General features: G+C 62.6%; 97 protein-coding genes and 6 tRNA genes (1 of these 103 cut by a window edge). 34 read left to right on the forward strand and 69 right to left on the reverse strand.

Translation table 11 applies throughout. The features are described from left to right. Nucleotides 1-370 precede the first annotated feature (370 nt). The 6 genes from dapC to cls all read left to right on the forward strand — a co-directional run bounded on the left by dapC (nt 371) and on the right by cls (nt 6,672). Nucleotides 371-1,588, forward strand: a complete 1,218-nt coding sequence (dapC, locus tag P3T20_RS13920; RefSeq protein WP_074264269.1) for a succinyldiaminopimelate transaminase — start codon at nt 371-373, stop codon at nt 1,586-1,588. A 65-nt stretch (nt 1,589-1,653) separates the two neighbouring features. Next, nucleotides 1,654-2,481 (forward strand): 2,3,4,5-tetrahydropyridine-2,6-dicarboxylate N-succinyltransferase, encoded by an 828-nt coding sequence (gene dapD, locus P3T20_RS13925; RefSeq protein ID WP_074264268.1) that lies wholly within the window; start codon nt 1,654-1,656, stop codon nt 2,479-2,481. After that, complete coding sequence (locus tag P3T20_RS13930; protein ID WP_074264267.1) at nt 2,481-2,846, forward strand: ArsC family reductase; 366 nt, start codon at nt 2,481-2,483, stop codon at nt 2,844-2,846. The genes dapD and P3T20_RS13930 overlap by 1 nt, the downstream gene beginning before the upstream one ends. A 195-nt stretch (nt 2,847-3,041) precedes the next feature. Continuing rightward, complete coding sequence (gene dapE, locus P3T20_RS13935; RefSeq protein ID WP_074266027.1) at nt 3,042-4,181, forward strand: succinyl-diaminopimelate desuccinylase; 1,140 nt, start codon at nt 3,042-3,044, stop codon at nt 4,179-4,181. 36 nt (nt 4,182-4,217) lie between these two features. Next, nucleotides 4,218-5,102 carry a 50S ribosomal protein L3 N(5)-glutamine methyltransferase gene (gene prmB, locus P3T20_RS13940; RefSeq protein ID WP_074264266.1) on the forward strand — a complete coding sequence of 295 codons (885 nt, stop codon included), beginning with the start codon at nt 4,218-4,220 and terminating at the stop codon, nt 5,100-5,102. A 130-nt stretch (nt 5,103-5,232) separates the two neighbouring features. Continuing rightward, nucleotides 5,233-6,672 (forward strand): cardiolipin synthase, encoded by a 1,440-nt coding sequence (gene cls / locus P3T20_RS13945; RefSeq protein WP_074264265.1) that lies wholly within the window; start codon nt 5,233-5,235, stop codon nt 6,670-6,672. A gap of 42 nt (nt 6,673-6,714) precedes the next feature. Here the strand turns inward: cls and P3T20_RS13950 are convergent, their stop codons facing one another. Continuing rightward, entirely contained in the window at nt 6,715-7,194 is a 480-nt protein-coding gene (locus P3T20_RS13950; protein ID WP_074264264.1) for a glutathione peroxidase, read from the reverse strand. A gap of 229 nt (nt 7,195-7,423) precedes the next feature. Between P3T20_RS13950 and P3T20_RS13955 the strand changes: the two genes are divergently transcribed. Both P3T20_RS13955 and P3T20_RS13960 read left to right on the forward strand, forming a co-directional pair. Continuing rightward, a complete protein-coding gene (locus P3T20_RS13955; RefSeq protein WP_074264263.1) occupies nt 7,424-9,394 on the forward strand; it encodes an ATP-binding cassette domain-containing protein in 1,971 nt (656 codons plus the stop codon). Nucleotides 9,395-9,559: 165 nt separating this feature from the next. Beyond that, the gene (locus tag P3T20_RS13960) at nt 9,560-10,627 is read left to right on the forward strand and encodes a CaiB/BaiF CoA transferase family protein (RefSeq protein ID WP_074266026.1); all 1,068 of its coding nucleotides are present in this window, start codon (nt 9,560-9,562) and stop codon (nt 10,625-10,627) included. An 89-nt stretch (nt 10,628-10,716) separates the two neighbouring features. On the opposite strand, the gene P3T20_RS13965 is transcribed toward P3T20_RS13960, so the two are convergent. From P3T20_RS13965 to alr, 3 genes are all read right to left on the reverse strand, one after another. Further along, on the reverse strand, nt 10,717-10,980 hold the full coding sequence (locus tag P3T20_RS13965) for a DUF2866 domain-containing protein (protein ID WP_074264262.1): 264 nt from the start codon (nt 10,978-10,980) through the stop codon (nt 10,717-10,719). A gap of 141 nt (nt 10,981-11,121) precedes the next feature. Then, nucleotides 11,122-12,498: a DNA repair protein RadA gene (radA, locus tag P3T20_RS13970; protein WP_429287121.1), complete on the reverse strand. Its 1,377-nt coding sequence runs from the start codon at nt 12,496-12,498 to the stop codon at nt 11,122-11,124. Between the two features lie 8 nt (nt 12,499-12,506). After that, complete coding sequence (gene alr, locus P3T20_RS13975; RefSeq protein WP_074264261.1) at nt 12,507-13,577, reverse strand: alanine racemase; 1,071 nt, start codon at nt 13,575-13,577, stop codon at nt 12,507-12,509. A 218-nt stretch (nt 13,578-13,795) separates the two neighbouring features. Between alr and lplT (P3T20_RS13980) the strand changes: the two genes are divergently transcribed. Further along, entirely contained in the window at nt 13,796-15,103 is a 1,308-nt protein-coding gene (lplT, locus tag P3T20_RS13980; protein ID WP_074264260.1) for a lysophospholipid transporter LplT, read from the forward strand. Between the two features lie 15 nt (nt 15,104-15,118). Then, nucleotides 15,119-15,925: a bifunctional hydroxymethylpyrimidine kinase/phosphomethylpyrimidine kinase gene (gene thiD, locus P3T20_RS13985; protein ID WP_074264259.1), complete on the forward strand. Its 807-nt coding sequence runs from the start codon at nt 15,119-15,121 to the stop codon at nt 15,923-15,925. A gap of 42 nt (nt 15,926-15,967) precedes the next feature. Here thiD and P3T20_RS13990 read toward each other — a convergent pair whose 3' ends face one another. From P3T20_RS13990 to tsaB, 4 genes are read right to left on the reverse strand one after another with little or no spacing between them, the layout of a single operon-like run. Further along, nucleotides 15,968-16,972 carry a DUF1853 family protein gene (locus P3T20_RS13990; RefSeq protein WP_429287171.1) on the reverse strand — a complete coding sequence of 335 codons (1,005 nt, stop codon included), beginning with the start codon at nt 16,970-16,972 and terminating at the stop codon, nt 15,968-15,970. After that, nucleotides 16,969-18,003: a uracil-DNA glycosylase gene (locus tag P3T20_RS13995; protein ID WP_074264257.1), complete on the reverse strand. Its 1,035-nt coding sequence runs from the start codon at nt 18,001-18,003 to the stop codon at nt 16,969-16,971. The genes P3T20_RS13990 and P3T20_RS13995 overlap by 4 nt, the downstream gene beginning before the upstream one ends. After that, nucleotides 17,990-18,484, reverse strand: a complete 495-nt coding sequence (rimI, locus tag P3T20_RS14000) for a ribosomal protein S18-alanine N-acetyltransferase (protein WP_074264256.1) — start codon at nt 18,482-18,484, stop codon at nt 17,990-17,992. Before rimI ends, P3T20_RS13995 begins: the two co-directional genes overlap by 14 nt. Beyond that, nucleotides 18,481-19,344, reverse strand: coding sequence for a tRNA (adenosine(37)-N6)-threonylcarbamoyltransferase complex dimerization subunit type 1 TsaB (gene tsaB / locus P3T20_RS14005; RefSeq protein WP_429287122.1), 864 nt, complete (start codon nt 19,342-19,344; stop codon nt 18,481-18,483). The genes rimI and tsaB overlap by 4 nt, the downstream gene beginning before the upstream one ends. A 196-nt stretch (nt 19,345-19,540) precedes the next feature. On the opposite strand from tsaB, the gene P3T20_RS14010 reads away from it, so the two are divergent. Then, a complete protein-coding gene (locus tag P3T20_RS14010) occupies nt 19,541-19,810 on the forward strand; it encodes an acyl-CoA-binding protein (RefSeq protein WP_074264255.1) in 270 nt (89 codons plus the stop codon). A 50-nt stretch (nt 19,811-19,860) separates the two neighbouring features. Here the strand turns inward: P3T20_RS14010 and P3T20_RS14015 are convergent, their stop codons facing one another. Beyond that, nucleotides 19,861-20,229 carry a hypothetical protein gene (locus P3T20_RS14015; protein WP_143787492.1) on the reverse strand — a complete coding sequence of 123 codons (369 nt, stop codon included), beginning with the start codon at nt 20,227-20,229 and terminating at the stop codon, nt 19,861-19,863. Here P3T20_RS14015 and P3T20_RS14020 point away from each other — a divergent pair. After that, nucleotides 20,228-21,853, forward strand: a complete 1,626-nt coding sequence (locus tag P3T20_RS14020; RefSeq protein WP_429287123.1) for a DEAD/DEAH box helicase — start codon at nt 20,228-20,230, stop codon at nt 21,851-21,853. The genes P3T20_RS14015 and P3T20_RS14020 overlap by 2 nt on opposite strands. A gap of 396 nt (nt 21,854-22,249) precedes the next feature. Next, a complete protein-coding gene (gene aceA, locus P3T20_RS14025; RefSeq protein ID WP_074264253.1) occupies nt 22,250-23,557 on the forward strand; it encodes an isocitrate lyase in 1,308 nt (435 codons plus the stop codon). Between the two features lie 317 nt (nt 23,558-23,874). Here aceA and P3T20_RS14030 read toward each other — a convergent pair whose 3' ends face one another. Together P3T20_RS14030 and P3T20_RS14035 are read right to left on the reverse strand one after the other, a co-directional pair. After that, nucleotides 23,875-24,309, reverse strand: a complete 435-nt coding sequence (locus P3T20_RS14030) for a universal stress protein (RefSeq protein WP_074264252.1) — start codon at nt 24,307-24,309, stop codon at nt 23,875-23,877. A 245-nt stretch (nt 24,310-24,554) separates the two neighbouring features. Further along, on the reverse strand, nt 24,555-25,457 hold the full coding sequence (locus P3T20_RS14035) for a LysR family transcriptional regulator (RefSeq protein WP_074264251.1): 903 nt from the start codon (nt 25,455-25,457) through the stop codon (nt 24,555-24,557). A gap of 176 nt (nt 25,458-25,633) precedes the next feature. On the opposite strand from P3T20_RS14035, the gene P3T20_RS14040 reads away from it, so the two are divergent. Beyond that, nucleotides 25,634-26,464 (forward strand): (S)-2-haloacid dehalogenase, encoded by an 831-nt coding sequence (locus P3T20_RS14040; RefSeq protein WP_429287124.1) that lies wholly within the window; start codon nt 25,634-25,636, stop codon nt 26,462-26,464. Nucleotides 26,465-26,585: 121 nt separating this feature from the next. Then, complete coding sequence (gene aceB / locus P3T20_RS14045; protein ID WP_429287125.1) at nt 26,586-28,184, forward strand: malate synthase A; 1,599 nt, start codon at nt 26,586-26,588, stop codon at nt 28,182-28,184. 132 nt (nt 28,185-28,316) lie between these two features. Here the strand turns inward: aceB and P3T20_RS14050 are convergent, their stop codons facing one another. Continuing rightward, on the reverse strand, nt 28,317-28,718 hold the full coding sequence (locus tag P3T20_RS14050) for a gamma-glutamylcyclotransferase family protein (RefSeq protein ID WP_074264248.1): 402 nt from the start codon (nt 28,716-28,718) through the stop codon (nt 28,317-28,319). Between the two features lie 196 nt (nt 28,719-28,914). Here P3T20_RS14050 and P3T20_RS14055 point away from each other — a divergent pair, with 196 nt between their 5' ends. After that, on the forward strand, nt 28,915-29,811 hold the full coding sequence (locus P3T20_RS14055; RefSeq protein WP_429287126.1) for an AraC family transcriptional regulator: 897 nt from the start codon (nt 28,915-28,917) through the stop codon (nt 29,809-29,811). Nucleotides 29,812-29,904: 93 nt separating this feature from the next. On the opposite strand, the gene P3T20_RS14060 is transcribed toward P3T20_RS14055, so the two are convergent. The 6 genes from P3T20_RS14060 to xylA form a co-directional block, all read right to left on the reverse strand. Further along, nucleotides 29,905-30,369, reverse strand: coding sequence for a GNAT family N-acetyltransferase (locus P3T20_RS14060; protein ID WP_074264247.1), 465 nt, complete (start codon nt 30,367-30,369; stop codon nt 29,905-29,907). Between the two features lie 300 nt (nt 30,370-30,669). After that, complete coding sequence (locus tag P3T20_RS14065; protein WP_074264246.1) at nt 30,670-31,869, reverse strand: sugar ABC transporter permease; 1,200 nt, start codon at nt 31,867-31,869, stop codon at nt 30,670-30,672. Further along, complete coding sequence (gene xylG, locus P3T20_RS14070) at nt 31,866-33,425, reverse strand: D-xylose ABC transporter ATP-binding protein (RefSeq protein ID WP_429287127.1); 1,560 nt, start codon at nt 33,423-33,425, stop codon at nt 31,866-31,868. Before xylG ends, P3T20_RS14065 begins: the two co-directional genes overlap by 4 nt. Nucleotides 33,426-33,540: 115 nt before the next feature. Beyond that, nucleotides 33,541-34,569 carry a D-xylose ABC transporter substrate-binding protein gene (xylF, locus tag P3T20_RS14075; protein ID WP_122155180.1) on the reverse strand — a complete coding sequence of 343 codons (1,029 nt, stop codon included), beginning with the start codon at nt 34,567-34,569 and terminating at the stop codon, nt 33,541-33,543. 249 nt (nt 34,570-34,818) lie between these two features. After that, nucleotides 34,819-36,297 (reverse strand): xylulokinase, encoded by a 1,479-nt coding sequence (xylB, locus tag P3T20_RS14080; RefSeq protein WP_429287128.1) that lies wholly within the window; start codon nt 36,295-36,297, stop codon nt 34,819-34,821. A gap of 168 nt (nt 36,298-36,465) precedes the next feature. Beyond that, a complete protein-coding gene (gene xylA, locus P3T20_RS14085; RefSeq protein ID WP_429287129.1) occupies nt 36,466-37,788 on the reverse strand; it encodes a xylose isomerase in 1,323 nt (440 codons plus the stop codon). A gap of 274 nt (nt 37,789-38,062) precedes the next feature. On the opposite strand from xylA, the gene P3T20_RS14090 reads away from it, so the two are divergent. From P3T20_RS14090 to P3T20_RS14105, 4 genes are all read left to right on the forward strand, one after another. Then, on the forward strand, nt 38,063-39,280 hold the full coding sequence (locus P3T20_RS14090; RefSeq protein ID WP_074264241.1) for a XylR family transcriptional regulator: 1,218 nt from the start codon (nt 38,063-38,065) through the stop codon (nt 39,278-39,280). 74 nt (nt 39,281-39,354) lie between these two features. Then, nucleotides 39,355-40,425, forward strand: a complete 1,071-nt coding sequence (locus P3T20_RS14095) for an aldose epimerase family protein (RefSeq protein ID WP_429287130.1) — start codon at nt 39,355-39,357, stop codon at nt 40,423-40,425. Nucleotides 40,426-40,518: 93 nt separating this feature from the next. Beyond that, nucleotides 40,519-41,058 carry a hypothetical protein gene (locus P3T20_RS14100; protein WP_429287131.1) on the forward strand — a complete coding sequence of 180 codons (540 nt, stop codon included), beginning with the start codon at nt 40,519-40,521 and terminating at the stop codon, nt 41,056-41,058. 249 nt (nt 41,059-41,307) lie between these two features. After that, nucleotides 41,308-43,026, forward strand: coding sequence for a fibronectin type III domain-containing protein (locus P3T20_RS14105; RefSeq protein ID WP_429287132.1), 1,719 nt, complete (start codon nt 41,308-41,310; stop codon nt 43,024-43,026). A 46-nt stretch (nt 43,027-43,072) separates the two neighbouring features. On the opposite strand, the gene P3T20_RS14110 is transcribed toward P3T20_RS14105, so the two are convergent. The 8 genes from P3T20_RS14110 to P3T20_RS14145 form a co-directional block, all read right to left on the reverse strand. After that, nucleotides 43,073-44,017 carry an AEC family transporter gene (locus tag P3T20_RS14110; RefSeq protein WP_429287133.1) on the reverse strand — a complete coding sequence of 315 codons (945 nt, stop codon included), beginning with the start codon at nt 44,015-44,017 and terminating at the stop codon, nt 43,073-43,075. Nucleotides 44,018-44,255: 238 nt separating this feature from the next. Beyond that, nucleotides 44,256-45,974, reverse strand: coding sequence for an NAD-dependent malic enzyme (locus P3T20_RS14115; protein ID WP_429287134.1), 1,719 nt, complete (start codon nt 45,972-45,974; stop codon nt 44,256-44,258). A gap of 292 nt (nt 45,975-46,266) precedes the next feature. Then, nucleotides 46,267-47,442 carry a diguanylate cyclase domain-containing protein gene (locus P3T20_RS14120; protein WP_429287135.1) on the reverse strand — a complete coding sequence of 392 codons (1,176 nt, stop codon included), beginning with the start codon at nt 47,440-47,442 and terminating at the stop codon, nt 46,267-46,269. Continuing rightward, entirely contained in the window at nt 47,396-48,196 is an 801-nt protein-coding gene (locus P3T20_RS14125) for a hypothetical protein (protein ID WP_429287136.1), read from the reverse strand. The genes P3T20_RS14120 and P3T20_RS14125 overlap by 47 nt, the downstream gene beginning before the upstream one ends. Before the next feature lie 156 nt (nt 48,197-48,352). Then, on the reverse strand, nt 48,353-49,048 hold the full coding sequence (locus P3T20_RS14130; RefSeq protein ID WP_429287137.1) for a hypothetical protein: 696 nt from the start codon (nt 49,046-49,048) through the stop codon (nt 48,353-48,355). Between the two features lie 414 nt (nt 49,049-49,462). Further along, entirely contained in the window at nt 49,463-50,977 is a 1,515-nt protein-coding gene (locus tag P3T20_RS14135; RefSeq protein ID WP_429287138.1) for an aldehyde dehydrogenase, read from the reverse strand. A 16-nt stretch (nt 50,978-50,993) separates the two neighbouring features. Continuing rightward, nucleotides 50,994-52,385, reverse strand: a complete 1,392-nt coding sequence (locus tag P3T20_RS14140) for an MFS transporter (RefSeq protein WP_074264231.1) — start codon at nt 52,383-52,385, stop codon at nt 50,994-50,996. A gap of 51 nt (nt 52,386-52,436) precedes the next feature. Next, complete coding sequence (locus P3T20_RS14145) at nt 52,437-53,165, reverse strand: enoyl-CoA hydratase/isomerase family protein (RefSeq protein WP_074264230.1); 729 nt, start codon at nt 53,163-53,165, stop codon at nt 52,437-52,439. Nucleotides 53,166-53,234: 69 nt separating this feature from the next. Here P3T20_RS14145 and P3T20_RS14150 point away from each other — a divergent pair, with 69 nt between their 5' ends. Next, complete coding sequence (locus P3T20_RS14150; protein WP_083611391.1) at nt 53,235-53,993, forward strand: GntR family transcriptional regulator; 759 nt, start codon at nt 53,235-53,237, stop codon at nt 53,991-53,993. Nucleotides 53,994-54,193: 200 nt separating this feature from the next. Here P3T20_RS14150 and P3T20_RS14155 read toward each other — a convergent pair. The 6 genes from P3T20_RS14155 to gltX form a co-directional block, all read right to left on the reverse strand. Then, nucleotides 54,194-54,270 (reverse strand) — tRNA-Asp (locus P3T20_RS14155). 19 nt (nt 54,271-54,289) lie between these two features. Continuing rightward, nucleotides 54,290-54,365: transfer RNA gene (locus tag P3T20_RS14160), tRNA-Glu, on the reverse strand. A gap of 59 nt (nt 54,366-54,424) precedes the next feature. Next, nucleotides 54,425-54,501, reverse strand: a tRNA-Asp gene (locus P3T20_RS14165). A gap of 106 nt (nt 54,502-54,607) precedes the next feature. Next, nucleotides 54,608-54,683, reverse strand: a tRNA-Glu gene (locus P3T20_RS14170). Nucleotides 54,684-54,838: 155 nt separating this feature from the next. Further along, nucleotides 54,839-54,914, reverse strand: a tRNA-Ala gene (locus P3T20_RS14175). Nucleotides 54,915-55,025: 111 nt separating this feature from the next. After that, the gene (gene gltX, locus P3T20_RS14180; protein ID WP_074264229.1) at nt 55,026-56,435 is read right to left on the reverse strand and encodes a glutamate--tRNA ligase; all 1,410 of its coding nucleotides are present in this window, start codon (nt 56,433-56,435) and stop codon (nt 55,026-55,028) included. Between the two features lie 389 nt (nt 56,436-56,824). On the opposite strand from gltX, the gene P3T20_RS14185 reads away from it, so the two are divergent. After that, nucleotides 56,825-57,799 (forward strand): patatin-like phospholipase family protein, encoded by a 975-nt coding sequence (locus tag P3T20_RS14185; protein ID WP_429287139.1) that lies wholly within the window; start codon nt 56,825-56,827, stop codon nt 57,797-57,799. 140 nt (nt 57,800-57,939) lie between these two features. On the opposite strand, the gene P3T20_RS14190 is transcribed toward P3T20_RS14185, so the two are convergent. From P3T20_RS14190 to P3T20_RS14210, 5 genes are all read right to left on the reverse strand, one after another. Next, complete coding sequence (locus P3T20_RS14190; RefSeq protein WP_074264227.1) at nt 57,940-58,614, reverse strand: C40 family peptidase; 675 nt, start codon at nt 58,612-58,614, stop codon at nt 57,940-57,942. Nucleotides 58,615-58,753: 139 nt separating this feature from the next. Next, on the reverse strand, nt 58,754-60,361 hold the full coding sequence (locus P3T20_RS14195; protein ID WP_429287172.1) for an ABC transporter ATP-binding protein: 1,608 nt from the start codon (nt 60,359-60,361) through the stop codon (nt 58,754-58,756). An 11-nt stretch (nt 60,362-60,372) separates the two neighbouring features. Further along, a complete protein-coding gene (locus P3T20_RS14200) occupies nt 60,373-61,479 on the reverse strand; it encodes an ABC transporter permease (RefSeq protein WP_429287140.1) in 1,107 nt (368 codons plus the stop codon). Between the two features lies 1 nt (nt 61,480). Then, the gene (locus P3T20_RS14205; RefSeq protein WP_074264225.1) at nt 61,481-62,518 is read right to left on the reverse strand and encodes a microcin C ABC transporter permease YejB; all 1,038 of its coding nucleotides are present in this window, start codon (nt 62,516-62,518) and stop codon (nt 61,481-61,483) included. Between the two features lie 64 nt (nt 62,519-62,582). Then, the gene (locus P3T20_RS14210) at nt 62,583-64,511 is read right to left on the reverse strand and encodes an extracellular solute-binding protein (protein WP_074264224.1); all 1,929 of its coding nucleotides are present in this window, start codon (nt 64,509-64,511) and stop codon (nt 62,583-62,585) included. Nucleotides 64,512-64,622: 111 nt separating this feature from the next. On the opposite strand from P3T20_RS14210, the gene fabI reads away from it, so the two are divergent. Beyond that, nucleotides 64,623-65,414, forward strand: a complete 792-nt coding sequence (gene fabI, locus P3T20_RS14215; protein ID WP_074264223.1) for an enoyl-ACP reductase FabI — start codon at nt 64,623-64,625, stop codon at nt 65,412-65,414. An 82-nt stretch (nt 65,415-65,496) separates the two neighbouring features. Here fabI and P3T20_RS14220 read toward each other — a convergent pair whose 3' ends face one another. The 7 genes from P3T20_RS14220 to cysS form a co-directional block, all read right to left on the reverse strand. Further along, on the reverse strand, nt 65,497-65,829 hold the full coding sequence (locus tag P3T20_RS14220) for a hypothetical protein (protein WP_074264222.1): 333 nt from the start codon (nt 65,827-65,829) through the stop codon (nt 65,497-65,499). A gap of 465 nt (nt 65,830-66,294) precedes the next feature. Further along, nucleotides 66,295-66,388, reverse strand: a tRNA-Ser gene (locus tag P3T20_RS14225). A 192-nt stretch (nt 66,389-66,580) separates the two neighbouring features. After that, the gene (locus P3T20_RS14230) at nt 66,581-67,831 is read right to left on the reverse strand and encodes an aspartate kinase (RefSeq protein ID WP_074264221.1); all 1,251 of its coding nucleotides are present in this window, start codon (nt 67,829-67,831) and stop codon (nt 66,581-66,583) included. Nucleotides 67,832-68,263: 432 nt separating this feature from the next. Then, the gene (gene tilS, locus P3T20_RS14235; protein ID WP_429287141.1) at nt 68,264-69,742 is read right to left on the reverse strand and encodes a tRNA lysidine(34) synthetase TilS; all 1,479 of its coding nucleotides are present in this window, start codon (nt 69,740-69,742) and stop codon (nt 68,264-68,266) included. A 43-nt stretch (nt 69,743-69,785) separates the two neighbouring features. Further along, nucleotides 69,786-70,757: an acetyl-CoA carboxylase carboxyltransferase subunit alpha gene (locus P3T20_RS14240; RefSeq protein WP_074264219.1), complete on the reverse strand. Its 972-nt coding sequence runs from the start codon at nt 70,755-70,757 to the stop codon at nt 69,786-69,788. Nucleotides 70,758-70,900: 143 nt separating this feature from the next. Further along, nucleotides 70,901-71,926 (reverse strand): DNA-3-methyladenine glycosylase family protein, encoded by a 1,026-nt coding sequence (locus P3T20_RS14245; RefSeq protein ID WP_429287142.1) that lies wholly within the window; start codon nt 71,924-71,926, stop codon nt 70,901-70,903. Nucleotides 71,927-71,973: 47 nt separating this feature from the next. Continuing rightward, entirely contained in the window at nt 71,974-73,371 is a 1,398-nt protein-coding gene (gene cysS / locus P3T20_RS14250; protein WP_074264217.1) for a cysteine--tRNA ligase, read from the reverse strand. Between the two features lie 254 nt (nt 73,372-73,625). On the opposite strand from cysS, the gene P3T20_RS14255 reads away from it, so the two are divergent. From P3T20_RS14255 to P3T20_RS14270, 4 genes are all read left to right on the forward strand, one after another. Next, nucleotides 73,626-74,354, forward strand: a complete 729-nt coding sequence (locus P3T20_RS14255; RefSeq protein WP_074264216.1) for a tetratricopeptide repeat protein — start codon at nt 73,626-73,628, stop codon at nt 74,352-74,354. Between the two features lie 59 nt (nt 74,355-74,413). After that, entirely contained in the window at nt 74,414-74,995 is a 582-nt protein-coding gene (locus P3T20_RS14260; RefSeq protein WP_429287143.1) for a peptidylprolyl isomerase, read from the forward strand. A 166-nt stretch (nt 74,996-75,161) separates the two neighbouring features. Beyond that, the gene (locus P3T20_RS14265) at nt 75,162-75,656 is read left to right on the forward strand and encodes a peptidylprolyl isomerase (RefSeq protein WP_074264214.1); all 495 of its coding nucleotides are present in this window, start codon (nt 75,162-75,164) and stop codon (nt 75,654-75,656) included. 129 nt (nt 75,657-75,785) lie between these two features. Then, on the forward strand, nt 75,786-76,583 hold the full coding sequence (locus tag P3T20_RS14270) for a UDP-2,3-diacylglucosamine diphosphatase (protein WP_074264213.1): 798 nt from the start codon (nt 75,786-75,788) through the stop codon (nt 76,581-76,583). 32 nt (nt 76,584-76,615) lie between these two features. Here P3T20_RS14270 and cysE read toward each other — a convergent pair whose 3' ends face one another. Together cysE and P3T20_RS14280 are read right to left on the reverse strand one after the other, a co-directional pair. Next, nucleotides 76,616-77,431: a serine O-acetyltransferase gene (gene cysE / locus P3T20_RS14275; protein ID WP_429287144.1), complete on the reverse strand. Its 816-nt coding sequence runs from the start codon at nt 77,429-77,431 to the stop codon at nt 76,616-76,618. Between the two features lie 225 nt (nt 77,432-77,656). After that, a complete protein-coding gene (locus P3T20_RS14280) occupies nt 77,657-78,544 on the reverse strand; it encodes an RNA methyltransferase (RefSeq protein WP_429287173.1) in 888 nt (295 codons plus the stop codon). Between the two features lie 311 nt (nt 78,545-78,855). On the opposite strand from P3T20_RS14280, the gene P3T20_RS14285 reads away from it, so the two are divergent. Both P3T20_RS14285 and lplT (P3T20_RS14290) read left to right on the forward strand, forming a co-directional pair. Further along, nucleotides 78,856-79,659: an inositol monophosphatase family protein gene (locus P3T20_RS14285; protein ID WP_074264211.1), complete on the forward strand. Its 804-nt coding sequence runs from the start codon at nt 78,856-78,858 to the stop codon at nt 79,657-79,659. Between the two features lie 206 nt (nt 79,660-79,865). Beyond that, a complete protein-coding gene (gene lplT / locus P3T20_RS14290; RefSeq protein WP_074266019.1) occupies nt 79,866-81,164 on the forward strand; it encodes a lysophospholipid transporter LplT in 1,299 nt (432 codons plus the stop codon). A gap of 82 nt (nt 81,165-81,246) precedes the next feature. On the opposite strand, the gene P3T20_RS14295 is transcribed toward lplT (P3T20_RS14290), so the two are convergent. Together P3T20_RS14295 and P3T20_RS14300 are read right to left on the reverse strand one after the other, a co-directional pair. Beyond that, a complete protein-coding gene (locus P3T20_RS14295; protein ID WP_074264210.1) occupies nt 81,247-82,638 on the reverse strand; it encodes an FAD-binding oxidoreductase in 1,392 nt (463 codons plus the stop codon). Between the two features lie 251 nt (nt 82,639-82,889). Further along, nucleotides 82,890-83,102: a DUF1059 domain-containing protein gene (locus tag P3T20_RS14300; RefSeq protein WP_074264209.1), complete on the reverse strand. Its 213-nt coding sequence runs from the start codon at nt 83,100-83,102 to the stop codon at nt 82,890-82,892. A gap of 429 nt (nt 83,103-83,531) precedes the next feature. On the opposite strand from P3T20_RS14300, the gene mutS reads away from it, so the two are divergent. Both mutS and P3T20_RS14310 read left to right on the forward strand, forming a co-directional pair. Continuing rightward, complete coding sequence (gene mutS, locus P3T20_RS14305; RefSeq protein WP_074264207.1) at nt 83,532-86,216, forward strand: DNA mismatch repair protein MutS; 2,685 nt, start codon at nt 83,532-83,534, stop codon at nt 86,214-86,216. Next, on the forward strand, nt 86,182-87,531 hold the full coding sequence (locus P3T20_RS14310) for a hypothetical protein (protein WP_429287174.1): 1,350 nt from the start codon (nt 86,182-86,184) through the stop codon (nt 87,529-87,531). The genes mutS and P3T20_RS14310 overlap by 35 nt, the downstream gene beginning before the upstream one ends. Nucleotides 87,532-87,566: 35 nt before the next feature. Here P3T20_RS14310 and P3T20_RS14315 read toward each other — a convergent pair whose 3' ends face one another. Continuing rightward, on the reverse strand, nt 87,567-88,109 hold the full coding sequence (locus tag P3T20_RS14315; protein WP_074264206.1) for an FKBP-type peptidyl-prolyl cis-trans isomerase: 543 nt from the start codon (nt 88,107-88,109) through the stop codon (nt 87,567-87,569). A 32-nt stretch (nt 88,110-88,141) separates the two neighbouring features. On the opposite strand from P3T20_RS14315, the gene P3T20_RS14320 reads away from it, so the two are divergent. Then, a complete protein-coding gene (locus P3T20_RS14320; RefSeq protein ID WP_429287145.1) occupies nt 88,142-89,380 on the forward strand; it encodes a JmjC domain-containing protein in 1,239 nt (412 codons plus the stop codon). A gap of 232 nt (nt 89,381-89,612) precedes the next feature. Continuing rightward, nucleotides 89,613-89,891, forward strand: a complete 279-nt coding sequence (locus P3T20_RS14325) for a hypothetical protein (protein WP_074264204.1) — start codon at nt 89,613-89,615, stop codon at nt 89,889-89,891. Nucleotides 89,892-90,155: 264 nt separating this feature from the next. Here P3T20_RS14325 and P3T20_RS14330 read toward each other — a convergent pair whose 3' ends face one another. The 3 genes from P3T20_RS14330 to P3T20_RS14340 all read right to left on the reverse strand — a co-directional run bounded on the left by P3T20_RS14330 (nt 90,156) and on the right by P3T20_RS14340 (nt 93,848). Next, nucleotides 90,156-92,432 carry an ATP-dependent DNA helicase gene (locus P3T20_RS14330; protein WP_074264203.1) on the reverse strand — a complete coding sequence of 759 codons (2,277 nt, stop codon included), beginning with the start codon at nt 92,430-92,432 and terminating at the stop codon, nt 90,156-90,158. Nucleotides 92,433-92,495: 63 nt separating this feature from the next. Beyond that, a complete protein-coding gene (locus P3T20_RS14335; protein ID WP_074264202.1) occupies nt 92,496-92,714 on the reverse strand; it encodes a DUF465 domain-containing protein in 219 nt (72 codons plus the stop codon). Between the two features lie 78 nt (nt 92,715-92,792). Continuing rightward, a complete protein-coding gene (locus tag P3T20_RS14340) occupies nt 92,793-93,848 on the reverse strand; it encodes a hypothetical protein (protein WP_074264201.1) in 1,056 nt (351 codons plus the stop codon). Nucleotides 93,849-93,991: 143 nt separating this feature from the next. Here P3T20_RS14340 and P3T20_RS14345 point away from each other — a divergent pair, with 143 nt between their 5' ends. Continuing rightward, entirely contained in the window at nt 93,992-96,355 is a 2,364-nt protein-coding gene (locus P3T20_RS14345; protein WP_429287146.1) for a Tex family protein, read from the forward strand. A 114-nt stretch (nt 96,356-96,469) separates the two neighbouring features. On the opposite strand, the gene P3T20_RS14350 is transcribed toward P3T20_RS14345, so the two are convergent. From P3T20_RS14350 to ndk, 17 genes are all read right to left on the reverse strand, one after another. Next, nucleotides 96,470-98,356: a potassium transporter Kup gene (locus tag P3T20_RS14350; protein WP_074264199.1), complete on the reverse strand. Its 1,887-nt coding sequence runs from the start codon at nt 98,354-98,356 to the stop codon at nt 96,470-96,472. 253 nt (nt 98,357-98,609) lie between these two features. Next, a complete protein-coding gene (locus P3T20_RS14355; RefSeq protein ID WP_074264198.1) occupies nt 98,610-99,194 on the reverse strand; it encodes a phosphoribosyltransferase in 585 nt (194 codons plus the stop codon). Nucleotides 99,195-99,197: 3 nt separating this feature from the next. Further along, nucleotides 99,198-100,544, reverse strand: a complete 1,347-nt coding sequence (locus P3T20_RS14360; RefSeq protein WP_074264197.1) for an adenylosuccinate synthase — start codon at nt 100,542-100,544, stop codon at nt 99,198-99,200. A gap of 180 nt (nt 100,545-100,724) precedes the next feature. Further along, complete coding sequence (locus tag P3T20_RS14365; RefSeq protein WP_074264196.1) at nt 100,725-101,876, reverse strand: ATP phosphoribosyltransferase regulatory subunit; 1,152 nt, start codon at nt 101,874-101,876, stop codon at nt 100,725-100,727. Between the two features lie 154 nt (nt 101,877-102,030). Then, complete coding sequence (locus P3T20_RS14370; RefSeq protein WP_074264195.1) at nt 102,031-102,222, reverse strand: DUF2065 domain-containing protein; 192 nt, start codon at nt 102,220-102,222, stop codon at nt 102,031-102,033. Nucleotides 102,223-102,266: 44 nt separating this feature from the next. Continuing rightward, a complete protein-coding gene (hflC, locus tag P3T20_RS14375) occupies nt 102,267-103,169 on the reverse strand; it encodes a protease modulator HflC (protein ID WP_074264194.1) in 903 nt (300 codons plus the stop codon). Between the two features lie 11 nt (nt 103,170-103,180). After that, nucleotides 103,181-104,611 (reverse strand): FtsH protease activity modulator HflK, encoded by a 1,431-nt coding sequence (gene hflK, locus P3T20_RS14380; RefSeq protein ID WP_429287147.1) that lies wholly within the window; start codon nt 104,609-104,611, stop codon nt 103,181-103,183. Nucleotides 104,612-104,661: 50 nt separating this feature from the next. Then, nucleotides 104,662-105,894, reverse strand: a complete 1,233-nt coding sequence (hflX, locus tag P3T20_RS14385; RefSeq protein WP_254368816.1) for a GTPase HflX — start codon at nt 105,892-105,894, stop codon at nt 104,662-104,664. Nucleotides 105,895-105,925: 31 nt separating this feature from the next. Further along, nucleotides 105,926-106,162: an RNA chaperone Hfq gene (gene hfq / locus P3T20_RS14390; RefSeq protein ID WP_006051315.1), complete on the reverse strand. Its 237-nt coding sequence runs from the start codon at nt 106,160-106,162 to the stop codon at nt 105,926-105,928. A 142-nt stretch (nt 106,163-106,304) separates the two neighbouring features. Then, on the reverse strand, nt 106,305-107,642 hold the full coding sequence (der, locus tag P3T20_RS14395) for a ribosome biogenesis GTPase Der (protein ID WP_074266017.1): 1,338 nt from the start codon (nt 107,640-107,642) through the stop codon (nt 106,305-106,307). A gap of 349 nt (nt 107,643-107,991) precedes the next feature. Further along, nucleotides 107,992-109,137, reverse strand: a complete 1,146-nt coding sequence (gene bamB / locus P3T20_RS14400) for an outer membrane protein assembly factor BamB (RefSeq protein WP_074264191.1) — start codon at nt 109,135-109,137, stop codon at nt 107,992-107,994. Nucleotides 109,138-109,197: 60 nt separating this feature from the next. After that, complete coding sequence (locus P3T20_RS14405; protein WP_074264190.1) at nt 109,198-109,827, reverse strand: tetratricopeptide repeat protein; 630 nt, start codon at nt 109,825-109,827, stop codon at nt 109,198-109,200. A gap of 66 nt (nt 109,828-109,893) precedes the next feature. Then, complete coding sequence (gene hisS, locus P3T20_RS14410) at nt 109,894-111,234, reverse strand: histidine--tRNA ligase (protein ID WP_074264189.1); 1,341 nt, start codon at nt 111,232-111,234, stop codon at nt 109,894-109,896. A gap of 20 nt (nt 111,235-111,254) precedes the next feature. Continuing rightward, nucleotides 111,255-112,571: a flavodoxin-dependent (E)-4-hydroxy-3-methylbut-2-enyl-diphosphate synthase gene (gene ispG, locus P3T20_RS14415; RefSeq protein WP_074264188.1), complete on the reverse strand. Its 1,317-nt coding sequence runs from the start codon at nt 112,569-112,571 to the stop codon at nt 111,255-111,257. An 83-nt stretch (nt 112,572-112,654) separates the two neighbouring features. Then, nucleotides 112,655-113,797 carry a helix-turn-helix domain-containing protein gene (locus P3T20_RS14420; RefSeq protein ID WP_074264187.1) on the reverse strand — a complete coding sequence of 381 codons (1,143 nt, stop codon included), beginning with the start codon at nt 113,795-113,797 and terminating at the stop codon, nt 112,655-112,657. Nucleotides 113,798-114,007: 210 nt separating this feature from the next. Next, entirely contained in the window at nt 114,008-115,159 is a 1,152-nt protein-coding gene (rlmN, locus tag P3T20_RS14425; RefSeq protein ID WP_074266016.1) for a 23S rRNA (adenine(2503)-C(2))-methyltransferase RlmN, read from the reverse strand. 112 nt (nt 115,160-115,271) lie between these two features. Then, on the reverse strand, nt 115,272-115,343 hold the final stretch of the coding sequence (gene ndk / locus P3T20_RS14430) for a nucleoside-diphosphate kinase (RefSeq protein WP_074264186.1). 354 nt of this gene lie beyond the right edge of the window; 72 of the gene's 426 nt are visible here — the last part of the coding sequence; its start codon lies off the right edge, out of view; its stop codon occupies nt 115,272-115,274.

Genomic DNA, 115,343 nt, shown 5'->3' on the forward strand with positions numbered 1-115,343 from the left:
CCCGATCTGTCCTCCACCGGGAACTGCCTTGCCACCTGGGCCGTCACCTGACCTGCCGCCTCGTCCGTTGGCTGACCTGCCGCTTGAGCTGTCACCCGAACTGCCGCCTGAACTACCACCTGCATTCTGTCTCCCAGTATCTATTTACGCGGCCGTCTGAGGTGGGCCGCTTCGCCAGTAGTCTTCGCACGCGGCGCCCGAGTGATCCAGCGGGGCCAGCCAGGCGCCAGGCCCGTCGCACCACGCTATAATCACCGATCCGCCGCCTGTGCCGTCATTTCACCGTCCCGATCGATGCGACGATGATTGCCGCCGCCGCGCGTGCCCCTCACCTGTCTCCGCCCGTTTTCGATCAGGCTCGATCCGCCAAGTGAACCCGCTACTCGACACCCTCCAGTCCTATCCGTTCGAAAAGCTGCGTCTGCTTTTCAAGGACGTCACGCCGCCAGCCAATCTCTCGCACATCAGCTTCGGCATTGGCGAACCGAAACATCCGACCCCGGCGCTGATCCGCGACGCGGTGATCGCTTCGCTCGGCGGCCTGGCGGTGTATCCGGCCACGCTCGGTTCACCGGCGTTGCGCGAGTCGATTGCGAACTGGATCACGAAGCGCTACAACCTGCCGCCCGTCGATCCGGCCACTGAAGTGCTGCCGGTTGCCGGCTCCCGCGAGGCGTTGTTTGCGCTCGCGCAGACCGTGATCGACCCGAAGCGAAACGCAGCGGGCGAGCCCGCGATCGTACTCTGCCCGAACCCGTTCTACCAGATCTACGAAGGCGCAGCTTTGCTGGCCGGCGCGCAGCCGTATTTCGTCAACAGCGATCCGGCCCGCAATTTCGCCTGTGATTATTCGGCCGTGCCAGCCGACATCTGGGCACGCACGCAACTGCTCTACGTCTGTTCGCCGGGCAACCCGACCGGCGCGGTGCTGACGCTCGAGGACTGGCGCGAACTGTTTGCACTGTCCGACCGTTATGGCTTCGTGATTGCCTCCGACGAGTGCTACTCGGAAATCTATTTCGACGAAGCCAAACCGCCGCTTGGCGCGCTCGAGGCAGCGCACAAGCTGGGCCGCGGCTTCGAGCGCATCGTGATGCTCTCGAGCCTGTCGAAGCGCTCTAACGTGCCGGGCATGCGCTCGGGCTTCGTCGCCGGCGACGCGGCGATCCTCAAGCAGTTCCTGCTATACCGGACATACCACGGCGCCGCCTTGTCGACCGTGTACCAGACTGCGAGTATCGCGGCCTGGAACGACGAGACGCATGTGCGCGAGAACCGCGCGAAATACGTGCAGAAATTTGCCACCGTTACGCCGATGATTGCCGACGTGCTCGACGTGCGCCTGCCCGATGCCGCCTTCTACCTGTGGTGCAATGTAGCGCGCACTGGCCTGACGGATACCGAGTTCGCCCAGCGTCTCTACGCCGACTATAATGTGACGGTTCTGCCGGGCTCGTACCTCGCGCGCACTGCGCACGACACGAACCCCGGCCGCAATTTCGTGCGCCTCGCGCTGGTCGCCGATGTCGACGAGTGCACCGAAGGCGCGCAGCGGATCGTCGATTTTTGCCATGCGCTCGCGCGCTAAACGCGCCCGGCATGCAGCCCCTCTTCCTCAGACTTCAACTCTTTAATCCTCGATAAGCCACGAATATGTCGCAACAACTTCAGCAGATCATCGATACCGCCTGGGAAAACCGCGCAGACCTGTCGCCGAAAGCCGCCCCCGCCGACGTGCGTGAGGCCGTCGCACACGCCATCGAGCAACTCGACAAGGGTCTGCTGCGCGTCGCCGAAAAGAAAAACGGCGAATGGGTCGTCAATCAATGGCTGAAGAAAGCGGTGCTGCTGTCGTTCCGTCTGGAAGACAACGCGCCGATGCCGGCTGGTGGCTACTCCCAGTTCTACGACAAGGTGCCCTCGAAGTTTGCGAACTACACCGCTGAAGACTTCGCCGCCGGCGGCTTCCGCGTGGTGCCGCCCGCCATCGCACGCCGTGGCTCGTTCATCGCGAAGAACGTCGTGCTGATGCCGTCGTACACCAACATTGGCGCATACGTCGACGAAGGGACGATGGTCGATACGTGGGCCACCGTCGGCTCGTGTGCGCAGATCGGCAAGAACGTTCACCTGTCGGGTGGCGTGGGCATCGGCGGCGTGCTGGAGCCGCTGCAGGCCAACCCGGTCATCATCGAAGACAACTGCTTTATCGGCGCACGCTCGGAAGTCGTGGAAGGCGTGATCGTCGAAGAAAACTCGGTGATCTCGATGGGCGTGTACCTCGGCCAGAGCACCAAGATTTACGACCGCGAAACTGGCGAAGTCACGTATGGCCGCATCCCGGCAGGTTCGGTGGTGGTGGCCGGCAACCTGCCGTCGAAGGACGGCTCGCATAGCCTGTACTGCGCGGTGATCGTCAAGAAGGTCGACGCGAAAACGCGCGCCAAGGTCGGTCTCAACGAGTTGCTGCGAGGCGATTGATGGCACGCGCCAACAAGACTGTGGTCTACGGCATCCCGAACTGCGACACCGTGAAGAAAGCCCGCGTGTGGCTGGAAGAGCACGGCGTCGAGTTCGAGTTTCACGATTTCAAGAAGGCCGGCGTCACCGCACCGCTCGTGCAGGACTGGCTCAAAGACGTCAAGCTCGACGCCTTGCTGAACCGGCGCGGTACGACATGGCGTGGTCTGTCGGACGACATGAAGGTCGCCGCGGACACGGAGCCGGGCGCGATTGCGTTGATGATCCACAAGCCTTCGGTGATCAAGCGGCCGGTGGTCGTGGTCAACGGGCGGGTCAAGACGCTCGGTTTTTCTGCGGAAGAGTACGAGACGTTGTTCGGCTGAACACCGATCCTGATCGCGTTACCCGCTTCGCCGGGCACGCGCCGGAATCGGTCGGTCAAGAAACGCGTTGAACACGATGCCTGTGGCGGGTGGTAGTAATGGCCCAGGCGTCGCGTGCACAAGAAGCTGTTGCCGGCTGCGGCGATTCACTCGCAGCCGGCATTTTTTCATTTCAAAGTGGCTAGTACTGAATCCATGTCCGGCACCCTTGCCCTTACCGAACAACTGATCGCGCGCGCCTCCGTTACGCCCGACGACCAGCATTGCCAGCGCATCCTGATCGAGCGCCTCGCGGCGCTCGGCTTCGAGTGCGAGACCATCGAATCGCATGGCGTGACGAACCTCTGGGCTGTCAAACGCGGCGTCGACGGCACGCGCGGCAAGCTGCTCGTGTTCGCCGGCCACACCGACGTGGTGCCAACCGGCCCTCTCGAACAATGGAGCTCGCCGCCCTTCGAGCCGACCCATCGCGACGGCATGCTCTACGGACGCGGTGCGGCTGACATGAAGACCTCGATTGCAGGCTTCGTGGTGGCAAGCGAAGAGTTCGTGGCGGCGCATCCGGCGCATCGCGGCTCGATCGCGCTTCTGATTACGAGCGACGAGGAAGGTCCCGCCACCGACGGCACCGTGAAGGTCGTCGAAGCGCTGAAGGAGCGTGGCGAGCGACTCGACTACTGCATCGTGGGCGAGCCGACTTCGAGCGCACAGTTCGGCGACATGGTGAAGAACGGCCGGCGCGGCTCGATGTCCGGCAAGCTCACGGTCAAAGGTGTGCAAGGTCATATCGCCTATCCGCATCTGGCGAAGAACCCCGTGCATCTGCTGGCGCCCGCGCTGGCGGAACTGGTGGCCGAGCGCTGGGACGACGGCAACGAATACTTCCCGCCCACCACATGGCAGGTGTCGAACATCCACAGCGGCACGGGCGCGAGCAACGTGATTCCGGGCCACGCGGAGGTAATGTTCAACTTCCGTTTTTCGACAGCGAGCACGGTTGAAGGGCTGCAAAGCCGCGTGCACGCCATCCTCGACAAACACGGTCTCGAATACGATCTGCAATGGTCGGTGAGCGGTCTGCCGTTCCTGACACCGCGCGGCGACCTGTCGAACGCACTCGCCAAGGCAATCAAGGACGAAACCGGCGTAAGCACCGAACTGTCGACCACGGGTGGCACCTCCGACGGCCGTTTCATTGCCCGCATCTGCGAACAGGTGGTCGAGTTCGGCCCGCTGAACGCCACCATCCACAAGATCGACGAGCATATCGACGTCTCCCATATCGAGCCGCTCAAGAACGTGTACCGGCGCGTACTCGAACAACTGATCGCTTAAGCCGCTTAACCCAGGCCCGCCAAGGACACCCCCGCGATGACGCTCCCGTTTTCCACCGTCCGCGATCTGCTGCGTTTCGCAGTGACGCGCTTTAACCAGGCCGAACTGTCGTTCGGCCACGTGTCGGCCAACGCTTACGACGAAGCCGCCTACCTCGTGCTGCACTCGCTGCATCTGCCGCTGGATCTGCTCGAGCCGTTTCTCGACGCAAAACTGACCGCGGCGGAAATCGACGCCGTGTTGAGCGTGATCGAGCGCCGTGCCGCCGAACGCGTGCCGGCCGCGTACATCACGCAGGAAGCGTGGATGCATGGTTTCCGTTTCCACGTGGACGAACGCGTGATCGTGCCGCGCTCGTTCATCGGAGAACTGCTGCAGGACGGCTTGCAGCCGTATGTCGAAGATCCCGAGCAGGTCGGCGCGGTGCTTGAGTTGTGCACCGGTTCCGGGTGCCTCGCGATTCTCGCCGCGCATGCATTCCCGAACGCCGATATCGACGCCGTCGATCTGTCGAAGCCGGCGCTGGAAGTGGCGACGCGCAATGTCGACGAGTACAAGCTCGACGATCGCATTGCCCTGTTTGAAGGCGACCTGTTCGAACCGTTGCCTGAGCGCCGCTACGATGTGATCATCGCCAATCCGCCGTACGTCAACGCGGAGTCCATGGCGACGCTGCCGGCCGAGTACCGGCATGAACCGGAGATGGCGCTGGCGGGCGGCGCGGACGGCATGGACATCGTGCGCCGGATTATTGGCGAGGCACGCAACTGGCTGACCGAGGATGGCGTGCTGGTGATCGAGATCGGCAACGAGCGCGCGAATGTGGAAGCGGCGTTTGGCGGCCTCGACCTCGTCTGGCTGTCGACCAGCGCCGGAGACGACAACGTGTTTCTCATTCAGGCGGCTGATCTGCCGGGGTAATTTGCCCGGAACAGCAAAGAATCCACCTAACCCGACCGCAAGGCGAACGGGTTCGGTAAGATGAGCGCGATCGACTTCCCTGCCCTCATGCCGAACCATCGGGAAGCGCATAAAAATTCTCCGCGCGCCTATGCAATTCGACCTCCTTCATATCGCACCGCTCGTCCTTCTCGCCCATCTGCTGGGCGTGATCGCGGCGTGCCATGCCATTCTCAACACGCGTACCTCCCAGGGCGCGGTGGCATGGGCGGTATCGCTGGTAGCCATGCCGTACCTGACGGTAGTGCCTTACCTGTTCCTCGGACGCAGCAAGTTCCGCGGTTACGCCGACGCGCGCCGTATCGAAAACGAGTCACTGCGCACCCAGGCCCATCCCCACGCGTGGGACGAGCAGGCCTCGTCAGCCGGGCGGCCGACCGACGAGCTCGGCCCCCGGCTCGTAAGCTCGCTGACGCGTCTGGGCGGCATGCCATTCCTGCCTGGCAACTCCGTGCGCACGCTGGTGAACGGCGAGGCAACCTTTGCTGCGATCCTCGAAGCCATCGACCAGGCACGCAGCTACATCGTCGTTCAGTTCTTCATCGTGCGCGACGATTCGCTCGGCGAGATGCTGAAGGACGCGCTGCTCGCCAAAGCAGCACAAGGTGTGCGCATCTATTTTCTCTACGACAGCATCGGCAGCTTCGATCTGCCGCACAGCTATGTGGCCAGGCTACGGGCCGGTGGCGTCGAGGTGCATCCGTTCGCCACCAACCGGCGCTTCGTCAACCGCTTCCAGCTCAACTTCCGTAATCACCGCAAGATCGTCTCGGTGGACGGCGAGCGAGCGTTTGTCGGCGGACATAACGTCGGCGTGGAATATCTCGGCGCCAAGCCACCGCTTTCGCCGTGGCGCGATACGCATATCGAGGTGCGCGGGCCGGTGGTCGCCAGCATCCAGTTCGTGTTCACGGAAGACTGGTACTGGGCCACCCAGACGCTCCCGCCGCTCGATATGCCGTCTTACGAAGCGACCGATGAGGGCATGCATTGCATCGTCATGCCTACCGGCCCCGCCGACAAGCAGGAAACCTGTTCGCTGTTCTTCGTCGAAGCAATCAACGCGGCGCGCGAGCGGATCTGGATCACCACGCCTTATCTCGTGCCAGACGAAGCGGTGTTTTCAGCACTACGGCTCGCGGTGCTGCGCGGCGTGGACGTGCGCATCCTGATTCCGAGCCGGCGCGACCACTACGTCGTGTTCGAAGCGTCAAAGCTCTATGCCTACGACTCGGTCAACGCCGGCATCCGCATCTTCCGCTACCGGCCTGGCTTCCTGCATCAGAAGGTGGTGCTGATCGATACGGTCGCCGCGGCAATCGGCAGCGCGAATCTCGACAACCGCTCGTTCCGGTTGAACTTCGAGATCATGGTGCTGACCGTGGACCGCGGCTTCGCCACCGAAGTCGAAGCGATGCTCACGCGCGATTTCGCCGAATCCTACGAGATCGACCGTAACGAGTACCGCCAGGCGCCTGCATTCAGACGCGTGACGATGCACGTTGCAAGGTTGTTCTCGCCGATTCTTTAGGAGCCGGAATCGCCTGTGTTGCGCAGGCGCCGCCGCCCGCCCCTAAAGCAGCTTTTCGATCTCGCCGGTAATCGATTCGGGTTTGGTCACAGGTGCATAGCGTTTGACGACTGTGCCATCACGGCTCACCAGAAACTTGGTGAAATTCCACTTGATACCCTCCAGCCCCAGCAGACCGGGCGCCTCACCGGTCAGATAGCGGTACAGCGGGTGGGCGTTGGCACCGTTCACGTCGATCTTGTCGAACATCGGGAAGCTCACGCCGTAGTTCTTCTCGCAGAAGCTGCCGATCTGCGTTGCGTCACCCGGCTCCTGTTTGCCGAACTGGTTGCACGGGAAGCCGAGAATCTCGAAGTCGCGCCCCACGTAGGTTTCGTACAGTTTCTGAAGCCCCGCATATTGCGGAGTGAAGCCGCACTCGCTCGCCGTATTGACGATCAGCAGCACCTTGCCGCGATAACGGTCAAGACTCACCTCCTCGCCGCCGAGCGTGCGCGCCGAGAACGAATAAATTGACGTCATGGTCCCCTCCGTTGTCGACCGGATTCTAGCGCTTCAGATGCCCCCCGAGTTCGCTCTTTAGCGCGCTACTCCGGTCCCATGCAAAGCGCTGACTCCAGTCCCATGCAACATAGTGGTGAAAGGCGTCAGTCTAAGCTAAAAGCCCTACTTGCACAGTTAGCCGAATGGCCGATGCCTGGCTAGCCTCCGGCGGTCTAAAATAGCGTTTTTTCCAAGCCGGCCCCTCTTAGTGATCCGCTTTAACCAGTTCAGTCTCGCGCGCGGCACCAAGCCGCTCTTCGAACAAACCACCTTCACCCTGAACCCCGGCGAGAAAGCCGGGCTGGTCGGGGCGAACGGCGCGGGCAAGTCGACCCTGTTTGCCGTGCTGCTCGGCGAACTGCACGCGGACGGCGGCGGCTTTTCCATGCCGCCCGCCTGGCAGATCGCCCATGTGGCGCAGGAAACCCCCGCCGTCGACAAGACCGCGCTCGCCTACACGCTGGACGGCGACGCCGCGCTGCGCGCCATCGAGGCAGCGATTGCTGCCGCCTCGGCCGCACACGACGGCGCCGCGGAAGGCGAAGCACACGCGGCCTTTGCCGACGCCGACGGCTATACCGCCCCGGCGCGCGCCGAAGCGCTGCTGCTCGGCCTGGGCTTCACGCTCGAGCAGACGCGCTTGCCGGTGACAAGCTTCTCCGGCGGCTGGCGCATGCGCCTGAACCTGGCTCAGGCGCTGATGTGCCGCTCCGACCTGCTGCTGCTCGACGAGCCGACCAACCACCTGGACCTCGACGCCATCGTCTGGCTCGAAGACTGGCTGCATCGCTATCCGGGCACGCTGATCGTGATTTCGCACGACCGGGAATTTCTCGATTCGGTGTGCAATGTCACGCTGCATCTGGAGCAACAGCAGATCAAGCGCTACGGCGGCAACTATTCGCAATTCGAAATCCTGCGCGCACAGCAGATCGCCCTGCAGCAAAGCGCGTATGAGAAGCAGCGGCGCACGGTCGAACATCTGCAGAGCTACATCAACCGCTTCAAGGCGCAGGCTACCAAGGCGCGCCAGGCGCAGAGCCGGGTGAAGGCACTTGAAAAGATGGAACTGATCGCGCCGGCCCACGCTTCATCGCCGTTCACGTTCGAGTTCCGTACACCTGACTCCGCCCCCAACCCGATGATGGTGATGGAGAGCGTGCGCTGCGGCTATCGCAACGAAAGCGGCGAGATTCCGATTGTCGAGCACGTCACGCTGTCGATCCAGAACGGCCAGCGCATCGGCCTGCTCGGCGCGAACGGCCAGGGTAAATCAACGCTCATCAAGACGCTCGCGGGCACGCTCGAAGCGCTCGGCGGCGACGTTCGCGAAGGCAAGGGGCTGCGCATCGGCTACTTCGCGCAGCATCAACTCGAAACGCTGCGCCCGCAAGACTCGGCGCTGCAGCATCTGGCCCGGCTTGCGCCCGACACGCGAGAGCAGGAGTTGCGCGACTACCTCGGCGGCTTCAACTTCTCCGGGGAAATGGCAACCGCCGCGATCGCACCGTTTTCAGGAGGCGAGAAAGCGCGTCTCGCGCTGGCGTTGGTTATCTGGCAAAAGCCGAATCTGCTGCTGCTCGACGAACCGACCAATCACCTGGATCTGGAAACGCGTCACGCGTTGACCATGGCGCTTGCCCAGTTCGAAGGCACACTAATCCTCGTCTCGCACGATCGCCACCTGTTGCGCGCTACCACCGATCAATTCATGCTGGTGGCGAAACACCGGCTGCAGCCGTTCGACGGCGACCTCGACGATTACCGCGACTGGCTGCTGCAGCATGCTGCCGAACAGCGCGCCGCGCTGAAGGCCGGGAGTGCCGGCAACGCGGCAGGCGCAGCGAATAGCGGCAGTGGTAGCAATAGCGGCAATGGCGAAGACAACGCTGCAAACCGCAAGGAGCAGCGCCGTCAGGACGCCGAAACGCGCCAGAAGCTCTCGCAGCTGAAAAAGCCGCTGCAGAATCGCATTGGCAAGATCGAAAAGGAAATGGACGCGCTGAACGCCGAAAAAGCGACGCTGGATGCGTTCGTCGCGGATCCGGCGAGTTACGATCCTGAACAGAAGACCAGGCTGACGGAGGCGATCCGCCGTCAGGCGGATGTGAATGCGCGCCTCGAAGCGCTCGAAGCCGAATGGCTCGATACTCACGAGGAACTTGAACAGATCGGATGAGGACGCTGCGCTGGGCGCGCCGGCTTCAGAACAAGCGCCCCGCCCTGTCGCTTCGCGCTAGTGCCCGGAGGCGCGCCCCCAAGGGGACTTACTGCGGGGCGGCAAACTTTGGGTGGTCTGGCGTTTTCCAGAGAGAGGAGGTTGGCATTGACGTCTCCCGCTGCATTGCATGGCCTGCGCGTCCTTGACCTGACGCGCCTGCTGCCCGGCCCGGTCGCGGCTCTGCGTCTCGCGGAAATGGGCGCGGATGTACTGAAGATCGAAGCCCCGGGCGCCGGGGACCCGACGCGCACGATGCTGCAGGCCTCGAGCGACCGGGTCGCCGGCCGTCCCGGCGCCTTCTATCGCATGGTCAACCGCGGCAAGCGCGAGACGCGCCTCGACCTCAAGTCCGAAGCGGGACGCACCGTACTGCGCGCGCTGGCCCGGGAAGCCGACGTGCTGATCGAGAGCTTCCGGCCGGGCGTGATGGACCGGCTGGACATCGGCTACGACAACCTGAGCGTGCTCAATCCGAAGCTCGTCTACTGCGCTATCACCGGCTACGGTTCGACGGGCCCCTTCGCCCGTCAGGCCGGCCACGATCTGAATTACGTCAGCTACGCAGGCGTCCTCGAGCAACTGGCGGCGCGCGACGGCGCGCCGATCCTGCCGAACTTCCAGATTGCCGATCTGCTGGGCGGCGCCGCAAGCGCGGTCGAGCAGATTCTCGCGGCGCTGTGGCAGGTGGCACGCGGCGGCAACGGCCGCTTCGTCGACGTATCGATGACACACGCCACCCACGCGAACAACTTCCTCGCCCGTGTCTCGCTCGCCAACGACGGCGACGCGCCGCCAGCCGGCGGTGGTCTGCTGAACGGTGGTGTGGCCTGCTACAACCTGTATCGGACGCAGGACGGCCGCTGGCTCGCGGTCGGAGCGCTCGAACTCAAGTTCTGGGAAACGCTGTGCCACGCGCTTGATCGTCCGGAATGGGCGTATCGGCATTGGAGCGTGGGGCAGGCCATCGGCGGACCCGATGCGCTCGCGCTGATACAGGACATGACCACCCTGATCGCTGGCCGTCCGCTGGAAGATTGGGTGCGCTTGCTGGAACCGCTCGATTGCTGTGTGTCGCCGGTGCTGAGACCAGCGGAGGCAGCCCAACATCCGCTGTTCAATCCCAAAGCGGAACCCGGCGCGGACGAAGAAGCCAGTGAAGCGGCCGATGACGGAGACGGGCGGCCAGGCTAAAGGCGAATCAGATCGCAGGCCTCAGGCGCAGGCACAGGTCCAGCCCAGGCAGCACCTAGCTCCAGCCTGCAGCCCCCGCCTCGCCGCATTTAACGCCGCGGCAAAGTCTGACGCGGCGCCCGTTCGTCGTCGTACAACATGTATTTCCGTCCCTCGACGTGACGGTCGATGGTGGCACGCACTTCATCCGCGGTGACGTTTTCAGCCACGACGCGGCGCGAAATCTGGCCCGTGGTGTCGATCCATTCGACGATCCGGCACGCGCCACCCCAAGGCTGGCGGATGGGCGCAGACACGCGGCAACCGCGGACTTGCATGGGACGCTCGGGCACTGTTTCGTGAGACTGTTTCAAGGCGCGATCCTTTTCCGCTCAAGAGGGATGGCAGACCTGACCAGCTTAGGGAATACGAGTGTTGCGTGGGTTACATCCAATACGCGGTTATTTACGGAGCATTACGCGGCGCCTGCTGCAAAAATGCTCCGCAAACGACGCCTACTCTAGCGTTCTGATACGGTCGATAGCCTGTTCGAGCCGGTCTACCGCAATAACCTGTAAGCCGTCGATCGGCTGTTTCGGCGCATTCGCCTTAGGAATCAACGCGATCGAGAAGCCCAGCTTGGCCGCTTCCTTGAGGCGGTCCTGGCCGCGCGGCGAGGGCCGGATCTCTCCGGCGAGCCCCGCTTCGCCGAACACGATCAAACCCTTGGGTAGTGGTTTGTTACGCATTGACGAGTGAATCGCCAGCAGCACCGCGAGGTCCGCCGCTGGCTCCGTGATCTTGACGCCGCCCACGGCGTTCAGAAAGACGTCCTGATCGAAGCAGGCGATCCCGGCGTGCCGATGCAGCACCGCCAGCAGCATCGCCAGACGGTTCTGCTCCAGCCCCACCGCGAGACGGCGTGGATTCGGCACATTGGCCGCATCCACCAGCGCCTGCACTTCGACGAGCAGCGGCCGCGAGCCTTCCTGCGTCACCAGCACGCACGAGCCAGGCACGACCTGCTCGTGCTGCGAGAGAAACAGCGCCGACGGATTTGCCACACCGCGCAGTCCGCGCTCGGTCATGGCGAACACACCGAGTTCGTTGACTGCGCCGAAGCGGTTCTTGAACGCGCGCACAAGGCGGAACGACGAATGCGTGTCGCCTTCAAAATACAGGACGGTGTCGACGATATGCTCGAGCACCCGCGGGCCCGCCAGATTGCCTTCCTTGGTCACGTGGCCGACCATGATGATCGCGGTGCCGGATTGTTTGGCAATCCGCGTCAATTGCGCCGCGCATTCGCGCACCTGCGCGACCGAGCCTGGTGCCGACGTAAGCGCCTCGGAGTAGACCGTCTGGATCGAATCGATCACGGCGACCTCGGGCCGTTCGCTTTCGATGGTCGCCTGGATTTTTTCGAGCTGGATCTCGGCGAGTAGTCTGAGTTCACTGGCCTTGGAGCCGGGATCGAGCAGCGAAAGCCGTTGCGCCCGCAACGCAATCTGCGCAGCCGATTCTTCGCCGCTGATATAAAGCGCGCGCCGCTCGTGGGCGATTTCCCCGAGCGACTGCAGCAACAAGGTCGATTTGCCGATTCCCGGATCGCCACCGATCAGCACCACCCCGCCCGGCACCAGGCCGCCGCCCAGCACGCGATCGAATTCGCTGACGCCGGTCGAAAAGCGCGGCACGTCCGACGCCTCGATATCCGCGAGGCGCTGCACTGGGGCACTTTTGGCGAGCGACTGGAAGCGGTGCGCGGACGGCGACTCGGCCACCGTCTCTACCAGCGTATTCCATGCATGACATGCCGGGCACTGACCCTGCCACTTGGGCGCCTGCCCGCCACATTCGGTGCAGGTGTACATCGTCTTCGGTTTAGCCACGCGCCCGCCTATTCCGCTCGCACCGGCACGCGCGGCGCCACCGCACACATCAGCTCGTAGCCAATGGTGCCGCACGCCTTGGCGACGTCGTCGATCGGCAGTGCGTTGCCCCACAACTCGACGCGCGAACCGACACCGGCCGTCGGGCACGGCGTCAGGTCGACGGTCAGCATATCCATCGACACCCGGCCGACGACCCGTGTCCGTATCCCATCGACGATCACCGGCGTGCCATCCGGCGCAACTCGCGGATAGCCGTCCGCATAACCGCACGCCACCACGCCGATGCGCATCGGGCTGCGCGCCTTGAAAATCGAGCCATAACCGACGGTCTGGCCCTCGGCGACGTTCTGCACCGCGATCAGCTCCGAGGCGAGCGTCATGGCGGGTTGCAGTCCCGTACCCTCGATCGCAGCGGTGAAGCCCGACGGTGAAGCACCGTACAGAATGATGCCCGGGCGCACCCAGTCGAAATGCGACGACGGGTGCCATAGCGTGGCCGCCGAGTTGGCGAGACTGCGTGCCCCCGCGATGCCCTGCGCGCCGCGCTCGAACGTGTCCATCTGATGGGCAACGCCGCGGTCGCTGTCAGCGTCCGAGAAATGCGTCATCAGCGTAATCTGACCCACTCCCTGACACGCACGCGCCCTCTCCCACGCCGCCCGGAACCGCTCCGGCGTATAGCCGAGGCGATTCATGCCGCTATTCATTTTCAGCTGGATATTGACGGGTTTAGACAGGCGCGCCATTTCCAGCATGCGCAACTGTTCGTCCGAATGCAGCGCCGTGCTGAGGCTGTAACGATCGATCACATCAATGTCGGTGGGGCGAAAAAAGCCTTCGAGCAAAAGAATTGGCCCGGCCCAGCCCAATTCACGCAACTTCACGGCTTCTTCGAGGTCGAGCAATCCAAAGCCGTCCGTTGCGCGTAAACCGGGAAAGGCTCTTGCGAGGCCATGTCCGTAAGCATTGGCTTTGACGACAGCCCAGATTTTCGAATTTGGGGCATAACGACGGACGACGGCGAGGTTATTGGCGAGCGCTGCGGTGTGAATCGTGGCTGAGAGGGGGCGCGGCATGGGATGTTTTCGTAAAGACGCTTGCGAATCAGGAGCTTACAGTGCGTTTTCAGCGCTCAGGAGCCCGCTGGGCGGTGCGATCAAGGATTCTGCTAGTCCGAATCCAGCTATTTTCGTGATATAAAGCCGTGCGCACAACCCATTTCGAACGGCATAAGCCCGGACGCCTTGCACACGGCCGGGGCGGACAGACCGCAGCGAGGACAGCATCGCATCAGATGAAAAAAGGTTTTTACACCATCATGGCCGCGCAGTTTTTTTCGTCGCTGGCCGACAATGCGCTTCTGATCGCTGCAATTGCACTGCTGAAAGATCTTCACGCCCCAAACTGGATGACGCCGCTGCTCAAGTTGTTCTTTGTGCTGTCGTACGTCGTCCTCGCTGCCTTCGTCGGCGCCTTCGCCGATTCGCGTCCGAAAGGGCGTGTCATGTTCGTCACCAATACCATCAAGGTGGTCGGCTGCTTCACGATGCTGATCGGCGCGCATCCATTGATTGCGTACGGTATCGTCGGCTTTGGGGCAGCGGCCTACTCGCCCGCCAAATACGGCATCCTCACCGAACTGCTGCCGCCTGACCGCCTCGTCGCCGCCAACGGCTGGATCGAAGGCACCACGGTCGGTTCGATCATTCTTGGCACCGTATTAGGCGGTGCGTTGATCAGCCCGCATATCGCCTCGCACATTCTCAAGCACCACATTCCGACCGTCGACACGCCAGCCGAAGCGGCCATGCTGGTGATCATGGCGATCTACGTGGTCGCCGCACTCTTCAATCTGCGCATTCCCGACACCGGTGCCCGCTATCCGAAACAGGAGCGAGGCCCAGTCAAGCTCGTCACCGATTTTGCGGACTGCTTCCTGATTCTCTGGCACGACAAGCTGGGACAGATCTCGCTCGCGGTCACCACGCTGTTCTGGGGTGCCGGCGCGACGCTGCAGTTCATCGTGCTGAAGTGGGCCGAAGTGTCGCTCGGCATGTCGTTGTCCGAAGGCGCGATCCTGCAGGCGGTCGTGGCCGTCGGCGTGGCAGCGGGCGCGATCTTCGCGGCCTCGCGCGTGCCGCTCAAGAAGTCCCTTTCGGTATTGCCGGTCGGCATCGCGATGGGCATCGCGGTGATGATGATGGCCTTCTATACGCGCAACCTGTTTCCCGCTCATTGGGGCTTTTACTTCGGCCATATGCACGTGTCGGGCTATCTGATCCTTGCGTATATTTTCCTGATGATCGTTGGCGGCCTGTCGGGATTTTTCGTGGTACCGATGAATGCGCTGTTGCAGCATCGCGGCCACGTGCTGCTTTCCGCGGGTCACTCTATCGCTGTGCAAAACTTCAACGAAAACCTCTCGGTGCTCGTAATGCTGTGCCTGTACGCGGTGCTGGTGTGGCTCGACGTGCCGGTGTCGGCGGTTATCGTGCTGTTCGGCACCTTCGTGTGCGTGATGATGTGGTTCGTGATGCGGCGCCACCAGGCGAACCAGCGCGCGTTCGACTCGGTCGCGCTGATCGGCGAAGTGAAACACTGACGCAGCAGCACTTTCATGACTCAACGGATTCCCAACGTCCTGACGATCGCCGGCTCCGACTCCGGCGGCGGCGCCGGCATTCAGGCCGACCTCAAAGCCTTTTCGGCGCTCGGTGCCTACGGCGCGAGCGTGATTACCGCGCTGACGGCGCAAAACACACGCGGCGTGACGGCGATTCATACGCCCGAGCCGGCATTCGTCACGGCGCAACTCGACGCGGTCTTCGACGATATCCGCATCGACGCGGTGAAGATCGGCATGCTAGCGAACGCCGAGGTGGCGCGGGCTGTCGCCGAGGCGCTACGGCGCCATCGGCCGAAGCACGTCGTGCTCGATACCGTGATGATCTCCAAGAGCAATCACGCGCTGCTGTTACCCGACGCGGTTGCCGTGGTGCGCGACGAGTTGCTGCCGCTCGCCGACCTGCTGACGCCGAATCTGCCGGAAGCGGCTGCCTTACTGGGCCTTACCGCTGCCATCGACGAAGCAGGCATGATCGAACAAGGTGAAGCGTTGCGGGCGCTCGGCGCCCGCGCAGTGCTGATGAAAGGCGGCCATCTCGCGGCTTCCGACAGCCCGGACTGGCTCGTGCAGGAGTCGGGCACGCTGCGACTCGGCGCGCGGCGCGTGCCGGTGACGAACACGCATGGGACCGGCTGCACGCTGTCATCGGCGATTGCGGCGCTGATCCCGCAGCGCGACGACCTCGCGGCTGCTGTAGCGGATGCGAAGGCGTATCTGACCGGCGCGCTTGAGGCCAGCGATCAACTCGACGTCGGCCGTGGCGTCGGGCCCGTGCATCATTTTTATCGCTGGTGGTGAGTTGAGCCGGCCGGTGTCGCTGCGAGCGGCACCCGCTGAGGTTCACTGCCGCGCGAATGCCTGCGCTTTCTGCGGCCAGTCGTCCGGCACGATAAAACCACGGGAGCGCTCGACCCAACGGCCCGCGTCGTCGATCCAGAAGGCCGCGACCATGGTCGGGCCGTTTTGATGCGCCACGCGCTCGTTCAGGGCAAGTGCATCGACAAATGCAATGCCTTCCGCTTCCGCCGCCCCCGGCTCATGCCTGCGCGGCGCGAGCCACTCTAGCCGCGGCAAAACCCGCCACGCCTGCGCATGGCCGGCCGCGAAAGCCGGCCAGTCCGTGCGCGTCGTCCACCAGCCGCGTGCATGGGCCGGATCGATTTCCGCGGGATCGCCGGCCGGCTCGTCCCGTTCGTGCCGTTGCCATTGCCCTAGCGGGTAGAACAGCCAGCCCTTGATAAACATCTGCGGTTCCCACGGACCCACGTGCCCCAGTGAGGCGAACTCGACGCGCGCGCTGAGCGGCAACTGATGATCGAGCAGGTGGCTCAGTTTCAGATCGAAGCGGTCCTGCAGATTCGGGCCGACATAGTCCGCCAGTTGCGCGCGCGAGTCTCCTGCGTGCAGATAGCACTTGACGGCCAGTTCCCAGTGCAGACGCCGACCCGCTTGCGTCTGCACCAGAAAGTCACATTCACCCAAGGTCAGACCCGCGCGCCGCAGAGGTACGTTCGCCGCGATGAGACGCGCGGTGGGGCCATGCTGCAGGAACCATGCGAGCAGACACTCCGCGTAACGGCCAAGACGGGTGAGGCGGGCCGCTGCGATGTCGCGTTGCAACCCGGTCGGATCGGCATCGAGAGCGTGCAACCAGGCGATTGTGGCAGCGAGCTCGTCGGAGGTTTCGAAGGCGCGGGCGAGCATCCCCACTGGTGGTTGCTCGCGCAACAGATCCGCGCTGAACAGTAGCCAGGCGAGATCGCGCACAACCGGCTGGCACAGCGCATCCCATTGCGCCGCAGGCGCAGCGGCCGGAAGCGCTGCCGGCCGGATCCCGTTCATCAGTCGGCCGTTGTTCTGGCAGTCGTTTCGGCCGCCTTGAGCCACGTGTCGCGGGCGAGACACAGATCGGCCCACGCCTTCGACTTGTCGGCCAGGCTGCGCAGCAGATAGGCCGGGTGATAGCTCACGATGACCGGCACGCCCTCATAGGTATGCACGCGGCCGCGCAGCGACGAAATACTCGCGTCGGTCTTCAGAAGACTCTGTGCTGCGAAACGGCCGAGCGCAACGATCAGCTTCGGCTTGACGAGCGCGACCTGACGCTGCAGATACGGCTCGCAACGCATAACCTCGTCCGGCTCGGGATTGCGGTTGCCGGGCGGCCGGCATTTGATCACGTTGGCGATGTAGACGTTAGTGTCACGCGCGAGCGTCAGCGAACGCAGCATGTTGTCGAGCAGCTTGCCGGCCTGGCCGACGAACGGCTCGCCCTGACGATCCTCGTTTTCGCCTGGCGCTTCGCCGATCAGCATCCAGTCGGCGTTGCGATCGCCGACGCCAAATACCGTGTTGGTGCGCTTCTCGCACAAGCGGCATTGCTGGCAGCCAGCCACGCGTTCGGCGAGCGCATCCCAGTCGAGGGAGTCGACCGACGATGGTTTCGCGCGCGCCTCGGCGGGTACCAGGGGCGCCCCGGACGGCGGCTGGCTCGGCAGGTCGTCGAACCAGGCGAAATCGTCGTCAGGCGGGGCGGACGATGAGGCAGCGTCGGAGCGGGCGGTATGTACAGTCTGTTCGGGACGCGCAGCGGGTGCACGCGGTGTCGCGGCGGGCGTGCCGCGTTCGGGCGCTCGCGGCGGCAGGTCGTCCTGGCGCACCGAAGAACGCTGATCAACTTCGACACGTTCGGCAGGCACGGTCTCCTGTCTGAGGCTTTGCGGCACATTACCGACGTCTGCAGCAGGCGCTGCAACTGCAGTTTCAGGTGCCGCGGCCGCCGACGCAGCCTCGCCGTCACTCGCCTGCCCCATTCCGCGACGCACCCACATCGGTGCGAGGCCGAACTCTTCCAAAGCGGATTCATGCAGCGCCATCTGCGCCCTCCCTGACAAAAGAAAAACGCATCACGATGGCATCCTCCCGGCTGCGATGCCGCGCCGGATAATAGTTCTTGCGACGGCCGATCGAAGCGAAGCCGAAGCGTTCATAGAGCCGGATAGCCCGGTGGTTCGAAGGCCGCACTTCGAGCAGCAGCCCGTCAAGTTTTTCGTTGCGCGTGATACGCACCGCTTCGCGCAGCAGCGACAGGCCCGCGCCCACACCTTGCGCGGCGGGCGCCACGCACAGATTCAGCAGATGCATCTCGTCGACCACCGGCATCAGCACGCAGTAGCCGATCAGGCTACCCGTGACATGACGCAGGCACACGCCGAAATAGCCGTTGCGCAGCGAATCTTCAAAATTGCCGCGGCTCCATGGAAATTCGTACGCCGCCTTTTCGATGATAGCGACCTCGTCGAGATCGCCTTCGGTCATTGGCGACATGTAGCGGTCCGCCAGCAACACGCCGCTCATCGTCCGCCCTCGCCTTGCGATGCCGGGTGTGGAGATGCCTGGTTGGCTGACTGATCCGCTGCCTGAGGCGCCGTATGTTTCGCAGCCTGTTCCGCCGCCTGTTCCGCCTTGGCCGCTTTCTCAGCCTTATCCGCCATCCGTTCTGCCGTAGTCTGCGCAACCTTGTTTCGCACATACTCGGGCGCGGCAAGCTCTGCCGGAACCGTACGGCCGGCGCGCAGCGCGCGCAGCGCCGCGAACGCGAGCGGCAACGCATGCGGGAGCGCGTCACCGTCGATCACCTGCGCCACCGTTGTGGCCACAAGGCGCGCGCCGAATGCTGCGGCAGCGTTACCCACAAGCGTAAACGGCGCATCGGGCAAGCTCAGGCGGTCCGGCGCATCAAGTGACGCCGGCTGGACGGTGCGCCATTCGCCTTGTGCGTCATCCCATGCGTAATCGGCCCAATACACCTCGTCCATGCGGGCGTCGAGCGCCGCCAGCACCCGCTTGACGGACGGATCGCGCAAACGCGCGCTCTCGGCGCAGGCGAGCAGCGTACCGATTGGCACCACCGGGCAATCCAGGCCGAAAGCGAGCCCCTGAGCAACACCGGTCGCGGTCCGCAGGCCCGTGAACGATCCAGGCCCCGCCCCGAAGGCAATCGCGTCGCAATCAGCGAGCTTGAGGCCGGCTTCGTCGAACAGTTCGCGGATTGCGGGCAACAGGCGCGTGCTGGACACCGCACCGGTCGCCTCATGACGCACCCACGTGCGCGGTTCGGAGGCGGAGGCGCCCGCCGCGTCGACGGCGGCGGACAGAAGCGCGACCGAGCAGAATTCGGTCGACGTATCGAGGGCAAGCAGCACAGTTCGGGTCATGACCGCTATTGTAATGCGACGCCCCCAGTTGCCGGACAGGCAGCGTGCACGCAGCAGCGCAGAACGGCGCATAGGCTGCGCGAAGCGCCCCGCTCGCCACGCCGTTTGGAGTAATCGTTCGAGCTTCGTTCGATGCACCGGGCGAGGTCGCTTGTTATGATCGTCGGCCCATCTTGAATTTGCCACGGAGAAACACATGAGCGACGTCGACGCGCAATTCGCGAAAGCCCACGAAGAAGTGCAACAACTGCCGGAACGTCCGGGCAACCTGACGCTGCTGCGCCTGTACGCGCTCTACAAGCAGGCCACCAAGGGCGATGTGCAGGGCGACAAGCCGGGCTTCACCGATATCGTCGGCAAATACAAGTACGACGCATGGGCCGCGCTGAAAGGCACGGCACAGGACACCGCCAAGCAGCAGTACGTCGAACTGGTCGAATCGCTGAAAAGCGGCGCCTCGGCCTGAGAGCGGCCGCCAGTTTAGGTAGAACCGCCGCTTTCCTTCACGGAAATGTCTTAAACATGTGGCGCAGTGCAGCAAAAGCCGTTACAATCCTGCCTGCGCTTCACTGCTTTGCCCGGCTTTCTCCAGCGGCCTTTGCGGCGCAGCGCCTCGTAGCGTTTTGCTCCAATCCAGTTTAGAACCTGTCCCCTCCTGCCTAGCCCCCTACGGGCGATCATGTACCAGGCTGGCGGCACGCCGTGTTGGCATGTCGCAACCGATACAGCTTCTAACGAAAAGCTCGCCTTCATTGTCGCGAGCTGCCCCCGTTTTTCGATTTGCTCGCTGCTTCTTTGCTCGCTGAATCCGACGACTTGGGTATGCCGATTGGCGCCGACGTATTTATTCCGTGCATCACCCAGGATCGTTTCAAGGATTCTCATGACTTCGAGCAATACCCCCAGCAGCCCGTTGAACGCCATCGCCGACCAAGCCCTCGGTCTCGCCGCCAGTGACGCAGCATCCGCACAAGCCGCAGCCGTTGCTGCAGCGCCGGAAGCCGTCGCAGCCGAAACCGCAGCACCGGCCGGCCCGTCGTTCGCGTCGCTCGGTCTGTCCCCGGACGTCGTCTCCGCACTGACCGCCGCTGGCTACCAAACCCCGACCCCGGTTCAGCAACGCGCGATCCCCGCTGGCATCGCCGGCCGCGATCTGATGGTCTCGAGCCCGACCGGCTCGGGCAAGACCGCCGCGTTCATGCTGCCTGCCATCGAGCGTTTCTCGCAACTGCAAAAGGCGCAAGCCAGCCAGCCGCGTGAACCGCGTCCCGCTGACGGCGCCCGCACGCGCCGCCCGCAGCCGGTTGCCCGTCCGACCATGCTGGTTCTGACGCCGACCCGCGAACTCGCAATGCAGGTCACCACCGCCGCTGCCACGTATGGCAAGCACCTGAAGCGCCTGCGCACCGTCAGCATTCTCGGTGGCGTCGCTTATGGCCAGCAGCTGATGCTGCTTGCGAAGAACCCGGAAATTCTGGTTGCTACGCCGGGCCGTCTGATCGACCACCTGGAACGCGGCCGTATCGATCTGTCGCAACTGCAGATCCTCGTGCTCGACGAAGCTGACCGCATGCTCGACATGGGCTTCATCGAAGACATCGAAACGATCGTTGCCGCTACGCCGGCTTCACGCCAGACCATGCTGTTCTCGGCCACGCTCGACGGCAAGATCACTTCGCTGACCGGCCGTCTGCTGAAGGACCCGGAGCGTATCGAGATCGTCCAGCGTATGGAGCAGCGTACCAACATCGCGCAAACCGTTCACTACGTCGACGACCGCGATCACAAGGACCGTCTGCTCGACCATCTGCTGCGCGACTCCGGCCTCGACCAGGCTATCGTTTTCACGGCAACCAAGATGGACGCCGATCAACTGGCTGGCCGTCTTGCCGACGCCGGCTTCGAATCGGCTGCACTGCACGGCGATCTGCCGCAAGGCGCACGTAACCGCACGATCAAAGCCCTGCGCGAGCGTCGTGTGCGCGTGCTGGTCGCAACTGACGTCGCAGCTCGCGGTATCGACATCCCCGGCATCACGCACGTGTTCAACTACGACCTGCCGAAGTTTGCTGAAGACTACGTGCACCGTATCGGCCGTACCGGCCGTGCTGGCCGCTCGGGTATCGCCGTGAGCCTCGTGCATCACGCGGAACAAGGCGCGTTGAAGCGCATCGAGCGTTTCGTGCGTACGCCGCTGGCGGTCAACGTCGTCGAAGGCTTCGAGCCGCGCAAGTCGGCTCCGTCGGGCAATGGCCGTCCTGGCTTTGGCGGCCGTGGTCGTCCGGGCGGTGGCAACGGCGGTGGCCGTCGCTTCGGCAGCGGCAGCGGTGCGGGCAAGCCGACCGGTAATGGCGGCGGCGCCCGCACCGGCAACGGTGGCGGCAATGGCGGCGGCTGGGCCGGCAAGTCGGCCGGCGGCGGTTCGCGCGAAGGCTTCGGCGGTTCGCGTGACGGTGGCTACGGCGCACGCCGCAGCGACGGTCCGCGTACGGCGCGCCGTGGTAGCTGAATAAGTAGTTAAATGGGCGATGGACGGCCATGCGCCGCCCTCAACCCAGACGAAACCGGTGCTCGTGCACCGGTTTTTTTTCGTCCGGATTTTGGTCGTACGCAAAATTTCACGATGTGGAAAATTTTTTTGCCTCGTAAAAAATCGTGCTGCGTGGCACAACGAGACTATTGCAGCAGGGAAAATCACGTTTCTCAATGCGAAACAAATTTAATAAGTAATTGATTTTAAACAATTAAAAATCTCACAGAACATGTGACGTGTATCTATTGTGCGCACTTCGATTTGCCTAGACTCTTATACAAGACTTCCCGAAACGAAACGCCTTCGCGGCACGGCGCTTCGAGAAGAAAGAGTTCACCGATCCACTATCCAGGCAATCCAAGGAGCAAAACCATGACGTCACGCCAACAGCAAGCACAGCAACTCCAGCAGCAATGGGAAACCGATCCGCGCTGGAAGGGCATCAAACGCACCTATAGCGCAGATGACGTGGTGCGCCTGCGTGGCTCGGTGCCGGTTGAGCACACGCTCGCCAGACGTGGCGCGGAAAAACTGTGGGAAAGCGTCAACAACGAGCCGTTCGTGAACTCGCTCGGCGCCCTGACCGGCAACCAGGCCATGCAGCAGGTGAAGGCCGGCCTCAAGGCGATCTATCTGTCGGGCTGGCAGGTGGCGGGCGATGCCAACGTCGCCGGCGAAATGTACCCGGACCAGTCGCTGTATCCGGCCAACTCGGTGCCGCTCGTGGTCAAGCGCATCAACAACACGCTGACGCGCGCCGACCAGATCCAGTGGTCCGAAGGCAAGAACCCCGGCGACGAAGGCTATGTCGACTTCTTCGCGCCGATCGTGGCCGACGCTGAAGCCGGTTTCGGCGGCGTGCTGAACGCGTTCGAACTGATGAAGGCCATGATCGAAGCGGGCGCTGCTGGCGTGCACTTCGAAGACCAGCTCGCCTCGGTGAAGAAGTGCGGCCACATGGGCGGCAAGGTGCTCGTGCCGACCCGCGAAAACATCGCCAAGCTGACCGCGGCGCGTCTGGCCGCGGACGTCTCCGGCACGCCGACCGTCCTGCTCGCCCGCACCGACGCGGAAGCCGCCGACCTGGTCACCTCGGACATCGACGACAACGACAAGCCGTTCCTGACCGGCGAGCGCACCGTCGAAGGCTTCTACCGCACGCGCCCGGGCATCGAACAGGCCATCTCGCGCGGCCTCGCATACGCGCCGTACGCCGACATGATCTGGTGCGAAACCGGCAAGCCTGACCTCGCATTCGCGAAGAAATTCGCCGAGGCGATCCACAAGGAATTCCCGGGCAAGATGCTCGCGTACAACTGCTCGCCGTCGTTCAACTGGAAGAAGAACCTCGATGACGCGACGATCGCGAGGTTCCAGAAGGAACTCGGTGCGATGGGCTACAAGTTCCAGTTCATCACGCTGGCTGGCTTCCACGCGCTCAACTACTCGATGTTCAATCTCGCGCACGGTTATGCCCGCAACCAGATGACCGCGTTCGTCGAAATGCAGCAGGCGGAATTCGCAGCGGCCGAAAAGGGCTTCACCGCGGTCAAGCACCAGCGCGAAGTGGGCACGGGCTACTTCGACGCCGTGACGCAAACGGTCGAACGCGAGGCCTCGACGACTGCGCTGCATGGCTCGACGGAAGACGAACAGTTTTTCGACAAGAAGGTGGCGTAAGGCGTTGGTCGGCACAAACCATGGTTCAAACCAGGTCTGTGCCGGCTAACAACTTGAAACGGGGGCTTGAAAGTAAAAGCCCAGGCGAATCGACAGGCAGGCAGACAGACCGAAAAGTGGTCCCGCCAGAGGACCGCAATCAGGGAGGAGACAGTCAAGCCGGAGAAGGCCTGCAAGCGAGACCCACAAGGTCTCCAGACGGGCCCGGGCGGACCGCGGAATCTGAGAGAAAAGTAGATGGCACAGCTAACTATGATATGCCGCAGGCAGCGCGCCGGCTTCATCCCGCCGGCGCGTTTTTTCCAGGCCGCGTTCATTTACCGATACACGATCACCGGAATCTTCGTGTGCGTGAGCACCCGCTGCGTCTCGCTGCCGATCAACAGGCTGCCGAGTCCGCGGCGTCCATGCGAAGCCATGAAGATCACGTCGCAACCACCCTTTTCGGCCGCCTCGATGATGCCGAGATACGGCGCCGGATGCACGCTGGTGAGGCTTCTGACGATCACCCCAACGTTGCGCCCAGCCCACTCGACTTCCCGCAAATGCACGCGCGCTTCGCGCTCGCTGCGCTCCAGGAAATCGCCGGGCGGCTCGATCACCACTTCGGAGAACGGCGAGTAGGGATATTGCGGCAAGCAGGCATACGCGGTGACATCCGCGCCGATCGCCTGAGCAAGATCGATTGCGCCTTCGATCGCTTTTCGTGACAAGTCTGAACCATCCGTCGGAACCAGGATGTGTCTGAACATGGTGCCTCCGTCGTCGACTGCGGCTGGACCTGCAAAGCGGCGGCAATGTATTGCATCGCATCGGCCACCGCAAAACAGGTCTTCAGGACAGCGAAAGCCGGGCTGAACCCCAACCTTACGAAACGGAAAACGCGCCGCCCCAATCGATTGTAGTGCGCCTGAGTCGACACGACGCCCGCTTGCGGGTCTGTCCGCATATCGGAAACCCGCGCGGGGCTTCGATCCGGTCTATGGCGGCCCCGCCCTCACCCCCAATAACCGGGATGACCGTAGGTATGTTTAAGAAAGTCCAGGAACAGCCGCACCCGCAACGGCAGATGGCGGCGCTGCGGAAAAACGGCGTGAATACCGATGGGCGGTGCGGCGAACTCATCGAGTACGCTGACGAGCCGTCCGGCCGCGATATCGGTGCCCACTTCCCACCACGAACGCCACGCCAGCCCATAACCCTCGAGACACCACTCGTGCAGCACCGCGCCGTCGGAGCATTCCATCGTGCCGGACACCTTGATCGAGACGACCTTGTCGCCCTGCTGGAACACCCAGCCGCGCTGCTGGTTGGCGCTGGCGCCGAGTGCAAGACAGTTGTGATGGACCAGGTCGGCAAGGCTTTGCGGCGCGCCGCGGCGCGTCAGATAGGCCGGCGACGCCACGCAGACGCGGCGGTTTTCACCGAGCCGCAGCGACACCAGCGACGAATCCGGCAATTCCCCCAGCCGCACTGCGCAATCGAAGCCCTCGTTGACCAGGTCTACCAGCCGGTCGGACAGATCGAGTGTGATCGAGACGTCGGGATGTGCCACGGTAAATGCCGGCACCAGCGGCGCGACATGGCGCCGCCCGAAACCGGCCGGCGCCGATACGCGCAGGTGGCCGCTCGCCTTCACGCCGCCCGCCGAGACGCTCGCCTCGGCGTTCTGCATATCGTTGATGACTCGCTGGCAGTCCTCGAGGAACGCCGAGCCCTCGAAGGTCAGCGTGATCTTGCGCGTGGTGCGCACCAGCAGTTTCACGCCCAGCCGCTCTTCGAGCGCATCGATGCGGCGGCCGATGATGGCAGGCGCCACGCCTTCGGCCTGCGCCGCCGCCGACAGGCTACCCTTGGCCGCGACGGTGACAAAAGTCTCGATCTGCTTGAAACGGTCCATGAAGTCGCTGAAGCGGGACGCCGGATGCGGGCAAGAGCCCCGGCGTTCGCACCGAAAGTAGGAACGGGATTCAGATTAGGTGGGTGAAAGTAAAAGATCAAGTGATGTTTAGCCTCTTTTTAAGCGTGGAGTATCACTAATACAATCAGTTTGACCTCGAATTGGAGCGCACGGCAATGTCGGCCACAACGACACTCTCCCCTAAAGCAGTCATTTTCGACGCCTACGGCACGCTGTTCGACGTGCATTCGGTCGTCGCTGCGGCGGAGCAAATGTTCCCCGGCCACGGCGATGCGCTCTCGCAGCTATGGCGGCAAAAGCAGATCGAATACAGCCAGTTGCGCACGCTTGCCGATCCCACCGGCGCACGCTATCAACCGTTCTGGAACATCACGCGCGATGCTCTGCGCTTCGCCGCGCACAAGCTCGGCCTCACGCTCAATCGCTCGGCGGAAAAGCGTCTGATGGATGAATACGCGTGCCTGTCGGCGTTCCCGGATGCAGTGCCCGCGCTGCGCCGGTTGCGTGAGCCGCGCGAGCGGCATGCCGAAGCGGCAAAGGCGCCACAAGCAGTTGCAGACGTTCAAGGCACTCCGGGCACTCAATCTCAGTCAGCCGCGCTCGGCCTGGCCATTCTGTCCAACGGCAATCCGCAGATGCTCGACATCGCCGTCAAGAGCGCCGGCATGAGCGGACTGTTCGATCACGTCCTTTCAGTCGACACGGTCCGCGCCTACAAGCCAGCACCCGCCGCCTACACACTCGGCACGCAGGCATTCGGCGCCGAGCCGGGCGAGATCGTGTTCGTCTCGTCGAACGGCTGGGACGCGGCCGGCGCGAACTGGTTCGGCTACACCACGTTCTGGCTCAACCGGCAAGGCGTCCCCGCTGAAGAGCTAGGCGTCACGCCCCATGGTACGGGCGGGAGCATGAACGACCTGCTCGCTTTTTTGCACACCCTCACAGCACCCGACGAGAGCCGCACGCGCCACAGCCCTGGCGCATGACGGCAACCGCAACCGTACCGGATGCCTGCAACGCAGTTCCACCCAACCTCGCGCATCTCAATCGCTGTTTAACGGCATTTGAAAATTTGCAGTTTGCAATCTGACCGACCAAGGAGAAAACATGGCGAACCCGCTTTCATCGCAGTTGCCGCAGAGCATGGAAATTACCGGCGAGATCAAGCCCGGCTATGAAGCGATCCTCACCCGCGACGCGCTCGAACTCGTCGCCGCGCTGCATCGCACGTTCGAGCCGCGTCGCCAAGCGCTGCTGAAAGCGCGCGTCGAACGCACCAAACGGCTCGATGCCGGCGAGCGTCCGGACTTCCTCGCCGAAACGAAGAGCATCCGCGAAGGCGACTGGAAGATCGCGCCGCTGCCGCAAGACCTGCAATGCCGCCGCGTGGAAATCACCGGGCCGGTCGAGCGCAAGATGATCATCAACGCGCTGAATTCCGGCGCGGATTCGTACATGACCGACTTCGAAGATTCGAACGCACCGAGCTGGGACAACCAGATCACCGGCCACATCAATCTGAAGGACGCGGTGCGCCGGACCATCTCGCTCGAACAGAACGGCAAGTCGTACAGGCTCAACGACAAGGTTGCGACGCTGATCGTGCGTCCGCGCGGCTGGCACCTCGACGAGAAGCATGTAAAGGTCGACGGTCGGCGCGTCTCGGGCGGCATTTTCGATTTCGCACTGTTCCTGTTCCACAACGCGAAGGAACTGGTCGCACGCGGCTCAGGGCCTTACTTCTATCTGCCGAAGATGGAGAGCCATCTCGAAGCGCGTCTGTGGAACGAGATCTTCGTTGCCGCACAGGAAGCGGTCGGCGTGCCGCGTGGCACGATCCGCGCAACGGTGCTGATCGAAACGATCCTCGCCGCGTTCGAAATGGACGAGATCCTGTACGAACTGCGCGAGCACAGCTCGGGGCTGAACGCCGGCCGTTGGGACTACATATTTTCAGCCATCAAGAAGTTCAAGAGCGACCGCGATTTCTGCCTCGCCGACCGCTCGCAGATCACCATGACGTCGCCGTTCATGCGTGCTTATGCGCTGTTGTTGCTGAAGACGTGCCATCGTCGCAATGCGCCGGCCATCGGCGGCATGAGCGCGCTGATTCCGATCAAGAACGATCCGGCCGCAAACGACAAGGCCATGGGCGGTGTGCGCTCGGACAAGGCGCGCGATGCCGGCGACGGTTACGACGGCGGCTGGGTCGCGCACCCGGGTCTCGTGCCGATCGCGATGGAAGAGTTCGTCAAGGTATTGGGCGACCAGCCGAACCAGATCGGCAAGCAACGCACCGATGTCGAAGTAAGCGCCAAGGATCTGACCGACTTCCGTCCGGAAGCGCCGATCACCGAAGCGGGTCTGCGCAACAACATCAACGTGGGGATTCACTACCTCGGCTCGTGGCTCGCGGGCAATGGCTGCGTGCCGATCCACAACCTGATGGAAGACGCCGCAACCGCGGAGATTTCGCGCTCGCAGGTGTGGCAGTGGATTCGCTCGCCGAAGGGCGCGCTCGACGACGGCCGCAAGGTCACCGCAGAACTGGTGCGCGAACTGTCGAAGCAGGAACTCGGGAAGGTGAAGCAGGCGGTGGGTGGCGATACGCAACCGTATGACCGCGCGGCGGAAATCTTCGAGGAGATGTCGACCTCGGAGCAGTTCACCGACTTCCTGACGCTGCCACTGTACGAAGAGATCTGAAGTACGTTTCCATGCCGCGCTGCTACTCGATGCAGCAGCGCGGTTCGCAAGGCTGACCGACCGGACGGCCCAGCAGGCTCAGGCTTGCCGGGCCGTTTTTTTATGGCGGCGAGTGCGACTCGTGCGAGCGTTCTAACGCGAGCGGCGATACGCAACCCAGTCGCCCGAACGAATCTCGGGCAAGCCCTCCACCGCTCGTTCCGTGACCGGGTAGAAGCGGCAGGCAAGCGGTACGCCGTCCACGTCGACCGTCACCTCACGGGCCAGAAACAGGCCTTCGACACCCGGATAAATCTCCTCGATTTCATCGAGCACGGCGACCAGATCCGGATCGATTTCATAGACATCGCCATGCACGGGCGAACCCGCCTCGCTGGGCACGAGCCCGGGGTAGGCGCCGAAGTCGAACAGACGGCCGCGCACCGTGGCCGTACCGAGCAGCGTGGGCTCAGCAATGTCGTGCCGGGCAGCGGCCTGGCTGATGTCGTTGATCTCGCCGGCCCGCAAGGTGCCGTACACGAAAACCTTCTGCATCGTAGGGAATCCTCTCGCTTGAATTAAGCCGGGGCCACTGATGCCTCTTCTCGCCCGGCGAAACGGATCGGATGCATTATGCCTGCGCCATCATCGCCAGCGGTCCGCGAAAAAATCACCGCTTAAGAGTCTTGCCGCGCAACGCCCTACAATGGGAGCCAACAAACCGTTCCGGGTTCCGCCCGGTGTCGCCGTCATGAATGCATCAGACGCTCTCCCGCTTTCGACTCAGGTCGAGTTCTCCGATATTCCGCCGGAGTTCGCGCCAACCCGCACCCATCCGATCCGCGTGCGCTCACGGCCCATGGCAGCCGGCGTGCACATCGCCCGTCACACCCATGCCTGGGCCCAGGTTGCTTATGCATCGCGCGGCGTGCTGCGCGTCGGCACGCAGGGCACCACGTGGATGGTGCCGCCGTCGCGCGCGATCTGGATGCCGCCACACGTGACGCACGAGGTGGTGATCGTCGAGGAGGCGTTCTTGCGGACGCTGTATATCGACGAACACGCGGCGCCGCCGGGACTCGACGCATGCCGCGTCGTCGAGGTGTCGAATCTGCTGCGCGAAGTCATCGCCGCGCTCGATGAACCCGGCCTCTCGGCGACCCGCGAACAGGTGCTCGGAGCGCTGGCGCTCGACGAGCTGACCCGCTCCGAGCCGCTGCCGCTGTCTGTGCCGATGCCCAATGAAAAGCGCCTGCGCGCGCTGTGCGAAGCGGTGATTGCCAACCCCGCCAATACGGATTCGCTCGAACAGTGGGCCGCGAGTGTCGGCGCGAGTACCCGCACGATTGCGCGGCTGTTTCGTCAGGAGCTGGGCGTCAGCTTTTCGCAGTGGCGTCAGCAGGCGCTGCTCGCCCGCGCGATTCCGCTGTTGAGCCAAGGCAGGCCACTTGCGCACGTCGCGCAGGAGCTGGGTTATCAGAGCCAGAGCGCGTTTTCGGCGATGTTCCGGCGCGCGTTCGGCAGGAGTCCACGCGCGTTCATGGAGCGGGGTGCGGAACGCGTCGAGAGCGAGCGCGGTGCAGAAGCCAGTGAGGATGACTTGCCGGATGGCGCGCAGATGGCGGATGCGCCAGAGTTCGACCGTTGACTAGCGCTGAATAAACGACTCGCTACAGAACCAGGCAACGGGGACTTTGAGTGGTACGCAACCGGCGCGAGCGGCAACGCCGCCCGCCGCCCGCTACACGCGCCTCGCCAGGTGGCGAATCGCGCCCAATTGCGCCAGGCGCGGCCCGGCAAGCTTGTAACCCATGCGCAGATAAAGCCGCGCAGCGGGATTGTCGACGAACACCCGCAGTTGCAGCTCGCGCAAACCGCGCTCACGAGCCCATTGATGCGAGATCTCCAGCATATAGGTGCCCGCGCCGCGGCGCCGGTAGCCATCGGCGATCTGCACGTCACGGATATGCAGCGAGTCGCCCTCCTCCGTGATGCGCAGCACGCCGGCTGCGTGACCGTCCATTTCGAGAATGTAGTTTTCCGACTCGCGCCAGCTTCCAAGAAACAGATCGCTGCGCCAGACGAGGTGGTGCCGTTTGTAGTAGCCGCCCATGTTGTTGCGCGTCAGCGCTTCGGCGAACGCGAAGTCGTCCATGCTGGCCTTGCGCAACTGGAACGGCGACGGAGCTTCGGTAGGGACGAACATGACGCGGCGGGCAAATGATGATCCGCACAAAGGTAAAACACGCCGCGCGCGCTGGCAATGGCTGTTTGTCCCGAGAACGGGGAAGACCGGCGAAATGACGCAAAAAGCCGCCATGGAAGGCCATTGAGACCGCTTGAGGCGCAGCGATTGCGTGAGCGGCAGGTGCGGAAGTTGACGTTATGCTTACATGCGCATCCGCCAGCATTCGCGCGGAACGTCATGCAGACGCCCGGCGCGTGCCGTTCGACAATCCGTTGCACCGCATCATGCTACGCGCACTCGCTCTGCCTCGAGCGCGTATCACCGCCGGTTCGATCCCGACACCACATCGATCCACACCGCCAGCACGAGGATGCTGCCTTTGACGATCATCTGCCAATAGGCATCCACGTCGAGCATGGACATGCCGTTGTCGAGACTCGCCATCACCAGCGCGCCGATCAAGGCCCCGTACACCGTTCCGGAGCCGCCACGCATCGACGTACCGCCGATAAAACACGCCGCAATCGCATCGAGCTCGCCCATCGATCCCGCCGAGGGCGACCCCGCCGCCAGGCGCGCCGTATTGACGATGCCGCCGAACGCGCACATCAGCCCCATCAGCGCGAAAATCGCCAGCTTCACCCGGTTCGTGTTCACGCCTGATAGCCGCGTCGCTTCCAAGTTCGAACCGACCGCATAAATGCGCCGGCCGAACACGGTTTGCGTGGCGATCCACGTAAAGATGCCGAGCAACGCCAGCAGCAACAGCACCGGCACGGGAATGCCGCCGTAGCGGTCGAGCGTCGCCACGAACGCCAGCAGGATCACCCCGGCGCCTACGATCTTCGCCGCGTCCTGCCAGACGGGTACAACTGGCAACTGGTAGCGTTGACGGTTGCGCCGCTGCCGCACGGTCAGGAGCGCCAGCAATGCAAACAGCACGACCGCAAGCGTATCGCCCGCAAACTGCGGCAAATAACCCTGCCCGACGAACACAAAGCTGTCGGACACCGGTGCGATGGTGGAACCGCCCGTCACGCCGAGCAGAATGCCGCGATACGCCAGCATGCCGCCGAGGCCCACGATAAACGACGGCACGCGCCGGTACGTCGACCACCAGCCGTTGAAAAGACCCACCAGCACACCGAGCACCATCACCACCGGCACGGTGACGCCGATGGGCCAATGCCGGTTGACGTCGAGAATCGCCGCGACGCCGCCGAGCAGACCGAGCAGCGAGCCCACCGACAAATCGATCTCGCCCGCAATGATGACGAACACCATGCCGCACGCCAGCATCCCGGTGATCGACATCTGCCGCAGCAGATTCGACAGATTGCGCGGCGTGATGAACGCGCCGCTGGTGAGGAACGAGAAGAAGATCCAGATGGCTGCCACGGCGAACAGCAGCGCGAGAATCTTGTAGCGTGCGAACAGTTGCTGCACGCGCTGCGCGCCGCCGAACGAAGCGTTCGCCGCAGCGTCTTTGGGAGGTTGGGAAGTGACGTCGGGAGTCATGCTGCGCTCGCTTCGGTTGGGTTCGTGGTTCGCTGCACCGGACGGATCGCCGCCGTGAGAATGTCTTCTTGCGTGAGGCCGTCGTTGATGAAATCGCCGCGCAATTCGCCCTCGCCGATCACCAGCACGCGATCGCTGATGCCCAGCACCTCGGGCATCTCCGACGACACCATCACGATCGACATGCCGCGGTGCGCGAGCTGCACGATCAGTTTGTAGATTTCGTATTTGGCACCGACGTCGACGCCGCGGGTCGGCTCGTCGAGGATCAGCACCTTCGGATCGGTTAGCAGCATGCGGGTAAGCACGGCCTTCTGCTGGTTGCCGCCAGAGAGGCTCGCAATCGACAGCATCGGATGCGCCGCGCGCACCGAGAGCCGCTTCATCTCCGTATGAATGGTATCGAGCTCGGCCGCCGAATCGATTCGCGCGCCCCTGGCAAAGCGCTGCAACACCGACAGCGTGATGTTGTGCCCCACGCTCAGGTGCGGCACGATGCCGTGGCGCTTGCGATCCTCGGGCACCATGCCGATGCCGGCGCGAATCGCATCGGCCGGTGCGCGTATTTTCAGGGGCTTGCCATCGAGCAGCACCGTTGCCTCGCTCACGCCGGGATAGGCGCCGAAGATCGCCTGCATCAGCTCCGTGCGCCCCGCTCCCACCAGGCCCGCCACGCCGAGTATCTCGCCGCGTCTTAAGGTGAACGACACATCGTCGACCCGTTTGCGGCGCGGATTGGTCACGTCGAAACACGTCACGTGGCGCGCCTCGAAGATCACGTCGCCGAGCGGCCGCGGCTCGCGCGGAAACAGATTGGTAATCTCGCGGCCCACCATCATCGCGATGATGCGGTCGGTGGTCAGCGCGCGCATCGGTTCGGTGGCGACATGCCGGCCATCGCGGATCACGGTAATGGTGTCGCAGACGGCTTCCACTTCGTCGAGCTTGTGCGAGATATACACGCAGGCCACGCCACGCCGTTTCAGATCGCGCACGATGTCCAGCAGAATCTGCGTCTCCGAACTGGTGAGAGACGACGACGGTTCGTCGAGAATCAGCAGCTTCGCGCGCTTGTTGAGCGCCTTGGCGATCTCGATCAACTGCTGATGGCCGCCGCCGTAGTTCATCACCGGCTGCGCCACGTTGATGCCTTCGATATGCAGCTCGCGCAGCAGTTCGTCGGCGCGCTGGAACATCGCGGCGTAGTTCATGCGGCCGCCCGGCAGCGTGATTTCATTGCCGAGAAAGATGTTCTCCGCCACCGAGAGCTCCGGCACCAGCATCAACTCCTGGTGGATGATCACGATCCCGGCGCGCTCCGTGTCGCGCACGTTCATGGCCTTCAGCGACTGCCCTTCCCAGAGGATCTCGCCATCCCAGGTGCCATACGGATAGACCCCGGACAGCACCTTCATCAGCGTCGATTTGCCCGCGCCGTTCTCGCCGCACAGGCCGACGCATTCGCCCGGCGACACGGCCAGATCGATACCGTCCAGAGCCTTCACGCCGGAAAACGCTTTGACGATGCCGTGCATCGCCAGCAAAGATTGCGTCATTCGCTTTTGCCTCGCTGCAAAGCGCGCGCCGACGCGGTTGCGCTCAACACGCAACAGGCGCCATCGCGCGCGGTCCCGCTTATTGGCCCATTCATTGGCCCACTCATCGACCTGCTTACTGGCTCGCGAGCTGCGCCTGAGTGTAGAAGCCGTCCTTTATGACGACATCCACATTGCTCTTGGTCAACAGCGTCGGCTGCAGCAGAATGGTGTCGACCTTCTTCTTGCCGTTGTCGTACTGCGCGTTGTAGGCAGGCTTGTCGCCCTTCGCGAGTTGCACGGCGAGGTTCGCGGCCTGGCTGGCGATCAGCTTGAGCGGCTTGTAGACGGTCATCGTCTGCGTGCCGTCAATCAGACGCCTGACGGCTGCGAGGTCCGCGTCCTGGCCCGATACCGGCACCTTGCCAGCCATGTGCTGCGCCGCCAGCGCCTGGATCGCACCGCCCGCCGTGCCGTCGTTCGACGCCACCACGGCATCGATCTTGTTGTTGTTCGCGGTCAACGCATCTTCCATGATGCGCAGGGCCGTGGACGCGCTCCACTCCGGCACCCATTGCTGACCGACCACCTTGATATCGCCGCGGTCGATAGCAGGCTTGAGGATCTTCATCTGACCTTCACGCAGCATCTTGGCGTTGTTGTCCGTGGGCGCACCTCCGAGCATGAAGTAATTGCCCTTCGGTTGCGCGTTGTAGACGCCCTGAGCTTGCAATTCGCCGACCTTCTCATTGTCGAACGAGATGTAGGCGTCGATATCGGCATCGAGAATCAGCCGGTCGTACGACACGACCTTGATGCCTGCCTTCTTCGCTTCGGCCACCACGTTGCCGAGCGTCTTCGAATTGAACGGCACGATCACGATCACATCGACGCCGCGCGAGATCAGGTTTTCGATCTGCGAGATCTGCCGCTCTTCACTCGCATCGGCTGACTGCACCGAGACCTTGGCGCCGAGTTTTTCGGCTGCGGCCACGAAATAATCGCGGTCGCGCGACCAGCGTTCGACGCGCAGGTCGTCGATACAGAAACCGATTTCCGGATGATCCTTGCTTGCATGCGCCAGCGGTGCAGCGAGCGACAAACTGGCGAGCACGGCTCCGCACACCAGTGAACTCAAAACGGAACGACGCGTTGAAAATTTCATGTCTCACTCCTCTCTTTTATAACCGGCAACACCGGGCTAACGGCCTGCGCGGCGAACCGCGCGGCCGGATACACGACTAACGATGGACTACCCCTTAGTACCCCTTACCGGCGCGGCCATTGCGGCTGCGCATTGCTTTAAGCTCTTCTATTCGACGCCCTCGCGGGCGACGTTTTCACCGGGCAACACCTCACCGCGCGACGTCTCGCCGCGACCAGGCATCAGACATGAGACCTCAGGCGCCCAGCACTACGCGTCTGCGGCAAACACGGGCTCAAGTGCCCGGTACAGCGCATGAAACGTCGGACGACGTTCATTGCGATACCACGCGTGACGCACCATGTCCGGTTCACGCACGGCGAGAATTTCCGGCGTCGGGCAGATAGCCTCAAGCGGCGCACCAGGTTCGAGCGCCAGATGCGCAAGCCGTGCCGCGCCCAGCGCCGGCCCAACCTCACCGCCCGCACGCAAGGTCAGCGGACGCCCGGAGATATCCGCCAGCATCTGGGTCCAGTAAGCGCTGCGCGAGCCGCCACCGATTATCGAAATATCGTCAGGCACGAGGCCGGCAGCGTGCAGTGCGTCCATGCCGTCGAGCAAGGCAAAGCCGACGCCTTCGAGCGTGGCGTTCGCCAGATCCGCACGGCTGGTCTGCGGCGCGAGGCCATAGAACACACCCTTCGCGTTGACGTTGTTGTGCGGCGTGCGCTCGCCGGTCAGATACGGCAGAAACCACGGCCGCCGGTCGCGTGCCTGAGCTTCGGCATCGGCGAGCAGTGCGGCCACATCGGCGTAGCCCGTCAGTTGCGCAGTGAAATCGAGGCATCCGGCAGCGTTGAGCATCACCGACATCAGATGCCAGGTCTGCGGCAAGGCATGACAGAAGCTATGGACTGCTGACGCAGGGTTGGCGAGGAAGCCGTCGGAGACCGCGAAATACACACCGGATGTGCCGAGCGAAAGCATCGCCTGCTTCGGCTTGACGATACCCACGCCCACGGCACCGGCCGCGTTGTCGCCGCCACCTGCGATCACGGGAATCTCACCGAGTCCCCATTCGCGTGCGAGTTCGGGCTTGAGCGTGCCCGTCACGCGATTGCCTTCGAACACTTCGGGCATCTGCTCACGCGTGAGTCCGCAGGCGGACAGCAACGCGCCGCTATAGTCGCGCTGCGCCACATCGAGCCAGAGCGTACCTGCAGCATCGGAAGGATCGGTGGCGAAGCCGCCGGTCAGGCAATAGCGCAGATAGTCTTTCGGCAGCAGCACCTTGGCGATGCGGGAAAAAATCTCCGGTTCGTGTTTGCGGACCCAGAGCAGTTTGGGCGCCGTGAACCCTGGCATGGCAAGATTTCCTGCCACCGTTCGAAGTTGCGGCACGGCTGTTTCGAGTTCGCGGCATTCGGCATCCGAACGTCCGTCGTTCCATAGAATCGCCGGTCGCAATACGTCGCCTTGCGCGTCGAGCAGCGTTGCGCCGTGCATCTGGCCCGTCAGACCCAGTGCCTCGATCTGCGTTGCGCCAATCCCGGCTGCGCGCGCCTGTTCGAGCAGATCGCCAACCGCCGCCCTGGTGGCATTCCACCAGTCGCGCGGATCCTGTTCAGACCAGCGCGGCTGCGGCCGGCTGACGGTCAGCGCGTGCGCCGCCGTGCAGCGTACGCGGCCATCGCGGTCGAGTAGCACGGCCTTGACGCCTGACGTGCCGAGGTCGATACCGATGAACATGTCTCCATCCTCGTTTTGCGCCAGTATGCGCAATCGCCAACGGCTGCGCGATTGCGAAACTGGCCAGTCGTCCTAACGTTTTTTCATGCCCATCGAATGGGCTTTGCGCGTTCCACGTCATCGCGCACGGCACGGCGCCTTAACGCAGCGCCACGCCGCGTCGCGCGCTCAGCGCAGACCGTAGACAGCCTGGTTCACGATGTTTTCCAGCCGCTCCTGCTGGCCGCTCGCATGCTGCGGGTTCACCCCGCGGCCGACCGCGTCGCCGGCAAGCTCCGACAGCGAATAGCCGCCAGAAAGGATTTTGCGGCCGAACTCCGTCTCCCAGCCGGCGTAACGCTCGCGCTTGAATTTTTCGAGCCGGTCGTTTTCGATCAGCACGGCAGCCCGCTCGACCGCGAGCGCGAGGTTGTCGATCGCGCCGATATGCCCGAAGAACAGGTCTTCCGCATCGACGCTCTGACGCCGCACCTTGGAGTCGAAGTTCATCCCGCCGGTCGAAAAACCGCCGTGCCGGAGGATTTCATAGAGCGCGAGCGTCAGTTCCTCGACGCTGTTCGGAAACTGGTCCGTGTCCCAGCCGTTTTGCGGATCACCGCGGTTGGCATCCACGCTGCCGAAAATGCCGAGTGCAAACGCCGTGGCGATCTCGTGATGGAACGAGTGCCCCGCCAGCGTCGCATGATTGGCCTCGATATTGACGCGGATCTCGTTCTGCAGGCCGTATTGCGTGAGAAACCCATGCACGGCGGCGACGTCGTAATCGTATTGATGCTTGGTCGGCTCCTGCGGTTTCGGCTCGATGAGCAGCGTACCCTTGAAGCCGATCTTGTGCTTATGCTCGACCACCATGTTGAGAAACCGCGCAAACTGATCGCGCTCGCGCACCAGGTCGGTATTGAGTAGCGTGTCGTAGCCTTCGCGGCCGCCCCACAGCACATAGTTCTCTCCGCCGAGCCGTTGCGTGGCGTCGAGCGCATGGCGTACCTGGGTGGCGGCAAACGCAAACACATCGGGGTTCGGGCTGGTTGCCGCGCCGCCCGCATAGCGCGGATGTGAGAACAGGTTGGCCGTGCCCCACAGAAGCTTGACGCCGGTATCCTGCTGCTTGCGCGCCAGATAGTCGCTGATGCGCGTGAAATTCTCGCTGTACTCCTTGATGCTCGCGCCTTCCGGAGCCACGTCGGTATCATGGAATGTATAGTAAGGGGTACCGAGCTTCGAGAAGAACTCGAACGCGGCGTCGGCCTTCTGATGCGCGCGCTCCATGGCGTCGCCGGGCCGCTGCCACGGACGCACGAAGGTGCCCTGCCCGAAGATATCGACACCCGGCCATACGAACGTATGCCAGTAGCACACGGCAATGCGCAGATGCTCTTCGAGCGTCTTGCCAAGCACGCGTTTAGTGCGGTCGTAGTGATGGAAAGCGAGCGGATTGTCCGATTGCGGACCTTCGTAGCGAACGGCGGGAATGTGTTCGAAGTAGGACATGAGTGTCTCCATTAATTGTTGCAGTGCAACCCGTGCGGCAGCGCCAGGCCGGGTTCGACAAGCTGTCGCCATGCTGCCGCGCGCGGCCTGTGCCCGCAATTGCGAAATTGCGCAGCATGGTTAATGTTTCTCACCGCCCGCGCTGTTGGCGTGCACACGCAATGCAATCCGGGCCTAAAATAACCAGACACTTAAAAACCGGCGCGGCCAGGCTAGCCGCTTCCCATATGGAGACAATGGCCCGCCGGCTCGCCACGCCGCCGCGCCATCGACGATGACCCGCCCCCAGACGCCGCAAAGACCCCATCGGATCGCGCTGCTGTTCAACGCGAACAAGGTGTATGACCGCCAGATCATTAGCGGCATTGGCAATTACCTGCTCTCCACCCGCGTTGCGTGGGACCTGTTTCTCGAAGAAGACTTTCGCTGCCGGCTGACAGGCATCGAGCGCTTCGACGGCGACGGCATCATCGCGGACTTCGACGACCCCGCAGTCTGCGAAGCGCTGCGCGGCTGCCCGCTGCCGGTGGTGGCGGTCGGTTCGTCGTACGAGGACGAGACGCACTACCCGCCCGAGCTGCCCTACATCGCGACGGATAACACCCAGCTCGTCTCGCTCGCCTATACCCATCTGATCGGTGCGGGCTTGCCGCACTTCGCGCTCTATAGCCTGCCGCAGGCGCCGGAGAACCGCTGGGCGCAGCAGCGCGAGCTGGCCTTCGTCAGCCTGCGCGCCGCCGAAGGCCGCAGCGCCGAGGAGATCGACGACGAGATCTACCGTGGCCTGTCCACCAGCGCACCGTCGTGGAACCAGGCCATCGAACAGCTCACCGGCTGGCTCGAAAAACTGCCCAAACCGGTCGGCATCATCGCGGTCAGCGACGCCCGCGCACGGCAACTGCTGCAAGCCTGCCTGACCGCCGGGATAGCCGTGCCCGAACAGGTCTCGATCATCGGCATCGACAACGATCCGCTGAGCCGCACCCTCACACGCATTCCGCTGTCGTCCGTGATTCAGGGCACCGAGGAAATGGGTCGCACTGCCGCTCACCTGCTGCATCAGATGCTGCACGGCGCGCGCTTTCCGGGCCGGCGCATCCGCGTGCCGCCGGTCGGTATCAACGTGCTCGAATCGACCCGTCACCAGCCGCTTACGAGCCCTTATGTGATGCGCGCGCGGCACTTTATCCGCCAGTACGGTTGCCAGGGTATCCGCACCGAACAGGTGGCCGATTACGTCGGCGTGTCGCGCTCGTCGCTCGAAGAATATTTTCGGCGCGAATTGCAATGTACAGTGCATCAGGAGATCCTGCGTCACAAGCTCGATGCCGCCAAGGCGATGCTCGCGAGACGCGACGCCTCGAGCGCGGAGGTTGCGATCCGTTGCGGCTTTACGTCCTTGCAGTACATGTATGCGGTGTTTCGCCGTGAGCTCGGCTGCACGCCGCGGGAATATCAGGAACGTACCAGGTCCGCGGCTGCACCCGGCTAGGCACAGTCACACCCGGCGTATGCTCTGCGTGCGCTTTTGAAATCCCGCTTTCGCAATCTTTTTCTCTCGCCGATATGATCAGTCACGCACGCTTCTCGACCGAACCCTGGGGCAATGTGCCCGGCGGCGACCCGGTCCAGCTCTTCACGCTGCGCAATGCGCATGGCATGAAGGTCAGTATCAGCGACCTGGGCGCGACCCTCGTGTCGTGGCATGCGCCGGACCGCGCCGGCCGGCTCGGCGATATCCTGCTCGGCCACGATACGCCCGCCGAGTACCTGGCCTCCACAACTTACATGGGCGGCCTGATCGGGCGCTGGGCCAACCGCATCGAGGCGGCACGCTTCGCGCTGGACGGCATCGAGTACACGCTCGACCGCAACGAGGGCAACAATCTGCTGCATGGAGGCAGTACCGGCTTCAATCGCCTGTGCTGGGAGGCGGCCGAGGACAACGGCTCGCTCGTCATGCGACTTGAATCGCCTGAGGGCGATGCGGGCTTTCCGGGCCACGTGAGCGTTCAGGTCCGCTACACGCTCGATGACGAGGGCACGTTGACGATCGCTTACGAGGCCATCGCCGACGCACCCACGCCGCTCAACCTGACGAGCCACGGCTATTTCAATCTGACCGGCCAAGCCGCTGCCGACGTCCGCGGTCATGTGGTCTCGATCGACGCCGAAGCTTTTTTCGAGGTCGACGCGCAGATGATTCCCACGCGCCGCGCAGAGGTTGCCGGCAATGCGTTCGATTTCCGCCAGAGCGCGCCGATCGGTGCGCGCCTGGATTGGCCGAATACCCAGCTCGCACTCGCAGCTGGCTTTGACCATTGTTACGTACTGCCTGAAGTCAAAGACAGCACGCGGCCCGTTCGCGAGGTGGCACGTGTCTACGAGCCCGCGAGCGGACGCGAGCTCAGCGTCCTGACCGATCAATGGGGCCTGCAGTTTTACACCGGCAATCACCTCGAAGGCGAGCAAGGCCGCGGCGGCCACACCTATTCGAAGTACGCCGGACTTTGCCTCGAAGCAGGCGGCTTTCCCAATCAGATCAATATGGCCGACAACGCACAGGTGGTGCTACGGCCCGGCATGGAATACCGCCATGTCACGCAATATCGCGTCGGCGTGCGCACCGGCGTCTAAGCGGTTTCTCCTGATCGGCTAGCCGATTTCAAGCTTTAAATAGGCGTGATAGAGTCCTGCGGTGCCGTCGCTCAGGCGGCCATCGCAAAGCGATTGACTGCGCGCTTTCAGTTAAAGCAAAGGAGAACCAAAATTTACAAGAGCCTTAAAGCCGTTGTTGCTGCAACGGTTTCTCTCATCTCCCTGGGCGCCTTCGCGGGCAACGTCGGCGGTGCCAGCAACAACCTGCAGTCCGCTAACACGGTCAACGTGACCGGCGCGTCGAATTCGAACAATGGCGGCGAGAAGAAGGACCGCGAGACGCTGTCGATCGCCGTAGTCGATAACAACGGGCCGGTCGCCGATGCGAAATGCGTATTGACTAACAGCAAGGGCGACTGGTCAGTCACCGCTCCGGATAGCGTCGACGTGCGCCGCTCGGACTCGGATCTGCAGATCAAATGCGAGAAGTCAGGCTACGACCCCGTCACGACGACGATCAAGGCGGCGACCACGCAGATTCCGCGCCCGCAATTTCACTTCGCAGCAGGTAACAGCGACGATGGCGATAGCGACGACGCCATGATTACGGTGCCGCAGTATGCGCCGTCGATCACCGTGACGTTTGGCAGCAAGCAGGCTAACGCGAACTAAAAGCTTCGCCTGAAGGGTTGGCGCCGGGCCGCATGTCCGGCGTCAATGTGCACATCAGTGGTCGATCCGCAGATGTCGCACGCGTGGTGCCGGCAGCGCTGTCACAACACGGAAAGACAGTTCTGCGAATAATGTGGTTGCGGTTGCGCGCTTCGAGTCACGGCAAGCCGCGCTGGACTGCTGCATATGCAGTCCGGCCAGAGATGCCGTCCGCGCGCTGTCCTCCCAACCCACAGGCCGAGCACCGACATGTCGAACAAGAACTCCCCCGCTGCCCATCTCGCTTCCGACACTGCTTCCAGCACGTCCCGCCCCGCCGATGTCCTCGCGGCCGTCTCGCGCCGTGGCTTCCTCAAGCTCGCAGGCGCTTCCGGACTGGCGGGCGCCACCGGCAGCTTCGCCGCTACGGGCAAGGCTGCCACGACGAATCCGGACGGCACACCCGAGCAGATTCATCTGACCTGGGGCAGCGATCCGACGAGTGAGGTGGTGGTCTCGTGGGCCTCGCTTGCCACGGCGTCCAACCCCCGGGTGCAGTTCGGCGCCGCAGGCGAGGCACAGCAAACCGTGCACGGCGTGCAACGCATTTATACGGATGGCATAAACGGCGCTACGGTGTTCACGTATCACGCCCGCCTGCGCGGCCTCAAGCCAGCGAACACTTATCAGTACACGGTCACGGCCGACAACGACAGCAACGCCGCACAACCGTTCACCGCGAGCTTCCAGACGGCGCCGCGCGGACGCACGCCGTTTCGCTGGACCACCTATGGGGATCTCGCCACACCCAACACCCAATGGGTGCTCTCGTATCCGCAGAGCCGTTTTGCCGTGCAGGCCGTCGAACGCTTCCAGCCGCTGTTCCATCTGCTCAACGGCGATCTCTGCTACGCGAACCTGAACCCGACGCATCAACCCGACGTGTGGCGCGACTTCGGCAACAACTGCCAGAGCTCGGCGGCCAATCGGCCGTGGATGCCGTGTCCGGGCAATCACGAACTCGAATTCAATAACGGTCCGCAAGGTCTCGCCTCGTATCTGACGCGTTACACGTTGCCGGAGAACGGCACGCAGTTTGCCGGTCACTGGTACAGCTTTCGCGTGAGTTCGGTGCTGTTTATCTCGCTCGATGCTGACGACGTGGTCTATCAGGACGCAGCGGCCTTCGTGGCGGGTCCTGATCCGCTGGTGCCGGTGGCCAGCACAGGTCATGCGCCGATCGAAGCGGGCACGTCGCTCTACGTGCGTGGGTACAGCAAGGGTATCCAGACCCGTTGGCTCGAAGAGACGCTGCGTCATGCATCGGAAGATCACGAGATCGACTGGATCGTCGTGCAGATGCATCAGGACGCGCTGACTTCGTCGAAGACCGGCAATGGGTCCGACAAGGGCATTCGCGAGGCGTGGCTGCCGCTATTCGACCGTTACGGTGTCGACCTCGTGGTATGCGGGCATGACCACGACTACGAACGCAGCTATCCTGTGCGCGGCTGCAACCATAACGCCGGCGTGGATGCGACCACGGGCGCCGTGGTGGATACGCTGCAACCGCGTCCCGTGCCGCAGGCAGATCCGGCCAGCACTACTTTCGACACCAGCCATGGCACGATCCACCTGATCCTCGGCGGCGGCGGCACGAGCGCACCGCTCGATGTCTATGGCGAAGACAACACCAACGGTTTGCCACAAGCGAAGGTCTTCACCAAGCCAAACCGTCCCATCCCAGGCACGACTGCGAACACGTTCATGCGCAACCCCGCCGATGCGCTGGAAGATGCGATCTGGTCAGCGCAACGCGACACGGGAACGGGTTATGGCATTGCCGTGTTCGATCACGATCCGGGCGAACACGGCGGCACGACGACCATCACGATGAACTACTATCACGCGCCGGGTGCGGATCAGACGCCTACGGCCAACTACACGCTGTTCGAAACCATCACGCTGAGCAAGAAGCGGCGCGCTTAGGCCGTTTGCTGCTGGCCGCGCCGGTGTGCCGGCGCGGCGGTGTCGCTCAGAAGAAGTAGGCGACCAGCAGTCCTTCGATAAGGACACCCAGGATCGTACTGATCAGGATCGTCGAAGTGGCGTCGGCCGTATACGTATTGCTCTTGAGCGCGAACATGGCGGCCGCGGTAGCAGTCGGCACGGCGCCGGTGATCACGGCCTGGTGCGCGGGCGCCCCGACCACGCCGAACAGCACCGCGCCGAGCGCCATGATCAACGGCTGCAGAAAGTTCTTGATGCCGAGATTGGCGAGGACGTTGGCGTTAATCTTGAAGCGCTCGCCATACAGCATCAGTCCGAGCGCAAAGAGCGAGGTGCCGCCCGCGGCCTTGGCAATCAGATCGATCGACGTGAGCACAGGACCGGGCAACGTGACATGGGCGAAGCTCAGCACCATGCCGGAGATCGGCAGCCAGACGATCGGATTGATCACCGCACGCGCAATGCTCTGGCCAAAAATGCGCAGGATATCCGGCCGCTGCCCCTCATTCTCGCCAGTGCCACCGAGGTTCGTAAGGACGATGGTCAGCGGCAGCATGAAGATGCTGGTGATGAGATTGCCGACCAGCACCGCCAGAAATCCTTCGGGCCCGAACACCGCGGCCAGAATCGGCGCGCCGAAATACGCCATATCGGGGAAGGCGCACACCAGCGCCTGCATCGTTGCCGTACGCAGGTCGTGTTTGAACACGAAGCGCCCCACCGCAAGAGCGATCAGGTAGGTGCCCATCAAACCTAGCGTCAGACACAGCGCAAAACCCACGTTGTGCAGCTTTTCGGGCGATGTCTTCACGGCGCCTTCAAACAGCGCGAACGGTAGCGCGAAGCGGATCACGAGTGTCGCCAGCACGCCGGCATCGTCATGCTTCAGCAGACGGATCCGGGCCGAGAGCCAGCCTAGCATGATGACAAATGCAACCGGCAGCAAGCCATTGAGAATCGTGTCGACCACAGCGTGGCTCCTGTTGTTGTGTGGCCTGTTGTACGGCCTGGTTATTCGATCAGGGTTATGGTCCGTTGTGCGACTCGCGCGCCGCGTGCCTCGCGGTTACGCCAAAGCACACACGCAGACATCCACCGGGCGGCCCCGTGGAGGGGCGCGCTCTTCGGCACACCTTGCTGCACCGAGCGGCCAGGTGTCCACCGCGCGGAAGCTTCAGAGCCGTCTTGTGGACACCCACGCAGCCGGCTTACGGCGTACTGCCGTCGATACGGTTATAAGGCACGTAGTGAGGTGTCCATACCTTGTTACGGATCAGACCGTCTATCTGATCCGTTTCGACGCCCTGGGTCAGCCCTTCCTTGTGCGCCTGTAGCGCCACTGCAAGCGCAACCGTGATCGACACTTCACGCAAAGAGGTCACCGGCGGCAGCAGGTTTTTGTTGGGATCGTTACGGGCCGGCGAAGCCGCAGCGAGCGCTTTCGCCGCCGCCATGAACATCTGGTCGCTCACACGCGAAGCCTTGACCGCGATAGCGCCCAGACCGACGCCCGGGAAGATATAGGAGTTGTTGGTCTGATCCACCTTGAACTTGGCACCATTGCGCTCGATCGGCGGGAACGGACTGCCCGTGCCGATGACGGCCCGGCCATCGGTCCAGGCCTGCAGATCTTCCGGTGTCGCTTCCGCGCGCGAGGTGGGATTCGAGAGCGGAAAGATCACGGGACGCTTGTTGATTTCGGCCATCGCCCGGACCACCGGTTCGGAGAACGCCCCAGCCTGCCCCGACACGCCGATCAGCACCGTCGGCTTCGCGTTGCGCACCACGTCGAGCAAGGCGACGCGGTCCGGATGATCGAGCTTCCAGTCGGCAATCGCCGCCTTGTCCTGCAGAAACGGTTGCTGGAACGACGCGATGCCGTCCATGCCGTCAACCAGCAGGCCATCGCGATCGACCATGAAAAAGCGCTTGCCGGCCTCGCTATCCGACAGGCCGGCATCGGTCATCGCCTTGCGGATCAGACTCGCAATGCCGCAACCGGCCGAGCCCGCGCCCATCACGGCAATGCGTTGCTCCGTCAACGGCACGCCGGTGACATTGACCGCCGCGAGCAGTGTGCCGGTCGCCACTGCCGCAGTGCCCTGCACGTCGTCATTGAACGTACACAGACGATCGCGGTAGCGTTCGAGCATGCGCGTCGCGTTGTTCTTCGCGAAGTCTTCCCATTGCAGCAGCACATGCGGCCAGCGCTTTGCGACGGCGCTCACGAAGGCCTCGATAAAATCATCGTACTCCTCACCGCGGACGCGCTCGTGACGCCAGCCGATGTACAGCGGATCATTCAGGCAGTCGGGATTGTCCGTGCCGACGTCGAGCATGATGGGCAGCGTCGTCGCAGGATGAAGACCGCCGCAGCCGGTATAGAGCGCCAGTTTGCCGATCGGGATGCCCATCCCGCCCGCGCCCTGATCGCCGAGACCGAGAATGCGCTCGCCATCCGTTACGACGATGGCCTCGACCTTGTCGAAGCGCGGGTGGGCAAGGATCTCCTCGATGCGGTTCTTGTGCGGCATGCTCAAAAACAGGCCACGAGGCTTGCGGAACAGACGGCTGAATTGCTGGCAACCGGCGCCGACCGTCGGCGTGTAAACGACGGGCAACATCTCTTCGAGGTTCTGCACCAGCAACGCGAAAAACAGCGTTTCGTTGGTATCCTGCAGATCGCGCAGGAACGCGTAGCGCTCAAGGTCCGTCCCAAATGCACGCAACACCTGCAGACGTCGCGACACCTGCTCTTCGAGGGTGCCGATAGTGGGCGGCAAGAGTCCGTGCAGATCGAAGCTGTCCCGCTCCGCCTCGCTGAACGCGGTGCCCTTGTTCAACAGCGGGTCGGCGAGCAGTTCATAACCGGAACGCGAAGTGTCGAGGGACGCGGCGTCCGCCTCGGTCGTCGATACCTGGGGCATGGCAAATCTCCTGGGAAGCGATGGGATCAGCAACGACAGTCTGGCTGCGGTCCATCCGGGTTGCGCTGAGGTTGCACTGTCAGAGTGGGGCTTGTCACAAGGTCGACATGGAACGTACCCGCATCGCAAGCGGAATGACCGTAATCAGTCTAGGCGGTGAAAGCGCCGGTGTCTGTCAATTTCACGCGAAATTTGTGATTCCGCACGGTCGCCTCACCACGGTCCTCTCGCCGATCGGCAGCGCACCCTTTCGATACCTTCGGACAGATTCGCGCAGCCGATGCCGCGTGGATCAAAGTGCCTCGGAACGCTCGACGGGCAGCGCGAAAGCGTAGCCGTTCTTGCCGTTGCGTTTGACCTGATACATCGTCTCGTCCGCAGCGGCGAGCAGATGACGGTAGTCTTCGACAGGTTGCGGAAAGCTTGCGATGCCGATGCTGGCGCTGACAAAGCCGATCCGCATCTGCTCGCCCGTATCGACCACACAGGCGATCAGGCGCTCCGCAATCGAGCCGAGTTCAGCGTCCATGGAAAATCCGCGCACCAGCACGGCGAACTCGTCACCGCCGATTCTCGCCACCACATCGACCGGACGAACCGACTTGCGAAAGCGCCGTGCTACGGCGATCAGGAATTCATCGCCGGTGCGGTGACCGCGTGAATCGTTGACCTGTTTGAAGCCGTCCAGATCGATATACAGAACGGCGAGCGTGTGCCCGAGTGGATCACTCCTCGCTACCGGCGGGGTTCGCGCAAGCGTGTCAAACAGATGACGCCGGTTTGGCAGCCCGGTCAGCGGATCGTGCAATGCGGCGAACTCGAAACGGTGCGACTCGCGTGCCAGTTGCCGCGTGCGCTTCGCGTACATGCCGAGCGCCGTGACCAGCGCGCTGAAGATCAGCGCCGACAACACCATCAGTGTTCTCGCGACGTGCGAGATCCGCGTGTGCAGATCCGCGCTGACGAGATCGCGCCGCGTGCGCCAATAGGCCGACTGGGAGCGCAACAAGGCATCCGTATCGTCGAAGTTGGCGTCGGGCGAGAGTGCCCGCTGAGGGATGTGCGGCGCCCCTGCCGGATCCACGTTCACAATCGCAGCGACGGACGCGAGACGGGCTGCAAGACCGATACGCGCATTTCGATAGTCCTGCGGCTCCGCGTTGCTGTCTCCACTATCTCCGGTTAGCGGCTGGCGAGCAGTGGCGAGATCGCGCGCGCTTTCGGCGCGTCCGATAGCGTCGAGAACCAGCCCCGTATATTCCTGCTTCAACTGATCGGAGAAGATGGTCTTGATCTGCACCGCGAGCACGAGGAGTCCGGCCAGCAGGCACAGCAAGGCAATCCCCGCCAGCGCAGCCGGCCCCCAGCCGAAGCGAACCGTAAAGGCCGGCTTGCGTACGGCAGGCGCTGCAAAGCGCGGCTCACGAGTGGGCGTAGAGGTCCTGGTCCTGCTGGCTTCCGTTGCCATGCTGCCGATAGTTTCCACGATGAAAATACGATTCCATGCGTGCTAGCAAGCCGGTATTCGGCTTGGCGCGCACCAGCGGACGATGCCGGATCTGCTTCACGCCACCGCTCGTCATCGCTGGCCGTGCGCTGCTTGCATGCGGCGCGAGGGCATCGGAGGAAGGCGTGTCGCTTGAATCGGGCTGGGCGGGTAAAGCCGAAGGGGGTGGCTCTGTTTCATCCGCGTCGGCTAGCGTGGTCTGAGAGTTCGCGGGCGGTGCAGCTGCGCCTACCCGACCTGACCACGTTGTTGGCGTCTGCACTGGTGCGGCTGTTGTGGTGGTCATGGCGGTCGTCGGGGTCGCCGAAAGCGGCGGGTCCGGCACGAAAGCAGCGGCGGCCGATAGCATCTGTTCCGGAGGTGCGGCTGTGAGCGTGGCTGTGAGCGTGGCTGGGACCGTGGCTGCGACACGTGTCGAGAGCGCCTGTTGCGCCGTAGCCATCGCTCGCGTATAGGCGCGCTGATCCTGATCGAACCAGACGCCATATGCGACCGTGGCCGCCACTCCCACCGTCAGCGCACTCGCCGACGCAGCCCAGAGCGCAAGGCGCCCAAACCGCGCAGGCGGCATGGCGTACATGGGATCGAGGTCAGGATCGAAGCGTTGACTGAAGTCTTGCCCAGAATCTCCAGGGGGACCGTCCGCGCGGCTATCCACGGGACGCTCCGCAGGGCTATCCGCCCCCGATTCTGGTGGTCCGGTATGCTTGGCCATGGCGATAAACTCCGAACCCGTCGTCGACATCGCGACAGATTGTGTTCTGACGAGCGCGCAACATTGCTACTGTAGTCCCTCGGCGCATGAAATTCATCCACTGATAGCGATAGCCGTGGGATGGCCGTAGACCAGCAGTTAGCGTGCCCGCGGGCCTTATTGCGCTTCGCGCTTCCGGCACAGCATGATGCGGCGGGAATTGAACCAGCGGGGCAAACCCGGCCAGGGTTGATTCACCGCTTGTTCTATATCGAAGCTTTCGGCAAGCGAGCGGCGAAACGCCTTGAATCTGAAACGCACTCCGCCCGTCTGGCGAGAGAGCTTCGCGACCCGGCCGGACTCTCTTACGCCCGGCTCGTCGGCCCGGCGCGCTTCTGCCATGCGTTTGCGCGAGACGGTTGCCCGCCCGTAACCAACGGGCACGCGCACGATGAAATATCCGTTCGGTTTCAGCACCCGATTTGCCTCGGCGAACAGACAACCGCACTCTAGTTCGCTGAGATGGTCACACGTATCCATAACGGTCAAGGTGTCGAGCGAGCCCGCTTCGAGCAAGCGGATGGAGCGGACATAGCGGCGGCCGCCGAATTCCGGCGAACCATATGGTTCGCGGCCGAAGGCGTGCAGATCAGGGCGCCGTTGCGGCGAGTCGTCTACATAACCGAGTTGCTGACCGCAGCCAACCATCAGTGCGTCGTGACAGTCGAGAAAGCTGGTGATCCTGAGCGCAAAATCGATTCCCTCAAATGTGTTTTGCTCTCCGGACAGCCAGTAATGGAATGTTTCACGATCGATGGGGGCCGGTTCGGCCAGATCGACGGAAACGGGTTCCGCTACATCGTCCTTGAGCACTGTTTGCGCTTCCGACATATTTCACACTCCGTTTACCCACACCCGACCATACTCGGTTGCTAACCCGGTCAATGCAACCGCATACGCCAGGCAGTAAACGTCAAGACACTGGCGCATCTCGACGAAACGGTAATCTGTTCTCGTGGTCTCGCAGATGGGTAAAAAACGTCGCGCCAATTATGTGCACACAATGGATGTGCTTAATCATTTCTTAAGTATGTGTGCCCACTTTTGTGCACGATCGATCGCGGTGAAAGAGAGGCGGAAGGATCGTAAGCAAGCTGGACCCGCAGCCAGGCGACCTGGTATACATGCAAAATGCCGCGCGGTGCTCGAGGGCGCCGCGCGGCATTTGATCAAGGGATCAATTGTCGATTATCTAACCTGAAACCTAAGCAGTACTTTGCATATTCATCAATTGAGCCGCTTCAGCTGGCCATCGTCCGCATACCAGTCGACTGTCGTACCGCTTGTGTTGACCGTCACGGCCCGCGGTTCGCTGAACTGGTCGAACGATTCGATGCCGGTCTCGCGCCCTACCCCACTGTTCTTGAAGCCGCCCCACGGCGAAGCTGGGTCCAGACGATGGTGATCGTTGATCCAGACCATGCCGAAGATGAGCTTGCTCGCCACACGGTGAGCACGTGCCACATCCTGTGTCCAAACCGAAGCAGCAAGTCCGAATTGCGTGTCGTTGGCGATGCGCAGTGCGTCCGCCTCGTCCTTGAACGGCATGATCACCGTGACCGGCCCGAACACTTCACCTTGACCGAGTTCGGACTTCGGGTCGACGTCATAGAACGCGGTGGGCTCGAGATAGAAGCCCTCGTCGCGCAGGTGCGCCGGAATGCCGCCGCCGCTCAGCACCTTCGCGCCTTCCGCGATTCCTCGCTCCAGCATCGCAAGGATGCGCGTGCGCGAACGCGCCGAGATCACCGGACCGAGTTGTGTGTTGATGTCGGCGGGGTCGCCGACGCGGATCGATGCGACCTTCGCCTTGAATTTCTCGAGGAACGCTGCATAGATCGTTTCCTGAACCAGAATGCGCGCGCCGCATACGCAGGTCTGTCCCGCACCGATAAACGCCGCGAACGCGGCGCCATTCACCGCGCGATCGAGGTCCATGTCGTCGAACAGCATGACCGCGCCCTTGCCGCCCAGTTCGAGCGTCGTCAAAGCGAAATTCTGCGCAGCCGCTTCACCGATAGAACGCCCCACTTCCGTACCGCCGGTGAACACCACCTTGGCAATCAGCGGATGACGCGCCAGCGCCGCGCCCGCTTCCTTGCCCTCGCCGTTCACCACATTCACCACGCCGTCCGGTACGCCGGCCTGCTGCAACAGTTCGACGAGCCGCACGGTCGTGAGCGGGGTCTGTTCCGAGGCCTTGATGACCACGCTATTGCCGGTCGCAAGCGCTGGGGCGAGACTCTTCGACAGAATCATCAACGGATGGTTGAACGACGTCATCAACGCACACACGCCGAGCGGCACGCGCTGGGTATAGCAGAGATACGGGCCTTCGATAGGGATCACGTCGCTGCGACGCGTCAACGCAAGTGCCGCGAAATAGCGGTAGAACTGCGGCAAGCGCGAAATCTGCGCACGCGTTTCGACGAGCGGACGCCCGTTGTTGAGCGTTTCGAGCTTGTAGAAATTCCCCAGATCCGCTTCGAACAGATCTGCAAAGCGGTTCAGCACGCGGGCACGTTGCTGGATCGAAAGATCGCGCCATACGCCACTTTCGAAGGCCGTGTGTGCGCCTTGCACCGCGCGATCCACGTCTTCTGCCGATGCCGCTGCGAGCTGCCCGATCACCGCGCCGTTGGCCGGGTTGATGATATCCATGGTCTTGCCCGAAGCCGCATCGACAAACTTGCCGTCGATGAACAGCTGTGCGTTCAGGTATTGCTTGTTCACTGCATCCATTCCAGATTCTCCGTATTTACTTAAGCGGGGACACCCGCGCATCCGCACCGACCTCGTGGCGCGCAGTCGCGCCGCTCGGCTGAATATCTTCGAGGCGCTGGCCCGTCGACTCGACGCCAAGCGCTCCCACCACCACGATCTGAATCGCCAGCAAGCCGATCATCAAGGCCAATACGCCGATCACACCGTAGTGCGCGAACAGGGCGACCACGATGAATGGCGTGATGATCGTCGCCCCGCGGCCAAGGGTGTTGCAAATACCGGACGCGCGCAGCCGGACTTCGGTCGGAAACAATTCCGGCACGTAGATCGCGAACAGCAGCGCGACCAGCACATAGATGGGAATCACGAGCAGCAATCCGACGATAGGCAGTAGAACTTCATTGCTCACGAACGGATAGACCGAGCCGAACACGATGGCGAATAGCGATGCGCCGATAATGGCTTTCTTGCGACCGAGGCGGTCGGCGGTCAACGCCCCAAAACCCGAGCCGAGCGGCGCACCCAGCGACATCACGAGCGCGAACCCGAACGACTTTGCGATGCTGAAACCCTGATGCACGAAGAAGGTCGGCAGCCACGTCACGAAGCCGTACAGCAGCGTGTTGATGACGATCAGCGTCACGCAGCCGACGATCATCCGCGGCAGCATGACGCCGCTGAAGAGCGAGCCGAGTTCGCGCGATGGTGCGATGAGCGGCCTCTGCACCGGCACAGGTAGTGGCGCGTTGCCGTGCTCGGCCCTCACCTCGGCTTCGATTGTCGACAGAATCGCTTCGGCTTCCTTATCATGTCCAGCGGACTCGAGCCAACGCGGCGACTCCGGTAACGACTTGCGCGCATACCATACGCCGATCGCGCCAATCCCGCCGAGCACGAACATGCCGCGCCAGCCGAGCACGGGAATCAGCAGGAGTCCGATCAACCCTGCGACTGGCAGTCCGGATACCACGAAGACGGCCATCAAGCCCTGCAGCTTGCCCCGCGAGGCGGGCGGAGCGAACTCCGTGAGCGTTGAATAGCCGACCACGTTTTCCGCGCCGAGACCGAGCCCCATCACGAAGCGGCAGGCGATCAGCACGATCATGTTCGGCGCGAGCGCGGCGCCAAGCGATGCCACGCCGAACACCATCAGGTTGGTCTGGTAGGTGAAGCGCCGGCCGTACCGGTCGCCCAGAAAGCCTGTTGCCAATGAGCCGAGCATCATGCCAAGGAAGGTCAGCGACACGAACAGCGCGTTCTGTCCGAGCGTCGAAAAGCCGCTTTTCAGCGTGGCACCCAGCACCGTCGACGCCACATAGATATCGAAGCCGTCGAAAAACATGCCGATGCCGATCAGCCACATGATGCGGCGATGAAAACCCGACATCGGCAAGCGGTCGAGCCGCGCCCCTGCGTTCACACTCATTTCCGTCTCCTGCAGACCTGCGTGGCCTGTCGAATGGGTTGGCGCAACGGCCTACTTGCCCTGCAGACGCAGCGCTGCGACCGTCAGCGTTTCGGTGGCGCAGCGGAAGTTGTGTTCGATCGGACTTTCCTGCGCGGACTGGAAGAACGCCTTGCACTGGCGGGCACCCGTGTCGTCGAGCGCGAGGACACGCTCGGTGAGCGCTTCGGCTTCGGCCTGCAGCAATTCTCCGGAGACCACGCGGGTGACGAGGCCTGCGGCAAGCGCAGCTTCGGCTGTAATTTCATCGCCGAACAGGACCATCGGGAACACGTGTTTGGGTAGCGAGTAGCTGCCGAGATAGGCCATGATCGCGGCGGGCGGCAGACCTTTCCTCATCTCAGGAAACGCGAGACTCGCGCTGCTCGATACCAGCGTGAAATCGCACAGGATGGCGAGGCCCAGGCCAAAACCGAAGGCATTGCCCTGCACTTCGGCAATGGTGATCAGCGACGACGCCCGCAGCAGACGCTTCAACTCGATCAGTCGCGAGACTTCCTGATGAATCGACACCGCATCGCGTCCGGCCCGCTCGCGACCGGTGCAAAAGACCTCGCCACGCGCGCGAATGCGCAACACCCGGGCGGCCGGCATGACGGCTTCTGCCCGCAAGACGGCAATCATCGCGTCGAACATCGGCGCCGTGACTTCATTGCCCGCTTCCGGATTGTTGAGCGTAAAGGTAAGAACCGGCCCCGTCCGATCGATCAGGACCGGCTGCGGCAGAGATGCGTTATCCAAAATAGTCTCCTCGCGACTAGCTTGCTGTATAATCTGTATACAGCGTATTCAGCCTATACCGGGATGTCAATGACTTCGTCGACGAAAAGTAAATTGCGGGAATCAGCGGTAGCGACACCGGAGCAAGCGCTCGATGCGATCGGCCGTAAATATCACTCGCGCATGCGCACCGTGGATGCGCCAAGCGATTCATTGAGCGACGGCGTCGTCGTGCCGGCGTTGCGCGAGGCGATCGTTGAAGGCGTGCTCGCGCCTGGCAGCAGGCTTTCCGAGGTGCAGGTCGCGAAGCAGCTGAACGTGAGCCGCACGCCTATGCGCGAAGCGTTTGCGCAGCTCGAGCGTGAAGGGCTGGTTACGGTGGTGGCGCGGGTTGGTGCGTTTGTTCGGTCGGTGTCGCTGCGTGACGTGGCAGAGATTTACCGGGTGCGTATGGCGCTCGAATGCCTGGCGGTGCAGCTTGCCGCTGAGCGGATCACGGCGCTCGGCCGCGCGCAACTCGAGGATGTAACGGACGCCATGCAGGCAAGTCTCGCGGCAAACGATCCCGCAAGCTATGTCGATGGCCTCGACCGCTTCTACGCTATCGTCATGACGCTCGCCGACAACCGTACGCTGCAGGCGACCCACGCGAGCCTCATTGGCCCCGTGCGGCGCTTGCGGCGCATCGCGATGTCGCGTGGTGGCCGCATGCGCGTGTCGTGCGAGCTGGCAGTAAAGATCAAGAACGCGATCGTCTCGGGCGATCCGATCGTTCAGGACCTGATGCGCGAACAGTTGCGTGGCGCCTGTGAAGCGGCGACCGATGTGCTGAAGGAAAGCGAAGTTTAATTTGCTTGCCGTTAGGATTACCTGGTAATTCGCACAAGCGAATTGTGCCGGCCATCAAGCCTATCAACAACGTTGAGACTCAGCCGGACAAACCAAACGACGAACTGGAAAGTTACTTCGGACGATGAGCGCAGAACCCCTATTCACAAGGCCCTGCGCTATCTGTTTGAACAGTTCCGAACGGAACGTTTTGAGCAATCTGGCGGAGCGGACGGGACTCGAACCCGCGACCCCCGGCGTGACAGGCCGGTATTCTAACCAACTGAACTACCGCTCCAGATTTTGTACGCCGTCTTTGGCGTCCCCTAGGGGATTCGAACCCCTGTACTCACCGTGAAAGGGTGATGTCCTAGGCCTCTAGACGAAGGGGACAACGTACGCTTACACCTTTAATGAAAAAGCCCGTTCAGTTCACATGAACGGGCTTTGTCTGGCGGAGTGGACGGGACTCGAACCCGCGACCCCCGGCGTGACAGGCCGGTATTCTAACCGACTGAACTACCACTCCAGTCTTTACACCCAAGCTTGCGAGCGTCGGTTATTTCTCTGCAAGCTGCACCACTTTATTTGTCTTCGAACCTGCTTCATTCGAACATTAAAGCGACGCTGATGTTTGGCGTCCCCTAGGGGATTCGAACCCCTGTACTCACCGTGAAAGGGTGATGTCCTAGGCCTCTAGACGAAGGGGACATAATCTTTTCAGATCTGTCTTTATCTTGCTGCTAACTGACGTTAAATTCAGTCCGTAAGCAGCGAAGACCAATATTCTAACTACATTGTTACTGCTTGTGAAGTCTTTTTTGCTACCGCATCCGGACACCGGAAAAGACTTCAATCTGCTCTGATGGTGGAGGTAAGCGGGATCGAACCGCTGACCTCTTGCATGCCATGCAAGCGCTCTCCCAGCTGAGCTATACCCCCCCTTGCAGAACAGAAACGAGATTTTAGAGAGCAAACCTCGCTTTGTAAATACCCTCTGAGTGATTCCATGCGACTTTTTTCAGGAGTCGCATGCAATCCCTCTCACGCCGCTCAGGCTGGCGCTTTTTCGAGGCGGCTCACCACCACATCGCGGCCAAACAACATCAACACCGCATCGATCGATGGTGTGTGCGTCGTACCTGCCACGAGCAGACGCACCGGCATGGCAAGCTGCGGCATCTTCAGCTTGTGGGCGCCGAGCGTGGCCTTGAATGTGGCCGAGATGCTCTCCTTGGTCCACTCCGCGCTCTTCAACGCAACCGCGAGATCGGCGATGGCCGGCCGCACCGCATCGGTCACATGCTGTGCGAGCGCTTCCGCTTCGGGCGCAGGCGTGCGATAGAACATCGCGGCGTTCTCCGCGATCTCCTTGACCGTCGTAGCGCGATCCTTCAGCAGGCCCACGATGGCGACGAGATCTGCGCCTTGAGCAATCGTTGCTTCCTCGATGCCCAGCTCCGCGAAGAACGGTCGCGTCAGTTCAGCCAGACGTGCGTTGTCTGCTTCCTTGATGTAGTGCGCGTTGAGCCACTTGAGCTTGTCGTGATCGTACTGAGCCGGCGACTTGCCGAGGTGCTCGAGGTCGAACCATTCGACGAACTGTTCGCGCGAAAAAATCTCCGCATCGCCGTGCGACCAGCCCAGTCGCGCGAGGTAATTCAGCACGGCTTCCGGCAGAAAACCGGCATCGCGATAGCCCATCACGCTCATCGCGCCATGACGCTTGCTCATCTTTTCGCCCTGCTCGTTCAGCACGGTCGGCAAGTGCGCGTAGACCGGCGGCTCGCCCCCCAGCGCGCGCAGGATGTTGATCTGGCGCGGCGTGTTGTTGACGTGATCGTCGCCACGAATCACGTGAGTGATACGCATGTCGAGGTCGTCCACCACCACGCAGAAGTTGTAGGTCGGCGTGCCGTCCGGACGTGCGATCACGAGATCGTCGAGTTCTTCGTTCGAGATCTCGATAGGGCCTTTCACCGCGTCGTCCCACGCCACGACACCCGTGAGCGGATTGCGAAAGCGCATCACGGGCTGTACGCCCGCCGGCGGCGTCGGCAGCACCTTGCCGGGTTCCGGGCGCCACGTGCCGTCGTAGCGCGGCTTTTCGCCGGCCGCACGCTGACGCTCACGCAATGCGTCGAGTTCTTCGGTCGACATGTAGCACGGGTAAGCCAGCCCCTGCTCGACCATCTGCTTGACCACTTCGCGATAGCGGTCCATGCGCTGCATCTGGTAGAACGGGCCTTCGTCGTAATCGAGCCCGAGCCACTCCATGCCTTCGAGGATGGCATCGACGGACGCTTCCGTGGAACGCTCCACATCGGTGTCCTCGACCCGCAACACGAAAGCGCCCTTCGTTTTGCGCGCGAACGCCCACGGATACAGCGCAGAACGGATGTTGCCGAGATGGATGTAGCCAGTGGGGCTCGGTGCGAAGCGGGTGCGAACGGAGGTGGTCATAAGCGGTTACTCGGAAGGCAGGCGCCGGCGCGCGGCAGTGAAACACCAGCAGGCGCGGCAGCGGAACGCGTCCATGCGGCAACAGTCGCCGCGCACGGAGGCGGATGAAAAATGCAAGAGCCGAATTATACCTTCCGACGGCCTGTTCCCAGCCCTGGCGCGCGCGAAGCGCGGCGTCGTGACAGAGGTTTGCGCGAGTCCTGTCGACGCATCTGTAACGTTTTTTCACGCGCAACGCGCCGCCATCAGGCTTTGATTTATGATGTGCGCGCGCCGTGATTCACCTCGATTGCGGCGCCGTAAAAAGAACGCTACGGGCGATCCTGTTCGCTTGAAACGCGGCCGCTCTGGAACCCTCTGCGGGACCGGCGCCGTTGCTGGAGAAATCGTTGACACAGTCCACCCCACGCCTTACCCGCCGCAGCTTCTCGATCGCCGCGGCGTCCGCCGTCCTGACCGCCTGTACGACGGCTGGCAGCCGGCCGGAGACCGCCTCGCAGCCGCCGGTCAATACCGCGTCGACCAATCCGCCGGCCACGCCATCCGTCGTCCCGCCGCTCGCCCGACCGCAGCGGCCCATTCGCGTCGGCCTGGCCCTGGGTGGCGGCGCGGCGCGCGGGTTCGCGCATATCGGCGTGATCAAGGCGCTCGAGGCGCGCAACATTCAGGTGGATCTGGTGGCGGGCACCAGTGCCGGCTCGGTGGTGGGCGCGCTCTATGCCTCCGGCATGAACGGCTTTGCGCTCAACAAGCTCGCGCTGACCATGGATGAAGCCTCGATCAGCGACTGGGCCATGCCGTTTCGCACGCGCGGCTTCCTGCAGGGCGTGGCGTTGCAGAATTACCTGAATACGACGCTGAACAACCGTCCGATCGAAAAGATGGCCAAGCCGCTCGGCGTGGTCGCCACCGATCTGAACAGCGGCCAGCCGATCCTGTTCCAGCGCGGCAACACGGGCATCGCCGTGCGCGCCTCGTGCAGCGTGCCGTCGATCTTCGAGCCGGTGACGATTGGCGGCCATGAGTACGTCGACGGCGGTCTGGTGAGCCCGGTGCCCGCGTCGTTCGCCCGCAAGATGGGCGCGGACTTCGTGATTGCCGTGGACATCTCGCAGCGCCCTGAAACGGGCCTCACGACCAGCTCGTTCGACGTGCTGCTGCAGACCTTCACGATCATGGGACAGACCATCAAGGCCTACGAGCTCGACAAGTACGCGGATGTCGTGATCCGCCCGAATCTCGCGGCCATGAGTGGGAGCGACTTCTCGCAGCGCAACGCGGCCATTCTGGCCGGCGAGGAAGCCGCCGCGAAGATCATGCCGGAGTTGCAACGTAAGCTTGCGGCGAGCCGCGTCGCGGTATAACCGGATTCCACCCGGGCGCCCGCCGAAGGTGCCGTCCGCACGCTTTGCACCCTTTTCGCCTTTTCCGGCGAACAAAATAAAAAAGCCTGCTTCGCAAGAAGCAGGCTTTTTTAACAGTGGATCTTTTTTGGTGCGAGGCGTCAGTTATTCCCGCCGCCAATCGCAGCATTGACACGCTGCTTCAGATCCTGCGAGCCCTGATAGGACGTTTCGACCCGGCGTGCACCAGTGAAGCGCTTTTCCCAGTAGCCATCATCCAGATCGTCGACGCGGATCGTGCTGCCGGTAGACGGCGAATGCACAAACTTGTTGTCGCCGATGTAGATACCAACGTGCGAGAACGTGCGGCGCATCGTATTGAAAAACACCAGATCGCCCGGCTTCAGGTTGCTCATGCTGACCTTTTCGCCAACCCGGCTCATTTCCTCAGCGCGGCGCGGCAGGGCCATGCCCAGCGTATCCTGGAACACGTAACGCACAAAACCGCTGCAATCGAGGCCGGAGTCCGGCGTATCGCCACCCCAACGGTAACGCACGCCAATCATATTGAGCGCGCCGACCACCACATCACCCGCTTTGCCTGCCATGCCGGACAAAAACGACCGCGCGCTGCTGCCGGTGTCGGTGCTTGCGCTGGAATTTTGCGAAGTGGGAGCGGACAGCGGAGTCGACCCATCCTGGGTCGAAAATGAGGCATTCTGATTGAAACTGCTTACTTCGTCGGCGAAAGCGCCGGGAGCTGCTGCCATCAGTACGCCAATGAACATCCCGGCGACGACGCGCGTACAAGCCTGGGTTAAGTTTCGGTGCTGCATTGGTCGGTAGTTATTGCCTAAAAATCAGTGGAGAATCAGTAGCATACGGAAAAAAGTTTGGTCGATACTAGCCAGTAAGTATTCGTGTGTCAAAACAAATAGAAAAATACAATCGAGACACGCACCCAATTGGTGAATTTCAGTCCACGAGCGCCGCTTGCAGAAGCTTTCGAGTGTAAGGATGGGCGGGCGTCGCAAAAATCTGCTCAACCTCCCCCGATTCCACGATCATACCGTTCTGCATGACCGCGACCCGGTGCGCCATCGCGCCGATTACCGCCAGATCGTGGCTGATGAACACGAAGCCGAGGTTGTACTTGCGTTGCAACCCGGCCAGAAGCTTGAGCACCTGCTGCTGGATGGAGACGTCGAGCGCACTGGTGGGTTCATCCAAAATCAGGATGCGCGGCTCGAGCACCAGCGCCCGCGCGATTGCGATGCGTTGCCGCTGTCCGCCGGAGAACTCGTGCGGGTAACGGTACAGCACCGTGCGATCGAGCCCGACTTCGCGCAGCACCGCAATCACCTTCTCGCGCCGCGCCGCTGCGTCCATCTGCGGACGATGCAACGCAAGCCCCTCGCCGACGATCCGTTCGATCGTCTGGCGCGGCGACAGCGAACTGAACGGGTCCTGAAAGACCACCTGCATATTGGAGCGCAGGACGGTCTGCTCGTGTCCGCGATAACTCGCGAGCGCCCTGCCCTGAAACTCGATCTCGCCATGCGCGGTGCGCTGCAAGCCGAGCAATGCCATCGCCAGCGTCGACTTGCCCGAGCCCGATTCACCGACGATGCCGAGCGTCTCACCCTGCCGCACCGACACCGTCGCATCGGCAACCGCGCGGAAACGTCCCGAGCGGAACCAGCCGCCGAGGCCCGGCAGCTTCGTTTTGAATTCGACCGAGACGTCACGCGCCTCGAGCAGCACCGGTGAGATCGGCAATACCGGCACCACGGTGCGCTCCGGCCGGCTTTGCAGCAGACGTTGCGTGTATGGATGCTGCGGCGAATTGAAGACCTGCTCGACGGTCCCGCTTTCGACCAGCACTCCACGCTCCATCACCGCCACGCGCTGCGCGAAATGACGCACTAGGTTCAGATCGTGCGTGATCAGCAGCACGGCCATGCCGCGCTTTTCTGCTTCGTCGCGTTGCAGTTCGAGCAGCAGCTCGACGATCTGCGCGCGGATCGTCACGTCGAGCGCGGTGGTCGGCTCGTCGGCGAGCAACAGACGCGGACGGCACGCGAGCGCCATCGCAATCATCGCGCGCTGGCGCTGTCCGCCGGAGAGCTGATGCGGATAACTGTTGACCCGCTTGCCGGGCTCCGCGACACCAGTACGCGCGAGCAGAGCAACAGCGCGCTTGCGCGCCTCCTTCGCCGGTACGCCATCGTGGATCACGATCGTCTCTGCGATCTGCTCGCCCACCGTATAGAGCGGGTTGAGCGCCGACATCGGCTCCTGGAAGATCATCGCGATAGCCGAGCCGCGCAGACCACGCATCTCGCGTTCGCTCTTTGCGAGCAGATCCTCGCCGTTAAAGCGGATCGCTCCGCTCACCTCGGCATCGTTCAGCAAGCGCAGGATCGACAGCGCCGTGACGCTCTTGCCCGATCCCGATTCACCGACCAGCGCTACGCGCTCGCCGCGTTCGATCGCGAGCGTGACGTCGTTCACTGCGACGGTGTCGCCGAACGTCACGTGCAGATGATCGAGCTCCAGCAACGGCCCTGGCGTGCCTTGCATCGTCTGTTCGCTCACTGGTTACCTCCAGCGCGCATGGCATCGGAGATGCGGGTGTCGAGTGCGTTGCGCAGCGCATCGCCCATGAACGTCAGCAGCAGCAACATCGCAACCAGCACGCCGAAGGTCGACAACGAGATCCACCATGCGTCGAGATTGTCCTTGCCCTGGGCGAGCAGTTCGCCGAGGCTCGGAGTCGGCGACGGTACGCCGAGACCGAGAAAATCGAGGCTGGTAAGCGCGAGGATCGCACCGCTCATGCGGAACGGCAAAAACGTGATGACCGGTGTCAGGCTATTGGGCAGAACGTGACGCCACATGATCTGCCAGTTCGACAAACCCATGGCCCGCGCCGCCCGCACATAGTCCTGGGTGCGATTGCGCAGGAATTCCGCGCGCACATAGTCGGACAACCCGATCCAGCCGAATAGCGAAAGCAGCACGATCAGCAGGATGAAGCCCGGTTCGAAGATCGAGGCGAAGATGATCAGCAGATACAGCTCGGGCAACGCACTCCAGATTTCTATGAGCCGCTGCCCGATGATGTCGGTCTTGCCGCCGAAAAAGCCCTGCACCGCGCCCGCGAAAATACCGAGAACCGTGCCGATCAACGTGAGCACCAGCGCGAATTCGACCGACACGCGAAACCCGTAAACGAGGCGCGCCAGCAGATCGCGGCCGCGGTCGTCGGTGCCGAACCAGTTGTCATGTGAAGGCGGCGCGGGATTGGGCGCCTTCGAGAAATAGTTGAGCGTGTCGTAGTAATACGGATTCGGCGGATAGACCGCGAAATTGCCTGGCTTGCTGAAACGGTCGCGCACGTAGGGATCGAGGTAATCGGCAGGCGTCGGAAAATCGCCGCCGAAGGTGATCTCCGAATAGGTGTTGAACAACGGGAAATACAGATGTCCGTCGTAACGGACCACGAGCGGCTTGTCGTTCGACCATAGCGGCGCCGCGAGACTCGCCGCAAAGGCGACGATGAATACGATCAGACTCCAGTAGCCGAGGCGCTGCTTGCGAAAGCGCTGCCAGACGCGGCGCGCGGGCGACGGCGAGATAAACGCGCGCACGGGCTCGTTGCGCGGCGCCAGCTCGGCTCGGGTACGGGCTCGACTCAAGTCAGCGCTCCAGTTGTTCGAATTGAATGCGAGGATCGACCCAGACGTAGCAGAGGTCGGAGATCAGCTTGGTGGCTAGCCCGATCAGCGTGAACAGATACAGCGTGCCGAGCACCACCGGATAGTCGCGCTGCACGACCGATTGATACGACAGCAGGCCGAGGCCATCGAGCGAGAACAGCGTCTCGATCAGGAGACTGCCGGTGAAGAACGCGCCGATAAACGCGCCCGGAAAACCGACGATCAACGGCAGCGAGGCATTGCGAAACACATGCTTCCATAGCACGCGCCGCTCGGAGAGACCCTTGGCTCGTGCAGTCAGTACGTACTGCTTGCGGATCTCGTCGAGGAAGGCGTTCTTGGTCAGCATCGTGATTACCGCGAAGCTGCCTACTACCGAGGCAATGATCGGCAGCGTGATGTGCCACAGGTAATCCAGTATCTTTGCGCCGACACTTAGTTGAGCCCAGTTGTCGGAGGTGAGACCGCGCAGCGGAAATAGTTGCAGGAACGAGCCGCCGCCGAACAGTACGAGCAGCAGCACGCCGAGCACGAAACCAGGAATCGCGTAACCGATCAGCACGATCAGGCTGGTGACGAAATCGAAGTGCGAGCCGTTGCGGATTGCCTTGGCGATACCGAGCGGCACCGAGATCAGATACGTGAGCAAGAAAGTCCACACGCCGATGCTGATCGACACCGGCAGCTTCGAGACCACCAGCGACCACACGCTTTGATGACGGAAATAGCTCTGCCCGAGATCGAAGGTCGCGAAGCGTTTGAGCATCAGCCCGTAGCGTTCGAGTGGCGGTTTGTCGAAGCCGTAGAGCGCCTTGAGCTGCGCAACCTCCTGCGCGTCGACGCCGTTATGCGCGCGTAGCCCGAACGGTGCGCCGTTCTCGTTGCCCCTGCGCAATTCGTGCACCATCTGTTCAACCGGGCCGCCAGGCACGAACTGGATCACAGCGAACGTGAGTGTCAACACGCCGAGCAAGGTCGGGATCATCAACAGCAGGCGTTTGAGGATGTAGCTCCACATGGTGGCGTTTCCGGTGCGCTAACGTGAGACGTTGAAATGACGGATCAGAACCTGGCGGGCCGCTTCACTTTTTCTGCGGTTTGAACCACCACGTCGAGGTGATCCAGTCATCCGGAGCATAGTACAGCGGCAAGGTCTGCGGCCAGGCGAGTTCACGTCTGAACGCGACCCGGTGAACCGCGCTGTACCACTGTGGAATCACATAGTAGCCATGCAGCAGCACGCGGTCGAGCGCGTGGGTAGCATCGACGAGTTGATCGCGCGTCTGCGCCTGCACCAGCGCGCGCAGGATGGCGTCGACTGCCGGCGATTTGACGCCTATCAGATTACTGGAGCCGGGAGTATCGGCTGACTTGCTGCCGTACCGGTCGACCTCCTCCGTACCCGGCACCTGAACGTCCGGCATCCGGATAGTCGTTACGTCGAAGTCGAACGAATCAAGACGCTTCTGGTAGACCGCGAAATCGCTGGTGCGAAATTTCGCGGTGATGCCGAGCTTCTGCAGATTGCGTGTCAATGTTGCGACGATCGGCTCCATCGAGGTGGCCGAGGCCGAATCGTCGAGGATCTCGAACTGGAACGGCTGTCCCTTGGCATTGCGCAATGCCCCATCGCGATAGGTCCAGCCGGCCTGCTCGAGCAGCGCTCGTGCCTCGAGCAGGTTGGCGCGCAACGAACTGGGCGGATCCGTGTCCGGCTGTTTCGGCGGTGGCCCGAACACTGCCGGATCGAGCTGGGCTCGCCACGGGTTGAGCAGAGCGAGTTCGCCTGCTGACGGCAGCCCCGTTGCCTGCAGATCGGTGTTGACGAAGTAGCTGTCGATACGTGTATAGAGATTGTAGAAAAGCTGGCGATTGAGCCATTGGAAATCGAGCGCGAGGTCGAGCGCCTTGCGCACGCGCACATCCTGGAAGAGCGGCCGCCGGGTGTTGATAATGAAACCTTGCATGCCGGTGCCGTTGTGCTGCGGGAATTCGCGCTTGATCAGCTCGCCGCTATCGAATTTCTTGCCAACGTCGCGTCTCACCCAGCTACGCGCAACATACTCGACAAACGCGTCGTATTCTCCGGCCTTGAATGCTTCGCGGCGCGCCGTGTCATCCGAATACAGCTTGTACACGATGCGGTCGAAGTTGTAGGTACCCACCCGAACCGGCAAATCGGCGCCCCAGTAATTCGGATCGCGCCGGTAAGTGATGGTGCGGCCATTGTCGTATTGCTCGATCAGATAAGGACCGCTACCGATCGGCTTTTCAAATGTCAGTTGATCGAACGGAATATGGCTGCCGTCCGGCTTCGCTCCCCACTTGGGAGAAAACACCGGAATGGCGCCCGCTAACAACGGCAACTCGCGGTGCGGCTCATCGAAATCGAAGCGGATCGTGAGGCGGTCCACCACCACTGCGCGAGTTATCTCAGCGAAGTACGCGGCGTATGCCGGTGAAGCCTGCGGGCTTTTCAGCGTATCGAGCGAGTATTTGACGTCCGCGGCGGTCACCGGATCGCCGTTCGAAAAGCGCGCGCGTGGATTGATGTGGAACGTAGCCGAGCGGCGATCAGGGGCAATCTGCACGTCATCGGCCAGCAGACCATATGCCGATGCCACTTCATCCGAACTGCCGGCGAGCAGACTCTCGAACAGAAAGCCCGTTCCTGGCGCCGCATTGCCGCGCAACGTGAACGCGTTGAACTTGTCGAAACTGGTTTGCCGGTCCGGATTGCCCAGCACCAGTGTGCCACCCTTCGGCGCATCCGGATTGACGTAGTCGAAGTGCTTGAAACCGGGTTGATATTTCGGATCGCCGTACTGTGCAATCCCGTACGATGCGTGCGCCGGCTGCGCCCCCAGCAAGGCCGCGGCAGCCCCCGCCAGCAAAAGCAGCGCCGCCGCGAAACCTCCCCGTACACCCTGCGAACAGACCCGCGAGATTCTTTCCACCATGGCGCGCCAGCGTGCCCGAGGCGCTTGAATCCGTGGCGAGCCAGTTGTCATGGGGGCCTTATTGGTCAGTGGGAGGTTGCAATGTGAGAGAATTCTACCTAATAATCCCGCGCGATCCCGCACATCTGAGCTCGCGGCGCGTTGACTTCATTAGGAGAATTCATGGGCTTCCTCGCTGGTAAACGAATCTTGCTGACCGGCTTGCTGTCGAACCGTTCGATCGCATACGGCATTGCACAGGCCTGCAAGCGCGAAGGCGCAGAACTGGCGTTCACGTATGTCGGCGACCGCTTCAAGGACCGCATCACCGAGTTCGCAACCGAATTCGGCAGCGACCTGGTGTTTCCTTGCGACGTGGGTGACGACGCGCAGATCGAAGCGCTCTTTACTTCGCTGAAGGAACGCTGGGATAGTCTCGACGGCCTCGTCCACTCCATCGGCTTTGCGCCGCGTGAAGCGATCGCCGGCGACTTCCTCGACGGCATGACGCGCGAAAACTTCCGCATTGCGCACGACATTTCCGCCTACAGTTTCCCGGCGCTCGCCAAAGCAGCGCTGCCGATGCTGTCGAAAGATTCCGCCTTGCTGACCTTGACGTACCTCGGCGCCGAACGCGCGATTCCGAACTACAACACGATGGGTCTCGCCAAGGCTTCGCTCGAAGCGAGCGTGCGTTACCTGGCGGTTTCGCTCGGCGCCAAGGGTGTTCGCGTCAACGGCATTTCCGCCGGTCCGATCAAGACGCTGGCGGCAAGCGGCATCAAGGGCTTCGGCAAGATTCTCGATTTCGTCGAAGACAATGCGCCGCTCAAGCGCAATGTGACGATCGAACAGGTCGGCAATTCTGCCGCGTTCCTGTTGTCGGACCTGGCGGCCGGGGTGACGGCAGAAGTGCTGCACGTCGACAGCGGCTTTAACGCGGTGGTTGGCGGCATGGCTGCTATCGCCGAATAACGCGGCTGTTGGCGCGTAACAACAAAAAACCGCCCCAGAGGGCGGTTTTTTACTTTCGGCGCTAGAACGCTACGCGACCGGATCAATAGCGGTGGTCGTGATAACCGCCATGGTCATGGTAGCCGCCGCCGTAACCACCGTGATGGCGATACCAGTCGTCACGCGCCCAGTAGCGATGGCCGTCCCAATAACGGTCGCCGTGCCAGCCGATCACGATGGCCGGGCCACCGTAGTACACCGGCGCAGGTTGATAAACGACGGGCGGCGGAGGCGGCGCGTAGACCGGTGCCGGAGCGACATAAACCGGCGCCGGAATACCGATGTTGACCCCTACGCTCACGCCGGCCATTGCGACACCTGACGCACCTAACGCGAGAACCCCGACCAGAAGCGGAACAAGACGAGCGGACTTCATAGAATCACCTTTTTCACAAGTGGTGTGTTGTTGACCGGAATATAGCGCAAGGCAAGGACGCGCGTATTTCAAGTTTGTAAGAACTGATGCATAAAATCGCACCTTGAACCGCTACGTTACGTCTCGTTACAAGCGACGAAGATTCGGTGAAAAGCGGGCTTGCCGGTAACACCTGCCAGACAGGTTTCGGGGTTCGGGATGCTTAAAAGCATGGGTCAGGTAGCGTTCGCCGATGCCCTGCTTCTTTTAATACTAACGATCTGGCTACAGACCCAATTGTTATTGATTCGGCATCCGAAGCATATTCGACACCTGAAGGACGGCCTGAATTTCATACCGCACCAACTACGCACAACTCAGCAGGATTCGCTCATTCAAAGATTCAAATCGGAAGCGATCAAAAACGGCCGCAGAAAAAACAAAACCCCAAGAGACCGCGATCTCTTGGGGTTCCGCCGCCATTGCTGGCGGAGACGGAGGGATTCGAACCCTCGATCCAGGTTTTGGCCCAGATGCTCCCTTAGCAGGGGAGTGCCTTCGACCTCTCGGCCACGTCTCCCAAACTTTCGGTCGCGCAGGGAGTCAGCGCGACGAAGCCAAGATAATAGCGGGCCGAACCACGAAGGTCAATGTTTCGGGAACACTTTTTGTGCCAGATTCGTCACCAACGACGCAAATTCTTCACATCCGTCGCGCGGATGGCACAAAGCATAAATGGGGTACCCGAGAGCGCCCCACCATTCAACGCAAATTACGCCTGATCCAGCTCGAACGCCTTATGCAGCGCGCGCACGGCGAGCTCCATATACTTCTCGTCGATCAGCACCGAGATCTTGATTTCGGAGGTGGAGATCATCTGAATGTTGATGCCCTCTTCCGACAGCGTGCGGAACATCGTGCTCGCGATACCCACATGCGAACGCATCCCGACTCCGACCACCGAAACCTTCGACACCTTCGGATCGCCCAGCACCTGTTCGGCCTTCACATGGTCCTTCACCTGACCCGTGAGGATCTCCATGGCGCGCTGATAATCGCCGCGGCCCACCGTGAACGTAAAGGCCGTTTTGCCCTCGACGCTCTGGTTCTGGATGATCATGTCGACGTCGATATTCGCGTCCGCCACCGGTCCGAGGATCTGGTAAGCGATGCCGGGCTTGTCGGGTACACCCATCACGGCGATACGTGCTTCGTCGCGCTGAAACGCGATGCCCGAGATGACTGCTTTTTCCATGGTCTCGTCTTCTTCAAAAGTAATCAGGGTGCCCGAAGTCATTTCACCTTCGAGCGGGATCAGCGGATCAGTCAGGCTCGACAATACGCGCGTCTTCACCTGATATTTGCCGGCGAATTCCACCGAGCGGATCTGCAACACCTTCGAACCCAGGCTCGCCATCTCCAGCATTTCTTCAAACGTCACGCGATCGAGCCGGCGCGCTTCTTCCACCACGCGCGGGTCGGTGGTGTAGACACCGTCCACGTCCGTATAGATCAGGCATTCATCTGCCTTCAGCGCAGCAGCAACAGCCACCGCCGATGTGTCCGAACCGCCGCGGCCGAGCGTGGTGATATGCCCGTCCGGGTCGACGCCCTGGAAGCCCGTGATCACCACCACTTTGCCCGCTTCGAGATCGCGCATCACGCGCTCGCCGTCGATTTCGCTAATGCGTGCCTTGGTGAATGCGCTGTCGGTTTTGATCGGCACTTGCCAACCGGCGTAGCTGACCGCGTCGACGCCCGCTTCCTGCAGCGCAATGGCGAGCAGCCCCGAGCTGACCTGCTCGCCGGTGGCGGCAATCAGGTCTAGCTCGCGTGGGCTCGGCTGGGCCGAAATGTCTTTCGCGAGACCGAGCAAGCGGTTCGTTTCGCCGGACATCGCCGAGGGCACCACGACCATCTTGTGGCCCGCCTTGTGCCATTTCGCGACGCGCTTCGCGACGTTCTTGATGCGCTCGACCGAGCCCATCGAAGTACCGCCGTATTTATGTACGATGAGTGCCATTGTCGTTCTGAACTGGAGAAGTAACCGCGCTGCCGCGCTGGAGACGACCGCACCGAAGCACAAGAGCTCAACGTTTCAGGAACGACGGCGAAGTGTGAGGGTGGCGGCGTAGATGCAGCGCACGTGCAGCACGCGCGGATTTGCCCGCGAGGAATCGTCAAAGGCCGCTGGCTGGCGGCTCCCCGGTGGCTTATGGTCGCCGGGAAACACAGGAAACGGCCGGAAAACAGCAAAAGCGCATCAAAATGACGGCAATAGCGGCTTCGGGCAAGCATGTTAACGTACCCGATCAGGCGTAAAAAGACAAGCCAAAATGCCGGTAATGGGCGATGCAAAGGCTTGTGTGCAAAGGGGTTACGCCTGCTTTCGACACGTCGACGGCGGCTCTTTAGCGCCAAAGCGGTGCTTCGGCCAGCGCGCCCGACCGGTCGGTCAGGCGATCAGCAGATCCTCGCGCCAGTCGATCCGCACGTACGGGCCGCGGGCAAACGCAGCGTCGTCCGCGGGCGCGCCAGCAAGGGCGTCAGCGGCATCGGCCTTCGCTGGTAAAGCCGCGTGGTTGACACCGAGCAGCGGTACGAACAGCAGCACGTCTCCCGCGTACAGCAACGGCACGTCCCGCTTCCATGCCGGCACGCCCTGCTCCTGGAACAGATTCTTGAGCGTACGGCTCGGGCCCTGCGCGTTGTTGCGCATGCGCTCGCCGCCGCTGCGCGAGCGCGCGGACAACGGCGCCGTACGCAGAAGCGCGACGGGCACGGCGCCAGGATCTTCAGCATTCGCCTCGGCAAACACGAAGGTGCCGCGCCATTGCGGCAGACGCCAGATCGATTCGCCCTGCCAGGCAAATTGGCTGACCGCGCGCGCCACAAGCGCTGTTTCGTCGGCGGGCTCAGCACTATCGCCTGCTTCCCAGTAAATCTGCCCGCGATAGCTGCGCAGCGCCTGGCCGGCGTGATCGACGCGCAAGCTATGCGCCTCGCCGACCTCGCGCAGTTGCCGCAGCGCGTCGGACAGACGCGCCGTCGACGCGGCCGGCAAGCCAAGTGAACGCATCCAGAAACGCAGCAGGTTAAGCGCGCGGTCGTCGTCGAGTGTGAGCACGGCGTCGCGTGACAGCGCGCGGTCGCCGTCGCACGAAGCCGCTTCCATGTCGATACGAGCCAGTCGGTCCAGCAGACGCTGTGAGGATGCCGCGTGGGCCGCCGTGCGCGCCAACGCATCGCGATAACCGGGAAAGTGGACGGCCAGTTCGGGCAACACATCATGACGCAACGCATTGCGCGCATAGCGGGTGTCGGCATTCGATTCGTCATCGACCCACGCGAGCGTTCTCGCCACCGCGTACTGCTCAAGTTGCGCGCGCAACAGATGCAGAAGCGGTCGCACGCGGGTCACCGTGGCGCCCGCGGGCAGGTATTCAGGCGCCATCGCCGCGAGGCCCGCCAGCCCGGCGCCACGCAGCAATTGCAGCAATACCGTTTCGGCCTGATCGTCGGCGTGCTGGGCGAGCCACAACGTCGTCACGCCGTGCTGCGCGCACAGCGCATCGAGCGCCCGATACCGCGCATCACGCGCGGCCGCCTCGACGCTCACACCGGATTCATGCGCGACTTTGACATGCGCTGCCGCGAACGCGATGCCACGCTCACGCGCGAATGCCTCGCAATGCGCAAGCCACTGATCGGCGTGCGGACTAAGGCCGTGGTGAACATGCAGCGCGACACAGCGCAACGGTCCCGCGACGCGAGCCACGGCGTCGAGCAACACACTGGAGTCGATACCGCCGCTAAACGCCACCGCAACGCGCGCGCCTTCAGCCAGCGCAGGTCGTGCAGGCTGCGCGGAAAGCGCCGCGCCGACCGCCTCGAGTACGAGGCGGTCGGCGGGAGAGTCAGCGGTATCGGTCACGGCGACGAGGCGCGGAGCGCCTTCGATTGAAGAACGGGCCGGCTTATGCGCCGGGCGTCGTTTCCTTGAACTTGCCGTACGCCATCAGCCGTTCGAAACGGCGTTGACGGAGGTCCGGAACGCTCATGCCCTGGAACTGACGCAGCGAATCGGCCAGCGCGCGGCGCAGCATGGCAGCCATGCCCTTCGGATCGCGATGCGCGCCGCCGAGCGGCTCGTTGACGATCTTGTCGATCAGGCCAAGTGCCTTCAGACGATGCGCCGTGAGGCCCAAAGCTTCGGCCGCTTCCGGCGCCTTCGCCGCGCTCTTCCAGAGAATGGAGGCACAGCCTTCCGGCGAGATCACCGAATAGGTCGAGAATTGCAGCATCAGCACACTGTCGCCCACCGCGATGGCAAGCGCACCGCCCGAACCGCCTTCACCGATGATCGTCGCGATGATCGGCGTTTTCAGCTCAGCCATCACATACAGATTACGGCCGATGGCTTCCGACTGGCCGCGCTCTTCCGCGCCGATGCCAGGATAAGCACCCGGTGTATCGATGAACGTGAAGAGCGGTAGACCAAATTTTTCGGCGAGGCGCATCAGGCGTTCGGCCTTGCGATAGCCTTCCGGACGCGGCATGCCGAAGTTACGCAGCGAGCGTTCCTTGGTATCGCGACCTTTCTGATGGCCGATCACCATGCAAGCCTGGCCGTTGAAGCGCGCAAAACCGCCGACAATAGCCAGATCGTCCGCAAACGCGCGGTCGCCATGCAGTTCGTGGAAATCGGTGAACAGTTCGCTCACATAGTCGAACGTGTAGGGACGTTGCGGATGACGGGCAATTTGCGAAACCTGCCACGGGCTCAGGTTTGCGTACAGATCTTTGGTGAGCTGCTGACTCTTCTTGGAGAGCCGATCGATTTCTTCCGAGATATCGACGGCCGAATCGTCCTGCACGAAGCGCAATTCTTCGATCTTCGCTTCGAGTTCAGCGATCGGCTGCTCGAAATCCAGAAAAGTGGTCTTCATTGGTTGTAATCCTTGGACTTACCAGGCAGCGCGTATTCTAACCGCGACCGCCGCTGTCAAAACCACCTCGAAACTATCGAATTCGAAAACCGATAGTCTCGGATAGCCTCACATCACATGACATCAAATCAGGTCGTGGCAGATTAATAGTCGACCGGTAATGGATCAAGACTACGCCACATATACCAGGTGGCGACTGTGCGCCACGGCTCCCAATTCGCAGCAACCTCGCGCGCCTCGCTGCGCGTGACGGGTTCGCCACTGAAGTAATTGAGGCTGATGGCGCGGATCAGGCCGAGATCGTCCAGAGGCAGGACGTCCGGACGCGAGAGATTGAAGATCAGGAACATCTCCGCGGTCCAGCGGCCGATACCGCGGATCTGCGTGAGCTCGGCGATCACCGCCTCGTCTTCCATCGTGGTCCACTTGCCGACGTGCAAGGCGCCCGAAACGAAGTGCTCGGCCAGATCGAGAATGTATTCCGCCTTGCGCCTGGACAGGCCGCACGCCATCAGCTTGTCCTGCCCCAGCTTGATGAACTGCTGCGGCACGAGCTTCGGACACGCACTTTCGACGCGATGCCACGCCGCCTGCGCCGAAGCCACCGAAATCTGCTGCCCCACCACCGAGCGCGCGAGCGTCACGAACGGATCGCCGCGGCTCAACAGATGCACCGGGCCGAACTTCGGAATCAGTTTCTTGAGAATGCGATCGCGCTTGACGAGATCCGCACACGCCTTGTCCCAGTAGTCGGGGCGTGTGACTTCCGGCGTGAGACCGCCAACCTGCACCGGCACGGCGACTTCCGCGTCGTCCAATGCACGCGTTTTGCGCACGACTTCACCTTCATGCAGCGTGTCGCGCGCGAGTTCCTGTACGTCGCCGGCGAGTTCTGCCGGCACGGCGCCATTGCCAGCATGATTTTTCACGCGTGTTGTGCGCGATGCTTTTGCGCCTCTCGCGAGCTTCGGCGCATGCGCTGACGCACCGTTGAGCGCGCGCTTCACCGGGGTGTTCTTCGCGGCGCTACCTGCCTTGGCGGCGACCTTCGCCGCGGCGGGCACCGCTTTGATCGCGCTGCCGTTACGCGCGCGAGTCGATTTCACTGCAGCTGCCGCGCCTGTTTTAGACGCAGCCCGTTTAGACGGCGTCTTCGTGGCCGTTGCCATCCTGCCTCCTGCCTGGCGAGTCGATCAAAGGGAAGTACGAGGTGCGCTCACACGCGCCGCCACTCGGTCAACCCGCCGGGTTTGTCTTCAAGTGCAACGCCAGCCTCGAGCAATTCGGCCCGAATCCGGTCTGCTGCCGCATAGTCCTTCGCCTGCTTGGCGGCCACGCGCGCTGCGATCTTCGCTTCGATCGCGGCGGGCTCGAGCGCGCCATCACTCACGCTACCCGCAGCCTGCTGCAGGAATGCACGCGGCTCACGGCCCAGCAGTCCGATGATGCGCGCAAGCGCACGCAGTTGTCGGGCCAGCGCGGCGTCGCGCGTGCGGTTTACCTCACTTGCCAGCTCAAACAGCACCGACACTGCAACCGGCGTGTTGAAGTCGTCGTTCATCGCCGCCCTGAAACGTTGCGCATGCGCTTCGTTCCAGTCGAGTTCGGCGCCGTCCGGGCTCACGTCTTTCAGCGACGTGTACAAACGCGTGAGGGCGTTGCGCGCGTCGTCGATATGCGTGTCGCTGTAGTTCAGCGGCGAACGGTAGTGCGCTCGCGCAATGAAAAAACGCACCACCTCGGCATCGTACTGCGCGAGCACTTCTCGGATCGTGAAGAAGTTGCCGAGCGACTTCGACATCTTCTCATTGTCGATCTGAACGTACCCGTTGTGCATCCAGTAATTCACAAACGTTTGACCTGTCGCGCCTTCGCTTTGCGCGATTTCGTTCTCATGGTGCGGAAACTGCAGATCCTGCCCGCCGCCATGAATATCGAAATGATCGCCGAGCAGCGTGCAGCCCATCGCCGAGCATTCAATGTGCCACCCGGGACGGCCGCGGCCGTACTTCGAGTCCCAACCCGTGTCCACAGGCTCCTCCGGCTTGGCCTGTTTCCACAGGACAAAATCGAGCGGATCCTGCTTCGCGTCGTTGGCCGCCACGCGCTCGCCCGCGCGCAGATCTTCGAGCGACTTGCCCGATAGCTTGCCGTAGCCAGAAAATTTTCGCACGGCGTAATTCACATCGCCATCACTCGCCTGATAGGCGTAGCCGTTTGCTTCCAGCTTGCCGATCATGTCGAGCATCTGCGGGATGTAGTCCGTTGCGCGCGGTTCGAGATCGGGACGCTCGATGCCGAGCGCATCCGCATCTTCATGCAGTGCGGCAATGAAGCGATCGGTCAGCGACTTGATCGTCTCGCCGTTTTCGACGGCACGGCGGATGATCTTGTCGTCGATATCGGTAATGTTGCGCACGTAGGTCACCTTGTAACCGAGCGTGCGCAACCACCGTTGCGCGATATCGAACACGACCATCACGCGTGCATGACCAATGTGACAATAGTCATACACCGTCATCCCGCAGACGTACATCCGTACGACGCCCTCTTGCAGCGGCACGAAAGTTTGCTTGTCACGCGCGAGCGTGTTGTAGATGCGCAGTGATTCCATAGAGACGATGCGTGGGTCGAAAGAAATCCGCAATGTTTTTCGTGCGCGCCGCGCCCGCTTCTGATACCGGCCCGGTACAAGCTCAGTACAAAACAGGTGTAGCGCATACAGCAGCAAACCGGTGCACCGGGTGCGGCGGTCAGGCTGCGATCAAGGCGGGACGACCACGAGTGGCGAAAGACAGTATGCGGTTCAACGGAACGCGCAGACCTTTTGTTAGAATGGGTCGGAGTATAACATCCAGACCCGAGCCTATGAAACCTTCCAGCGGCCGCGCGCGAAGCGCCGCGACCCTCGCCGCCACGGCCCTGTGCGGCCTCGCCGTCATGCTGCTGCCGGGCGCGCCTGCCTATGCGCAGAAGTCCCCCATGATCCCGCAGGGTGCTCCTGTGCGCGACAACACGCCGGAAATCGACGCGTTGATTGCAAAGCAAAACTGGAACGCCGCGCTCACCCAGCTCGACGCCCGCATCGCCGCCAATCCGCGCGACGCGCAGGCGCAGTTCAAGCGCGCCACGGTGCTGGCTCACCTGAATCGCGACGACGAAGCCATCAACGCCTTCATTGCGCTGACGCAAACTTACCCGGAATTGCCGGAGCCGTATAACAACCTTGCGGCGCTGTACGCGAAGCACGGGCGCTATTCGGAAGCACGCGCGGCACTCGAAACCGCGACCAAGGCGAACCCGAACTACGGTCTCGCCTACGAAAATCTCGGCGACCTGTACCTGCGCCTCGCGGCCTCCGCCTACCAGCGCTCGCAGGACCTGGGCCAGGCAAGCGGGCCGACGAAGCAGCGCCTCGCCGACATCCAGAAGATCGTCTCGCCGCCGAAGAGTGCGGCGCAGCCGGTCAAGAAGGTTGCCGCACCGCAAGAGGACGCGACGCCCGTCATGCCGAACATCACGAACTCGCCAAGCTTCCAGTTCGGCGGCTCGAATGGCTCGCTCGCCATGCCGCCTTATATGGCGCCGTCGCAATAACTATGCGTATCCGTATCGCACACTCATCGCCAACGCTTTTTTCCACCCTGAGGATCTTCATGAAATGGTTGATGCTGGCGCTCGGTAGCGCCGCCCTGATCGCGAACGCACCCGCCTTTGCCCAGTCCGCCACGCCGGCGACGCATCCGTCCGTGCTCTTCAAGACCACTGACGGCGATATCCGCGTCGAGCTGTACCCCGAGAAGGCGCCGAAGACCGTCGCGAACTTCCTCGACTATGTGAAATCCGGCCAGTACAGCGGCACGATTTTCCATCGCGTGATTCCGGGCTTCATGATCCAGGGTGGCGGCTTCACGCAGAGCTATGCAGAAAAGCCAACTCGCGCGCCGATCCAGCTTGAAAGCCGCAACGGCCTGAAGAACGTCGTCGGCACGATCGCCATGGCACGGACCAGCGACCCGGATTCGGCCACCTCGCAATTCTTCATCAACACGGCGGATAACGCCGGCCTCGACTATCCCGGTCAGGACGGCAACGGCTACGCCGTGTTCGGCAAGGTCACCTCCGGCATGGATGTGGTGAAGAAGATCGAAGGCACGCCGACCACGACGCGCGGCCCGATGTCCGACGTACCGCAAACGCCGATCGTGATCGAATCGGCTACGATCGTCAGCAAATAAGCAGACCGGCATAGAGACACAAGCAGGCAAGAACACAGGTTAGCAAGCGCACCCGCCGGCAATGCAGTCCGTGGTCGCCCTTGCAACACCACTGCCCCTGGCGCGGCCCCATCCACCATGCGATGCGCCGCGCCTTTCACCCTCCTGTTCATCAAAGGATCCCATCATGGTCGAACTACACACGAATCACGGCGTCATCAAACTCGAACTGGACGCCGAGAAGGCACCGAAGTCGGTTGAGAACTTCCTCAACTACGTGAAGGCCGGTCACTACGACAACACCGTGTTCCATCGCGTGATCGACGGCTTCATGATTCAGGGCGGCGGTTTCGAACCCGGCATGAAGCAAAAGCCGACCGAAGCGCCGATCACCAACGAAGCGAACAACGGTCTGAAGAACGTCAACGGTTCGATCGCGATGGCGCGCACCAACGATCCGCATTCGGCGACGGCGCAATTCTTCATCAACGTGAACGACAACGACTTTCTGAATCACTCGTCGCCGACGCCGCAAGGCTGGGGTTACGCCGTGTTCGGCAAAGTGGTCGACGGTCTCGACATCGTCGAAAAGATCAAGAAGGTGAAGACGGGTTCGAAGGGCTTCCATCAGGACGTGCCGGCGGACGACGTGATCATCGAGAAAGCGGTCATCGTCGAATAAGCAACGGGCCGTGCGTCAGCGGTTGCGGTCGCGGGTTCAGCTGCGGCCCTGGGTTTGGCAACAACACGCTGGCGCACAGCGCGCAGTTCGGCGAAGCATTTAACTGCAACTGAAATCAGGCAACCTTCAATGCTGCAAGAAACGCCGCTGCGAAGCGTCGCCGCGGGCGGGCCAGGCGAGGGCAGACGCCCGCATGGCGCACGCCCGCTTTTTCTCATCTCAGACCTGCATTTAAGCGAGGACATTCCTCGCACGGTCGCCGCGTTCGAACACTTCATCCGCATCACGGCTGAAGAAGCCGATTCGGTTTTTATCCTCGGCGACCTGTTCGAATACTGGATCGGCGACGACATGCTGAGCGATCCGTTCGTCGCGCGTATGGCGACGCTCATGCACACACTGTCCGAGCGCGGCATCGCGCTCTATATCATGCACGGCAATCGCGACTTTCTGCTCGGCAAGCGCTTCATGAAAGCGGCCGGCGCAATCTGGTTGCCCGACCCGTTCGTGATCACCGCATTTGGCGCGCGCATCACGCTCGCGCATGGCGACGCGCTGTGCACCGCCGATCATGCGTACATCCGTTTTCGCCGCGTTGCACGCAGCCGCTTCGCGCAAATGCTGTTTCTCGCCTGGCCATTCAGATGGCGCCATGCGCTGGCCAAAAGGATGCGCTCGGCGAGTCAGGAGAGCCGCGCGCGGCCGGTCTCGCCGAAATACGACGTGACGCAGGAAGGTGTAGCTGCGTTGTTCAGGGAGACGGGGACGGCGACCATCGTGCATGGCCACACGCACCGGCCGGCACGGCACCGCGAGCCGGGTGGTACGCGCTGGGTACTGCCGGACTGGGACCTCGATCACGGCGAACCCCGAGGCGGGTATTTGCGGATCGATGCCGATGGGCTGAGAGCCCTACCCCTGGACTAGGCGCTGCATCAGTCTTCCGATTGAGCGTGGGACTACCTCTCAGCGGCTACCCCATCCACGCGCCCCGCGATCGCTGCGGACAGGCGACGCAGATCGAGCAACGCCGCGTCTGCGCCCTGCAGCGCTTCGAGACGCGTACCGAGCCGCTCCAGCGCTGCGACGATTTCGTCGATGCGTTGCGACTGCGTCGCCGCATGATCGATCAGACCGTGAATGGCGAGCGAAACCGGATCGTCCGCGTTCGGCGTAATGCCGTAGGCACAGAATGCACTGCGCACCGCGGCCTTCTTGTCGCAATCACGATCAGGACCAGCAGCCTCGCGTGCGGGCGCTACGGGCATGATCACCCGTGCCGGATTGCCCACTGCCGTGCCGCCTGCCGGCACCGGCTTGACGACCACTGCGTTCGAACCGATCTTCGCCTCCGCGCCAATCGTGAAGCCACCAAGTATCTTGGCGCCCGCGCCGACGATCACACCGCGCTCGAGCGTCGGATGCCGTTTGGCGCCGCGCGTGAGTGAGGTGCCGCCCAGCGTCACGCCCTGATAGATCGTGCAGTCGTCGCCGATCTCCGCCGTTTCGCCGACCACGACGCCCATACCGTGATCGATAAACACCCGGCGGCCGACGGTTGCGCCCGGATGGATCTCGATGCCGGTCAGAAAGCGCGCCATCTGCGACACGAAACGCGCCAGCCAGCGGCGTTGCGCCCGCCAGCAGGCGTGCGCGAGCCGGTGCAGCACGAGCGCATGCAGACCGGGATAACACGTGAGCACTTCCCAGGCGCTGCGGGCGGCGGGATCGCGCTCGCGGATCGTGGCGATGTCTTCGCGAAGTCTCGTGAACATGGCAGTGACGCTTTCGTGGGGACGTGGGGCCGGGTGCCGCCTGGCGGCGCACGACGGAGCGCTGCCGTTAGCAGACCGGCAGCTTTGCTTAGAACGTTTTGGGGAATTGTAGGGGCGATTGCGTCAACCTGCTGGATGCCCCCGTTCGCGGCAAGGTCGTCAGATGCGCGCCGAGAGGTCGGCGCGCGTGCTCAGGATGCGCAGTGGGACAGGCGCGCCCCGTCCTCAGGACGCGCCGTCGTCCGACTGCTTCACCTTCAGCAGGATGTGCTTTGCGATGCCGCGCACAATATTCACCTCTTCGCGCTCGAGCCCGGAACGGGCAAAAAGACGCCGCAGGCGCGACATCAGTTTCTTGGGGTTACGCGGATCGAGAAACTCGAGCGCCACCAGCGCACTTTCGAGGTGCGCAAACATGCCTTCGATTTCATCGCTGGGCGCGAGCGAGCCGTGCGCCGCGGCACCTTGAGCTACTAGCCCTTCGGCGTCAGTGTTCACGCCGTTGCCAACATTAGCGCCAGCCCTGCTCCCGCCACCGCCAGCAACGGCGCCCGCAGCCCCGCCCGCGCCGAGATACGCGGTGCGCAACTCATACGCCAGCACCTGCACGGCCTGCGCCAGATTGAGCGAGCTATATGCCGGATTGGCCGGAATATGCGCGAGCACACTGCAACGCTCGACGTCCTCGTTCGACAGCCCCGTGCGCTCATTGCCGAACACCAGTGCGATATCACCGTGCACAGCATGTTCGCGCGCCTGCCCCGCAGCCGCGCGCGGCGCGAACTGCGGCGGCCCGTATTCGCGCGAGCGCGCCGTCAGCGCCACCGACCAGTGCACGCCATTGAGCGCATCCGCCAACGTCGGCACCACATGCGCGCCGGCCAGCACATCGTCCGCGCCGCTCGCCATGGCGATCGCTTCGGGATCGGACTGCACGTGCGGCACGCGCGGGGCCACCAGCACGAGACGCGAGAAGCCCATGGTTTTCAGCGCACGCGCTGCGGCGCCGACATTGCCGGGATGACTGGGCTCGACGAGCACGAAGCGGGTCGACGTGAAGCCGCCGCGCACAGGCGCAGCGCTGTCCGGGCCGCAGATCCCGGAGGACGGCAGAAAAGACGAAGACGGATTGTGGGGTTGGGCCACGATAAAAATAGGGGGCTAAAGGCCCCTATGGTAGCGCCAACCGGCGCGCAAAACCTACCCGCATCGGATGCTGCGCTGCCGTAGAGCCCCGGACTCGGGTAAAATCACGGCTATTCGCGCCGTCTTTGCACGAGCGCCTCGTTCTTATTCAATTCGTCTCCGTCGACGGAACGCCGGTCAAGCGGTCGTTCCGTGTTGTTTCAGCTGCGTAGTGGCAGCGCATTTACAGCTCATTACCGGTAAGCAGCCGCGCTGCCCCGGCACAAGGATCCAGGCTCATGCATCCCATGCTCAACATCGCCGTCAAGGCCGCGCGCCGCGCCGCGCAGATCATCAACCGGGCGTCGCTCGATCTCGACCTGGTCCAGGTCAGCAAGAAACAGCACAACGATTTCGTCACGGAGGTCGACAAGGCATCGGAAGCCGCGATCATCGATACGCTGAAGACCGCCTACCCCGACCACGCCATCCTCGCCGAAGAATCCGGCAAATCGGACAACGAGTCCGAATACCAGTGGATCATCGACCCGCTCGACGGCACCACGAACTTCATCCACGGCTTCCAGTACTACTGCGTGTCGATCGCTCTGGCGCATAAAGGCATCGTGACTCAAGCCGTCGTCTACGATCCGAACCGCAACGACCTGTTCACCGCCTCGCGCGGCCGCGGCGCGTTCCTCAACGACCGCCGCATCCGCGTGGGCCGCCGCGACCGCCTCGCCGACGGCCTGATCGGCACGGGCTTCCCGTTCCGCGAAACCGACGGCCTCGAGTCGTACGGGCGTCTGTTCAAGGAAATGACCGAAGCCTGCGCCGGCCTGCGCCGCCCGGGCGCGGCTGCGCTGGATCTGGCGAACGTCGCCGCGGGCCGCCTCGACGGCTTCTTCGAACAGGGCCTGCATGCGTGGGACATGGCCGCCGGCAGCCTGCTGATCACCGAAGCAGGCGGTCTGGTGGGCAACTACACGGGCGATTCGGAGTTCCTGCATATCGGCGAAGTCGTCGCGGGCAACCCGAAGCTGTACGCGCAAATGGTGCCGATCCTGTCGCGCTACAGCCGCACGAAGCAGCCAGCGGCCTGAGGCCGTAACACGCGCTGCAGCATGTGCAAAGCGGCTTCGGCCGCTTTTTTTCTTGGCGCGGCCGTCCGGCTGGCCAGTATCCGCTAACGCTGCGCCTGCATGCGACGCCGCTTCATGCTACAAAGCGACAGGCCGCACCGGTATCGTTTTCATCGTACCGGCGTGCTTTTGGCGCACGACCCTCGCGCAGCATCCCGAACTGCTTAATGAAAAAAGGCTTCTATACGATCATCGCGGCGCAGTTCGTGTCGTCGCTCGCCGACAACGCGCTGCTGATCGCGGCGATCGCGCTGCTCTCGGTCATCCGCTCGGCCGCGTGGGTGACGCCGCTGCTGCAGATCTTCTTCACGGTTTCGTACGTGTTGCTGGCGCCGTTCGTCGGTGCGTTCGCGGACGCGCTGCAAAAGCGTCATGTGATGTTCGTCTCGAACGCGTTAAAGGCCAGCGGCTGCCTGATGATGATCGCCGGCGTGCATCCGATGATTGCGTACGGCGTGGTCGGTTTCGGCGCGGCGGCCTACTCGCCTGCCAAATACGGCATCCTGACCGAACTGCTGCCCCCCGACCGGCTGATCACGGCAAACGCATGGCTGGAGTCGGCCACAGTACTGTCGACGATCGTCGGGACCATGCTGGGCGGCGCGCTGATCAGCACCTACGCCTCCAACTTCGTCACGCATGCACGGCTGCCACTGATTCATTCCGCGGCCGATCTGGCAATGCTGGCAGTGATGCTGACCTATGCGATCGCGGCTGCGATCAATGTGGGGATTCCCGACACGGGCGCGCGCTATCCGAATCGCCTCAAGGAGCCGAAGAAACTGGTAGGCGATTTCACGCATTGCTTCAACGTGCTGTGGGCCGACAAGCTCGCGCAAATCGCGCTGTGGGTCACCACGCTGATGTGGGGCGGCGCGGTCACGCTGCAGTTGCTGGTGTTGAAGTGGGCGGATGTGAACCTTGGACTGTCGCTGTCGAAAGCGGCTGTGATGCAAGGCATTACGGGGCTCGGTATTGCGGTGGGCGCGGCGGCGGCTGCGACGCTGGTGCCGCTGCGCAGTTCGCTGAAGGTGCTGCCGATTGGCATCATTACCGGCGCGGTCGCAATCGGCATGGCGTTCTATAGCAGGGGACTGTTTCCGCCGGGCATGGGCATTCGCGTCGGTCCCTTTGTTGCGCCGATTTATATCGTGCTCGCCTATCCGCTGATGATTCTGCTCGGCGCGCTGTCGGGGTTCTTTATCGTGCCGATGAATGCGCTGCTGCAGCATCGCGGCGCAACGCTGCTCTCAGCGGGCCATTCGATTGCCGTGCAGAATTTCAACCAGAATCTCGCGGTGCTGCTGATGCTCGGTTTGTACGCGATTCTGCTCACGGCGAAGCTGCCGGTGCCGTGGATCATCGTCGTGTTCGGCACCTTCATTACATTCATGATGTGGCTGGCGAAACGCCGTAGCACGGCGAACGCGCGCAAGGTCGATATGCGCGCGCTGGTTGGAGAATAGCGGCTCGCGAAGGTCATGGCCTGTGCGCGGACAGTCGCGGGAGTCCCCAGGTCCCCGACGACTGACGCGCACCGGATGCCCGTTACGACACGGAAGGCTGGATGTTCTGATTGAAGCGAAACAGGTTGTGCGGATCGTACCGGGTCTTCACCGCGACGAGACGATCGTAGTTCGGACCATAGGCCGCGCCGATACGCCCGGTCTCGTCCTGCGTCAGGAAGTTGACATACACGCTGCCCAGTGCGAAAGGCGCAGCCGCCTCGAAGAAGCCGCGTGCCCATGCGATGCATCGGTCATCGTCGCTTGCGTCGCTCCAGCGTCCATGCACATTCATGACATATGTCGCGTCGCGGTTCGGATAGGCCGTGGCCTCAACCGGAACACGGGTTGTTTGAGCCCCGATCTGACCGAAGAAGATCTCGCATTGAGGCGACGGCAGCTTGTCAATGGCGTCAATCAGCACGTCCAGCAGTCCGTCCGGCAACTCGGCCAGATTGTGCGATTTCCAGTAGTTGCGCGCGCCGGGCGTCAGCAGCGGATCGAAAGCCTGTTGCCACATCGCATAAGGCATCGGGCCGAGATGTTCTCCGTACGGGGTGCCGAAGTGGCGCACCGCGTCGAGCACGCCCGGCCCATCAGCAACTGCGCCGTTGTAGCAGCTTGCAAAAGCGATGATCGGTTTGCCGTGGACATCCTGCGGCAGAAACGGCAGCGGCGGCGCGAGGCGCAGCACGGCCCATACAGAGAGTTCGTCCGGCATATCGTCGATTGCAGCGCGGTATTTCCTGAGCGCGTCTTTTGCCTGTTCCAACGGCAATACGACGAGCCCGCCGAACACCTCCGGCCCGACTGGATGCAGCTGGAATTCGAACATCGTAACGACGCCGAAATTGCCGCCGCCGCCGCGAATCGCCCAGAACAGATCCTCATGCGCATCGGCAGCGGCACGAACCAGTTCTCCGTCCGCCGTGACGACATCCGCCGAGACGAGATTGTCGACCGTCATCCCGTACTGGCGGCTGAGCCAACCGAAGCCGCCGCCGAGCGTCAGGCCCGACACGCCCGTCGTCGAATTGATCCCGAGCGGTGTCGCCAGCCCGAAAGCCTGCGCTTCATGGTCGAAATCGGCAAGCGTGGCACCCGGTTCGACATAGGCGCGACGCGCAGCCGGGTCGACCCGTACCGATTTCATCGGCGACAAGTCGATCATCAGTCCGTCGTCACAGACCGCGCTGCCTGCGATGTTATGCGCGCCGCCGCGCACAGCCAGCGGCAAGTCGTTATCGCGCGCAAAGGCTACTGCACGGCGAACATCGGCCACTCCCGCGCAACGCAGGATGACAGCCGGACGACGGTCGATCATTGCATTCCATATGCTGCGCGCTTCGTCGAAACCGGGATCGGCAGGCAACAGCACTTGCCCTCTCGTCGCAACTTTCAGTTCTTCGATTACATTGCTGGACAAATTGACCATGAGACACCTCCTGGAATGCGGACGACATTTGAGGCAACAGGTAAGGGAGTCGAAATCCTGAAGGTTTTGCCTTCATCCAGGGGTGCCGACAAGACTCATCAACATCGATGAGTCCGTGCAGCCAATCTACGCGAAGGATTGTTTGTTCATGGCGGGATGCGTAGCTACGCTCGGATCCAGTTCGTTCCTGAGCGGTTGGGCATCGTGATGTGACTGCCCGATAACCGGTCGCGCGTGCGGGTGCGCGAGCATTACGCGTGACGCGGTGCTTCTACCGGCGGCGTGCCGTCATGAAACAGCGTCTTCAACTGCGAACGCAGTTCTGGAGAATCAGCATGCTTGTGAACCGTGACCGCGTGCTGTACGGCCGCCTCTAGCAGCTCATTTTCGGAATCCGCGGATAGCGCGATAGAGCAGTTCATTTCGCTCGGAAATTCCCGGCAATCGATGTATTTGCGCGTCATGATCCTCTCCTCATACGATAGTAGTCATGGGCTTTACGTGAATGACCGCGCGGAATGCCGCGCGAAGTGCACAGCACACGATTTGCGCCTCCTTGTCGCAAAACGAAATCATCCTGAAAGTATAGGCCGCAGGTTGGGAATTTGAGGTCCCGCAGCGAAATTCGCGACGTCGTCAGGATCGTTTCCAGCACCCACTTGAATGATTTCGGCTACCGGCGCCGGTTTGAATCGTCGCACGAACTCCTCGAGGTGGCGCGGTACGACGGTAGCGTTTCCCCCTTCGTCGTTGATGTCCTTGACGGCCTCCCCCATCTGTCCAATCGCGGCTCCAGCGACTTCGCCTGTGATTAGCCATCCGGCCGAGGTTCAATCCGCGCGGCGGCGGGTTAAACTCACGCCCTGAACAGCTAACGCAAGAAGACACTCAGGATGGGCATTCAAACCGCAGCGGCCAATGACGTCGCACAACATACCCCGATGATGCAGCAATACCTGCGCATCAAGGGGGAGCATCCGGGCACGCTCGTGTTTTACCGGATGGGCGACTTCTATGAGCTGTTTTTCGACGATGCCGAAAAAGCCGCACGCCTGCTCGATCTCACGCTGACCCAGCGTGGTGCGTCGGCGGGTAATCCGATCAAGATGGCCGGCGTGCCGCATCACGCGGTCGAACAGTATCTCGCCAAGCTGGTGAAGCTGGGCGAATCGGTCGCAATCTGCGAACAGATTGGCGATCCGGCCACTTCGAAGGGGCCGGTCGAACGCAAGGTCGTGCGCGTGGTCACGCCCGGCACGCTCACCGATGCTGCGCTGCTGTCGGACAAGAGCGACGTGTACCTGCTCGCGGTGTGTGTGGGTCACAACCGGCGCGGCGTCGCCACCAACGTAGGCCTCGCGTGGCTCAACCTCGCGAGCGGCGCGTTGCGCCTCGCGGAAGTTGCACCGGATCAGGCGGCTGCCGCGCTCGAGCGCATTCGTCCGGCGGAAATTCTCGTCGCCGATTCGCCGGTCGATACCAACACGTGGTCGCCGCCGGCTGGTTCTGGCGCACTGACACGGGTACCCGTCTGGCATTTCGACGTCTCCTCCGGCACGCAGCGCCTGTGCGATCAGATGGACGTGGCGAGCCTCGACGGTTTCGGCGCGCATTCGCTGTCGAGCGCCTGCGGAGCAGCCGGCGCGCTGCTGCTGTACGCGGCAGCGACCCAAGGTCAGCAGTTGCGCCATGTGCGCAGTCTGAAGGTCGAATACGAATCCGAATATATTGGGCTCGACCCCGCCACGCGCCGCAATCTCGAACTCACGGAAACGCTGCGCGGCACCGAAAGCCCGACGCTGTGTTCGCTGCTCGATACCTGCTGCACGACCATGGGCAGCCGGCTGCTGCGCCACTGGCTGCATCATCCGCCGCGCGAAGCGGCGATTGCGCAGGCGCGTCAACAGGCGATCGGTGCGCTGCTCGAGGCGCCGGTCAGTGCAAGCGTCGATACGTTGCGCGGCGCGCTGCGGCAAATTTCCGATATCGAGCGGATCACCGGGCGCCTCGCGTTGCTGTCCGCCCGTCCACGTGACCTGTCGAGCCTGCGCGATACGTTCATTGCGTTGCCCGATCTGCGCACGCTGCTGGCCTCGGTGACGGGCGCTGCCGATTCGCTCGCGCGCATCGACGCCGCGCTCGAACCGCCCGCGCCTTGCGTCGATCTGCTGAAGCTGGCGGTGGCGCCCGAACCGGCTGCAATGGTCCGCGACGGTGGTGTGATTGCTCGCGGTTACGATGCAGAGCTCGACGAGCTGCGTGATATCTCCGAAAACTGCGGCCAATTCCTGATCGACCTGGAAACGCGCGAACGCGCGCGTACCGGCATCAACAATCTGCGCGTCGAATACAACAAGGTGCATGGCTTCTATATCGAAGTCACGCGCGGCCAGACGGACAAGGTGCCCGACGACTATCGGCGGCGCCAGACGCTGAAAAACGCCGAGCGCTATATCACGCCGGAGTTGAAGACCTTTGAGGACAAAGCGCTGTCGGCACAGGAACGCGCGCTCGCACGTGAACGCTCGCTCTATGACGGATTACTGCAGGCGCTTCTGCCGTTCCTCGCCGATTGCCAGCGCGTTGCCGCGGCGCTCGCGGAACTCGATCTGCTCGCCGCGTTTGCCGAGCGCGCCCGCGCGCTCGACTGGGTCGCGCCTTCGTTCACACCGAGCGCGGGTATCGCGATCGAACAGGGACGTCACCCGGTGGTCGAGGCGCAGGTCGAGCAGTTCATCGCCAACGACTGCACGCTCAACCCCGAACGCAAGCTGCTACTGATCACCGGCCCGAACATGGGCGGTAAATCCACTTTCATGCGGCAGACCGCGCTGATTGCGTTGATGGCCTATGTGGGCAGTTATGTCCCGGCAACGCGTGCGACGTTTGGCCCGATCGACCGCATCTTCACGCGCATTGGCGCAGCCGACGATCTGGCCGGCGGCCGTTCGACCTTCATGGTCGAAATGACGGAAGCCGCGGCGATCCTGAACGACGCGACACCGCAAAGTCTCGTGCTGATGGACGAAATCGGCCGCGGCACTTCGACTTTCGACGGCCTCGCGCTAGCGTGGGCAATCGCGCGGCATCTGCTCGCGCACAACGGCTGCCACACGTTGTTCGCCACGCATTACTTTGAGCTGACGCAACTGCCCGCGGAATTTCCACAAGCGGCCAACGTGCATTTATCCGCCGTGGAGCATGGCCACGGCATTGTCTTCCTGCATGCGGTGAACGAAGGCCCGGCGAATCAGAGCTATGGCCTGCAGGTGGCGCAACTTGCCGGCGTGCCTGCTGCCGTGATCCGTGCTGCGCGCAAGCATCTCGCGCACCTCGAACAGCAGTCGGCCGGGCAACCCGCACCGCAGCTCGATCTGTTTGCGGCACCGCTGATGCTGCAGGACGCCGACGACGCTCATGACGACGGCGCCCCGCCCGCCCCTGCACTAACGGCTGCCGAGCAGGCGCTCATCGGGCGTCTGCGAGCGCTCGATCCGAACGACCTGCGCCCGCGTGAGGCGCTGGACCTGCTCTATGAACTGCATGACCTGGCCACTGCGCCGGATGCAGATCATTGACCGGCGCCGTCGTCCGCAGCGCCAGCGCACGGTGTGCGCGGCGCTCGCATTTGCGCTGATCCTCGCAGCAGGGGTGTCAACCCAGGCAAGCGCCGCGCCGATCCGCTACACCTTCGCAGTTATCGCCGATACGCTGCAAAGCCCCGCTGACGAGGCCTCGACGCAGCGACTCATCGACGCGATCGGCCGCGACCGCAACATGTCGTTCATCGTCTACGACGGCAATCTGAAGGGCGCGAAAGAAGCCTGCAGGGACACGTTATACGACCGGCGACAGGCTCTGCTGGAAGCAGCAAAGCCGCCACTGATCTTCGTCCCCGGCCAGCACGACTGGACCGATTGCGGTATCGCCGAAGCCGGCGGCTTCGATCCGGTCGAGCGGCTCGATCAGCTACGGCAGACGATCTTCGCCGACCCTTCGTCCATGGGGCAAAACCCGCTGGCATTGACACGCGAAAGCGAAGTCTCGCGCTTCAGACCGTATCGCGAGAATGTGCGCTGGCAACTGGGCGACACCGTGTTCATCGGTTTGAATGTGCCCGGCTCGAACAACCATTACGTGAGCGCGGGCGGCCGTAACGGCGAGTTCGAAGATCGCGTGATCGCCAATGCGTTCTGGATCGAACACGCAGCCGAGTATGCGAAACGGCGCGAAGCACGCGCAGTTGTAATTTTCATTCAAGGCGACCCGGACCCGGAACGCTACGAGCGGCCAGACCGTTTTGCATGGCTGCGTTTCGGACGCAACGCGCGTCGTGATGGCTTTCTGGAACTCAAGCGCAGCCTCGTGAAGGCCGCGCAGATCTTCCACGGCCCCATTGTGCTAATCCATAACGACGATGGACGGCCCGCCGGCGGCTTTGCGATCGACCAGCCGTTGCGCAACGACAAGGGGGAGGTGGTGACGAATCTGACGCGCATCGCCTTCACGCTGCCTGATCGTCTGGATGAGTGGCTGCAGATTGAGGCCGATCTTTCGCGCAGGCCGCCTTTCCGGGTCAGCGTGCACACCGTGCCGAAGAACATGCCGCTGGTGCCGTTCCAACCCGCGTCAGCGGTTCAGCCTGCGCAGGCTCCCGATGAAAGCGAGCCCGAGCTTTCCTCACCGGCGGGGGGCAATCAGACGCCGGGGCAGATGCCGGATCAGTTACCCAATCAGTCGCCAGCTCAAACGTTGAATCAAACGCTCAATCCGGCCTCGAACCTGCCGCCGCTTCTACCGTCGACACCGCCGCCGGAGCAACCGCTCAACACGCTACCCGGCTCAGGTGGACAGACGCCGGCCCCAGGTGGAGCATCCGCGGGCACGCCCTAAGGTAAGGCACACCCGTCGCGGCGCATCTACCAGGTTCAGTGCAACGTGGGGCCCGACGGCTCTTCATCGCCTTCGTCGTCATCCTCATCGAGTACTTCCAGGCCGTCCGCGCCGTGGGCATGTTCGTGCTGGATTTCGTCTTCAGTAGCGGGACGCACGTCCTTGACGGTCAGCGCAAAACGCAGCGCCATGCCGGCGAGCGGATGGTTGCCGTCGAGCACGACCTTGTCTTCCGCGACGTCAGTCACGACGTACACCAGCGAATCGATGTCCTCGTCGCCTTCTTCCGGCGTGCCTTCGAATTGCATACCGACTTCGAGCGGCTCGGGGAAGCGCGTGCGCGGCTCGATCTTCACCAGATCGGGATCGTATTCGCCAAACGCGTCTTGCGGTTCCAGCTGGATCTGGGTCTCGAAACCAGCCTCATGGCCGTCGAGCTCTTCCTCGATCTTGGGGAACGTGCCATCATAGCCGCCGTGCAGATAGACCATCGGCTCATCGCTCTCTTCGATCAGGTTGCCCTGCGCATCCGACAGCTTATAAGCGACCGACACGACGGTGTTCTTTGCAATTTTCATTCGATTCTCCAGAATACAACTCACATTATACGATGCCCAAGCGGCCCCTTGACCACCCGGCGCATGCAGCTTCTGCGCGGATTTCTTCGCCGGTTCTGCCGCCCTCGCCGGACGTACCCACACCGCTGCTCGGCAATCTCACTCCGTCGCAATTCATGCGCCGGTACTGGCAAAAGAAGCCTCTGCTGATTCGTCAGGCCATCCCGAACGTCGAGGCGCCGCTCTCGCGCAGCGAGCTGTTCGACCTGGCCGATCAGGACGAAGTGGAAGCGCGCCTGATCACACACTTTCGCAACAAATGGCAACTGGAACACGGCCCGTTTGCGGCCGACGAATTGCCCTCGCTCAAGCAACGCGCATGGACGCTGCTCGTGCAGGGCGTCGACCTGCATAACGACCGCGCCCGCGCCCTGCTCGAGCGCTTTCGCTTCGTGCCGGATGCACGTCTGGACGATCTGATGATCTCGTACGCGAGTGACGGCGGCGGGGTCGGTCCGCATTTCGACTCGTACGACGTGTTCCTGCTGCAGGTGCACGGCAAACGCCGCTGGCGGATCGGCGCACAACGCGATCTGTCGCTCCGTCCGGGTGTGCCGTTGAAAGTTTTACAAAATTTCGAGCCAGAAGAGGAATGGGTCCTCGAACCCGGCGACATGCTGTATCTTCCGCCTCACATCGCGCACGACGGCGTGGCCGAGGGCGAGTGCATGACCTGTTCGATCGGCTTCAGGGCGCCCTCCTCGAGCGAGCTGACCGCGCAATTTCTGTATCATCTCGCCGAGCGTGGCGAAACGGGCGGCCAGCCAGAGCGTGCTGCCCAGCTTTACCGGGATCCGCAACAGCCTGCAGTAGCGCACCCCGCAGAGCTGCCTGCCGCCCTCGTCGAACGGGTAGGCGCGATCCTTGCTCAGGTGAAATGGGGCGAAAGGGACATCGCGTCGTTCCTCGGCACCTATCTGAGCGAGCCGAAGCCGAGCGTAGTATTCGATCCGCCGGAACAGCCGCTCAACGAGGCGCGTTTTATCAGGCGTGCTTCAGAGTTGGGCCTGAGGCTCGACCGGAAGACGGTTATGCTGTACAACAGCCGCTTTTTCTTCCTGAATGGAGAAGAAAATCGGTTTGCAGGCCATAAAAGATGGTTGATTGAATTCGCTGATTGCCGGCGTCTGAGTGCGAAACGCTTTGTAACACTCTCAGGCGATTCATCGGTGACAGCATTGCTGCACGAGTGGTATCGTGCGGGCTGGATACAAGTGGGCGAGCTTGTCTAAAGCTTGTCCGCCTGTTATGAAGTACCGTGAAATTTTGTATGAGAAAGACAACGTATTGACCCCGCATTTGTCGACGGTCTGTACGAAAGTGCATATAATTTCCGCCCAAGCCGTAGGGAAGATTCACGCTCTTGTGAAGTGCGTCTCCACCAGCGGCCCAGGTCGGTGTTGGAGCACATTACCGGTATTATTTTGCGCTGTTGCTTACCTTTAACCATAAAAGGACGTGATCATGAAGAAATCCCTCCTCGTAGCATCCCTGTTGGCAGCTGTGGCACTGGCTGCATGCAACAAGAGCAGCGACCAGGCAGCTGCCCCGGCTAGCGATGCATCCGCTGCTTCGGCACCGGCTGCTGCTGCTTCGGATGCAGGCGCTGCAGCTTCGGACGCTGCTGCTGCTGCGAGCGACGCTGCTGCTTCGGCACCGGCTGCTGCTGCTTCGGACGCAGGCGCTGCTGCTTCGGACGCTGGTGCGGCTTCGGCTGCTGCAGCTTCGGGCGCAAGCCAGTAAGCTGTCGTACAGGGTTCGCCTCTGGGCGAAAACCACATCGGAAGATCGCTATGGTCTTCCGGTGCGGTAAAGCAAAACGCCACGGATTTACATCCGTGGCGTTTTGTCATTCTGCGCTCGCTTAATGCAACCGCTTAGTTGCTCTTAGTTGCTCTTACTCGCGCTTAGTCGCTTATTGCTTTTTGTATCGTCAGATAATTACCGTCGTTAATTACGATTTGCTTATAGCAGCCGTTTTCAACGACCGGCCATCACTTCTTTTTTTCACTCAGAACGCACGCTTGCGGCTTCTTCGAAGAACTCACGAACCACGTCGATCTCTCTGGTCCGCTTGAAAGGCGGCAGGCTCTGCCATATACGGCGCCCATACGGTTTGTCGACGAGTCGGGTATCGCAGATCATCAAAACGCCGCGATCGGTCTCAGCGCGAATCAGACGCCCTGCGCCCTGCTTTAGCGTAATCACCGCCTGCGGCAATTGATGGACCGCAAACGGGCTTAGCCCCTTCCTGGTCAGTGCGTCGAGCCGGGCGGCCAGTACCGGGTCGTCGGGCGGTGCAAACGGCAGTTTGTCGATCACGACGAGCGAGAGCGCATCGCCACGCACGTCGACGCCTTCCCAGAAACTTTGGCTGCCTACCAGGATCGCATTGCCATAGGAGCGGAAGCGATCGAGCAGTTCCGTGCGACTCGCATCACCCTGCACCAGCAGCGGGTAGTTCCAGCCACGCGCTTCGATCGTGTCGCGCAGCTTCATGGCAATCTTGTCGACGGCCCGCAATGTCGTGCAGAGCATGAATACGCCGCCACCCGACGCTTCGATGGCCGGCAGCGCGGCTTCGAATACCGCGTCGGTGAACATCGGCGAGGACGGCTGCGGCAGATTGCGCGGCACGTACAGGAGGCCTTGCGTCGGATAGTCGAAAGGGCTCGGCAGCGTCATCGAGCGGCGCGCGTTCAGGCCCATCTGTGCGGCATAGTGGGCGAAATCGCCGCGCACCGAAAGCGTTGCCGATGTGAAAATCCACGCCCGCGGCACGCCGGCACGCTGCTTGGCGAAGATCGGCGCCACCGACAACGGCGTCTCATGCAACTGCACGGTATGCGCAAACACTTCGATCCAGCGCACCTTTTCGTTCGGATCGCCAACGGCCTTCTTGTCGGCCGTAGCAGCATCGCCACCGGCGGCGTCTGAGGCTACGTCGCGTTCGGCTTCGGTCGGCGGCGTCGTCCAGCCGGACAGGATCCCCTGCAACTCGCGCGCGCGCCGCAGACAGGCACCCAGCGACTCGGCGCGTTCCGCCTGGCTCGACAAGGCATTGGCGAGCGCAGCCAGTTCCGTCTCAAGCGTTTCGAGCGCAGCAAAGAGCGGATGGCCGTCCGGCAACTGGCCGATCGACAGCCGCACCGAATCCTCCTTGAAGGCGAGACGCACGTCGCGCGCCGAACGTTCGAGCGCCGCGCCGAGCTTCACCCAGTCGACCACCTCGCGCGCATGGCCCAGCCCTTCGGCAACCGAGTCACGGGCCAGTTCGAGAAACTGCGCAGTTGAGAGCGTCTCGCCGAAGAACAGCGTGGCGGTCTCCGGCAATTGGTGCGCTTCGTCGAAGACGATCGTATTGGCCGTCGGCAGCAGTTCGGCCATACCGGTGTCGCGCAACATGATGTCGGCGAAAAACAGGTGATGGTTGACCACCACGATGTCGGCCTGCTGCGCCTCGCGGCGCGCCTGCATCACGAAGCATTCCTTGTAGTGCGGGCACTCCTGGCCAAGGCAGTTTTCACGCGTCGAGGTCACCATCGACCACACCGCGGCCGTCTCCGGCACACTCGCGAGTTCTGCCTTGTCGCCGGTGCGGGTGATCTTCGCAAAACGGACGATATCCTGCAGATACGAGGTTTCCTGGCGCGACGGCAGACGCCCATTGTCGGCGGTGCGTTGCAGGTAGTAGTGGCACAGATAGTTCGCGCGACCCTTGAGCATCGCCACCGTGACGGGCACGGCGAGCGCATCGCGCACGGTCGGGATATCGCGCTGGAACAGCTGGTCCTGCAAGTGCTTGGTGCCGGTCGAGACGATCACCTTGCCGCCCCACAGCATGGCCGGTACGAGATACGCGTAGGTCTTGCCGGTGCCGGTGCCCGCTTCGACGATCAACGTGTTCTCGCTGCCATCGAGACCGCCGGCCGCGTCGCTCGTAGCAGCGTCTGCAGCCGCGGCAGCTGAGGCATCCCCAGCGGGCGCCTGCAGGCGCCGTGCCGGCCGCTTCTGTGCCTCGAACATCGCCGGCTCGGGCATGGCCCTGCCCGACGCTTCCATGGCGGCAGCGACCGCGCGCGCCATCTCGATCTGCGAGGCACGCGAACGGTAGCCATCAATCTGGCGCGCCAGCAGGCCATCAGCGGCGAAGATGTGGTCGAGTTCGGATTTGCGGCGGGGGTTCAGCGAGGCCGCGAGCGCACTCCCGGCTGCGCGCGGCTCGCGTGCGGAAGCTTCGTCATCCGACGAACTGCGCGAAGAAGAAACAAGCGGTGAATTCAAGGCAAGCGTTTCCTGCAAAATCCGGTGCGCGCGTGGCGACCCGGCGCCTGCCAGGTCGCGCGCCTAAGCGCGCGTATCCGGTTCGAGCTGCAACTGCAGCAAGATGATGGTGTCCTTCACCTTGAGTTTGCGCTTCTTGAGGCGCTGCAATTCAAGGTCGTCGAAGCCGGGCTCATCCGACATTTTGTCGATCAGACGGTCCAGTCCACTATGTTCCGATTCCAGTTGCAGAATACGGTCCTGAAGTGCGTTCGCGTCGATGACGTGATGATGGTCGCGCATGCTCGCCCCTCTTCCTGAGCGGCGCGGGCTGCCTCGTGCAGCCCAGACGCCTGAGGTTGCTGTCCGGCTAAAAACGCGTTACTGCTGTTGTTGCTGTTGCTTCTGCTGCTGCTCGAGTTGCTGTTGCTGCTGCAACTGCTCCTGCTGTTTCTGCTGCGCCTTGTCGGCCGCCTGCTTCTGGCGCGCCGCGACGTCCTGCTGATGCTGGGCGGCCGTCTCCTGCTTGCGCTGGAAGCTCTGCTGCTTCTCGACACGCTCCTGTGCCTTTTGCGCGCCCTGCTCGCGAGCCTGCTCGAGCTGGGTCTGGAAGTTGGCCTGCTTCTGATCGTACGCCTGCTGGTTCGCCGCCGCCTGCGACGGGCTGACACCGCGTTGCGCCTGATCCAGCGCGTGTTGCTGCACCTTCTGCTGATACGACTGCTCGTTGGCCGCGCGCTGCGGCGCCTCGGCTGCGCGCTGCGCCTGATCCAGCTGATGCTGGCGCTGCTTGTCCTCGTACTGTTGCTGGTTGCTGGCGTCCTGCGCCGCGCGCTGCGGGGCGTTGGCCTCGTCCTGGGCACGCTGTAGGGCTGCCTGCTGATCGCGCTGCTGCGCACGCGCCGTACGCTGTTCCTCGTCGAGCGCGAGCTGTTCCTTGCGGATTCCTGCCTGCACCGTGCGCATTCTGTCGCGCGCCTTGTTGAGACAGTAGTTCACCAAAAACTTGCTATAACAATTGTGTTCGTCGACTGCGTAGTTATAGTTGTTCTCTTCGGTGCGATGGTTCAAGTCCGCTTGCCGCGCATCGAACCCGTTGCCCGGTGCCTCGCCCGTGGCGCCCTCCGCTCCCCTCGCTTTGGCATCCGATGCGCCGCTCGGGCCATTCAGCTGCCCGTCATCGGTGCGCAGCGTCGTGCCGGAGGCCATGGAGCCGTCGATAGCAGCCGAACCGGCTGAACCCGCGGACGGCACGGTCGCCGCCGACGGCGCCGATACCACCGGCTGATCCTGTGCCAACGCCGGTGCGGACACGGCGAAAGAGACGGCGGCAACGCCTAGCGCAGCGCAGGTGAACAGCGGCGCGGCCAGCGAGGCACAAAGCGAAGCAAGTGGAAAACGGGAGATCGGCAACGTCGTAGATGGGCAACGGAACATGCCCGAAATTCTATCACCCCGCGGTTGAGCCCTTTTGCATTTATGGCAAAATGCCCCGCTTCAGCAACCCGGCCGCAGCGCGCGCGTTCCGCGTGGCGCCACTCGCGGCCTCAGATCGAGTCCGGCAGGAACACCAAGACCTTATGACGGAAAACGTAGCACTCAAGATCGTACAGCGCATCGCCAGCGAACTCTCCGTCCAGCCGCGCCAGGTCGCGGCGGCGGTGCAACTCCTCGACGAAGGCGCGACTGTTCCGTTTATCGCGCGTTACCGTAAGGAAGTGACAGACAATCTCGACGACACGCAGCTGCGTAATCTCGAGGAACGTCTCCTGTATCTGCGCGAACTCGAAGACCGGCGCGCCTCGATCCTCACGAGCATCGACGAACAGGGCAAGATGACGGACGAGTTGCGGACCGCCATCGAAGGTGCGGACAGCAAACAGGTGCTGGAAGACCTCTATCTGCCCTACAAGCCGAAACGCCGCACGCGCGCACAGATCGCCCGCGAAGCGGGCCTCCAGCCCCTTGCTGACGCGCTGCTCGCCAATCCGCTGCTCGATCCGCAGACCGAAGCCGCCCAGTACGTCGACGCCGAAAAGGGCGTGGCCGACGTGAAAGCGGCACTGGACGGCGCGCGCGACATCCTCTCCGAGCAATTCGGCGAAACCGCCGACCTGCTCGGCAAGCTGCGCGAGTACCTGTTCAACCAGGGCGTGGTGTCGTCGAAAGTGGTGGAAGGCAAGGAAAGCTCGGAAGAAGAAAAATTCCGCGATTACTACGACTACTCGGAAACCATCAAGACGGTGCCGTCGCATCGCGCGCTCGCGCTATTTCGCGGCCGCAATGCCGGCGTGCTGATGGTCAAGCTGGGGCTCGGCGAAGAACTCGACGCGCAGGTGCCGCATCCGGGCGAAGCGCTGATTGCGCGCCACTTCGGCATCGCCAACCAGAACCGCCCGGCCGATAAATGGCTCGCCGACGTGTGCCGCTGGTGCTGGCGCGTGAAGGTGCAGCCGCACATCGAGAACGAGCTGCTGACCAATCTGCGCGAAGAAGCGGAGCATGAAGCGATTCGCGTGTTCGCCCGCAATCTGAAGGATCTGCTGCTGGCGGCGCCGGCAGGACCGAAGGCTGTGATCGGTCTCGATCCGGGCATGCGCACCGGCGTGAAGGTGGCGGTGGTCGATCGGACCGGCAAGGTGCTCGCCACCGACGTGATTTACCCGCACGAACCGCGCCGCGACTGGGACGGTTCGATCGCCAAACTTGCGCGTATCTGCGCGCAAACGCAGGCTGAACTGATCAGCATCGGCAACGGCACGGCTTCGCGCGAAACCGACAAGCTGGCAAGCGAGCTGATCGCGCGACATCCGGAGTTCAAGCTGCAGAAGATCGTTGTGTCCGAAGCTGGGGCTTCCGTGTATTCGGCCTCGGAACTGGCAGCGAAGGAATTCCCCGACATGGACGTGTCGCTGCGCGGCGCGGTGTCGATTGCGCGGCGTTTGCAGGATCCGCTCGCGGAACTCGTGAAGATCGAGCCGAAGGCCATCGGTGTCGGCCAGTATCAGCATGACGTGAACCAGCGCGAACTGGCGCGTTCGCTCGACGCGGTGGTCGAGGATTGCGTGAACGCGGTGGGCGTGGATGCGAATACGGCATCGGTGGCGCTGCTCGCGCGCGTGTCCGGATTGAACGCAACGCTCGCGCGCAATATCGTCGACTTCCGCGATGCCAACGGTCCGTTCCCTTCGCGCGAACATCTGCGCAAGGTGCCGCGTCTCGGCGATAAAACCTTCGAACAGGCCGCGGGCTTCCTGCGCATCAACAACGGCGAAAATCCGCTCGACCGTTCGTCGGTGCACCCGGAAGCGTATCCGGTGGTCGAGCGCATGCTCGCGAAGATCAACAAGCATGTCGGCGACGTGCTCGGTAATCGCGAGGCGCTGTCGGGCCTGTCGCCCGCCGAGTTCGTGGACGATCGTTTCGGTCTGCCGACCGTGCGCGACATCCTCGCCGAACTCGAAAAGCCGGGCCGCGATCCGCGTCCCGAGTTCAAGACTGCGACGTTCCGCGAAGGCGTCGAGAAGATCTCCGATCTGTCGCCGGGCATGGTGCTGGAAGGCGTCGTGACGAACGTCGCCGCCTTTGGTGCGTTCATCGATATCGGCGTGCACCAGGACGGCCTCGTCCACGTGTCGGCGATGTCGACGAAGTTCATCAAAGACCCGCACGAGGTCGTGAAGGCCGGCCAGATCGTCAAGGTCAAGGTGCTTGAAGTGGACGCGAAGCGTCAGCGCATTTCGCTGACCATGCGTCTCGCCGACGAGTTCGGTGCAACGGGTGCAGCGGGCGGCGCACAGCGCAGCGGTGGCGGCAGTGGCGGCCAGCAGGACCGTGGAGCCGGCAACCGCCCGGGCAGCAGCGGACGGGGCGCACCACAGCGCTCGCGTGAGCCTGAACCGTCAGGCGCGATGGCTGCAGCGTTCGCCAAGCTCAAGCGTTAAGGCGGCGCGCCGCAAGCGCCGCTAAACAAAAAGCCCACGCAGATGCGATCTGCGTGGGCTTTTTCATTGACCGCCCTGCCAGCAGAACAACCCCGGCAAGCACGGCATCGAAACTCAAATCTCGATCTTCGTCCCCAACTCCACCACACGATTGGCCGGGATACTGAAGAAATCGGTCGGCTTGGCCGCGTTCTGATGCATCCATGCGAACACCCGCTCGCGCCACACCGACATCCCTGGCAATTGTGTCGGCACAACCGTTTCCCGCGCGAGGAAGAACGACGTATCCATCAGTTCGAAGGTCATATCGTGCGTGCGGCCCACATCGGTCATCACCGCTTTCACGTCGGGCGTCTCATTGAAACCGTATGCCGCCTTCACCAGGAACAGTCCCCCGCCGATCTCTTTGACCGTGACGCGATCCGCGTCTTCAACATAGGGAATATCGAGCGTCGCGAAAGTCAGGAAAATGGTGCGCTCGTGCAGCACCTTGTTGTGCTTCAGGTTGTGCAGCAGACTCACCGGCACCAGCACGTCGCTGCCCGTCAGATAGATGGCCGTGCCCGACACGCGATGCGGCGGATGCGCGAGCAAACCCTGCAGGAACGGCATCAACGGAATACCGTCGGCGGCCGTGCGTTCCTTGACGATCATCCTGCCCTTGAACCAGGTCATCAGCAGGAAAAACAGCAACGCGCCGATGCCCAACGGCAGCCAGCCGCCCTCCTCGACCTTCAGCAGATTCGCGCCGAAGAAGCCGAGATCGACCACCATCAGGCCGCCGATAATCAGCGCGACCGCCAGCTTGTTCCACTTCCACACGTTCACCATCACCACGCAGGCGAGGATCGTGGTAATCACCATCGTAGCCGTCACCGCGATACCGTACGCCGCCGCGAGATTGTCCGAGCTCTTGAAGGCCACCACGATGCACAGGATGATGAAGAGCAGCATCCAGTTCACCACTGGCACATAGATCTGTCCGATCGCGAGATCCGACGTATGCAGGATCTTCATGCGCGGCACATAGCCAAGCTGGATGGCCTGGCTCGTCAACGAATAGGCGCCGGAAATCACCGCCTGCGAGGCGATCACGGTGGCCACCGTGGAGAGCACCACGAGCGGCAGCAGCGCCCAGTCGGGCGCAAGCAGGAAGAACGGGTTTTCGATGGCCTTGGGGTCGTGCATCAGCAGCGCGCCTTGGCCGAAGTAGTTCATCACCAGCGAAGGCATCACGAGACAGTACCAGGCCAGCCGGATCGGCTTGGCGCCGAAGTGGCCCATATCGGCGTACAGCGCTTCGGCGCCGGTCAGCACCAGCACTACCGAGCCGAGCACCACATACGCCTGCAGCACGTGCGCCGCCATGAACGAATAGGCGTAGTACGGATTGAGCGCGCGGATGACGGTGGGCGCCTGCACGATATGCGCAAGGCCGAGCACACCGATCACCGCGAACCAGACCACCATGATCGGTCCGAACAGGCGCCCCACCATGGCCGTGCCGTGCCGCTGGATCCAGAACAGCACGATCAGGATGAGGATGGTGAGCGGCAACACCAGATGGGCCAGGTTAGGCGCTGCGATCTCCAGTCCTTCGACCGCGGAGATCACCGAGATGGCCGGCGTGATCACCGCATCGCCGTAGAACATGCAGGCGCCGAAGATACCGAGCATCACGAGCAGCCCCGCGAGCTTCTTCTTTGGATCGACCGAGCGTAACGCCAACGCCATCAACGCCAGCACACCGCCCTCGCCGTTGTTATCGGCGCGCATCACGAACAGCACGTACTTGATGCTGACGACGATCACGATCGCCCAGAACAGCAGCGAGATCACACCGAGGATGGATTGTTCGGTCAGCGGGATGCCGTGCGCCGGGCTGAACGCCTCTTTCAGCGAATACAACGGGCTCGTGCCGATGTCACCGAATACCACGCCGACCGCGGCCAGTGCGAGTGCAGGCAAAGGCTGTTTGTGCGCGTGATGGGTATCTGTCATAAACGCGAGGTATCCGTTCCTGAGCGGAAAAAAACGAGCGCTATTCTAAACTGACTGTAAGGTAGCGCCCCGGCCTGTTGTGCGTACACCACGTGGACAGCCCGCGAAGTTTAGCACCGTGCTACGAACCCGTCAGCCGCTTGTCATCGCGCTGTCAGGCGCTTTCTCATCAACCTGCGCGCGAAAAAAAACGGAGCCTAACCTGGCTCCGTTCTTGCTCATTCGCCGCATACGCCGGACAAGCCGGCATCCATCACTGACCCGAGGATTCCTGCGCGGTACCGCGCTTGATCCAGGCGCCGAGATTATGCGGACGCACAGTGTCCCATTCCTCGAACGGCTGATGAATCCACGGATTGGTGGGCAGAAACTGCACGTGGTAGTCGGGCTTTACCTTCGAGCAGCCCTTGTACCAGAGCACGGCCGAGCGCACCGACGTAATGGCCGGATAGCGCTCTTTCAGATGCTGCTGCACGCGCGCCAGCGTCACGCCCGAGTCGACGAGGTCGTCGACCAGCAGCACGTTGCCCGACAGCTCGCCGCGCGTCATCGTGATGTATTGGGCAATGTCGAGTTCGCCCTGCTCCGTGCCCGCGGCTTCACGGTACGAACTGGTGGCCAGGATCGCCAGCGGCAGATCGTAGATACGCGAGAGCTGATCGCCCACGCGCAGACCACCGCGTGCGAGGCACAGGATCTTGTCGAACTTCCAGCCCGAATCGTGCACAGCGAGTGCCAGCAGTTCGATCAGGCGGTGATACTCGTCCCAGCCAACCCACAGGTTCTTGTCGTCATTGCGCGGGTCTTTCATCGCAATCATCGGTACACCCTGCGTCATGAGTTAAACCTTGAACGGATGACGAAGCAGAATCGTCTCGTCACGATCCGGGCCAGTTGAAACCATGTCGATCGGCACGCCAGCCACTTCCTGCACACGTGTCAGATAAGCACGCGCGTTGGCAGGCAGCTTGTCCCATTCCTTGATGCCGACCGTGCTTTCCTTCCAGCCGCCGAAAGTCTCGTACACCGGCACGCAACGCGCCACTTCCGTCGAACCGCGCGGCAGGATATCGCAGTCCTTGCCGTCGACCTTGTAGCCGACACACAGCTTCACTTCGTCGAGGCCATCGAGCACGTCGAGCTTGGTGATGCACAGGCCCGAGATGCCGTTGATCTGGATCGAGCGGCGCAGCGCGGCGGCGTCGAGCCAGCCAGTGCGGCGCGGACGGCCGGTGACCGAGCCGAACTCCTTGCCAACCGTAGCCAGCGTCAGACCGATCTGGTCCTGACGATCGACGTTATCCGCATCGTACAGTTCGCTCGGGAACGGGCCCGAACCGACACGCGTGCAATACGCCTTGGTGATGCCGAGCATGTAGTTCAGCTTTTGCGGACCGACACCCGCGCCCGCGGCAGCCGCACCGGCCACGCAGTTGCTCGAGGTGACGAACGGATACGTGCCGTGGTCGATGTCGAGCAGCGTGCCTTGTGCGCCTTCGAACAGCAGGTTGTTGCCCTTGGCGTTTTCGTCGTAGAGGCGACGCGATACGTCCGTGACCATCGGCTTCAGACGGTCGGCGTAGCTCAGCATCGTATCGAGCGTTTGCTGGAAGTCGACCGCATCGACGCCCAGGTATTTCGTCAACACGAAGTTGTGGTAATCGAGATTTTCACGCAGACGTTCGGCGAAGCTTTCCGGATCGAACAGGTCTTGCACGCGCAAGCCGCGGCGCGCCACCTTGTCTTCGTAAGCCGGGCCGATGCCACGGCCGGTGGTGCCGATCTTGGCCGCGCCACGGCGCTTTTCGCGGCCCTGGTCGATGGCAACGTGATACGGCAGGATGAGGGTGGTGGCTTCGGAAATGAAGAGGCGCTTTTGCACATCCACGCCGGCGGATTCGAGCTCGCCAATTTCCTTGAACAGCGCTTCCGGCGACAACACGACGCCATTGCCGATGTAGCACGCCACGCCGGGATGCATGATGCCCGACGGAATCAGACGCAAGATGGTTTTCTTGCCGCCGATGATAAGCGTGTGACCGGCATTGTGACCGCCCTGGAAGCGAACGACGCCTTGAGCGTGGTCCGTCAGCCAGTCGACGATCTTGCCCTTGCCTTCATCACCCCATTGGGTTCCCACGACGACGACGTTACGTCCGGGGTTCACATTCGCAGCGCTGGCAGACATGTTGTTTCGTATGCTGGTTAAAAACGTATTCTACCTATGTTCGCGGAAGCTTCCGAATTTTTCCGTTTCCGCTCAACGGTATGGACGTTATCTTAGGTATATCGAAGTGATGCGGCGGCTCACCGCATCGATCTCTTTGCGTTCGTTCTGGCGAACGTTTTGCCGCTCAGGTTTCGCCGCTCACGCGTGGGGTTCGACGACCCATGCGCCGTTGCGCTCGACCAACACGCGGTCGCAGGCAAATTCATCGAGCGCGTGATCGTGACCCGGCAGCGCCTGGATCACCACTTCGCCCGCATCGCGCAATGCGGCCACGCTGGCGCGCAGGGCGTCGTCGTGCTGCCACGGCGCGAGGATCGCGCTGCTGCGCGCTTCGACCGGCGAAATACGCGCCACTTCACGCAGGTCGAGCGAAAAACCGGTCGCTGCGCGGGCCCGGCCATATGCCTGGCCGACGTGGTCGTAACGGCCACCACGCGCGACCGCGTTCGGCACGCCGTCCACGTAGGCCGAAAACATCACGCCGCTGTGGTACGCATAGCCACGCAGGTCAGCGAGATCGATCATCACTTCCGCACCCTCGACCTGGCTGGCGAGGAACGCGAGATCGTCGAGTGCGCGGGCAATTTCCGGTGTGCCAGGCAGACGCTCGCGCGCTTCCTCCAGCACGGATGCGTCGCCATAGAGTGACGGCAACGCACGCAGCGCATCGCGAACTACCGGCGTAAGTTCAGTCGTCAATTCCGCCAGACGCGGCACGTCCTTGCCGGCGAGCGCTTCATAGAGCGATTCACCCAAAGCCTGCGCAGCCGGTTCGGCGTCGATCAGGGCCGCCAGCACGCCCGCATGGCACAGGTCCAGACGAACCTTCGCGAGACCCGCCAGACGCAGCGCGTCGAGCATCAACTGCTGGATTTCAAGGTCTGCTTCGAGCCCGGCGTGGCCGTAGATTTCCGCGCCGATCTGGATCTGTTCGCGCGTGGCATGCAGGCCACGCGGACGCGTGTGCAGAACGTTGCCGGCATAACACAGGCGCGTCACGCCCTGACGGTTCAGCAGGTGCGCGTCGATGCGCGCCACCTGCGGCGTCATGTCGGCGCGCAGGCCCAGCGTGCGGCCCGACAACTGGTCGACCAGCTTGAAAGTGCGCAGATTGAGGTCGTGGCCCCCGCCCGTCAGCAGCGACTCGAGGTACTCGAGCAGCGGCGGCATGACCATCTCGTAGCCGTAAACTCGAAAACGGTCCAGCAGATGACGCCGCAACTCTTCGATCTTGCGGGCTTCCGACGGCAGCACGTCGGCGATATTCTCGGGAAGTAACCAGGTCGACATCGATACAGTCCTACGACGGTGAACACGGCGCCTCGCCGCGCCGGTAATTGAGAGTGAATGGCCAGCCGGGGCATGCGTACATGCATGCGGTGGCGGCAGCGCCGGCAGGCGACGCGCGCCCCGCGCCAAATCGCAACCCGAACCGCTTGCGCCTTCAGGTGACGATAAATAGCAGTATCAGCCCCAGCGCCATCACAATCAGTCCGCCAATGCGGATCTGCTGCGGCGGGCGTTCCGACATTTTACGGAACGTGTCGCGCCAGGCGCTCGGAAAAACGAAGGGGAACATCCCCTCGATGATCAGCATCAATGCGATCGCAAGCAATAACGAGCCGGCTATATCCATGCGAGTGGCGGTGCCGCGATACGTGTGCCGCGGCGCTCCAGTAATCAGTGTTTGCGCGCTGCCGCGGCGGCGTCCGGTGACATTTCACCGTCCGGGCTACGCATGAAGCGGAAAAACTCGCTGCTCGAATCGACCACAATCACGTCGTTCGGCTTGAAGGTGTTCCGGTAAGCCAGCATGCTCTGGTAGAACTGGTAGAACTGGGGATCGCGGCCATATGCGTCGGCGGCGATGGAGGCGGCCTTGCCGTCACCCTCGCCCTTGATCGTCTGCGCCTGCAGATACGCGTCCGCGAGCAGCGCCTGCTGCCGGTTGGCCGCGTCGGCCTTGATCTGATCGGCCTCGGCCACGCCCTTGGCGCGCTCTGCACTGGCCGCCTGCTCGCGCGCGGCGCTCATGCGCTTGTAGACTGAGTCAGCCATCGCAGCCGGGAAATCGATCCGGGCCAACTGGACGTCGATCACTTCCACGCCTAGCGACGCCGCCGCGGCGGACATGGCGCCACGCGCGTCGTCCGCAAGCGCCTGCTGTTTGGCGAGGGCGTCGGACAGCGTAACCTTTGCAAACGCATCGCCGAGCGCACTGCGCGACAACAAGGCGAGCCGGTCCGGCAACGTCTGTTCGTCGCCCTTGGTCTGGTCGAACAGCTTGAGCGGGTCGGTCACGCGATACTTGATCACGGAGTCGACCAGCAAGTCGGTTTTGTCAGACGTGACGAAGCGGTCTTCATCCGGCGTATCGAGCGTCTGGATCCGGCTGTCCACCAACATCAGTGTTTGCAGCGGGGGCGGCAGCTTTGCATGCAGCCCCGGGCCGAGCAGCTCGGGAGTCGCGTCACCGCGTCCGGACAGCACCGCCATATGACGCTGATCGACCACGAATACCGTCGACGATGCCGCAAACAGCAGAAGGACGACAACGACGATGAGCGCAATGATTCGATTCATGTTCGCGCGCCTCATTGGATGTCGTCTTCGCGGCCGCGGCTGCGGAACGCGTCGCGCGAGCGCAGCGGATCGCTGGCAGCGTCGGCCTCGCTGGCCGGGCTCGCGGCCGCGGCCGCCGAGGCCGAGGCCGCTGCGGCAGGTGCGGGGGTATTGCTCGCGGCCTGGCTATCCTGCGTGCCCTGGGCTCCCTGAGTACTTTGCGCACCCTGGTTCAGGCCGACGGCGGAACCGGCCGAGCTGCCGGAAGCAGCGCTCGCCGCAGCAGCATCGGCAGCATGCTGACGGGTGGCCTCGACCAGCTTGTCGAGCGGCAGGTACATCACGTTGTTACCGGCTTTGCTGTCGACAAATACCTTCGTCGAATTCGAATAGATATGCTGCATGGTATCCAGGTACATGCGCTCACGGATCACCGCCGGCGCTTTTGAATACTGCTCGTAGACCTGCTTGAAGCGCTCGGCATCGCCTTGCGCCTGCGCCACCACCTGGTCGCTGTAGGTCTTGGCCTGGTCGACGAGGCGCGCCGCGTCAGCCTGCGCATGCGGCAACAGGTCGTTGGCATACGCCTGAGCATCAGCCCTGGCGCGTTCGCGGTCCTGATGCGCTTTCGCTGCGTCGTCGAATGCGGCCTGCACCTGCTCAGGCGCCTGCACACCTTGAATCGTCACACCGGTCACGACGAGACCGGTCTGCGATTCGTCCAGGGAATGCTGGATCGCATCGGTGAGTTGCTGGCGAATTGCTTCGCGATCCTGATAGAGGATATCGTCGGTGCTGCGCGCGCCGACAATGCTGCGCACGGCCGCCTGCGCGGCGAGCGTCACGCTCTGGTCGGGGTCGACACTGCGGAACAGATAGTCCGTCGCGCTACGCACCTGGTACTGCACGGCAAAACGCACATCGACGATGTCTGCGTCATGCGTGAGCATCGCGGCGTCCTTGACGTTCGCCATACGCACGATATTGTTGCGGCCAATCTCCACCGAACGCACGTCGCCGACATTGACGAGCTCGTGCGCTTCGAACGGATACGGCAGACGCCAGTGCACGCCCGGCGCCGCGGTATAGCGATACTTGCCGAACTGGGTTACGACGCCGGCCTGGCCGTCCTGCACCACGAACACACCGCTGCCGAGATAAATGGCGATCAGCACGCCGATGACGATACCTACACCGATACGCGCACCGCGCCCATTGTCAGGGCGGCCTGCGCCGCCACCCGTACCCTTGCGGCCGAACATGCTGCTCAGGCGGCGATTGAAATCGCGCCACATCTCGTCGAGATCGGGCGGACCATCGCCATCCTTGCCGTTCTGCGGACGCTTCGGGTCGTTCGGACGTTGCCGGTCGCCATTGCCGTCACCCCGGCCCCAGCGCGGATCGTTCATCGAAAGAGTGGCGCGCAGGCGCAGCCAGATACTCCGCACGTTGTAATCGTTCACCTGTGTTCGTTCACCAGAGTAGACAGCGGGTCAGTGCAATTTGGAACGGGTCAGTGCCCGAGTTCGGGGACCTTGCGGTCGTCACGTGATTCTGCAGGCCAGCCTTCTTCCGGCGCTTGTGGCGCGTTTGGCTCTGCATGCTGCACGTCGGGAAGAGTGTCGGCAGCCGCGATTTCGGCGATGGCAGCGCGCAGTGTCTCCAGTCCCTGCCCGGTGCGCGCGCTCAAAAAGACGCGCGAAATATTACCATACTCATCCCGCTCAACCGTGTCGCCTCGGGCCGCCAGCTCGGGCACGGCGTCGATCTTGTTGAACACCAGCACCTGGCGGATTGTGTCGGCACCGATTTCGTGCAACACCTCGTTGACCTGATCGATCTGGTCGAGGCGCACGGCGCTCGATGCATCCACGACGTGCAGCAGCAGATCGGCGTGAATCGTTTCTTCCAGCGTGGCGCGAAACGCTGCCACCAGCTGGTGAGGCAACTCGCGGATAAAGCCGACCGTATCGGACACCACCACCTGCCCCACCTCGTCGCCGAGATAGACGCGCCGCGAGGTCGTGTCGAGCGTGGCGAACAACTGGTCCGCCGCATACGCCTGCGCCTTCGTGAGCGCATTGAACAGCGTGGACTTGCCCGCGTTCGTATAACCGACCAGCGACACCGACATCGTGCGGTTGCGCTCGCGCGCGCGCCGCTGCGTGCCGTGCTGGCGGCGCAGTTTTTCGAGCCGCGTCTTCAACGCCTTGATGCGCTCGCCGATCAGCCGGCGGTCGGTTTCAAGCTGCGTTTCACCCGGACCGCGCAAACCGATACCGCCTTTTTGCCGCTCCAGGTGGGTCCATGCGCGGATCAGCCGCGTGGACAGGTACTGCAATTGTGCGAGCTCGACCTGCAGCTTGCCTTCATGGCTGCGGGCGCGCTGCGCAAAAATATCGAGAATCAGACTCGTGCGGTCGATCACGCGCCTGTTAAGCGCCTGCTCCAGATTACGTTGCTGGGCCGGCGCAAGCGCGTGATTGAAGATGACGAGTTCAATGTCGTTCGCCTCGCACGCAAGACGCAGTTCTTCCGCCTTGCCGCTGCCGACAAACATTTTGGCATCGGGACTGGAGCGGCGTCCGGTGAGGGTAACGAGGGGAGTCGCGCCCGCGCTTTGCGCGAGCAGGCTGAGTTCTTCGAGACTGGCTTCGAAATCGATCTTACCGAAGTCGATGCCGACAAGCGCTGCGTTGGTCAAATTGGAGGGTATCAAAATGAAGCGGCCGGGAGAGATCGCCAACGGGCGACACTACGCCGGCCGCGACGAGAGGTTAGGACTGTTCGGAATCCGGGTGGAAATTTACCGGGCGGGCAGGCACGACAGTGGAAATGGCGTGCTTGTAGACCATCTGGGTAACCGTATTCCGGAGCAACACGACGTACTGGTCGAACGATTCGATGTTCCCTTGAAGCTTGATGCCGTTGACCAGATAGATCGACACCGGCACATGCTCTTTACGCAGTGCGTTCAAAAACGGGTCTTGTAACAATTGCCCTTTGTTGCTCATAGCAAACTCCGTATTTTTTTGCAGGTTGACTAAATTGACGACGAAGAAAAAGAAATCCGCCGTCAACCGCTACACTATAGCCGATTTTCGTTTTTGCGCGAGTGACCTGGCCATCCGGCCAAACCCAACACACACGCGGGTTTCAGCCTTTGTCCGCGTAAGGGTTCGTCGACGATCTGAACTCTATGCGCAATGGAGTCCCAGTCAGCCCGAAAGTTTCCCTGAAGCGATTTTCGAGGTAGCGTTTATACGTTTCCGTGATCGCGTCGAGCGCATTGCCGTGAATCACGATAATTGGCGGGTTTTGGCCTCCCTGGTGCGCATAACGCAGCTTCGGACGAACCGGACCCCGCCGGCGCGGCTGCTGGAATTCGACTGCGTCGATCAGTGCGCGCGTCAATTTCGGTGTCGGCAGCTTGGACATGGCCGCCGCATAGGCGTCGTCAACCGAGCGCATCAACGGCCCAATCCCCGACTTTTCGGCCGCTGAAATAAAGTGAAATTTCGCAAAGTCGAGAAATTTTAGTTTGCGCTCCAGATCCGCTTTGGTGCGCTCGCGCACATGCGAGTCGAGACCATCCCATTTGTTTACGCCAACAACTAGCGCGCGGCCCTGCTCCACCACGAAACCGGCAATGTGCGCATCCTGGTCGGAGATGTCCTGACGGGCGTCGAGCAGCAGGATCACGACGTTCGCGTCCGAGATGGACTGCAGCGTCTTCACCACAGAGAACTTCTCGATGGCTTCGAACACCTTGCCGCGACGGCGCAGGCCAGCGGTGTCGATCAGCGTGTAGGGCTTGCCCTGACGCTCGAAATCCACGTAGATCGAATCGCGCGTGGTGCCGGGCATGTCGAACGCAATCACGCGCTCCTCGCCGACGAGCGCGTTGATCAGCGTCGACTTGCCGACGTTCGGGCGGCCCACGATGGCGATCTTGATGCCGCGCGCAGCCTTTTCCTCGTCGCTCTCTTCCGGTTGACCCGCGTATGCGACTTCCAGCGCATCGTTGATCATCTCGGTCACGCCGTCGCCGTGCGCCGCCGAAATGGCGCGCGGATCGCCGAGCCCGAGCTCGTAGAAGTCCGCGGCGACCGCGCTGTACTTCATCCCCTCGGCCTTGTTGACGACGAGGAAAATCGGCCGGCCAACCTTGCGCAAATAGTCGGCAATCGACTTGTCCTGTGGCGCGAGACCATTGCGGCCGTCAACAATGAACACGACGATGTCCGATTCTTCAACTGCCTGACGGGTCTGGCGCGCCATCTCATGGAGGATGCCGTCTTTGGCGACCGGTTCGAAACCGCCGGTGTCCACCACGAGGTACGGGCGCTCGCCGGTGCGGCCTTCGCCGTAGTGGCGATCGCGTGTGAGACCCGGCAGGTCGGCAACGAGCGCATCACGCGAGCGCGTGAGACGGTTGAATAGCGTGGATTTCCCCACATTGGGGCGCCCCACAAGGGCAATTACGGGTTTCATCAGATGTTGTTCACGGTGAAACGCGAGGCCGGGATCGATCACCCCGCGCGCGACGCCATGCGGCCGCGTCGCGGCTGCGTTTGACGCAAATTATCACGAATTCGGCCGGCCCCGGACGTGCGGCAAATATGCCCGTCCAGGCGGACGTCGGGCTGGCTATATGGGCGGCGCCGCAGCGCCGCCGGGTTCCAGGTGTTGCGGACGGCTCCGCTTTCGCACCCGCGGCAAGCCTATGCCGCCGCAAACCCACGAAGCGGACGGTGACGTGCACCGCCCAGGATACAACTAAAAACGCGCGCGGCCGGCTAAGCCGGCCTGCGCGCGGTACCGCGTAAGCCTCTCGCCGCGTTTAGCGCGGACGGAAGCCGTAGATGTCGCCGTCGTGCGTCTGGACGACGAGCGTTTCGCCCGCCAGCACCGGCGCGGCGGTAATCGCTGTGCCATCGGTCGGCATCCGTGCGACGAGCGTACCGTCGTCACGCGAGAGGAAATGCACGAAACCCTGGTAATCGCCCATCACCGCGGCGTGGCCCAGCAGGAACGGCACACTCAGTTCGCGGTTCTTCAGCTTGTCGTTGGTCCACAACTGCTTGCCGCTCGTCGCGTCGAACGCGTTGACGACCGACCAGTCGTCTGCACCGACCACCGTCGATTCGTCCTGCGCAATACCGCTCGTGCTCGAGAACGCCTTTTCCCACAACGGACGGCCCGAGTTCGCGTCGAAACAGCCAACCTGCCCCTGGAACGTCACGGCACAGGTTTGCGCGTCGACCAGCGTGGGCGGCCCGGTCACGTCATTGATCCGCTCGACTTCCGTCACGCCCTTCGGATAGGACACCGGCGTTTCCCAGAAGGTATCGCCCGTCTGCACGTTGATCGCTGCGAACGTGCCGCCAGGGAAGCCGGCCAGCACCGCCTGGCCACCCGCGAACGTCATGCCTGCCGACACGCGCAGATTGAGCGGCACCGCGCGGTTGCGGTACACCCACTTCTGCTCGCCGGTTTGCGCGTTGAACGCCGTGATCTGGCCGTCCACCGTGCGCACCACCACAAAGCCGTTACCCACCAGCGGCGGCGAGATGATCTCACCAGGCGCCGTGTTCTTCCACAACTGCTTGCCGTTCTCGTCGAGCACGTACACCTGGCCCTTGAGCGCGCCGACCGCAGTCAGCGTTCCGTCGCTGCCGACACCTGCCGACAGGTCGCTGCCGATCTTGATACGCCAGACATCCTTGCCGGTCTGCGCGTCGATCTTCGCGACCGAGCCGTTCGCGCCTGCGGCGTACACGAAGTTGCCGACCGCCACCGGCGAGAACAGATAGCGCCCTGCCTTACCGACACTGGCCTTCCAGACCTGCTGCACGTTCAGCACGGGTTTGAACTCGGTGAGCGGCGTCGGCACGCGGCGCTCGTCCTTCGTGGATGAGCAAGCCGTCATCATGAGCACGGTCATCGCACAGGCAACGGGCACAGCGTAGCGTTTCAGCAGATTCATCGGTTGACGTTGCATTTAGGGAGATTGATCAAATGGGACTGGTTGAGCGTCATACGACGTTCAACCGCCCAGCGCGTCCAGCTTGAACTGGATCAGCTGGCGCGAGGATGTATCGGACTTCGGCAGCGAATCGAGCGCGAGCTGATAGGCCGTACGTGCATCGGCGCGCTTGCCCTGAGCTGCGAGCAGGTCGCCACGGCCATTCGCCACGACGCCCTTGAACGCGTCGGACTGCGGTTCGGCGAGCAGCGCCAGACCCTGGTCGTAAGCCTTGTCGTCGAGCAGCAGGGAAGCCAGACGCAGCTTCGCGATCTGCTTGAATTCGTCGTCCTTGGCATGGTCGACGGTCCATTGCAACTGCGCCTTCGCACCGGCTTCGTCGCCGGCTGCGTAGAGCGCCTTGGCCGCGGCCAGCGCGGTCATCTGCGCATACGCGGTGCCGCCGAACTTGTCTTCCATGTCGCCGGCCACGCGGGCCACCTGGGCCTTGTCGCCGGCCGTCACAGCCTGTTGCACCTGGTCGTACAGCACGGCGGCTTCCGCAGCCTGATGCCGCTGCCAGTAGTTCCAGCCGTTCCAGCCAGCGGACGCAAGCAGCGCCACCAGCACGATCCACGTCGTGGAATTGCCCCACTGGGCCCACCAGGCCTTCAGACCTTCAATTGATTCTTGTTCGTCGTGGTAACTCATCGCCAGGCGATCCCTTCTCTTTTATTACCTTGTATGTGTCGAACCGCATGGCCGACGACATCGCAATCAGTCGTCGCCGTCTTCGGCGGATGCAACCATCGCATTGATTAGAAATTCGGTCAAGTCTTCGGCCGGCACGTTGTGTTGCTCGCTCTTACCACCGTCCTGACCCGCATTGCGCAGCGGCTTCACACCTACCGTGCCGCTGGCGATCTCGTCTTCGCCGAGAATCACTGCGAAGGCCGCGCCGCTTGCATCGGCACGCTTCATCTGCGATTTGAAGCTCGCCGTCTGGCCATCCGCACTGCAGTGCAGGATGACGTCGAGACCGGTGTCGCGCAGCCGCTCGGCGATGATGAAGGCCTGCTCGCGCGCCGTGTCGCCCTGATGGACCACATACACATCGCAACCTTCATCCTCCGGCACGAGGTTCTCTTCCTTCAGAAGCTCGAGTATGCGCTCGACGCCCATGGCCCAACCGCAAGCGGCCGTCGGCTTGCCGCCGAGCTGCTCGATCAGCGGATCGTAGCGACCGCCGGCGGCCACGGTGCCCTGCGCACCAAGCTTGTCCGTCACCCATTCGAACACGGTCAGATTGTAGTAATCGAGACCGCGCACGAGACGCGGGTTGATCTTGAACGGCAGATTGTTCGACTTCAGGATGCGTTGCAGTCCTTCGAAATGCGCGCGCGACGCATCACCGAGAAAATCGATCAGCTTCGGTGCGTTCTGCGCGACTTCCTGCATGGCCGGGTTCTTCGTATCCAGCACGCGCAGCGGGTTCGTGTAGAGGCGGCGCTTCGCTTCTTCGTCGAGCACGCCCATGTGCTTTTCGAGGTACGCGATCAATTCGACGCGATGTGCCGCGCGTTCTTCCGCGAGCCCGAGCGAATTGATTTCGAGGCGAATCCCGGTCAGGCCGAGGTCATCCCACAAACGCTGGCACATCATGATGATTTCAGCGTCGGCATCTGGACCCGCAAAACCCAACGCCTCGACACCCACCTGATGGAACTGGCGATAACGGCCGCGCTGCGGACGCTCGTGGCGAAACATCGGACCGACGTACCACAAGCGCTTTGGACCGTCGTACAGCATGTTGTGTTCAATCGAAGCGCGCACGACGGCAGCGGTATTTTCCGGACGCATCGTCAGGTTTTCACCGTTCAGCGCATCGGTAAAGCTGTACATCTCCTTCTCGACGATGTCCGTCACCTCGCCGATACCGCGCGTGAACAGTTGCGTATGCTCGACGATCGGTGTGCGAATATTCTGGTATCCGTAAGAACGGAGCATCGACTTGACGGTCGTTTCGAAAAACTCCCACAACCCTGCTTCCTGCGGGAGGATGTCGTTCATGCCCTTCACACCGGACAATTTCTCGAGCTTTTTCTTCTGTTCAGTCATCTGTATTCGCTTGATACTTCTCAGTTGAGCGCGGTCGCGCGGCCGTAAGTACGCTCGACGTAATCGCTCACGATTTGCTGGAATTCTTCGGCGATGTGCTCGCCACGCAGCGTCTTCACTTTCTCGCCGTCGATGAACACCGGTGCAGCCGGATTCTCACCCGAGCCCGGCAGGCTGATGCCGATGTTGGCCTGCTTCGACTCGCCCGGGCCATTCACGATGCAGCCCATCACCGCGACGTGCATCTTCTCGACGCCAGGATACTGGTCGCGCCATACCGGCATCTGCAGACGCAGATAGGTCTGGATCTGCGAGGCGAGTTCCTGGAACAGCGTGCTGGTGGTGCGGCCGCAGCCGGGGCAGGCGATGACCATCGGCGTGAACGAGCGCAGGCCCATGGTCTGCAGGATTTCCTGGCCGACGATCACTTCGCCGGTACGCGGGCCACCCGGTTCCGGCGTCAGCGAGATACGGATCGTGTCGCCGATACCCTGTTGCAGCAGCACCGACAGCGCGGCCGTCGACGCCACGATGCCCTTCGATCCCATGCCGGCTTCGGTCAGGCCCAGGTGCAGCGCGAATTCGCAACGGCGCGCGAGTTCGCGATACACGGCGATCAGATCCTGCACGCCGCTTACCTTGCACGACAAGATGATCTTGTTGCGCGCCAGGCCCAGTTCCACGGCGCGCTCGGCCGAGCCGATCGCCGACTGGATCAGCGCTTCGTACATCACGCTCTGCGCTTCCCACGGAGTGGAACGCGCGGCGTTTTCGTCCATCATCTTCGCGAGCAGGTCCTGATCCAGACTGCCCCAGTTGACGCCAATACGCACCGGCTTGTCGTACTGGATGGCAGCTTCGATCATCTGCGCGAACTGCGTGTCGCGCTTCGCGCCGTGGCCGACGTTGCCCGGATTGATCCGGTACTTCGACAGCGCCTCCGCACACGCGGGGTAATCGCGCAGCAGCAGGTGACCGTTGTAATGAAAGTCGCCGACGAGCGGCACCGACACGCCCATGCGGTCGAGCTGATCGCGCACGGCCGGCACGGCCGCTGCCGCCTCCGGCGTATTGACCGTGATGCGTACCAGTTCCGAACCGGCCTGCGCCAGTTCCTTGACCTGAATGGCCGTGCCGATCGCATCCGCGGTATCGGTGTTGGTCATCGACTGGACGCGCACCGGTGCGTCGCCACCGATCGTCACGAGATTGCCGGCCCAACGGACGTCGACCGCGTGCGACGAACGACGCGGTGCATGACCGCCGAACACCGGCTCGTTCGAAGAAATCTGACTGCTGCTTTGGGATTGAGCTTCGGAGTGCATCGAAAAACCCATTTACGCCGCATGCGCCACGCAACACGCACGCCGCACGAATTGAAAAAGCGCCGCGAGCCACGAGGGCCGCGGCGCGCACCTTATCAAGGCAGCGTCATGCGCGCCACATTGCCTTTGGCGGATGCATATTTCGCGGGGTCGACCGGTTGACCGTCGAGCGTCATCGAATCGAGCCCTGCCTTGTTACCGACCGTGACCTTGAAAGGTCCAACGCCGGAAATTTCCTTGCTGTCGCCTGCGTGCACGAGGCCGGAGAACAACTCCTTGCCGTCGCTCTGCCGCACGCTGAACCAGCTATCCTGGGTGACGCGCAGCGCCACAACCGACTCGCCCGCCGCAGCCTGTACAGCATCGGACGCGCCGTTGGCCGTCGTCGCTACCACCGGTGCGCTGGCGGCCTTCGTCGCGGCCTGGGCCTGTGATGCTGCCTTCGGAGCCGCCGGGGTCGCCACAGCCGGCGCCGCCGAGCTCGCGCCGTCAGCCATCGGCAACGGCGTCGGCATCTGCACGGCCGACGCTGCGTTATCCGTTGCTGCCGGCTGGTTTTGATCCGGCGCCGACGCAGCGGGTGCCGCCTCGTCCGCCACGGCTTCGGAGCCCGCCGCCTGCCCTTGCGCCACTGCGCCCGACGCGCCGTTTGCGTTGTTACCCGCCGCGCTATTGGCCGTGGCCCGCAAGCGCGCCAGCCATGCTGACGAATCGCCGCCGTTCGTATGCCACATGCCCAATGCGATGACCGCGACGATCACCGCTGCGATTCCCCACAGCCACGAGCGATGCTTCTGACCGCCACTGCTGCCGCCCAGCGACAGCGAAACCCGGCCACGCGGCAGATCGCGCCCCGAAGACGCGGGCATCGACAGATCCGGCGCAGGCACGCCCTTTTCGCGGCGCAACGCCTGCGTGAAAGGTGCCGGATCGGCGCCGAGCATCTTGGCGTAGCTACGCACCACGCCGAGCGCGAAGGTCGTATCCGGCAACTGGCTGATATCGCCCGACTCAAGCGCGCGCAGTTTCGCCGACGACACCTTCAGCCTGGCCGACACGTCGTCGATCGACCAGTTCTTCGATTCGCGGAGCTGCGTCAGTCGCGCTCCCACCGCCATCAGCGAGTCCAACCCCGTCTGCACAGCAGGCTGCACCACGGCTGCGCGCGTGGCTGCCGGCGCCGGATGGCCCGTGTCGGTCCCTGTATCCTGCGGGTGCGGGTGCTGCGGCTCACTCATCCCAAATCCTTTCGCGTCGATTCTTTTTCACTCGTGCGAGAACCGCCGGGCAGCATGCCTCGGGCCAGTTACGCAGACCGTTTATAACAAAATGTGCGGCCTCATGTGCCGCTTCCGATCGCTTCTGCAAACTTTCTTTTCAATTCCATGCGGCACAGCGGGTTTTTTAGCGACTCGCAGCTTCGCGATTCGCGCTCCCCGCCGCCGTGCTCACACTGCGCGGACCTCGATCACCCTGGCCGCCTTGCCGCTACGTTCAGCGAGCCGCGTGCGATCCTGCACCGCCCCCGCCAATTGACCGCACGCCGCGTCGATGTCGTCACCGCGCGTCTTGCGGATCGTGGTAACAACGCCCGCATCCATCAGCACTTGCGCAAACCGCTTGATCTGTTCCGGCTTCGAGCGAAGCAGCCCGGACTCCGGGAACGGATTGAACGGAATCAGGTTAAATTTGCACGGCACGTCGCGCGTCACGGCGAGCAGCTCGCGCGCCTGCGCCTCGCTGTCGTTGACGCCGTCGAGCATGCAGTATTCAAACGTAATGAAATCGCGCGGCGCAACTTTCAGATAGCGCTGACAGGCGGCCATCAGTTCACGCAGCGGATATTTCTTGTTGAGCGGCACCAGCATGTCGCGCAGCGGATCCGTAGGCGCATGCAGCGAAACCGCCAGCGCCACCGGCAGATCAGCGCCGAGCCGGTCCATCATGGGGACGACGCCCGAGGTGGACAACGTGACACGCCGGCGCGACAGGCCGTACGCGTTGTCGTCGAGCATCAGGCGCATGGCCGGCACCACTGCGTCGTAATTCAGGAGCGGCTCGCCCATGCCCATCATCACGACGTTCGTGACGACCCGCTCGCCCTTGCCGTCGCCTCCCACCGCCCGGCCACCGGCCGCGCCGCGCGACGCGCGCAGCGCAAATTCAGCCATGCGGAGCTGGCCGATGATTTCGGCCGTGGTGAGATTGCGTGAGAAACCTTGTTTGCCGGTGGAACAGAACCGGCAGTTGACCGCGCACCCGGCCTGCGACGACACGCACAGCGTGCCGCGCGTTTCTTCGGGGATGTAGACGGTTTCGACCGCGTTGCTGTTACCGACGTCGACCAGCCACTTGCGTGTGCCGTCGCTGGAGATGTGATCGCTGACGATGCCGGGCATCGCGATCGTGGCACGACCTTTGAGCTTTTCGCGCAACGACTTCGCGAGATCGGTCATGCCGTCGAAGTCTGCAGCGTTGTACTGGTGGATCCAGCGCTGCAATTGTTTGGCGCGAAACGGCTTCTCGCCCAGGCTGTCGCAATAGGCGACGAGCCCCTGGGCGTCCAGATCGAGAAGGTTGACGGTTGGACTACTCGTCATATCGAATCCTGCCATTTCAGTGCGAGACTTTCCGTTCATGCAACAAGCTGCATGAACGCATGTGCCGTTCGCGCCCGTTCCTGCTGCTTTACCTTACTACTTCGCGGAGCGCTTAGCGCGAGTAAACGTTGACTTCCGGGAAGAAGAACGCGATCTCGACCTTGGCCGTTTCCGGAGCATCCGA

This window comes from Paraburkholderia sp. GAS206C (assembly GCF_050435645.1).
GTDB lineage: Bacteria > Pseudomonadota > Gammaproteobacteria > Burkholderiales > Burkholderiaceae > Paraburkholderia > Paraburkholderia phenazinium_B.

Bases quoted from the DNA above. Each gene is read 5' to 3' on its own strand.
- dapD (WP_074264268.1), top strand. From the start codon at position 1,654: ATGTCGCAACAACTTCAGCAGATCATCGATACCGCCTGGGAAAACCGC.
- P3T20_RS14135 (WP_429287138.1), bottom strand. From the start codon at position 50,977: ATGGATGCAGTGAACAAGCAATACCTGAACGCACAGCTGTTCATCGAC.
- P3T20_RS14035 (WP_074264251.1), bottom strand. From the start codon at position 25,457: ATGGACCGTTTCAAGCAGATCGAGACTTTTGTCACCGTCGCGGCCAAG.
- cls (WP_074264265.1), top strand. From the start codon at position 5,233: ATGCAATTCGACCTCCTTCATATCGCACCGCTCGTCCTTCTCGCCCAT.
- P3T20_RS14120 (WP_429287135.1), bottom strand. From the start codon at position 47,442: ATGGCAACGGAAGCCAGCAGGACCAGGACCTCTACGCCCACTCGTGAG.
- P3T20_RS14055 (WP_429287126.1), top strand. From the start codon at position 28,915: ATGAATGCATCAGACGCTCTCCCGCTTTCGACTCAGGTCGAGTTCTCC.
- P3T20_RS14320 (WP_429287145.1), top strand. From the start codon at position 88,142: ATGCCCAAGCGGCCCCTTGACCACCCGGCGCATGCAGCTTCTGCGCGG.
- thiD (WP_074264259.1), top strand. From the start codon at position 15,119: ATGACTCAACGGATTCCCAACGTCCTGACGATCGCCGGCTCCGACTCC.
- P3T20_RS14265 (WP_074264214.1), top strand. From the start codon at position 75,162: ATGGTCGAACTACACACGAATCACGGCGTCATCAAACTCGAACTGGAC.
- P3T20_RS14205 (WP_074264225.1), bottom strand. From the start codon at position 62,518: ATGTGGAGCTACATCCTCAAACGCCTGCTGTTGATGATCCCGACCTTG.
- P3T20_RS14140 (WP_074264231.1), bottom strand. From the start codon at position 52,385: ATGAGTGTGAACGCAGGGGCGCGGCTCGACCGCTTGCCGATGTCGGGT.
- hisS (WP_074264189.1), bottom strand. From the start codon at position 111,234: ATGACTGAACAGAAGAAAAAGCTCGAGAAATTGTCCGGTGTGAAGGGC.
- P3T20_RS14240 (WP_074264219.1), bottom strand. From the start codon at position 70,757: ATGAAGACCACTTTTCTGGATTTCGAGCAGCCGATCGCTGAACTCGAA.
- P3T20_RS14365 (WP_074264196.1), bottom strand. From the start codon at position 101,876: ATGTCGACCTGGTTACTTCCCGAGAATATCGCCGACGTGCTGCCGTCG.
- fabI (WP_074264223.1), top strand. From the start codon at position 64,623: ATGGGCTTCCTCGCTGGTAAACGAATCTTGCTGACCGGCTTGCTGTCG.
- P3T20_RS14115 (WP_429287134.1), bottom strand. From the start codon at position 45,974: ATGCCCCAGGTATCGACGACCGAGGCGGACGCCGCGTCCCTCGACACT.
- lplT (WP_074266019.1), top strand. From the start codon at position 79,866: ATGAAAAAAGGCTTCTATACGATCATCGCGGCGCAGTTCGTGTCGTCG.
- aceB (WP_429287125.1), top strand. From the start codon at position 26,586: ATGGCGAACCCGCTTTCATCGCAGTTGCCGCAGAGCATGGAAATTACC.
- P3T20_RS14340 (WP_074264201.1), bottom strand. From the start codon at position 93,848: ATGTTCCGTTGCCCATCTACGACGTTGCCGATCTCCCGTTTTCCACTT.
- lplT (WP_074264260.1), top strand. From the start codon at position 13,796: ATGAAAAAAGGTTTTTACACCATCATGGCCGCGCAGTTTTTTTCGTCG.
- P3T20_RS14345 (WP_429287146.1), top strand. From the start codon at position 93,992: ATGACGGAAAACGTAGCACTCAAGATCGTACAGCGCATCGCCAGCGAA.
- P3T20_RS14260 (WP_429287143.1), top strand. From the start codon at position 74,414: ATGAAATGGTTGATGCTGGCGCTCGGTAGCGCCGCCCTGATCGCGAAC.
- P3T20_RS14255 (WP_074264216.1), top strand. From the start codon at position 73,626: ATGAAACCTTCCAGCGGCCGCGCGCGAAGCGCCGCGACCCTCGCCGCC.
- P3T20_RS14300 (WP_074264209.1), bottom strand. From the start codon at position 83,102: ATGACGCGCAAATACATCGATTGCCGGGAATTTCCGAGCGAAATGAAC.
- hflC (WP_074264194.1), bottom strand. From the start codon at position 103,169: ATGAATCGAATCATTGCGCTCATCGTCGTTGTCGTCCTTCTGCTGTTT.
- bamB (WP_074264191.1), bottom strand. From the start codon at position 109,137: ATGAATCTGCTGAAACGCTACGCTGTGCCCGTTGCCTGTGCGATGACC.
- cysS (WP_074264217.1), bottom strand. From the start codon at position 73,371: ATGGAATCACTGCGCATCTACAACACGCTCGCGCGTGACAAGCAAACT.
- P3T20_RS14230 (WP_074264221.1), bottom strand. From the start codon at position 67,831: ATGGCACTCATCGTACATAAATACGGCGGTACTTCGATGGGCTCGGTC.
- der (WP_074266017.1), bottom strand. From the start codon at position 107,642: ATGAAACCCGTAATTGCCCTTGTGGGGCGCCCCAATGTGGGGAAATCC.
- cysE (WP_429287144.1), bottom strand. From the start codon at position 77,431: ATGTTCACGAGACTTCGCGAAGACATCGCCACGATCCGCGAGCGCGAT.
- hfq (WP_006051315.1), bottom strand. From the start codon at position 106,162: ATGAGCAACAAAGGGCAATTGTTACAAGACCCGTTTTTGAACGCACTG.
- P3T20_RS14090 (WP_074264241.1), top strand. From the start codon at position 38,063: ATGACCCGCCCCCAGACGCCGCAAAGACCCCATCGGATCGCGCTGCTG.
- P3T20_RS14405 (WP_074264190.1), bottom strand. From the start codon at position 109,827: ATGAGTTACCACGACGAACAAGAATCAATTGAAGGTCTGAAGGCCTGG.
- P3T20_RS14105 (WP_429287132.1), top strand. From the start codon at position 41,308: ATGTCGAACAAGAACTCCCCCGCTGCCCATCTCGCTTCCGACACTGCT.
- P3T20_RS14060 (WP_074264247.1), bottom strand. From the start codon at position 30,369: ATGTTCGTCCCTACCGAAGCTCCGTCGCCGTTCCAGTTGCGCAAGGCC.
- P3T20_RS14050 (WP_074264248.1), bottom strand. From the start codon at position 28,718: ATGCAGAAGGTTTTCGTGTACGGCACCTTGCGGGCCGGCGAGATCAAC.
- alr (WP_074264261.1), bottom strand. From the start codon at position 13,577: ATGCCGCGCCCCCTCTCAGCCACGATTCACACCGCAGCGCTCGCCAAT.
- P3T20_RS14335 (WP_074264202.1), bottom strand. From the start codon at position 92,714: ATGCGCGACCATCATCACGTCATCGACGCGAACGCACTTCAGGACCGT.
- mutS (WP_074264207.1), top strand. From the start codon at position 83,532: ATGGGCATTCAAACCGCAGCGGCCAATGACGTCGCACAACATACCCCG.
- tsaB (WP_429287122.1), bottom strand. From the start codon at position 19,344: ATGACCCGAACTGTGCTGCTTGCCCTCGATACGTCGACCGAATTCTGC.
- P3T20_RS14125 (WP_429287136.1), bottom strand. From the start codon at position 48,196: ATGGCCAAGCATACCGGACCACCAGAATCGGGGGCGGATAGCCCTGCG.
- P3T20_RS14420 (WP_074264187.1), bottom strand. From the start codon at position 113,797: ATGAGTGAGCCGCAGCACCCGCACCCGCAGGATACAGGGACCGACACG.
- P3T20_RS14150 (WP_083611391.1), top strand. From the start codon at position 53,235: ATGACTTCGTCGACGAAAAGTAAATTGCGGGAATCAGCGGTAGCGACA.
- P3T20_RS14030 (WP_074264252.1), bottom strand. From the start codon at position 24,309: ATGTTCAGACACATCCTGGTTCCGACGGATGGTTCAGACTTGTCACGA.
- P3T20_RS14350 (WP_074264199.1), bottom strand. From the start codon at position 98,356: ATGACAGATACCCATCACGCGCACAAACAGCCTTTGCCTGCACTCGCA.
- P3T20_RS14355 (WP_074264198.1), bottom strand. From the start codon at position 99,194: ATGACGCAGGGTGTACCGATGATTGCGATGAAAGACCCGCGCAATGAC.
- P3T20_RS14285 (WP_074264211.1), top strand. From the start codon at position 78,856: ATGCATCCCATGCTCAACATCGCCGTCAAGGCCGCGCGCCGCGCCGCG.
- P3T20_RS14020 (WP_429287123.1), top strand. From the start codon at position 20,228: ATGACTTCGAGCAATACCCCCAGCAGCCCGTTGAACGCCATCGCCGAC.
- P3T20_RS14065 (WP_074264246.1), bottom strand. From the start codon at position 31,869: ATGACTCCCGACGTCACTTCCCAACCTCCCAAAGACGCTGCGGCGAAC.
- P3T20_RS14315 (WP_074264206.1), bottom strand. From the start codon at position 88,109: ATGAAAATTGCAAAGAACACCGTCGTGTCGGTCGCTTATAAGCTGTCG.
- prmB (WP_074264266.1), top strand. From the start codon at position 4,218: ATGACGCTCCCGTTTTCCACCGTCCGCGATCTGCTGCGTTTCGCAGTG.
- dapE (WP_074266027.1), top strand. From the start codon at position 3,042: ATGTCCGGCACCCTTGCCCTTACCGAACAACTGATCGCGCGCGCCTCC.
- xylF (WP_122155180.1), bottom strand. From the start codon at position 34,569: ATGAAATTTTCAACGCGTCGTTCCGTTTTGAGTTCACTGGTGTGCGGA.
- xylA (WP_429287129.1), bottom strand. From the start codon at position 37,788: ATGTCCTACTTCGAACACATTCCCGCCGTTCGCTACGAAGGTCCGCAA.
- P3T20_RS13995 (WP_074264257.1), bottom strand. From the start codon at position 18,003: ATGGCGCTGCATGAATCCGCTTTGGAAGAGTTCGGCCTCGCACCGATG.
- P3T20_RS14245 (WP_429287142.1), bottom strand. From the start codon at position 71,926: ATGGCAACGGCCACGAAGACGCCGTCTAAACGGGCTGCGTCTAAAACA.
- P3T20_RS14190 (WP_074264227.1), bottom strand. From the start codon at position 58,614: ATGCAGCACCGAAACTTAACCCAGGCTTGTACGCGCGTCGTCGCCGGG.
- ispG (WP_074264188.1), bottom strand. From the start codon at position 112,571: ATGGGTTTTTCGATGCACTCCGAAGCTCAATCCCAAAGCAGCAGTCAG.
- xylG (WP_429287127.1), bottom strand. From the start codon at position 33,425: ATGACGCAATCTTTGCTGGCGATGCACGGCATCGTCAAAGCGTTTTCC.
- P3T20_RS14210 (WP_074264224.1), bottom strand. From the start codon at position 64,511: ATGACAACTGGCTCGCCACGGATTCAAGCGCCTCGGGCACGCTGGCGC.
- P3T20_RS13930 (WP_074264267.1), top strand. From the start codon at position 2,481: ATGGCACGCGCCAACAAGACTGTGGTCTACGGCATCCCGAACTGCGAC.
- xylB (WP_429287128.1), bottom strand. From the start codon at position 36,297: ATGTTCATCGGTATCGACCTCGGCACGTCAGGCGTCAAGGCCGTGCTA.
- P3T20_RS13950 (WP_074264264.1), bottom strand. From the start codon at position 7,194: ATGACGTCAATTTATTCGTTCTCGGCGCGCACGCTCGGCGGCGAGGAG.
- P3T20_RS14015 (WP_143787492.1), bottom strand. From the start codon at position 20,229: ATGAGAATCCTTGAAACGATCCTGGGTGATGCACGGAATAAATACGTC.
- P3T20_RS14010 (WP_074264255.1), top strand. From the start codon at position 19,541: ATGAGCGACGTCGACGCGCAATTCGCGAAAGCCCACGAAGAAGTGCAA.
- P3T20_RS14220 (WP_074264222.1), bottom strand. From the start codon at position 65,829: ATGAAGTCCGCTCGTCTTGTTCCGCTTCTGGTCGGGGTTCTCGCGTTA.
- gltX (WP_074264229.1), bottom strand. From the start codon at position 56,435: ATGACCACCTCCGTTCGCACCCGCTTCGCACCGAGCCCCACTGGCTAC.
- rimI (WP_074264256.1), bottom strand. From the start codon at position 18,484: ATGAGCGGCGTGTTGCTGGCGGACCGCTACATGTCGCCAATGACCGAA.
- P3T20_RS14310 (WP_429287174.1), top strand. From the start codon at position 86,182: ATGACCTGGCCACTGCGCCGGATGCAGATCATTGACCGGCGCCGTCGT.
- P3T20_RS14270 (WP_074264213.1), top strand. From the start codon at position 75,786: ATGCTGCAAGAAACGCCGCTGCGAAGCGTCGCCGCGGGCGGGCCAGGC.
- P3T20_RS14095 (WP_429287130.1), top strand. From the start codon at position 39,355: ATGATCAGTCACGCACGCTTCTCGACCGAACCCTGGGGCAATGTGCCC.
- P3T20_RS14370 (WP_074264195.1), bottom strand. From the start codon at position 102,222: ATGGATATAGCCGGCTCGTTATTGCTTGCGATCGCATTGATGCTGATC.
- rlmN (WP_074266016.1), bottom strand. From the start codon at position 115,159: ATGACGAGTAGTCCAACCGTCAACCTTCTCGATCTGGACGCCCAGGGG.
- P3T20_RS14325 (WP_074264204.1), top strand. From the start codon at position 89,613: ATGAAGAAATCCCTCCTCGTAGCATCCCTGTTGGCAGCTGTGGCACTG.
- aceA (WP_074264253.1), top strand. From the start codon at position 22,250: ATGACGTCACGCCAACAGCAAGCACAGCAACTCCAGCAGCAATGGGAA.
- P3T20_RS14360 (WP_074264197.1), bottom strand. From the start codon at position 100,544: ATGTCTGCCAGCGCTGCGAATGTGAACCCCGGACGTAACGTCGTCGTC.
- P3T20_RS14040 (WP_429287124.1), top strand. From the start codon at position 25,634: ATGTCGGCCACAACGACACTCTCCCCTAAAGCAGTCATTTTCGACGCC.
- P3T20_RS14195 (WP_429287172.1), bottom strand. From the start codon at position 60,361: ATGCAAGGCACGCCAGGGCCGTTGCTGGAGCTCGATCATCTGCACGTG.
- P3T20_RS14295 (WP_074264210.1), bottom strand. From the start codon at position 82,638: ATGGTCAATTTGTCCAGCAATGTAATCGAAGAACTGAAAGTTGCGACG.